Source organism: Streptomyces sp. NBC_00075 (assembly GCF_045041225.1).
Classification (GTDB): domain Bacteria; phylum Actinomycetota; class Actinomycetes; order Streptomycetales; family Streptomycetaceae; genus Streptomyces; species Streptomyces adonidis.
On the sequence record NZ_CP108243.1, the window covers coordinates 4,886,312 to 5,000,457 of the forward strand.

The 114,146-nt window shown below is 70.1% G+C and carries 103 protein-coding genes and 2 pseudogenes (2 of these 105 running past the window's edge); 45 read left to right on the forward strand and 60 right to left on the reverse strand.

Annotation, left to right across the window (positions count from 1 at the left end; all coding sequences use genetic code 11):
* The 8 genes from OG787_RS21150 to OG787_RS21185 form a co-directional block, all read left to right on the forward strand.
* Positions 1–909, forward strand: the end of a protein-coding gene (locus OG787_RS21150; protein ID WP_405536033.1) for a hypothetical protein. Its footprint begins 3,120 nt before the window's first position; the window shows 909 of its 4,029 coding nt (coding positions 3,121–4,029); its start codon lies beyond the left edge, outside the window; its stop codon occupies positions 907–909.
* Positions 910–1,141: 232 nt separating this feature from the next.
* Positions 1,142–1,930 carry a GntR family transcriptional regulator gene (locus tag OG787_RS21155; protein WP_405536034.1) on the forward strand — a complete coding sequence of 263 codons (789 nt, stop codon included), beginning with the start codon at positions 1,142–1,144 and terminating at the stop codon, positions 1,928–1,930.
* A gap of 8 nt (positions 1,931–1,938) precedes the next feature.
* Positions 1,939–2,709: a glycosyltransferase family 2 protein gene (locus tag OG787_RS21160; protein ID WP_405536035.1), complete on the forward strand. Its 771-nt coding sequence runs from the start codon at positions 1,939–1,941 to the stop codon at positions 2,707–2,709.
* A 77-nt stretch (positions 2,710–2,786) separates the two neighbouring features.
* Positions 2,787–3,728 carry a hypothetical protein gene (locus tag OG787_RS21165; RefSeq protein ID WP_405536036.1) on the forward strand — a complete coding sequence of 314 codons (942 nt, stop codon included), beginning with the start codon at positions 2,787–2,789 and terminating at the stop codon, positions 3,726–3,728.
* 313 nt (positions 3,729–4,041) lie between these two features.
* Positions 4,042–4,977 carry a helix-turn-helix domain-containing protein gene (locus OG787_RS21170; protein WP_405536037.1) on the forward strand — a complete coding sequence of 312 codons (936 nt, stop codon included), beginning with the start codon at positions 4,042–4,044 and terminating at the stop codon, positions 4,975–4,977.
* On the forward strand, positions 4,974–5,177 hold the full coding sequence (locus OG787_RS21175) for a toxin-antitoxin system HicB family antitoxin (protein WP_405536038.1): 204 nt from the start codon (positions 4,974–4,976) through the stop codon (positions 5,175–5,177). The genes OG787_RS21170 and OG787_RS21175 overlap by 4 nt, the downstream gene beginning before the upstream one ends.
* Positions 5,174–5,479: a type II toxin-antitoxin system PemK/MazF family toxin gene (locus OG787_RS21180; protein WP_405536039.1), complete on the forward strand. Its 306-nt coding sequence runs from the start codon at positions 5,174–5,176 to the stop codon at positions 5,477–5,479. Before OG787_RS21175 ends, OG787_RS21180 begins: the two co-directional genes overlap by 4 nt.
* A 171-nt stretch (positions 5,480–5,650) precedes the next feature.
* Positions 5,651–7,126: an MFS transporter gene (locus OG787_RS21185; RefSeq protein WP_405536040.1), complete on the forward strand. Its 1,476-nt coding sequence runs from the start codon at positions 5,651–5,653 to the stop codon at positions 7,124–7,126.
* A gap of 42 nt (positions 7,127–7,168) precedes the next feature.
* On the opposite strand, the gene OG787_RS21190 is transcribed toward OG787_RS21185, so the two are convergent.
* On the reverse strand, positions 7,169–8,113 hold the full coding sequence (locus OG787_RS21190) for an FkbM family methyltransferase (RefSeq protein WP_405536041.1): 945 nt from the start codon (positions 8,111–8,113) through the stop codon (positions 7,169–7,171).
* Positions 8,114–8,243: 130 nt separating this feature from the next.
* Between OG787_RS21190 and OG787_RS21195 the strand changes: the two genes are divergently transcribed.
* Complete coding sequence (locus OG787_RS21195) at positions 8,244–8,810, forward strand: hypothetical protein (RefSeq protein WP_405536042.1); 567 nt, start codon at positions 8,244–8,246, stop codon at positions 8,808–8,810.
* 22 nt (positions 8,811–8,832) lie between these two features.
* On the opposite strand, the gene OG787_RS21200 is transcribed toward OG787_RS21195, so the two are convergent.
* The 7 genes from OG787_RS21200 to OG787_RS21230 all read right to left on the reverse strand — a co-directional run bounded on the left by OG787_RS21200 (position 8,833) and on the right by OG787_RS21230 (position 16,876).
* Positions 8,833–10,137: an amidohydrolase family protein gene (locus tag OG787_RS21200; RefSeq protein ID WP_405536043.1), complete on the reverse strand. Its 1,305-nt coding sequence runs from the start codon at positions 10,135–10,137 to the stop codon at positions 8,833–8,835.
* A gap of 171 nt (positions 10,138–10,308) precedes the next feature.
* Positions 10,309–11,007 (reverse strand): urea ABC transporter ATP-binding subunit UrtE, encoded by a 699-nt coding sequence (gene urtE, locus OG787_RS21205; RefSeq protein WP_405540540.1) that lies wholly within the window; start codon positions 11,005–11,007, stop codon positions 10,309–10,311.
* Between the two features lie 17 nt (positions 11,008–11,024).
* Positions 11,025–11,792 carry an urea ABC transporter ATP-binding protein UrtD gene (gene urtD / locus OG787_RS21210; RefSeq protein ID WP_369036803.1) on the reverse strand — a complete coding sequence of 256 codons (768 nt, stop codon included), beginning with the start codon at positions 11,790–11,792 and terminating at the stop codon, positions 11,025–11,027.
* Positions 11,789–12,916, reverse strand: coding sequence for an urea ABC transporter permease subunit UrtC (urtC, locus tag OG787_RS21215; protein WP_405536044.1), 1,128 nt, complete (start codon positions 12,914–12,916; stop codon positions 11,789–11,791). Before urtC ends, urtD begins: the two co-directional genes overlap by 4 nt.
* Positions 12,913–13,800 carry an urea ABC transporter permease subunit UrtB gene (gene urtB / locus OG787_RS21220; RefSeq protein WP_369036801.1) on the reverse strand — a complete coding sequence of 296 codons (888 nt, stop codon included), beginning with the start codon at positions 13,798–13,800 and terminating at the stop codon, positions 12,913–12,915. The genes urtC and urtB overlap by 4 nt, the downstream gene beginning before the upstream one ends.
* A 553-nt stretch (positions 13,801–14,353) precedes the next feature.
* Positions 14,354–15,607, reverse strand: a complete 1,254-nt coding sequence (gene urtA / locus OG787_RS21225) for an urea ABC transporter substrate-binding protein (RefSeq protein ID WP_369037939.1) — start codon at positions 15,605–15,607, stop codon at positions 14,354–14,356.
* 150 nt (positions 15,608–15,757) lie between these two features.
* Positions 15,758–16,876, reverse strand: coding sequence for a substrate-binding domain-containing protein (locus tag OG787_RS21230; RefSeq protein ID WP_369037938.1), 1,119 nt, complete (start codon positions 16,874–16,876; stop codon positions 15,758–15,760).
* 139 nt (positions 16,877–17,015) lie between these two features.
* On the opposite strand from OG787_RS21230, the gene OG787_RS21235 reads away from it, so the two are divergent.
* On the forward strand, positions 17,016–18,944 hold the full coding sequence (locus tag OG787_RS21235; protein ID WP_405540541.1) for an NAD-binding protein: 1,929 nt from the start codon (positions 17,016–17,018) through the stop codon (positions 18,942–18,944).
* 210 nt (positions 18,945–19,154) lie between these two features.
* Here OG787_RS21235 and OG787_RS21240 read toward each other — a convergent pair whose 3' ends face one another.
* Both OG787_RS21240 and OG787_RS21245 read right to left on the reverse strand, forming a co-directional pair.
* Positions 19,155–20,273 (reverse strand): pyridoxamine 5'-phosphate oxidase family protein, encoded by a 1,119-nt coding sequence (locus tag OG787_RS21240; RefSeq protein ID WP_405536045.1) that lies wholly within the window; start codon positions 20,271–20,273, stop codon positions 19,155–19,157.
* Positions 20,274–20,284: 11 nt separating this feature from the next.
* Positions 20,285–21,088 carry a siderophore-interacting protein gene (locus OG787_RS21245; protein ID WP_405536046.1) on the reverse strand — a complete coding sequence of 268 codons (804 nt, stop codon included), beginning with the start codon at positions 21,086–21,088 and terminating at the stop codon, positions 20,285–20,287.
* Positions 21,089–21,199: 111 nt separating this feature from the next.
* Between OG787_RS21245 and OG787_RS21250 the strand changes: the two genes are divergently transcribed.
* Positions 21,200–21,820 (forward strand): TetR/AcrR family transcriptional regulator, encoded by a 621-nt coding sequence (locus OG787_RS21250; RefSeq protein ID WP_369037942.1) that lies wholly within the window; start codon positions 21,200–21,202, stop codon positions 21,818–21,820.
* Positions 21,821–21,860: 40 nt separating this feature from the next.
* On the opposite strand, the gene OG787_RS21255 is transcribed toward OG787_RS21250, so the two are convergent.
* Positions 21,861–23,669, reverse strand: coding sequence for a prolyl oligopeptidase family serine peptidase (locus OG787_RS21255; RefSeq protein WP_369037943.1), 1,809 nt, complete (start codon positions 23,667–23,669; stop codon positions 21,861–21,863).
* Positions 23,670–23,999: 330 nt separating this feature from the next.
* On the opposite strand from OG787_RS21255, the gene OG787_RS21260 reads away from it, so the two are divergent.
* Complete coding sequence (locus OG787_RS21260) at positions 24,000–24,791, forward strand: SURF1 family protein (protein WP_369037707.1); 792 nt, start codon at positions 24,000–24,002, stop codon at positions 24,789–24,791.
* Between the two features lie 219 nt (positions 24,792–25,010).
* Here the strand turns inward: OG787_RS21260 and OG787_RS21265 are convergent, their stop codons facing one another.
* Complete coding sequence (locus OG787_RS21265) at positions 25,011–25,895, reverse strand: alpha/beta fold hydrolase (protein ID WP_369037706.1); 885 nt, start codon at positions 25,893–25,895, stop codon at positions 25,011–25,013.
* A gap of 122 nt (positions 25,896–26,017) precedes the next feature.
* Here OG787_RS21265 and OG787_RS21270 point away from each other — a divergent pair, with 122 nt between their 5' ends.
* Positions 26,018–27,982, forward strand: coding sequence for a BTAD domain-containing putative transcriptional regulator (locus OG787_RS21270; protein ID WP_405536047.1), 1,965 nt, complete (start codon positions 26,018–26,020; stop codon positions 27,980–27,982).
* A 168-nt stretch (positions 27,983–28,150) separates the two neighbouring features.
* Here the strand turns inward: OG787_RS21270 and OG787_RS21275 are convergent, their stop codons facing one another.
* The 4 genes from OG787_RS21275 to OG787_RS21290 all read right to left on the reverse strand — a co-directional run bounded on the left by OG787_RS21275 (position 28,151) and on the right by OG787_RS21290 (position 32,876).
* Positions 28,151–29,557 carry a hypothetical protein gene (locus tag OG787_RS21275; RefSeq protein WP_405536048.1) on the reverse strand — a complete coding sequence of 469 codons (1,407 nt, stop codon included), beginning with the start codon at positions 29,555–29,557 and terminating at the stop codon, positions 28,151–28,153.
* The gene (locus tag OG787_RS21280; protein ID WP_369037703.1) at positions 29,554–30,219 is read right to left on the reverse strand and encodes a SigE family RNA polymerase sigma factor; all 666 of its coding nucleotides are present in this window, start codon (positions 30,217–30,219) and stop codon (positions 29,554–29,556) included. Before OG787_RS21280 ends, OG787_RS21275 begins: the two co-directional genes overlap by 4 nt.
* Positions 30,220–30,537: 318 nt before the next feature.
* On the reverse strand, positions 30,538–31,596 hold the full coding sequence (locus tag OG787_RS21285) for an aspartate-semialdehyde dehydrogenase (protein WP_369037702.1): 1,059 nt from the start codon (positions 31,594–31,596) through the stop codon (positions 30,538–30,540).
* Positions 31,596–32,876, reverse strand: coding sequence for an aspartate kinase (locus OG787_RS21290; RefSeq protein ID WP_369037701.1), 1,281 nt, complete (start codon positions 32,874–32,876; stop codon positions 31,596–31,598). The genes OG787_RS21285 and OG787_RS21290 overlap by 1 nt, the downstream gene beginning before the upstream one ends.
* 211 nt (positions 32,877–33,087) lie before the next feature.
* Here OG787_RS21290 and OG787_RS21295 point away from each other — a divergent pair, with 211 nt between their 5' ends.
* Complete coding sequence (locus tag OG787_RS21295; RefSeq protein ID WP_405536049.1) at positions 33,088–33,801, forward strand: response regulator transcription factor; 714 nt, start codon at positions 33,088–33,090, stop codon at positions 33,799–33,801.
* Positions 33,798–35,150, forward strand: a complete 1,353-nt coding sequence (locus OG787_RS21300) for a sensor histidine kinase (protein WP_405536050.1) — start codon at positions 33,798–33,800, stop codon at positions 35,148–35,150. Before OG787_RS21295 ends, OG787_RS21300 begins: the two co-directional genes overlap by 4 nt.
* Before the next feature lie 16 nt (positions 35,151–35,166).
* Here the strand turns inward: OG787_RS21300 and OG787_RS21305 are convergent, their stop codons facing one another.
* Complete coding sequence (locus OG787_RS21305) at positions 35,167–35,664, reverse strand: SgcJ/EcaC family oxidoreductase (protein WP_405536051.1); 498 nt, start codon at positions 35,662–35,664, stop codon at positions 35,167–35,169.
* Between the two features lie 233 nt (positions 35,665–35,897).
* Here OG787_RS21305 and OG787_RS21310 point away from each other — a divergent pair, with 233 nt between their 5' ends.
* Positions 35,898–36,869, forward strand: a complete 972-nt coding sequence (locus OG787_RS21310) for a hypothetical protein (protein WP_405536052.1) — start codon at positions 35,898–35,900, stop codon at positions 36,867–36,869.
* Positions 36,870–36,932: 63 nt separating this feature from the next.
* On the forward strand, positions 36,933–37,061 hold the full coding sequence (locus tag OG787_RS21315) for a hypothetical protein (RefSeq protein WP_405536053.1): 129 nt from the start codon (positions 36,933–36,935) through the stop codon (positions 37,059–37,061).
* Positions 37,062–37,065: 4 nt separating this feature from the next.
* On the opposite strand, the gene OG787_RS21320 is transcribed toward OG787_RS21315, so the two are convergent.
* The 3 genes from OG787_RS21320 to OG787_RS21330 form a co-directional block, all read right to left on the reverse strand.
* Positions 37,066–37,725 (reverse strand): DUF5063 domain-containing protein, encoded by a 660-nt coding sequence (locus OG787_RS21320; RefSeq protein ID WP_369037695.1) that lies wholly within the window; start codon positions 37,723–37,725, stop codon positions 37,066–37,068.
* On the reverse strand, positions 37,718–38,317 hold the full coding sequence (gene recR, locus OG787_RS21325; RefSeq protein WP_235476183.1) for a recombination mediator RecR: 600 nt from the start codon (positions 38,315–38,317) through the stop codon (positions 37,718–37,720). Before recR ends, OG787_RS21320 begins: the two co-directional genes overlap by 8 nt.
* 124 nt (positions 38,318–38,441) lie before the next feature.
* A complete protein-coding gene (locus tag OG787_RS21330; protein ID WP_006373444.1) occupies positions 38,442–38,789 on the reverse strand; it encodes a YbaB/EbfC family nucleoid-associated protein in 348 nt (115 codons plus the stop codon).
* A gap of 274 nt (positions 38,790–39,063) precedes the next feature.
* On the opposite strand from OG787_RS21330, the gene OG787_RS21335 reads away from it, so the two are divergent.
* Entirely contained in the window at positions 39,064–39,834 is a 771-nt protein-coding gene (locus tag OG787_RS21335; protein WP_369037694.1) for an SLATT domain-containing protein, read from the forward strand.
* Positions 39,835–40,043: 209 nt separating this feature from the next.
* On the opposite strand, the gene OG787_RS21340 is transcribed toward OG787_RS21335, so the two are convergent.
* A complete protein-coding gene (locus OG787_RS21340; RefSeq protein WP_405536054.1) occupies positions 40,044–41,444 on the reverse strand; it encodes a M20/M25/M40 family metallo-hydrolase in 1,401 nt (466 codons plus the stop codon).
* Between the two features lie 201 nt (positions 41,445–41,645).
* Here OG787_RS21340 and OG787_RS21345 point away from each other — a divergent pair, with 201 nt between their 5' ends.
* Complete coding sequence (locus OG787_RS21345) at positions 41,646–44,468, forward strand: ABC transporter substrate-binding protein (protein ID WP_405536055.1); 2,823 nt, start codon at positions 41,646–41,648, stop codon at positions 44,466–44,468.
* 25 nt (positions 44,469–44,493) lie between these two features.
* Here the strand turns inward: OG787_RS21345 and OG787_RS21350 are convergent, their stop codons facing one another.
* Both OG787_RS21350 and OG787_RS21355 read right to left on the reverse strand, forming a co-directional pair.
* Positions 44,494–46,041: a PstS family phosphate ABC transporter substrate-binding protein gene (locus tag OG787_RS21350; protein WP_405536056.1), complete on the reverse strand. Its 1,548-nt coding sequence runs from the start codon at positions 46,039–46,041 to the stop codon at positions 44,494–44,496.
* Positions 46,042–46,370: 329 nt separating this feature from the next.
* Positions 46,371–47,387 (reverse strand): annotated as a pseudogene (locus tag OG787_RS21355) (serine/threonine-protein kinase); the annotation flags it as partial.
* Positions 47,388–47,908: 521 nt separating this feature from the next.
* Between OG787_RS21355 and OG787_RS21360 the strand changes: the two are divergent.
* The 4 genes from OG787_RS21360 (at position 47,909) to OG787_RS21375 (ending at position 53,518) form a co-directional block, all read left to right on the forward strand.
* The gene (locus OG787_RS21360; RefSeq protein WP_405536057.1) at positions 47,909–49,270 is read left to right on the forward strand and encodes an aspartate aminotransferase family protein; all 1,362 of its coding nucleotides are present in this window, start codon (positions 47,909–47,911) and stop codon (positions 49,268–49,270) included.
* A gap of 117 nt (positions 49,271–49,387) precedes the next feature.
* Positions 49,388–50,281 carry a GntR family transcriptional regulator gene (locus tag OG787_RS21365; protein WP_405536058.1) on the forward strand — a complete coding sequence of 298 codons (894 nt, stop codon included), beginning with the start codon at positions 49,388–49,390 and terminating at the stop codon, positions 50,279–50,281.
* Positions 50,278–52,713, forward strand: a complete 2,436-nt coding sequence (locus OG787_RS21370) for a glycosyltransferase (protein ID WP_405536059.1) — start codon at positions 50,278–50,280, stop codon at positions 52,711–52,713. Before OG787_RS21365 ends, OG787_RS21370 begins: the two co-directional genes overlap by 4 nt.
* A gap of 154 nt (positions 52,714–52,867) precedes the next feature.
* Positions 52,868–53,518 (forward strand): hypothetical protein, encoded by a 651-nt coding sequence (locus OG787_RS21375; protein ID WP_369036567.1) that lies wholly within the window; start codon positions 52,868–52,870, stop codon positions 53,516–53,518.
* A gap of 18 nt (positions 53,519–53,536) precedes the next feature.
* Here OG787_RS21375 and OG787_RS21380 read toward each other — a convergent pair whose 3' ends face one another.
* The 5 genes from OG787_RS21380 to OG787_RS21400 form a co-directional block, all read right to left on the reverse strand.
* Positions 53,537–53,827: a hypothetical protein gene (locus OG787_RS21380; protein ID WP_369036566.1), complete on the reverse strand. Its 291-nt coding sequence runs from the start codon at positions 53,825–53,827 to the stop codon at positions 53,537–53,539.
* A 154-nt stretch (positions 53,828–53,981) separates the two neighbouring features.
* Positions 53,982–54,434: a hypothetical protein gene (locus tag OG787_RS21385; RefSeq protein WP_369036565.1), complete on the reverse strand. Its 453-nt coding sequence runs from the start codon at positions 54,432–54,434 to the stop codon at positions 53,982–53,984.
* Positions 54,431–54,697: a hypothetical protein gene (locus tag OG787_RS21390; RefSeq protein WP_232838647.1), complete on the reverse strand. Its 267-nt coding sequence runs from the start codon at positions 54,695–54,697 to the stop codon at positions 54,431–54,433. Before OG787_RS21390 ends, OG787_RS21385 begins: the two co-directional genes overlap by 4 nt.
* Before the next feature lie 115 nt (positions 54,698–54,812).
* Positions 54,813–55,634 (reverse strand): hypothetical protein, encoded by an 822-nt coding sequence (locus tag OG787_RS21395; protein ID WP_405536060.1) that lies wholly within the window; start codon positions 55,632–55,634, stop codon positions 54,813–54,815.
* A 143-nt stretch (positions 55,635–55,777) separates the two neighbouring features.
* The gene (locus OG787_RS21400; protein ID WP_405536061.1) at positions 55,778–56,212 is read right to left on the reverse strand and encodes a hypothetical protein; all 435 of its coding nucleotides are present in this window, start codon (positions 56,210–56,212) and stop codon (positions 55,778–55,780) included.
* Positions 56,213–56,336: 124 nt separating this feature from the next.
* Here OG787_RS21400 and OG787_RS21405 point away from each other — a divergent pair, with 124 nt between their 5' ends.
* Complete coding sequence (locus OG787_RS21405) at positions 56,337–57,182, forward strand: Scr1 family TA system antitoxin-like transcriptional regulator (RefSeq protein ID WP_405536062.1); 846 nt, start codon at positions 56,337–56,339, stop codon at positions 57,180–57,182.
* Positions 57,179–57,442 carry a DUF397 domain-containing protein gene (locus OG787_RS21410; protein ID WP_405536063.1) on the forward strand — a complete coding sequence of 88 codons (264 nt, stop codon included), beginning with the start codon at positions 57,179–57,181 and terminating at the stop codon, positions 57,440–57,442. Before OG787_RS21405 ends, OG787_RS21410 begins: the two co-directional genes overlap by 4 nt.
* Here the strand turns inward: OG787_RS21410 and OG787_RS21415 are convergent.
* Positions 57,436–57,945: an RICIN domain-containing protein gene (locus OG787_RS21415; protein ID WP_369036560.1), complete on the reverse strand. Its 510-nt coding sequence runs from the start codon at positions 57,943–57,945 to the stop codon at positions 57,436–57,438. The genes OG787_RS21410 and OG787_RS21415 overlap by 7 nt on opposite strands.
* Positions 57,946–58,160: 215 nt before the next feature.
* On the reverse strand, positions 58,161–58,547 hold the full coding sequence (locus tag OG787_RS21420; RefSeq protein ID WP_405536064.1) for a hypothetical protein: 387 nt from the start codon (positions 58,545–58,547) through the stop codon (positions 58,161–58,163).
* 95 nt (positions 58,548–58,642) lie between these two features.
* Between OG787_RS21420 and OG787_RS21425 the strand changes: the two genes are divergently transcribed.
* Positions 58,643–58,801, forward strand: a complete 159-nt coding sequence (locus tag OG787_RS21425; protein WP_405536065.1) for a hypothetical protein — start codon at positions 58,643–58,645, stop codon at positions 58,799–58,801.
* Positions 58,802–58,978: 177 nt separating this feature from the next.
* On the forward strand, positions 58,979–60,568 hold the full coding sequence (locus OG787_RS21430) for a hypothetical protein (protein ID WP_405536066.1): 1,590 nt from the start codon (positions 58,979–58,981) through the stop codon (positions 60,566–60,568).
* A 52-nt stretch (positions 60,569–60,620) separates the two neighbouring features.
* Here the strand turns inward: OG787_RS21430 and OG787_RS21435 are convergent, their stop codons facing one another.
* The 3 genes from OG787_RS21435 to OG787_RS21445 all read right to left on the reverse strand — a co-directional run bounded on the left by OG787_RS21435 (position 60,621) and on the right by OG787_RS21445 (position 62,682).
* Positions 60,621–61,028 carry a hypothetical protein gene (locus tag OG787_RS21435; protein ID WP_405536067.1) on the reverse strand — a complete coding sequence of 136 codons (408 nt, stop codon included), beginning with the start codon at positions 61,026–61,028 and terminating at the stop codon, positions 60,621–60,623.
* Between the two features lie 78 nt (positions 61,029–61,106).
* Positions 61,107–61,748, reverse strand: coding sequence for a hypothetical protein (locus tag OG787_RS21440; RefSeq protein ID WP_405536068.1), 642 nt, complete (start codon positions 61,746–61,748; stop codon positions 61,107–61,109).
* A 16-nt stretch (positions 61,749–61,764) separates the two neighbouring features.
* Positions 61,765–62,682 (reverse strand): hypothetical protein, encoded by a 918-nt coding sequence (locus OG787_RS21445; protein ID WP_405536069.1) that lies wholly within the window; start codon positions 62,680–62,682, stop codon positions 61,765–61,767.
* A 224-nt stretch (positions 62,683–62,906) separates the two neighbouring features.
* Here OG787_RS21445 and OG787_RS21450 point away from each other — a divergent pair, with 224 nt between their 5' ends.
* Positions 62,907–64,175: a hypothetical protein gene (locus OG787_RS21450; protein WP_369036554.1), complete on the forward strand. Its 1,269-nt coding sequence runs from the start codon at positions 62,907–62,909 to the stop codon at positions 64,173–64,175.
* 17 nt (positions 64,176–64,192) lie between these two features.
* Here OG787_RS21450 and OG787_RS21455 read toward each other — a convergent pair whose 3' ends face one another.
* A complete protein-coding gene (locus OG787_RS21455) occupies positions 64,193–66,022 on the reverse strand; it encodes a bifunctional metallophosphatase/5'-nucleotidase (RefSeq protein WP_405536070.1) in 1,830 nt (609 codons plus the stop codon).
* Between the two features lie 255 nt (positions 66,023–66,277).
* On the opposite strand from OG787_RS21455, the gene OG787_RS21460 reads away from it, so the two are divergent.
* Positions 66,278–68,269 (forward strand): YncE family protein, encoded by a 1,992-nt coding sequence (locus OG787_RS21460; protein ID WP_405536071.1) that lies wholly within the window; start codon positions 66,278–66,280, stop codon positions 68,267–68,269.
* Between the two features lie 74 nt (positions 68,270–68,343).
* On the opposite strand, the gene OG787_RS21465 is transcribed toward OG787_RS21460, so the two are convergent.
* The gene (locus OG787_RS21465; RefSeq protein WP_369036537.1) at positions 68,344–69,627 is read right to left on the reverse strand and encodes an adenylosuccinate synthase; all 1,284 of its coding nucleotides are present in this window, start codon (positions 69,625–69,627) and stop codon (positions 68,344–68,346) included.
* A gap of 196 nt (positions 69,628–69,823) precedes the next feature.
* Between OG787_RS21465 and OG787_RS21470 the strand changes: the two genes are divergently transcribed.
* A complete protein-coding gene (locus tag OG787_RS21470; RefSeq protein WP_369036536.1) occupies positions 69,824–70,675 on the forward strand; it encodes a diacylglycerol kinase in 852 nt (283 codons plus the stop codon).
* Between the two features lie 205 nt (positions 70,676–70,880).
* On the opposite strand, the pseudogene eutC reads toward OG787_RS21470, so the two are convergent.
* A pseudogene (gene eutC / locus OG787_RS21475) lies at positions 70,881–71,618 on the reverse strand (ethanolamine ammonia-lyase subunit EutC); the annotation flags it as partial.
* Positions 71,615–73,027, reverse strand: coding sequence for an ethanolamine ammonia-lyase subunit EutB (locus OG787_RS21480; protein WP_369037691.1), 1,413 nt, complete (start codon positions 73,025–73,027; stop codon positions 71,615–71,617). The gene OG787_RS21480 and the pseudogene eutC, both read right to left, overlap by 4 nt.
* A gap of 144 nt (positions 73,028–73,171) precedes the next feature.
* Between OG787_RS21480 and OG787_RS21485 the strand changes: the two genes are divergently transcribed.
* Entirely contained in the window at positions 73,172–74,689 is a 1,518-nt protein-coding gene (locus OG787_RS21485; protein WP_369037690.1) for an APC family permease, read from the forward strand.
* A gap of 100 nt (positions 74,690–74,789) precedes the next feature.
* Here the strand turns inward: OG787_RS21485 and OG787_RS21490 are convergent, their stop codons facing one another.
* The gene (locus OG787_RS21490; RefSeq protein WP_369037693.1) at positions 74,790–75,287 is read right to left on the reverse strand and encodes a GbsR/MarR family transcriptional regulator; all 498 of its coding nucleotides are present in this window, start codon (positions 75,285–75,287) and stop codon (positions 74,790–74,792) included.
* Positions 75,288–75,400: 113 nt separating this feature from the next.
* On the opposite strand from OG787_RS21490, the gene OG787_RS21495 reads away from it, so the two are divergent.
* From OG787_RS21495 to OG787_RS21505, 3 genes are all read left to right on the forward strand, one after another.
* Entirely contained in the window at positions 75,401–76,309 is a 909-nt protein-coding gene (locus OG787_RS21495) for an ATP-binding cassette domain-containing protein (protein ID WP_405536072.1), read from the forward strand.
* A complete protein-coding gene (locus OG787_RS21500) occupies positions 76,306–77,919 on the forward strand; it encodes an ABC transporter permease (RefSeq protein WP_405536073.1) in 1,614 nt (537 codons plus the stop codon). The genes OG787_RS21495 and OG787_RS21500 overlap by 4 nt, the downstream gene beginning before the upstream one ends.
* Positions 77,920–77,989: 70 nt before the next feature.
* Positions 77,990–78,244: a hypothetical protein gene (locus OG787_RS21505; protein ID WP_405536074.1), complete on the forward strand. Its 255-nt coding sequence runs from the start codon at positions 77,990–77,992 to the stop codon at positions 78,242–78,244.
* Here the strand turns inward: OG787_RS21505 and OG787_RS21510 are convergent.
* Entirely contained in the window at positions 78,210–79,427 is a 1,218-nt protein-coding gene (locus tag OG787_RS21510; RefSeq protein WP_405536075.1) for a cytochrome P450, read from the reverse strand. The two genes, OG787_RS21505 and OG787_RS21510, sit on opposite strands and share 35 nt — an antisense overlap.
* Before the next feature lie 142 nt (positions 79,428–79,569).
* Here OG787_RS21510 and OG787_RS21515 point away from each other — a divergent pair, with 142 nt between their 5' ends.
* A complete protein-coding gene (locus tag OG787_RS21515) occupies positions 79,570–80,703 on the forward strand; it encodes a lipid II:glycine glycyltransferase FemX (RefSeq protein ID WP_369037685.1) in 1,134 nt (377 codons plus the stop codon).
* A gap of 157 nt (positions 80,704–80,860) precedes the next feature.
* On the opposite strand, the gene OG787_RS21520 is transcribed toward OG787_RS21515, so the two are convergent.
* The 13 genes from OG787_RS21520 to OG787_RS21580 all read right to left on the reverse strand — a co-directional run bounded on the left by OG787_RS21520 (position 80,861) and on the right by OG787_RS21580 (position 94,337).
* A complete protein-coding gene (locus tag OG787_RS21520; RefSeq protein WP_369037692.1) occupies positions 80,861–81,295 on the reverse strand; it encodes a VOC family protein in 435 nt (144 codons plus the stop codon).
* A 40-nt stretch (positions 81,296–81,335) separates the two neighbouring features.
* Positions 81,336–82,013 carry a response regulator gene (locus OG787_RS21525; protein ID WP_369037684.1) on the reverse strand — a complete coding sequence of 226 codons (678 nt, stop codon included), beginning with the start codon at positions 82,011–82,013 and terminating at the stop codon, positions 81,336–81,338.
* A complete protein-coding gene (locus OG787_RS21530; RefSeq protein WP_369037683.1) occupies positions 82,010–83,398 on the reverse strand; it encodes a sensor histidine kinase in 1,389 nt (462 codons plus the stop codon). Before OG787_RS21530 ends, OG787_RS21525 begins: the two co-directional genes overlap by 4 nt.
* 100 nt (positions 83,399–83,498) lie before the next feature.
* Positions 83,499–84,377, reverse strand: coding sequence for an alpha/beta hydrolase (locus tag OG787_RS21535; RefSeq protein ID WP_369037682.1), 879 nt, complete (start codon positions 84,375–84,377; stop codon positions 83,499–83,501).
* A gap of 194 nt (positions 84,378–84,571) precedes the next feature.
* A complete protein-coding gene (kynU, locus tag OG787_RS21540) occupies positions 84,572–85,774 on the reverse strand; it encodes a kynureninase (protein WP_405536076.1) in 1,203 nt (400 codons plus the stop codon).
* Positions 85,767–86,612 (reverse strand): tryptophan 2,3-dioxygenase family protein, encoded by an 846-nt coding sequence (locus tag OG787_RS21545; protein ID WP_405536077.1) that lies wholly within the window; start codon positions 86,610–86,612, stop codon positions 85,767–85,769. Before OG787_RS21545 ends, kynU begins: the two co-directional genes overlap by 8 nt.
* 151 nt (positions 86,613–86,763) lie before the next feature.
* Positions 86,764–87,177 (reverse strand): DUF3151 domain-containing protein, encoded by a 414-nt coding sequence (locus OG787_RS21550; protein WP_369037679.1) that lies wholly within the window; start codon positions 87,175–87,177, stop codon positions 86,764–86,766.
* Between the two features lie 189 nt (positions 87,178–87,366).
* Complete coding sequence (locus tag OG787_RS21555) at positions 87,367–88,824, reverse strand: MFS transporter (RefSeq protein WP_405536078.1); 1,458 nt, start codon at positions 88,822–88,824, stop codon at positions 87,367–87,369.
* A gap of 81 nt (positions 88,825–88,905) precedes the next feature.
* Positions 88,906–89,937: a class II fructose-bisphosphate aldolase gene (gene fbaA / locus OG787_RS21560; protein ID WP_405536079.1), complete on the reverse strand. Its 1,032-nt coding sequence runs from the start codon at positions 89,935–89,937 to the stop codon at positions 88,906–88,908.
* Positions 89,938–90,102: 165 nt separating this feature from the next.
* A complete protein-coding gene (locus OG787_RS21565; protein WP_369035351.1) occupies positions 90,103–91,686 on the reverse strand; it encodes a recombinase family protein in 1,584 nt (527 codons plus the stop codon).
* A gap of 199 nt (positions 91,687–91,885) precedes the next feature.
* Positions 91,886–92,440, reverse strand: a complete 555-nt coding sequence (gene pyrE / locus OG787_RS21570; RefSeq protein WP_369035350.1) for an orotate phosphoribosyltransferase — start codon at positions 92,438–92,440, stop codon at positions 91,886–91,888.
* Between the two features lie 10 nt (positions 92,441–92,450).
* On the reverse strand, positions 92,451–93,248 hold the full coding sequence (locus OG787_RS21575; protein ID WP_405536080.1) for an aldose 1-epimerase: 798 nt from the start codon (positions 93,246–93,248) through the stop codon (positions 92,451–92,453).
* A gap of 267 nt (positions 93,249–93,515) precedes the next feature.
* On the reverse strand, positions 93,516–94,337 hold the full coding sequence (locus OG787_RS21580) for an SRPBCC family protein (RefSeq protein ID WP_405536081.1): 822 nt from the start codon (positions 94,335–94,337) through the stop codon (positions 93,516–93,518).
* Between OG787_RS21580 and OG787_RS21585 the strand changes: the two genes are divergently transcribed.
* A complete protein-coding gene (locus tag OG787_RS21585) occupies positions 94,336–94,611 on the forward strand; it encodes a hypothetical protein (RefSeq protein WP_405536082.1) in 276 nt (91 codons plus the stop codon). The genes OG787_RS21580 and OG787_RS21585 overlap by 2 nt on opposite strands.
* On the opposite strand, the gene OG787_RS21590 is transcribed toward OG787_RS21585, so the two are convergent.
* A complete protein-coding gene (locus OG787_RS21590) occupies positions 94,596–96,239 on the reverse strand; it encodes a polyamine aminopropyltransferase (RefSeq protein ID WP_405536083.1) in 1,644 nt (547 codons plus the stop codon). The genes OG787_RS21585 and OG787_RS21590 overlap by 16 nt on opposite strands.
* A gap of 108 nt (positions 96,240–96,347) precedes the next feature.
* Positions 96,348–96,866: a DUF2617 family protein gene (locus OG787_RS21595; protein ID WP_369035347.1), complete on the reverse strand. Its 519-nt coding sequence runs from the start codon at positions 96,864–96,866 to the stop codon at positions 96,348–96,350.
* 819 nt (positions 96,867–97,685) lie between these two features.
* Here OG787_RS21595 and OG787_RS21600 point away from each other — a divergent pair.
* From OG787_RS21600 to OG787_RS21610, 3 genes are all read left to right on the forward strand, one after another.
* The gene (locus tag OG787_RS21600; RefSeq protein WP_369035346.1) at positions 97,686–98,876 is read left to right on the forward strand and encodes a pyridoxal phosphate-dependent aminotransferase; all 1,191 of its coding nucleotides are present in this window, start codon (positions 97,686–97,688) and stop codon (positions 98,874–98,876) included.
* A 96-nt stretch (positions 98,877–98,972) separates the two neighbouring features.
* Positions 98,973–99,230, forward strand: a complete 258-nt coding sequence (locus OG787_RS21605; protein ID WP_369035345.1) for a hypothetical protein — start codon at positions 98,973–98,975, stop codon at positions 99,228–99,230.
* 35 nt (positions 99,231–99,265) lie between these two features.
* Positions 99,266–99,607, forward strand: a complete 342-nt coding sequence (locus OG787_RS21610) for a hypothetical protein (protein ID WP_405540543.1) — start codon at positions 99,266–99,268, stop codon at positions 99,605–99,607.
* Positions 99,608–99,740: 133 nt separating this feature from the next.
* On the opposite strand, the gene OG787_RS21615 is transcribed toward OG787_RS21610, so the two are convergent.
* From OG787_RS21615 to OG787_RS21630, 4 genes are all read right to left on the reverse strand, one after another.
* Positions 99,741–100,271, reverse strand: a complete 531-nt coding sequence (locus OG787_RS21615; protein ID WP_369035343.1) for a YbjN domain-containing protein — start codon at positions 100,269–100,271, stop codon at positions 99,741–99,743.
* 102 nt (positions 100,272–100,373) lie between these two features.
* Positions 100,374–102,995, reverse strand: a complete 2,622-nt coding sequence (gene clpB / locus OG787_RS21620; RefSeq protein ID WP_369035342.1) for an ATP-dependent chaperone ClpB — start codon at positions 102,993–102,995, stop codon at positions 100,374–100,376.
* 328 nt (positions 102,996–103,323) lie between these two features.
* Positions 103,324–103,677: a hypothetical protein gene (locus OG787_RS21625; RefSeq protein ID WP_369035341.1), complete on the reverse strand. Its 354-nt coding sequence runs from the start codon at positions 103,675–103,677 to the stop codon at positions 103,324–103,326.
* 3 nt (positions 103,678–103,680) lie between these two features.
* Positions 103,681–103,863 carry a hypothetical protein gene (locus OG787_RS21630; RefSeq protein WP_369035340.1) on the reverse strand — a complete coding sequence of 61 codons (183 nt, stop codon included), beginning with the start codon at positions 103,861–103,863 and terminating at the stop codon, positions 103,681–103,683.
* A 138-nt stretch (positions 103,864–104,001) separates the two neighbouring features.
* On the opposite strand from OG787_RS21630, the gene OG787_RS21635 reads away from it, so the two are divergent.
* Positions 104,002–104,979, forward strand: a complete 978-nt coding sequence (locus OG787_RS21635; RefSeq protein WP_369035339.1) for a helix-turn-helix transcriptional regulator — start codon at positions 104,002–104,004, stop codon at positions 104,977–104,979.
* Between the two features lie 15 nt (positions 104,980–104,994).
* Complete coding sequence (locus OG787_RS21640) at positions 104,995–106,050, forward strand: helix-turn-helix transcriptional regulator (RefSeq protein WP_405536084.1); 1,056 nt, start codon at positions 104,995–104,997, stop codon at positions 106,048–106,050.
* Here the strand turns inward: OG787_RS21640 and OG787_RS21645 are convergent.
* Complete coding sequence (locus OG787_RS21645; RefSeq protein ID WP_369035337.1) at positions 105,950–107,059, reverse strand: LuxR C-terminal-related transcriptional regulator; 1,110 nt, start codon at positions 107,057–107,059, stop codon at positions 105,950–105,952. The two genes, OG787_RS21640 and OG787_RS21645, sit on opposite strands and share 101 nt — an antisense overlap.
* A 403-nt stretch (positions 107,060–107,462) precedes the next feature.
* Between OG787_RS21645 and OG787_RS21650 the strand changes: the two genes are divergently transcribed.
* From OG787_RS21650 to OG787_RS21660, 3 genes are read left to right on the forward strand one after another with little or no spacing between them, the layout of a single operon-like run.
* Entirely contained in the window at positions 107,463–109,007 is a 1,545-nt protein-coding gene (locus tag OG787_RS21650) for a circularly permuted type 2 ATP-grasp protein (protein ID WP_369035336.1), read from the forward strand.
* Positions 109,004–109,945 carry an alpha-E domain-containing protein gene (locus OG787_RS21655; RefSeq protein ID WP_405536085.1) on the forward strand — a complete coding sequence of 314 codons (942 nt, stop codon included), beginning with the start codon at positions 109,004–109,006 and terminating at the stop codon, positions 109,943–109,945. The genes OG787_RS21650 and OG787_RS21655 overlap by 4 nt, the downstream gene beginning before the upstream one ends.
* Before the next feature lie 26 nt (positions 109,946–109,971).
* Positions 109,972–110,814 (forward strand): transglutaminase domain-containing protein, encoded by an 843-nt coding sequence (locus OG787_RS21660; RefSeq protein WP_369035358.1) that lies wholly within the window; start codon positions 109,972–109,974, stop codon positions 110,812–110,814.
* 88 nt (positions 110,815–110,902) lie between these two features.
* Here OG787_RS21660 and OG787_RS21665 read toward each other — a convergent pair whose 3' ends face one another.
* Complete coding sequence (locus tag OG787_RS21665; protein ID WP_369035334.1) at positions 110,903–112,012, reverse strand: sugar ABC transporter substrate-binding protein; 1,110 nt, start codon at positions 112,010–112,012, stop codon at positions 110,903–110,905.
* A 478-nt stretch (positions 112,013–112,490) separates the two neighbouring features.
* Here OG787_RS21665 and OG787_RS21670 point away from each other — a divergent pair, with 478 nt between their 5' ends.
* On the forward strand, positions 112,491–114,146 hold the 5' portion of the coding sequence (locus tag OG787_RS21670) for a PA14 domain-containing protein (protein WP_405536086.1). It continues 375 nt past the right edge of the window; the window shows 1,656 of its 2,031 coding nt (coding positions 1–1,656); the start codon lies at positions 112,491–112,493; its stop codon lies beyond the right edge, outside the window.

Consider the following 114,146-nt stretch of genomic DNA (forward strand, 5'->3'; position numbering starts at 1 on the left):
CCGTTCACACCCGGGGGCGGCGAGGTACGGACGCCGGCGTTCTCGGCCGACGGCCGGACGCTCGGGATGGCGAGCGGGGACAGCACGGTCCAGCTGTGGAACGTCAGCGATCCGAAGCATCCCGTCGCCTGGGCGCCGCCCGTCCAGCTGAAGACCCGGTTCGCGGCGGCGGTGGCGTTCAGCCCGGACGGACGCACGCTCGCCACGGCGTACGAGGACTTCACCGTCCAGCTGTGGGACCTGAGCGACCCGGCCCATCTGCGCCCGCTCGGCAAGCAGCTCACCGGCCACACGGGCTACATCAACGGCCTCGCCTTCAGCAAGGACGGCCGTACGCTGGCCAGCGCCGGCGCGGACGGCACGATCCGCCTGTGGAACGTCACCGCCCCGGCGAAGGCGACCCTGCTCGGCAAAGCGCTCAAGGGCCACCTCGGTCCCGTCAACGAGCTGGCCTACAGTCCGGACGGCCGTACGCTGGCCAGCGCGAGCGACGACGGCACGGTCCGGCTCTGGGACGTCACCGACCCGGCGAAGGCGCACAGCCTGGGCTCTCCGCTCGCCGGGCACACCGAGGCGGTCGACTCGCTGTCGTTCAGCCCGGACGGACATGCCCTGGCCAGCGGCGGCAACGACAACGCTGTCCGGCTCTGGGACGTCTCCGACCCCGCCGACGCCAAGGCCATCGGGCAGTCGATGAGCCCCAACGCCAAGACGGGCAACTTCCTGGCGTTCAGCCCGCGCGGCGGCATCGTCGGGGTGTCGAGCGGCGCGGACACGGTCCGGCTGTGGAATCTCGACATCGACAAGGCCGTCGACCACATCTGCGCGACCACGCGGGGCGTACTGACCGCCGAGAGGTGGCACGAGTATCTGCCCCGTTTGTCGTACGAGCCGCCGTGTGACGCGTGAGGTGTGACCGGAGGATGGTTGTAGTGCTGGAGGGGCCAAAGAGAGTGATCCCGATCACAACTGGTCGTTGTACCAGAGCAGTCGGCTCCCACTGAGCAGTCAGCCTTGTTACCCTTGGCCAGAGCCCGATCGCTGGTGCATCCCCCGTCGCCAGCGGTCGGGTTCTTTTATGTCTCCAAGAGGTCATCTCCTCCACTCGTCAAGACCTCTTGAGGAGTCGTACGCTGAGATCATGCCCAAGGCGTACGAAGTGATCGCCGACGATCTCCGCCGTTCGATCCGCGAGGGCGAACGGAAGCCGGGCGACCGGCTCCCGGCGGAGACGGAGCTGGCGAGGACGTACCGGCGCAGTGTCCCGACCGTGCAGAACGCGCTGCGGCTGCTGACCGAGGAAGGGCTGCTGGACAAGCAGCACGGCCGTGGCAACTTCGTCCGCCGCGCCCGCACCCTGGCCGTCCGGGACAACGGGCGGCACCAGTGGGAGAAGAACCGGGCGCGCCGGCCGAAGTCCGAGCGGGCGGTGACGGGCGCCACGGAGCACGACACCGGCCTGGAACTCCGGGACCTCGTCTTCTACGCCAGGTACCGCGAGATCGCGGCGCCGGAGGAGCTGGCAGCCGAGTTCGGTGTCCCGCAGGGCACGGTGCTGGTGGAGCGCACGTACCGAACTCGGTACGAGGCGGAGACGGCCCCGTTCAACCTGGTCACGTCCTACCTCCTCCGCGACATGATCGCCGCCAACCCGGCCCTCCTCGACGACACCAACGAACCGTGGCCCGGCGGCACCCCGGCCCAACTCCACACGGTGGGAATCGAGTTGGACCGGGTCGAGGAACGCTTCACGGCCCGGCCGCCGACCCCGGAGGAGGCGGCCGAGCTGGAACTCCCGCCAGGAACCTCGGTGATCCTCCTGCGCAAGAAGTCGTACGACATCCATGACCGCGTGGTGGACGTCTCGCATGTGACGCTCCCCGGCGACCGCACGGAACTGCTCTTCACCACTCCCCTGGAAAGGTGGTGAGTGCTGCCGTGCCCCGGCGCATCATCATCGTCACCGCTGTCCACGCCCCGTCGGCCCGCTTCCTCCCGGAGGCCTACAAGTCCCTGTGCGAACAGGAGTTGCCGCCCGGCTGGAGCTGGCACTGGCTGATCCAGGAGGACGGGAGGACGGACGAGGTACGCCCGTACGTCCCCGACGACGAGCGCGTCACCTTCCGGCAGGGCCGCGCGGGCGGGCCGGGTGTCGCCCGCACGATCGCGCTGGCGGCGGCGGACGGCCCGTACGTCAAGATCCTTGACGCGGACGACCAGTTGGCGCCGGGCGCGCTGGCGCGGGACCTGGCCGCGCTGGAGGCGGACGCCTCGCTCGGATGGGCGACGTCGCGTGTTCTGGACCTGCTGCCCGACGGCTCCACGGCCGGGTTCCCGGGTGATCCGGAGGCCGGCGTGATCGAGCGGGGTGCGGTGCTCGACTTCTGGAAGGCCAACGGTTTCCGCGCGCAGGTCCATCCGGCGACGCTGTGCGTACGCCGGGACCTGCTGCTGGCCCTGGGCGGGTGGATGGCCCTGCCCGCCTCCGAGGACACGGGGCTGCTGCTGGCGCTGAACGCGGTGAGCCGGGGGTGGTTCTCGCCGGAGGTGGGGCTGCTCTACCGGAAGTGGGAGGGGCAGGCGACGGGCCAGGCGGCGCATGTGGACTCGGGTGAGCGGGAGGCCCGGATGGGGGTCGTGGAGGCGCGGGCTCGGGCGTTGGCGGAGCTGGGGTGGGGGTATTCGGGCCCGGGTCCGGGGCAGGGGTGACGGCAGTCGCGTTTGGTGGACACGTTGGTGGGCGTCAACTCCTCGTCGTACGCGCCTAGTTGGTGTGAGATGGGGTGATGTGGAAACGACGTGAAGCGAAGCGGCGGCAGCGCGAGGGGATGCTCGACTCCGAGGCCGCGCGACTGACCGAGCAGGCGATGCTCCTCTTCTACGACGCCGACTACGAAGCCGTTCTGCCGCTGATCGACCGCGCGGTGCAGCTGACGACCAAGGCCCACGGCGACCAGCCGCGCTTCGGCTCCGACCAGTACGCCCTGGGTGACCGCTTACGCTGGCGCGCCGAGACCCACCAGGCGCTGGGGGACCCCGGGTCGGCGCTGCGGGACGCGACGAGGGCGCTGGCCCTGTTCGAGGCGGAGGGCAGCAGCCGGTACCCGCTGCTGATACCCATGGTGCACGTCCAACTGAGCCTCCTGTACGCCGTGTTGGGCGACGCGGCGGAGTCGCGGCGGCACGGCGAGTCGATCGAGCCGTTCCGGGAGAGCCTCGTCTCCGGCGGCCAGGGGGCACTGCTGGCGGCCAAGGCACTCGCCGAGTACGCGACCGCGATGTGGCACATCGGCGAGCGTGACCTCGGGACGGCCGCCGCCCGCGAGTCCATCGCCGCGTACCGGAGCGATCTGGGCTCGGTGTTCAGGCGCGACAGCCGTATCACATTCGCGCGGATCGTCTACCAGCTGTCGCTGGAGCTGGAGCCGCCCGACCCTCGCGACGCCATGGAGGTCCTGCTGATGCTCCAGGACATCGTGGAGCAACTGATCCTGGTGATCCCGTGGAGCCTGACGCCGTTCGCGGAACCCCGTTTCCGCACCCACGGGGTGGCATTGCTGAACACCCTCGAACGGCAAGGGGTTTGGGCGGCGGCGCTGGACGAGCCGCAGCTCGCCGCCCGCTTCCAGCAGCTCTCCCAGCACCTGCTGGAAATGCCGACGCGGGAGTGGAGGCCGGTCATCGAGGAGTCGAGGACCATGCTGGAGACGAGGGCGGGGTCTTCCTGACATCAGCGTTCGGTACCTCAGCGTTCGGCGTGTCACCGGAACCCGATTCCCCGTGTTCCGGCGGGACCAGCGCTCCCCCCAAAGAACCGTAGAGAGAAAGAACCCCACCAAACCCCACCCCTCCCGCCCGCCGCCGAGGCCCGTCACTCCCCCGAGTGAACATCACCAACTCAGCTGGATTTGTGCCCGGTTGCCTGCCTTACGCTCAGCGCAGCAGCACGACCACAGACACCCCCAGACAGACGACGGCCCTCGCCGGGACTGGCATCCCAATGCGAGGGCCTGACCACCTAGGAAGACATCACCTTCCCGAATGGACACGCAAAACCCTAGCGCGCCCCCGTGCGCCGAAGCCCGTCCCGCGGGCAAAAATCACCCCCACCGGCGCCCCAATTCCGGCGTTTCCGGCATCGTCCACGACAACGCCCGGCACACCACCCGCTTCACGGTGATCGGCAACCACCTCGCCCAGCACCGCGAGCTGTCGCTGCTCGCCATCGGGCTCGCCGTCCACATCCAGTCGCTGCCGACCGGTGCCCGCGTCGACATCAAGACGCTCACCGCCCGCTTTCCGGAAGGGGCGGCCCGTATCGCCGCCGCCCTGCGCGAACTGGAGACCCACGGCTACCTGAGCCGTTCCCGCGAACGCACCTCCACCGGCCGCATCATCACCCGCACGGTCTCCTGCAACCGCCCCGGCCACCACACCGAGCCCACGGCGGACACCGAGGCGAGGTCCAGCCGCCCTGCCCCAGCTGCTCCGCCGAAGAAGCGCGGCCCGCGCAAGCCCCTCCCCGCCGTACCGCAGCCCTCGTACAAGGGACCGGGGCTCCTCCAGGCGGCCACCGACCTCGTCGCCGGTCTCCGCCGCCACGACCCCGACCTGCTTCTCTCGGCCTGCGACACGGCCCACCTGGCCCCGGGAGTCGCCGCCTGGCTGGAGAACGGCGCCAGCCCCACCTCCGTACGGCACGCCCTGCTCAACGACCTCCCGCCGGAGGGAATGCGCCGCCCGGCCGCCTTCCTGGCCCACCGCCTGACGGCCCAGCTGCCACCTCCGACCGCCTTCGGAAACCCGTACTCGCAGCAGCAGCCGGAGCCCGTCCCGGTCCGCCACCCACTCCAGAACTGCCAGGGTTGCGACCGAGGATTCCGGGGGCCCGAGCAGGGGCGCTGTCCCGGCTGCCGGGGCGACCTCGCCGGAAGCGCCTTCACGGTGCACGGCGCGACGACTACTCTGGTGGCATGAGTGTATTCACGGTCCGCATACCAGATGATCTCGACGCCGAGGTGCGCAAGGCCGCAGCAGAGGCGGGGCTCTCGTTGAACGCCTACATGGTCCGCACCCTGCGCGAGCAGACACTGCGGGAAGCGCTGGCCGCCGTGGACAGTGAAGGTGTGCTGCTGGTCGACACCGGCGACGACGATCCGGCGGAGGACATCCGTTGAAGCGGGGCTCGGTCTGGGAAGTTCCGGTCGGCGAGGCCACTCGTACGGTCGTCGTGCTCTCCATCGACGAAGTGAACGCGAAGTTCCAGGCCGCCGTGTGTCTGCTCCTGCATCCGGCGGGCGCCTACCCGGACACCCTGGTCTCCGTACCGATCACCGATCCTGTGCACGCGGTCGCGGTGCCCGTGAACATCACCCAGTACGCGGCCCGGCGCTTCGAGAACGCCAAGCGACTGGGCGCGGTCACACCCGAGACGATGGAACGCATCGAGCGCGCCGTTCGCTCCGTCATGGGCCTGTAGGGGCGCAGCGGACGTCGGCCGTCAGGAGCCGCCGCCCCCTCTTCTTGGTCTCCGGGCCAGGTGTACTCTCGGAGCACTGGAAGTAGAAACGCGTGCTCACTGCTGGGCAGGGACACGCGCGCATACGTGACTCGGACGGGTCGCCACTTCTTCACCTCGAAGGAGTGCGCAGTGAACGTCCGTCGCCATCTTCCTGATCTCCCCGATCTTTCTGGAGCTGATCCCTCTCTTCCGCCTCGCTCCCTCCGGGAAGCCTGGGTCGCCCTCGCCGGGCTGTCCGCGGTCTTCCTGTTCGAGATGCTCGACAACTCGGTCCTCAACGTCGCACTGCCCACCATCGGCCGCGAGCTGTCCGCGTCGACGACCGTGCTTCAGTGGGTCACGGGCGTGTACGCCGTCGTGTTCGGCGGGCTGATGCTCGCCCTCGGCGCGCTGGCCGACCGGGTCGGCCGCCGCAAGGTCATGCTGGTCGGGCTGGTGCTGCTGGGTGCGGCGAGTCTGGCGACCGCGTTCGTCACGACGGCGGGGCAACTCATCGCGATCCGGGCGGCGATGGGCGTCGCCGCCGCGATGACGACGCCGGGCTCCCTCGCCCTGGCGTTCCGTCTGTTCGACGAGGACGGGCTCCGCGTCCGTGCGACCACGTTGATCTCGACCGTGGGTCTGGTCGGGCTCGCGATCGGGCCCACGGCGGGCGGCCTCGTACTCGCCTTCGCTCCTTGGCAGGTGCTGCTGCTGGTCAACGTACCGATCGCCGCACTCGCGTTCCTCGGCATCCGCCGCGGCATCCCCGCCGACCGGGCGGACGAGCTCCACCGCGACCCGATCGACGGCGCGGGTGCCCTCCTCGGCACGGCCACGATCGTGCTCGCGCTGGTCACGCCGACGCTGTTCGTCGACGCGGGCACCGCGTCGCCGCTCCCGTGGCTGACCACGGCGGCGGCGGCCGTGACGGCCGTGCTGTTCGTCCTCCGGGAGCGTTCCGCCCGCCATCCGCTGCTCGACCTCGGACTCGTCGCCCGCCCGCTCGTGTCGAGCGGTCTGGCGTTCAAGGCCGCCGCAGCCCTCGCGACCGCCGGCCTCGGCTACCTCGTGACCCTCCAGCTCCAGCTCGACCGGGGCTGGACGCCCACCCAGGCGGCTCTGGGGATGTTGCCGCAGGTCGTCGTGCTCATCGCGGGCGGTGCTCTGATCGGTCCGCTGGTCGCACGCGTCGGTCTCGACAAGGCCGCCCGGCTCAGCGCGGGCGCTGTCGTGTCCGGGCTCGCCGTCTACGGGCTGCTGGGCCGCTTCGGGTACGTGTGGATCGCCCTCGCACTCGTGCTCGTCGCCGCCGGTATGCGCGTCGTGGGTGTCGTCGCCGGGACCAACGTGATGCGTGGCCTCCCGGCCGACCGCACCACCGTCGGAGCGGCGCTGGTGGACACCGCGGGCGAAGTCACCACCGGAATCGGCATCGCCGTCAGCGGGACCATCCTCGCGGCGCTCTTCACCGGCGACATCGCCACGTCGAACTGGAGCGCCGACCAGACCGCCGAGTTCCGCGAGGCGGTCACCTGGGCAGGCCTCGCCCTCACTGTCCTGGCGGCGGCGCTGGTGGGATGGGGAATCGCCCGCGCCCGTCGCGCCGCAGTCGTCGACGAGTAGACGAGTGGACGAGGTATCGAGGCCCGGTGTTCGGGCCCGGTGTCAGGGCAGCCTCTCCGCGTCCACCCGCGAGAAGATCAGGTCGCTCTCCCCCACCACCGGGCCCCGCCACCTCTCCGGTACGCCGATCTCGCCCGGGTTCGCCGCCAGCGCGTACGCGTAGCTCTCCGGGGCGTAGCTGTTCGGGAGGCGGTAGAGGTGGAAGCCCGCCTCTCGCATCGTCTTCAGCAACTCCTCTGCCGAGTCGCCCAGTTGGGCCATGCGGTCGGGGGTCACCTCGACCGTGATCTCCGCGTCGGGGCGGAGTTTCGGCAGCATGGGCGCCAGGCCCCGTACGACGCTCCCCTCCGCGCCCTCCACGTCGATCTTGATGACGCGGGCGTTCTCGATCTCCTCCGGTTCGAGGAGTTCGGGCAGCGGGCGGGCCTCGATGTCGAAGGTGGACTCCGTCGGGCCGTCCCACGGGACGATGCTGTTGGCGCCCATGTTCTGCGAGCTGGAGAGGATGAAGGTCAGGGTGCGGTGGCTGTCCGACACCGCCGCGTTCAGTGACCTGATGTTGCGGCAGTCGTTCAGGGCGCTCTGGCGCAGGAGGATGTCGTGGAAGGTCTGGGACGCCTCGATCGATACCACCCGGCCCTTGTCACCCACCAGGCGCGAGGCCAGCACACTGAACACCCCGACATTCGCGCCGACGTCCACGAACGTGTCCCCGGGGCGCAGCCTGCGGCTGAGCCAGGCCGACATATGGGGTTCCCAGACGCCGAAGAGGTAGACGTAGCGCTGGATCAGGTCCTGGGTGTCGACCGCGAAGCGGGCGCCGGAGCGGGTCTCGACCACCCGGCGGCGCGGGTGCTCGCGCAGGTGGGGGTTGAGGAAGCGGGCCGCCAGCAGCGCCTTGCCGACGGAGCCCGGGGCCTTCCGTACGTACTGGCGGCCAAGGGTCACCAGGATCTCCGACAGCCCCGCCGTGGGAACACCGCTCATGCGATCCGCCTCTCCACCGATCCGGGACCAACCTACTCCGGTCCCTGTCATGGCCTCTGCCGGGCACCTCTCCCATCTCCTAAGATCATCCGACGGAGACTCACATACGGGCACGGGGGACGGGGACACGATGGGAACCGGTGAGCAACTCATCACCGTAGGAGCCGTGTTGCTCGGCGCGCTCACCACGCACGCGACCAACTACCTGATGGAGCGCGGCCGTAACCGCTACCAGCTGCTGACCCGCTGGGACGACAGGAAGATCGAGACGTACGCGGAGTACGTCGACGCGGCGAAGATGCGCATCGCGAACGCCGTCCGGGTCTACGAGGCCAGGGAAGGGCTGCGCGACGAGCACCGGCCCATGCCGGAGCTGCGGGAGGATCTGTCGGACGCGAGCCGGCGGTGGGGGTCGGCGTTCGAGCGGGTCATGCTGCTCGGGGGCGACGACGCCATCGAGGCCGGGCACGAACTCAACACCGTGCTCTCCGAGATCGACTGGCAGGCCACCGGGCGGATCAGCGGAACCCTGGAGGAGTGGCGGGAGCGGCACCGGGGCGCCTTCCGGTGCATCAACGCCTTTCACGAGGCCGCCCGCGTCGACCTCGGGATCCAGGGCAGCGTCACGGGCGAGAAGCATCCCGAGCGGGATCTTCTGCTGCCGTCCGCCCGGCACAACCGGCAGGACGGCAGCTAGCTCCAGCTACTTACCTACCTGGCTACCTGCCCGCCGCCGCTGCCGCCACCGCCGCCCGTGCGCGCGACCTGAACGCCTCCAACTTGTCCACCGGCTCCGTCAGTTGGCGGCTCCGGGAGCGGATGCTGACATCGTGGCCCTCGGACGTCTTGCGCAGGGCGCCGACCGTGGCCTGCCCCTTCGGGATGTGGGAGAAGGGGTCGAAGGAGTACCAGCGCATCGCGTTCTCGTGGGTCATCTTGACGATGTCCTCGTCCGGGACGGAGTGCTTCTCCAGGACGCCGTGGATCTGCTCCGGCGCGTCCGGCCACATGGAGTCGCTGTGCGGGTAGTCGCCCTCCCAGCAGATGTTGTCGATGCCGATCTCGTGCCGCAGCTTCACACCCAGGTCGTCGCTGATGAAGCAGGTCAGGAAGTGGTCGCGGAACACCTCGGACGGCAGCTTGCCGCCGAAGTCCTGGAGCGTCCAGGTCGCGTGCATCTCGAAGGTGCGGTCGACGCGCTCCAGGAAGTACGGGATCCAGCCCGTGCCGCCCTCCGACAGCGCGATCTTCAGGTCCGGGTACTCCTTGACGACCCGGGACCAGAGCAGGTCGGCCGCCGCCGACACCAGGTTGATCGGCTGGAGGGTGATCATCACGTCCGGCGGTGAGTCGACGGCCGGGATGGCCAGCCGCCCGGACGAGCCGATGTGGATCGACATCACCGTGTCCGTGTCGGACAGCGCCTGCCACAGCGGGTTCCAGTACTCGTCGTGGAAGCTCGGGTAGCCGAGGGCGGCCGGGTTCTCCGGGAAGGTCAGGCTGTGGCAGCCCTTTTCGGCCACCCGCCGGACCTCCGCCGCGCACAGCTCCGCCGACCAGATCGCGGGCAGCGCCATGGGGATGAAGCGGCCCGGGTACGCCCCGCACCACTCGTCGATGTGCCAGTCGTTGTACGCCCGCACCAGCGCCAACGAGAAGTCCTGGTCCTCCGTCGCGAACATCCGCGCGGCGAAGCCGGGGAAGGACGGGAAGTTCATCTGGGCCAGCACACCACCGGCGTTCATGTCCTTGATGCGCTCGTGCACGTCGTAACAGCCCGGCCTGATCTCGTCCATGCCCTGGGGGTCGAGGCCGTACTCCTCCTTGGGCCGCCCGGCGACCGCGTTCAGCGCGGCGTTGCCGACCGTGTTGTCGCGGAACTGCCACACGTCACTGCCGTCCTCGCGGTGGATCAGCTTCGGCGCGTCGTCCAGATACCGCTTCGGGAGGTGGTTCACGAAGATGTCCGGCGGCTCGATGATGTGGTCGTCCACGCTGATGAGGATCAGGTCGTCCCGTTCCATGACGTTCCTCCGCAGTTACTCCGCAGTGATTCGACTGTGCCTCGACGGTGATTCTGACCTTCTCTGTCAACGTAAATTAGCTTCTCACTATCAGAGAATCAACCGTTCGGACGGAGCAGGAGGGGCCCGGTCCGCAGTGCGGACCGGGCCCCTCCTCCACTTCGCTTCCGTTCAGACGCTCAGCGCCGCCCTCACCGTCTGCTCGGCCCCGGCTCCGCCCTCGCCGGACGAGGTCACGCGGCCCGCCTCCAGTACGTAGTAGTGCTGGGCGGCCCGCATCGCGAAGCCCACGTGCTGCTCGACGAGGAGGACCGAGAGGCCGCCCCTCGCCGCCAGGGTCAGGATCGTCTCCTCGATCTCGGCGACCACCGACGGCTGGATGCCCTCCGTCGGCTCGTCGAGGAGGAGCAGGCTCGGGCGGGTCACCAGGGCCCGGGCCAGGGCGAGTTGCTGGCGCTGGCCGCCCGAGAGCAACCCCGCCCGGCGGCCCGACAGTTCGCGCAGGGCCGGGAAGAGGTCCAGCGCCTCGGCGACCGCCTCCTTCCCGTCCGCCCGTCCGTCGGCGACGAGTTGGAGGTTCTCGGCGGTGGTGAGATGCGGGAACGACTGCTGTCCCTGCGGTACGTACGCCATTCCGCGCGCCACCCGCTGGTGCGGGGAGAGCCGGGTGATGTCCTCGCCGTTCAGCAGGACCTTTCCGGCCGTCGGCTTCAGCAGGCCCATGGCCGCCCGCAGCAACGTGCTCTTGCCCGCGCCGTTGTGGCCGAGAACGGCGGCCACCCCGTCCTTCGGCACGGCCACGGTCACGCCGTGCAGGACGGTCGTACGGTCATAGCCCGCCCGTACGTCGGTGATCTCCAGCAGAGACATGGACTTGGGCATCGCCATCACGCCTCCTCTCCAACAGGTATGGGAGCGGGCTCCGTTGCGCGGCCGAGGTAGACCTCCTGGACCCTCGGGTCCGCCTGGACCTCCGTCACCGTGCCCTCGCTGAGCACCTTGCCCGCGTGCAGGACGCTGACGCTGCGTGCGAACGAGCGCATGAAGTCCATGTCGTGCTCGATGACGACGACCGTGTGGTCCTCGCTCACCCGCTGGAGCAGTTCGCCGGTCGCCTCGCGCTCCTCGTGGCTCATCCCGGCCACCGGTTCGTCGAGCAGCAGCAGCCGTACGTCCTGGACGAGCAGCATGCCGATCTCCAGCCACTGCTTCTGGCCGTGGGCCAGGGCTCCCGCCGGGCGGTCGGCCAGTGCGGTCAGGCCGGTGGTCTCCAGGGCCCTCGTCACCGGCTCCGGAACTCCCTTCCGGCGGCGGAGCATCGTCCACATGCCGCGTCCGGCGCCCGCCGCGATGTCCAGGTTCTGGAGCACGGTCAGCTCCTCGAACACCGTCGCCGTCTGGAACGTACGGCCGATGCCCATGCGCGCGATCCGCTGCACCGGCTTGCCGAGCAGCTCCTCGTCGCCGAAGCGGACCGAGCCCGTCGCCTTCACCAGGCCGGTGACGGCGTCGACGAGAGTCGTCTTGCCCGCGCCGTTCGGCCCGATGAGGAACCTCAAGTCACCTGATTCCACGGTCAGGTCGACGCCGTCGACCGCCGTGAAGCCGTCGAAGGTGACCCTCAGGTCGCTGATCGTCAGCGCCGCGCCGCTCATGCCGTACCTCCCGAACTCTCTTGGCGTGTACGGCGGTTGCGGGCCACCGTCCACAGGGACGCCAGGCCGCCGGGCAGGAAGCCGACCGCCAGCACGAACAACAGGCCCTGGAAGTACGTCCATCCGGCCGGGTACGCGTCCGACAGCGTGCTCTGCGTCCAGGCGACCGCGATCGCCCCGAGCACCGCGCCCACGAGCGACGCCCGGCCGCCGACCGCCGCGCCGATGACGAAGCCGATCGACGGCACGATCCCGATCAGCGCCGGGGAGATGATCCCGACGGCGGGCACGAAGAGCGCGCCCGCCAGCCCTGCCATGCCCGCCGCGACGACGTACGCGACCAGCTTGACGTTGGCCGGGTTGTAGCCGAGGAAGCGGACCCGTTCCTCGGAATCCCTTACGGCGACGAGGAGTTCGCCGTACCGGCTGACGAACAGCTGGCGGGCGAGGGCCATGAGGAGCAGCAGGACGACGGCGATGACGAAGTAGACCATCCGCTGGTTGACCGGGTCGTCGAGCGAGTAGCCGAAGAAGCCCTGGATGTCGGTGAGGCCGTTCGTGCCGCCGGTGGTGGCCTGCTGGCCGATCAGCCAGATGGAGAGGGCTGCGGCGAGGGCCTGGCTGAGGATCGCGAAGTACGCGCCTTTGACTCGGCGCCGGAAGACGAGGAAGCCGAGCAGTGCGGCGACCGCCATGGGGAGGATCACGGTCATGGCGAGTGCGAACAGGGGGTTCGCGAACGGCTCCCACCACCAGGGGAGGGCGTCCCCGGTGCCGTACAGCTGCATGAAGTCGGGGAGTTTCTCGCCGGTGTCGGCGGCGTCGGCGAGCTTGAGGTGCATGGCCATGGCGTAGCCGCCGAGGCCGAAGAAGACGCCCTGGCCGAGGACGAGGAGTCCGCCACGGCCCCAGGCCAGGCTGACGCCGACGGCCACGATCGCGTAGCACAAGTACTTGGCGAGGAGGGCGAGTCGGAAGTCGGAGAGGGCCAACGGGGCTATGCCGAGGAGGAGTACGGCTCCCAGGGCGAAGCCGCCGGGGACTCGGAGGCGGTGGAGGAGGGGGGTCTGGGGTGGGGTGGGAGGGGTAACCGCCGTGGTGGGCTGGGGTGTTGTTGTTGTCATGCCAGGCTCCGGGTGCGCAGTGTGTACAGGCCCTGCGGTCGCCACTGGAGGAACGCGACGATCGCCACCAGGACGATGACCTTGGCGACGCTGACGGTGGTCGAGTATTCGAGCACCGATTGAAGGACGCCCAGTGCGAACGCGGTGATCACGCTGCCCTTGAGCTGGCCGATGCCGCCGACGACGACCACGAGGAAGGCGTCGACGATGTAGTTGGTGCCCATGGTCGGCCCGATCGGCCCGACGAGGGTCAGCGCTACGCCGGCCACTCCGGCAAGTCCCGAACCGATGAAGAACGTCATCCGGTCGACCTGGCCGGTGGCTATGCCGGACACCTCGGCGAGGTCGCGGTTCTGGACGACCGCCCTGATGCGGCGGCCCAGGGGGGTGAGGCGCAGGATCAGCGTGAGGGCGAGGACGCTCAGGAGGGCGAGGCCGAGGATGAACAGGCGGCTGTTGGCGAGGGTGATGCCGCCGCCGATCGAGATGTTGTCGGTGAGGACGTCGGGGGCGTGGGTCTGGACGTTGGGGGCGCCGAAGATGTCCCTGGCCAGTTGCTGGAGCATCAGGGAGACGCCCCAGGTGACGAGGAGGGTGTCCAGGGGGCGGGTGTAGAGGCGGCGGATGAGCAGCCACTCCAGGAGGGCGCCCATCAGACCCGCGACGACGAAGGCCACGGGCAGCGCGACCAGCAGCGAGATCCCGGCGCTGCTGATGGACTTCTGGAGGACGTAGGTCGTGTAGGCGCCGGCCATGATGAACTCGCCGTGGGCCATGTTGATCACGCCCATTTGGCCGAAGGTGAGGGTCAGGCCGAGGGCGATGAGGAGGAGGACGGCGCCGATGCTGATGCCGGTGAAGGATTGGTTGAGGATGACCGTCATGGAGCGGCTCCTGGTCGGGGGGCGGGGGTGCGGGTGGGGGTGCTTTTCCTCGCCCCCGCCGCCCCTACCCGTCCCATCCTTCTGGGGCTGCGCCCCAGACCCCCTGTCGCGCTGAACGCGCTCGTCCTCAAACGCCGGACGGGCTGAGGGGGGTGCAGGCGGGTGAGTGGGAAAGGCTCGGCCTGAACAGGCTTGTGCTCAAGCCTCGGACGGGCTGGGGGGTGCCTGGGGCGGGTGGGTGGGAAAGGCTCGGCCTCAACGGGCTTGTCCTCAAACGCCGGACGGGCTGAGGGGGGTGCAGGCGGGTGAGTGGGAAAGGCTCGGCCTCAACGGGCTTGTGCTCAAGCGTCGGACGGGCTGGGGGGGGGTGCCTGGGGCGGGTGGGCGGAAGATCGGCCTGAACGGGCTTGTCCTCAAGCGCCGGCCTGGCTGGAAGGTCAAGCGCCGGGGGCACCACATCCAGCCCGTCCGGCGTTTGAGGACGAAGGGGGGTCTGGGGGCGCAGCCCCCAGGGATGGGACGGGTAGGGGCGGCGGGGGCGGGAGAAGTGGGGTCAGGACAGGGACGCGGCCCAGTCGTAGCCCTTCAGGTACGGGTCCGGCTTGATGGGCTTGCCTGAGTTCCAGACCTCTGTGATCAGGCCGTCGGCCCCTACCTTGCCTATGCGGGCCGTCTTGTAGACGTGCTGGCTCGCACCGTCCACCGTCACCTCGCCCTCGGGCGCAGCGAACGTGATGCCGTCCGACGCCGCCTTCACCTTGGCTACGTCGAAGGAGCCCGCCTTCTCGACCATCTCCTTCCACAGGTACACCGAGATGTACGCCGCCTCCATCGGGTCGCTCGTCGGCTTCCCCTTGCCGTACGCCGCCTGGTACGCCGCGACGAACTTCGTGTTCGCCGCCCCCGGCGTCGTCTGGTAGTAGTTCCAGGCCGTCAACTGGCCCTCCAGATACTGCGTCCCGATGCTCTTCACCTCCTCCTCCGCGATCGACACCGACAGCACCGGCATGCTCTTCGCGGTCATCCCGGAGGACTTGTACTCCTTGAAAAACGCCACGTTGCTGTCACCGTTGAGGGTGTTGAACACGGCGTCCGCGCCGGAGTCCTTCACCTTGTTGACGATCGTGGAGAACTCCGTCGAGCCCAGCGGCGCGTAGTCCTCGCCGACCACCGTCATGCCCTTGGCCTTCGCGTACGCCTTGATGATTTTGTTGGCCGTGCGTGGGAAGACGTAGTCGCTGCCTACCAAGTAGAGCTTGGTCAGGCCCTGCTTCTTCAGGTAATCCAGCGCCGGCACGATCTGCTGATTCGTCGTCGCACCCGTGTAGAAGATGTACGGCGACTCCTCAAGTCCCTCGTACTGCACGGGGTAGAAGAGCAGCGACTTGTACCGCTCGAAGACGGGCTTCACCGCCTTGCGGCTGGACGAGGTCCAGCAGCCGAACGTCGCGACGACCTTGTCGTCCTTGATCAGCGCCTCCGCCTTCTCCGCGAAGGTCGGCCAGTCGGAGGCACCGTCCTGGCTGATCGGGTCCAGCTTCTTGCCCAGCACACCACCGGCCGCGTTGATCTCCTTCACCGCGAGCAACAGCGCGTTGTGGACGGTGACTTCACTGATGGCCATCGTGCCGGACAGCGAGTTGAGGAGACCGACCTTGACCGTGCTGCCGGAGGTGTCGCCCTTGACGCCGGCGTCGGAGGACGTGTCGGAACCGGTCTTGGCGCCACAGGCGCTGAGGGCGGCGGACGCGCCGACCACGGAAACTCCGGCCAACAGACCACGCCTGCTGATACTGAGCCCAGACATGCAGAACCGCCCTTGGGGAGGAGGGAGACGCGAGGGGGTAAGTGCGTCCACAGCCTGGGAGTTGACTGTTTCCAGGGCGTTTCCGTGCAATTGAAGAACAGTTTCCGACGGAACTAAATTTCTTCAATTAATGCTTCCGCACGGAAGCATCTATTTTCCGGATTCCAACTGGGCCACGACCGTGAAGTCCAGGCCGTCCGCCTCCGCCAGGTAGATGCGCTGGCGTACGTGCCGGTCGCGCAGGCGCAGGAGGCCGCGCGGGCCCTCGTACGACACCGCCTCCGCCGCCGCGCCGATCGCGGACACGTCGAGTGTGCGGGCGCGTTCGATCAGGGCGGCGAGCAGCAGCACGCCCTCGTAACAGGACTCGCCGAGGCTGCCGGGGGCCGGGGCGTCGATGCCGAAGCGGGCGGCGTAACTGCCGTGGAAGTCCAGGGTGTCCTGGTTGGCGAGGGAGGCGAAGAAGCCGGCCGTGCTGAACAGGTCGCGGGTCGCCTCGGGGCCACTGGCCATCAGCATGTTCTCGTCCATGAGGGTGCTGAGGCGCACGCTCCGCCGGTCCAGGCCGAAGGCGCCGAAGGCGCGGTTGAAGCGGACCGCGTCATTGCCGACCAGCAGCATCAACACCCCGTCGGCGTCCGCGTGTTCGATGCGGCGCAGTACGTCGGTGAAGTCGTCCGTGCCCAGCGGGAGGTACGCCTCCCCGCACACCCGGGCCCGGCTCTCGCGCGCGTACCGGCGGGCGGCGCGGGCCGTCTGACGGGGCCACACATAGTTGTTGCCGACGACGAACCAGCGCCGTACGCCCCGCGCCTCGCTGATCAGCCGCATCGCCGGCCGCAGCTGCCCGGCGGGCGTCTCGCTCGTCAGGAAGACGCCCTCGGTACGCTCGCCGCCCTCGTACAGGGCCGTGTACACGTACGGCACCCGGTGGGCGACCCGGGGCGCCAGGGCCTGCCGTACGGAGGAGATGTGCCAGCCGGTGACGCCCTGCACCACCCCGGTCGCGACCAGCGCCTCGACCTCCCCGGCGACCCGCTGCGGCTCGGCGCCCCCGTCGACCTCGATCAGCCGCAGTTCCTTGCCCAGGACCCCGCCCGCCCGGTTGACCTCCTCGACGGCCAGCCGCGCGCACGCCTCGCACGCCGGGCCGAAGATCCCGGCGGGCCCCTGCATCGGGTACACCAGCGCGACGTTCAGGGTCGCGTCGTCGGCCGTGAACCACTCGGGGGTGTGGAGCCGGGGAAGGCGGGGGTGGGGCCGGTGCATGGGGTCATGATTGCGGCATCGGACCCGGTCGGGAACCACCTGTCCCACTGAGGCAGTCTTTTCCCTCGTGGCGATCCTGGGGAACCTTCCGAGTCAGAGCGGACCGAACGGGCCGGGTACGGCTGATCCGGCCGGTCACATGATCGTGTGCGGCGACGACGGGCTCGCCCATCGGCTCGCCCACGAACTCCGGAACGTGTACGGCGAACAGGTCACCCTCGTCGTACCGCCCTCGGAGCGGAACGTGCGGCCGCCGGTGGTCGTACGGGCCGCCGGGACGGCGTCGGCGCTGCTGGACCGGGTGTCGGCGGTCGTCAACCGCGCGGCGGGCAACGGAACTACTCCTACTGGCGTCGGTGAACCCTCCCTGTACGAAGGGGTGTTGGAGGCCGTCGAGCTGACCGAGGCCGTGCTCGCCGAGGCGGGCGGGGAGCGGGCGGCGGCCCTGGCGCTCGTGTACGACGACGACGAGACCAACATCCGCGCCGCCCTCACCGCCCGCCGCCTCAACCCCCGCCTGCGGCTCGTACTCCGGCTCTACAACCGGCGATTGGGCCAGCACATCGAGGAACTCCTCGACCAGGCTTCGGCGTTGGCGGCGGTGGCAGCCATGGCCGAGGGTGACGGCAGTGGTGCGGACAGGAGGGTCGACGCGTCCACCACCGTCCTTTCCGACGCCGACACCGCCGCCCCCGCTCTCGCCGCCACCGCCATCACCGGTACCAGCAAGGTCGTCCAGACCGACGGGCTGCTGCTGCGCGCGGTGGAACGGCAGCCGCCCGCGCCGGGCGAGGTCGCCGACCCCGGCCTGTACACACTCGCCCTGCTCTCCACCACCAGCAGCGACCCGGCCGGCGCCGACGGCTCCGAGAGCAGCGGTGACCAGGGGCCCCGGCTGCTCCCCGACGCGGCGGCGGTCGCGGCGGCGACGGGACGCGGGACGGTCGTACTCCAGCAGGTGTCGTACGCGTACTCCGGGACGTCGATGTCGGGCGGGCGGGGCCGGGGCGTGGTGCCGCCGTTCGCGTCCCTCTTCTCCCGGCGGCTGCGGTGGTCGCTGGCGGGGATGGCCGGTTGCGTGATCGCCCTCGCGGTCGCACTGTCGGTCGCGACGGGCGACCATCCCGTCCACGCGACGTATCTGACCCTGCTCGACCTCTTCGCGATCAACGACCCCGCGATCGGGGCGTCGATGACCCGCCAGATCCTCCAACTCCTGTCCGGGCTGGTCGGGTTGCTGCTGCTGCCGGTGCTGCTGGCCGCGGTGCTGGAGGCGTTGGGCACTTTTCGCAGTGGTTCCGCGGTGCGCAAGCCGCCGCGTGGGCTGGGCGGGCATGTGGTGCTGCTCGGGCTCGGCAAGATCGGCACACGCGTGCTGACCCGTCTCCGCGAACTCAACATCCCGGTGGTGTGCGTCGAGGCGGACCCGGAGGCGCGGGGCCTCGCGACGGCACGGCGGCTTCGGGTGCCGGTGGTGCTGGGTGATGTGACCCAGGAGGGCGTCCTGGAGGCCGCGAAGATCAACCGTGCGCAGGCCCTCCTCGCCCTCACCAGCGCCGACACGACCAACCTGGAGGCGGTGCTGTACGGGCGTTCCGTACGGCCCGACCTGCGCGTCGTCCTGCGCCTGTACGACGACGACTTCGCCACCGCCGTGTACCGCACCCTGCGGGCGGCGCACCCCGGCGCGACCACCCGGAGCCGGAGCGTCTCACATCTGGCGGCGCCTGCCTTTGCCGGGGCGATGATGGGCCGCCAGACGCAGATCCTGGGCACGATCCCCGTCGAGCGGCGGGTGTTGTTGTTCGCGGCGATGCGGGTGGGTGGGCATGTGGAGTTGGAGGGGCGGACTGTGGGGGAGGCGTTTCGGGCGGGGGCGTGGAGGGTGCTGGCGTTGGATACGGGGGTGGGGGTGCCGGTGGAGGAGGGGCGGGCGTCGGGGCTGGTGTGGGATCTGCCGGAGACGTATGTGCTGCGGGCGGAGGATCGGGTGGTGCTGGCGGCTACTCGGCGGGGGTTGGCGGAGCTGTTGGGGAGACGGCGGGGGCGGGACCGGGCTGGGGCGTAGGTTTTTCGCCCCCGCCGCCCCTACCCGTCCCATCCCTGGGGGCTGCGCCCCCAGACCCCCCTTTGTCCTCAAACGCCGGACGGGCTGATTATCCAGCCCGTCCGGCGTTTGAGGACGAGGCCGTTCAGGCCGACAGCGGGGGTCTGGGGGCGCAGCCCCCAGGGGACGGGAATGGGTAGGGGCGGCGGGGGCGAAGAAACATGGGCTGCGTTACGTGTCCTCGTAGCCCTCCTTTCGGAGCCCGGAGGAGTACGCCCGGTTCGCTGCCAGGCGTAGCAACCTGGTCATTCCGGGGATCGCCCCAACCGCCCTCAGCAGGAACGCCGGCGGCCCGCCCTGCGCCTCCGCCGAACCGGCGGCCAGGTGGGCGCCCGCCATCTCCATCAAGTCCGGCATCGGCCCGCCGTCGAGGTGGGCGCCCGGGATCCACAGTCGTGAGCGCACCAGGGGGTCGCTGCCGGTCACCTCGGCGTGCTCGACGTCGATGAGCAGTGCCAGGTGCGGGGGCTTCCCGCGCAGTGCCATCGTCTCCAGGAGCGCGGGGTCGTCGGTGATCGCGGCCCGGCCGCGGACGTGCAGTACGCCGGTGCGCCCCGGCACGAGCGCGGCCAGGGCGAGGCGGTCGTCCTGGAGCAGGTTGTGGAGCGTGTCGGCGCGTCTGTTGCCCTTGCGGTCCGGGATGACGAGCGTGCGGCTGTCCAGGATGCGTGCCACCGTCTGCCGGTCCCCGCGCGGACTCGTGTCGCTGCCCCCGGAGGAGTCCCAGGTGGACAGGGCCAGGAAGGGGGAGGCCGCAAGGAACTGCGCGACGCCTGGTCCGGCCAGGGGCCCGTCTCCCGTGACCTCGGCGGTCGGCTCGGCCGGGGCGGGCGGCTGCCACAGGCGGGACCGGATGACGGCCTGTGCGCAGTGGACGTACGCCTCCTTGATGTCGACGGTCGTCACCGCGCCCTTGCGGGCGGACACCGAGCCGTTGACGCGCAGGAGTTCCCCGACGCCGGGCAGGAGGAAGAAGAGCGAGACCGGGCCGTGCGGGTCGCCGGACTCGGTGAGGGTGAAGGAGATCCGGGTGGGCGAGTGGACTCGTACGAATCCCGGTGTGCCGCCGATGAAGGTCGTTCTTCTGGTGCCGTCGGCGTCTCGGTAGCCGAAGGCCGCGATCGGGGAGCGGGCGAGGACGGTCCGGCAGCCCTCGTCCAGGGCGCTGATCTGCTTGAGCATGATCATGGGCAGTGGGCGGCCGACGGTCGTCTCCACCTCCTCCACGGTCGTCAGGCGGTGCGAGGTGCCGCGTACTGACTGGTTGCCCGACTGGTCTGCTCGCTGCACGAGAATTCCTCTCAGCCTGGGGTGGATCGGCCCTGGCGCCAGTAGCCGAAGAACGAGATGTCCCGCTTGGGTACGCCACGGTCGTTGACCAGGTGCCGTCGGACTGTCGTGGCCAGCCGGGACTCGCCCGCGACCCAGGTGTAGAGGCGGCCGGGCGGCAGTGACGCGCGGCGGATCGCGTCCAGGGCCAGGGTGCCGGGGCGCAGGTCTTCGTCGTCGCGGCTGAACCAGTGGATGCAGGCGCCGGCGGGTGCCTCGACGGACGGGCGGATGTCCGCCTCGGCCGCCACCTCCACATAGACCTCGGTGGGGAGTGAGGGCGGGGTTCCGTCGAGGATCGACAGGATGGCGGGCAGCGCGGTCTCGTCGCCGACCAGCAGTTGCCCCTCCGCGTGCTCCGGCAGCCGGTACATGGTGCCGACGTCGAAGATCCCGGCCGGGTCGCCGGACGCGGTCCGGCGCACCCAGGACGACAGGGGCGAGTCGGCGTGCACGGCGAACTCGATGTCGATCTCGTCCTCGGCGGGCCTCGCGCGCCGGATCGTCAGGTTGCGGACCCACGGGCGGACCGACTTGGGCAGCAGCATCAGCTGGGCGATCCAGGCCTCGTTCGACAGGGTCGGCATCCGCAGGGCGGTCTGTCCCTCCCGGGGGAAGAACAGGCGGACCGCCTGGTCGTTGCCGGCCACGACCAGGTTCCGTACGGCCGGGCCGCCCAGGGTGATGCTCGCGAAGCCCGGAGTGAGGAACTCTCGGCGGCGCACCTCCAGCGTGATCATCGTGCGCGACTCGGGCGGGTACACCTTGGGGATCACGGCGGCCCACCTGGACCGGGCCAGGCCTTGTTCTCGCAGCTCATGGCACTATTGTGAGCAATAGCTCAGCTCTTTGGCTACTCGCTTTTGCCGCCTCGGGAAGGACCCCGGATGCCGTCGGACGACCGCCGCCTTCAGCCACGTCGCAAGCCCCGTCAGGTGCGCGCGGAACTCACCCGCGACCGCATCCTCACCGCCGCTGCTCACGTTTTCGTCGAGCACGGCTACGCCGCGGGCACCACCAATCGCATCGCGGAGCGCGCCCGGATCTCCATCGGCTCGCTGTACCAGTACTTCCCGAACAAGGACGCGATCCTCGCCGAGCTGCTGGTGCGGCACATCGACCGGGGCAGGTGGGCGGGGGCGGACCAGCTCGATCTGTCCGCCGGGAGCCTGGAGGCGACGGTGCGGGCGGTGGTCCGCGACGCGATCGACAACCACCGCGACGATCCGCACCTCCTGCGGATCATGATCGAGGAGGCCCCGCTCTCACAGGAACTCCTCGACACGATCGACCGCCACGGCAAGATCCGTGTCGCCCAGATGCGCGACCTTCTCGCCCGGCACCCGGACGTCCACGTACGAGACCTCGACACCGCGGCCGAACTCATCGTGTTCACCGTGGAGTTGAACACGCACAAGCTGATGGCCCACCCGAGGAGCATCCCGGTGGAGACGTTCGAGGGCGAGTTGGTGGACATGGTCACCCGCTATCTGCGCGGCGACCAGTAGCCGGCGCCCGCTACCTGCCCCCGCCCCCCTCGCCCCCCTCTCACGCCCCCAAGTGCCGCTCCACGAACTCCAGTTCCAGGCGGACCTGCTTGATGCGTTCGTCCACGACGAGCGAGCCGTGGCCCGCGTCGTAGCGGTACACCTCGTGGGTCGCGCCCCGGGTCTCCAGGCGCTTCACGTAGTTGTCGATCTGGCGGATCGGGCAGCGGGGGTCGTTGACGCCGGCCGAGATGTACACCGGGGCCTTCACCGCGTCGACGTAGGTCAGGGGCGACGACGCCTCGAAGCGTTCCGGGACCTCCTCCGGCGTACCGCCCAGCAGGGTGCGGTCCATCGCCTTCAGCGCCTCCATCTCGTCGTGGTACGCCGTGACGTAGTCCGCGACCGGCACCGCCGCGAGGCCCAGTGCCCAGGCGTCGGGCTGGACGCCGAGCCCGAGCAGCGTCAGGTAGCCGCCCCAGGAACCGCCGGTCAGGATCAGCCGGTCGGGGTCCGCGAGGCCCGAGGTCACCGCCCATTCCCGGACCGCCGCGATGTCCTCCAGCTCGATCAGACCGACCCGGTGCTTGAGGGCGTCCGTCCACTCACGTCCGTACCCGGTGGAGCCCCGGTAGTTGACCCGCACCACCGCGTACCCGTGGTCGACCCAGGCCGCCGGGCCCGCCGCGAAGGCGTCGCTGTCGTGCCAGGTGGGGCCGCCGTGGATGTCGAAGACCGTGGGGAGAGGGCCTTCTGCGCCCATCGGCTTCTGGACCAACGCGTGGATGCGGCCGCCCGGGCCCTCCACCCACACGTCCTCCACCGGTACCGAGCCCGGGGACTTCAGGCCGGGCGGGTCCAGGACCACCGACCCCGTCGTCGAGCGCACCGACGACGGTTCGGCCGCCGACGACCACAGGTACTCCACGCTGCCGTCGGGCCGGGCCGTCGCCCCGGAGACCGAGCCGGGCGGGGTGTCCACCTTCACCAGTGCGCGGTCGGTCAGGTCGTAGCGGAAGAGTTCGCTGCGGGCCTCGAAGCTGTGGGCGATGAGCAGGCCCGAGCCGTCCGGGTACCACTCCGCGCTCACGTCGCCCGGCAGGTCGAGGGCGAGATCCGTCTCCTCGCCGCTCGCCACGTCCCACACCAGGGGCTCCCAGCGGCCCCGGCGCTGGTGCCCGACCAGCAGCCGCGTGTCGCCCTCCACGGGGGCGAAGCCCAGCACCTCCAGGCCCAGTTCCTCCGCGCCGCCCTTGGTGTCGTCGAGGTCGGCGACCGTCGTGCCGTCGGGGCGCAGGACGCGGAGCGCGGAGTGCATCGCGTCGCCGTGCTCGGTGTGCTCGATGGCGATGAGTGTGCCGTCGTGGGAGAGGTCGCCGACGCCGGCGGATTCGCGGTGGCGGTAGATCACCACGGGGGGTGTGTCCGCCACGGCGAGGTGGATCGTCGTGCCCTCCTCGTCGGTCGAGCGGCCGACCACCGCGGTGCGGCCGTCCCGGGCGAGGGCCAGTCCCGCCGGGTAGGAGGGCTCCAGGCCGGGGGCCGCGGGCTCGTCCTCGCCGCCTGCGAACGGCTGGCGGCGCCAGACCCCGAACTCGTCGCCGTCCTTGTCGTCGAACCACCAGATCCACTCGCCGTCGGGCGACAGGACGCCGTCCGTCGTGCCGTTGGGGCGGTTCGTCGCCTGGCGCTGGTCGCCGGTGGCGCGGTTCCAGGCGTACAGCTCGTATGTGCCTGTCGCGTTGGACACGAAGAGGGAGCGGTCCGGGGCGTCTTCCGCCCAGTCCGGCAGCGACACCCGCGGTGCGCGGAACCGCTTCTCCCAGTCCGGCGTATTCGTGTTCGGCGTGGAACCGTTGCTCTCAGTCATGGGCCCATACTGCCCGGCCGGGGCACGGGTCCGCCGCGGAGGTCCCCAGCCTGTGGATATCTTCGCCCCCGCCGCCCCTACCCGTTCCCGTCCCTGGGGGCTGCGCCCCCAGACCCCCGCTTGTCGGCCTGAACGGCCTCGTCCTCAAACGCCGGACAGGCTGGATGTGGTGCCGGCCGGAGGTTGGTCTTTTCAGCCCGTCCGGCGTTCGAGGACAAAGGGGGGTCTGGGGGCGCAGCCCCCAGGGACGGGAACGGGTAGGGGCGGCGGGGGCGAGGAAACACCGCCCCGCGGACCGCTCCCCCGCAACCGCCACGTACCTTTGAACGCGTGTACCGGTTTCTGCTGACGCCCCGTTGGTGGGGGATCAACGTCTTCGTGCTGCTCGCCATCCCCTTCTGCGTGTTCATGGGGTCCTGGCAGCTGAGCCGCTTCGAGGACCGCGTCCAGGACCACAAGACCGCCACCGAAGAGGTCTCCGCCGAGAAGCAGGAGGCCGCCCGACCGCTCGCCGAACTGCTGCCCGTCGACAAGAAGACCTCCGGTGACCGTGTCACCGTCAGCGGGCGGTACGGCACGCAGTTGCTCGTTCCTGGGCGGCAGCTCGACGACCGGGACGGGTACTTCGTGCTCACCCTGCTCCGGACCGATGACGGCAAGGCCCTCCCCGTCGTGCGCGGCTGGCTCCCCGGTCGCGCCGACGCCGCCAAAGCCCCCGCCCCACCCGCCGGCGAAGTCACCGTCACCGGCGCGCTTCAGGCGTCCGAGACCCCGGGGTCGAACGGCGTGAGCGCCGCCGGTGGGCTCCCGGCCGGGCAGACCGGCGCGATCAGCGCGGCCTCGCTCGTGAACCTCGTGCCGTACGACCTGTACGACGCCTGGGTCACCCTCGACAAGGGCGACTCGGGGATGAAGGCCGTACCGGCGACCGCACCCGCGGACACCGGGCTCGACCTGAAGGCGTTCCAGAACCTCGGCTACACCGGCGAGTGGTTCGTGTTCGCGGGGTTCGTCGTTTTCATGTGGTTCCGGCTCGTGCGGCGTGAAGTGGAGTTCGCCCGGGATGCCGAGCTGGGGCTCGCCACGACCGAGGAACCCGCTCGCGAGGACGCCACCGTCTGATCCCCGCAGGGGCAGCACACCGCCGGAGGCTCAGCAGGTCAGCGGGTCAGCGCGTCAACAGGCCCCGGACCGCCACCGTCTGACCCCCGCAGGGCAGCACACCCGCCAGAGGCCTGGAGGTTCAGCGGGTCAGCAGGGCCCGGACCGCCGCCGTCCGCCCCCCTCAGGACACCACACCAGCCGGAGAATCAGCAGGTCAGCGGTCAGCAGGTCAGCGGGTCAGCGCGTCAGCAGGCCCCGGATCGCCGTCGTGATCTCGTCGGGTGCCTCCTCTGCCATGAAGTGCCCCGCCCGGGTCAGCCGGTGGTCCAGGTCCGGTGCCCACGCCTTCCACACGGCGGCGGCGTCGTAGCCCAGCCGCGCGCCCCAGTCCTGCTGGACGACCGTCACGGGCATGGCCAGCTGCGACCCGGCGTCCAGGTCCGCCTGGTCGTGCGTGACGTCGATGCCCGCCGAGGCCCGGTAGTCCGCGACGATCGACGTCACCGCCGCCGCGCTCGCCCGCAGATACTCGGCCCGCACCTCCTCCGGCACGGCGGCCGCGTCGCCGGCCCAGGCGTCGAGGAACGAGCCGAAGAACGCGTCCGCGCTGTTGGCGATCATCGCCTCCGGCAGGCCCGGTGGCTGTGCCATGAGGAGGAGGTGGTAGCCGACCGCCGCCGAGGCGCCGCGCAGAACGTTCCACATGTCGAGCGTCGGCACGATGTCGAGGATGCCCAGATGTGTGACGGTCTCGGGGTGGTCCAGCCCCGCCCGGAAGGCGACCAGGGCGCCCCGGTCGTGGCCGACGAGGGCGAAGCGCTCGTGGCCGAGGGCCGCCGCCAGGGTCACGACGTCGGCGGCCATGGTGCGCTTGGCGTACACATCGGGGCCGGTGGCCGCCGGCTTGTCGCTGGCGCCGTAGCCCCGCAGGTCAGGGCAGATCACCGTGTGCTCGTCCGCGAGCCGCTCGGCGACGTGGCGCCACATCAGGTGGGTCTGCGGGAAACCGTGCAGCAGCACGACCGGGCTGCCACTGCCGCTGCCGCCGACCGCGGCGGCCAGCTCCACCCCGTCCGCGCCGGGCAGGCGGTGGTGATCGAAGCCGGGAATCGTGAGAGTCATGGAAGGGCGTCCTTTCGGGGCGGGGACCGACCCGATCAGCCTGGGTCACGGCGATCAGCAACCGATCAGCAGCCAGTCCGTCGGGTTGGGCGCAGCCTGTCCCTGGCACAGAGACTGGGCGCATGCGAATCGACGTGCTCGGTGCCGTGCGGGCCCTCCGTGCCGACGGCAGCCCGGTCGACCTGGGCGGACCCCGCCATCGCGAGGTACTCGCCCGGCTCGTCGCCGCCGAGGGGCGGATGGTCACCACCGACACCCTGGTCGACGACCTGTGGACCGATCCGCCGGTCCGCGCCGTGGGCGCTCTGCGTACGTTCGTCGCCGCGCTGCGCCGGGCCCTCGAACCCGAACGGCCGCCCCGCGATCCGCCGCGCGTCATCGTCACCGAGGGTCCCGGCTACGCGCTGCGCCTGCCGCGCGAGGACGTGGACGTCCACCGGTTCCAGGACACCCTGGCCCGGGCCCGGCGCCACCCCGACGCGGTGACCGACCTCGGCGCGGTAATCGCGGCCTGGCGCGGACCCGCGTACGCCGATGTGCCCGGCTCCGGATGGGCGCAGCGCGAGCGGATCCGGCTGGACGAACTGCGCCTGGAGGGTGTGGAGTTGCGCGCCCGCATTCTCCTCGACTCCGGGGCCTCGGGGGGCTTCGGGGGCTTCGGGGAAGGGGCGCATCTCGTCGCCGAACTGGGTGCTCACGTCGCCGAGCATCCGTGGCGCGAGCCAGCCTGGGGGCTGCTCGCCCGCGCGCTCTACCGTGCGGGCCGCCGGGCCGACGCGCTGGCCACCCTCCGCCGCGCCCGCTCGATGCTCGTCGACCAACTCGGACTCGACCCAGGTGCCGAACTTCAGCGCCTGGAGATGGAGATCCTCGGCGGGTCCTCTCCCCTCGAAGTCGCACGTACCGCGTGGGCCGGCCCAGGTGTCCGGCTCGGTCCGCGCACCACCGTGGATCTGGCCCGCACCCTCGCGCTCGCGGGTGGCGACGCCCTCGTCCACTCGCGGCGCGACCGCCTCGCCGCCGTCCAGGCCGCGGAACGCACCGGAGACCTCTCCCTGACCGCGCGGATCATCGGTGCCTACGACGTGCCCGCCCTGTGGAGCCGGGCCGACGACCCCGAGCAGTCCCGCGCCGTCGTCGCGGCCGCCGAGCGCACGCTCACCGCGCTCGGCCCCGACGGCCCCGCCGACCTCTCCGCCCGTCTGCTGGCCACGATCGCCGTCGAGAGCCGCAGCGCTGATCTGACCGGGACCGAGCCGGAGCGTGCGCGGCAGGCGGCGCGGCGGGCCGAGGCGCTGGCACGGGACCTGGCCGATCCCGCCCTGCTCGCCTTCGCCCTCAACGGGGTGTTCCTTCAGTCCTTCACCCGCCCCGGACTCGCGGCTGTACGGGACGGGATCGGCGCCGAGATCCTCGACCTGGCCACCCGGCACGAGCTGCCGAGCTTCGCCGTACTGGGCCGGCTCGTCCGGTTGCAGTCCGCCTCCGCCCTCGGCGACCTCGACTCCGCGGCCGCGCACGCCCACGCCGCCGAACAGCTCGCCGCCACCATCGAGGCGCCCCTCGTCCCCGTCCTCACCGGGTGGTTCCGGGCCCGGGTCACAGCCGCCCGCAGCACCGAACCCGGCGGACCGACCGTCGCCACGGCGGCGGCGCACTACCGCGCCGCCGAGAACGCCCTCCGGACGGCCGGAATGCCCGGACTGCACCGCGGCCTGTTCCCGCTCGCCCTGCTGGGGCTGCGCCTGCTGCACGACCGGCCCGCGCCCACCGACCCGCACCTCGACTGGGGCCCGTACCGGCCTTGGGCGCGACCCCTCGTACTGCTCGCCCAGGACCGGCTGGAGGAGGCCCGAGCCGCCCTCGCCGCAGTGCCCGAACCACCGCGTGACCATATGCAGGAGGCCATGTGGTGCCTGACCGCCCGGGCCGCCGTACGCCTCGGCGAGCGCGGAACCGCCACACGCGCCGCGGCTTCCCTGCGCGATGCCGGTACGGAACACGCCGGCGCCGCCGGCGGAATGCTGACCCTGGGCCCGGTGGCCATGTACCTGGCAGAGGCGGAGGGCTGCGCCGGAGCGGCCTGAGCAACAGCGACCGCGACCCGCAACCCGCAACCCGCAACCCGCAACCCGCAACCCGCAACCGACGGGAATGGTGAGGAGATCACGACACGACCGTCACCCGGAAACCCACCGGACGGCAGGGACGTTCGTCAGGACGGTCACCCTCGGACAAGACGGTCGCCCTCGGGGCTACGCGGTCTCCGCCATGGCCCCGGTCTTGTACACCGTCCCCGCGCACGCGTTCGACACCGTCGCCGACACCGTGGGCGAACCTGCCTCCGCCGTGTAGGACACCGTCACGCTGCCGTCGGCGACCGTGCCGTCCTCCGTGACCAGCTGGGTGGTGGTGCCGTCGCTGCCGGTCGTGGTGGTGTCCGAGTCCGTGCTCTCGCTCGGGGTGGGCGTCGGTGACGCCGAGGGGTCGCCCGTGCTGCCGCCGTCGGTGGTGCCGCCGCTCGTCGGGCACGTCTCCGAGGGCACCCACGCGAACTGCACCGTGTACGCAGCCCCCGGCGCCAGCACCAGCCCGCTGGACCAGAGGGACGGGTCGGGCAGGCCGCTCGCCGCGTCCCCGGCCGCATGTTCGGCGACGCCGATCTTCGTCGAGTCCGCCGCGCCCTGCGCGAACGGCGACACGGTGCCGCTGCCGCCGACCGTACAGGCGGCGGCGGAGACGTTGACGACCCGGAACGTGCCGTACACCGTGCCGCTGGCGTCGGCGTCGCCGACCGAACCGGTGGCCGAGCCCAGCTGGGTCGCGTCGCAGGTGGTCGCCGTCACCGGGGTGTCCGTCGTGCCGGCGCCCCCGCTCGTGCCGGCGCCGCCGCTGCCCTTGTCCGGGTCGGTCGCACCGCCCGAGGGGCTGCTCGACGGCTTGTCCTTGACCGTGCCGGAGCTGCCCCCGGCGGTGCTCTCACCGCCGTCCGGGCCGTCGCCCGACTTCTTGTCCCCCTCGGTCTGCGAACCGTGGCCCGCGATGACGGAGGGGTCGGCCTCGGAGCCGGTGACGTTCGAGACCAGCAGCGCGGGAATGGCCGTACCGACGAAGAGCAGGGCGGCGGCCGCGCCGATGGCGGCATGCCGCTTGCGGGCGCGGCGGGCGGGCACGGCGCGGCGGAGATGGGCCAGCACGGCGTCGGTGGGTTCGATCCCGCCCACCGCCTGCTGCATCATCCTGCGCAGTGCCAGCTCGTCCGAGTCGAGCCCGTCCAGGCTCTGGTCGTCGGGGCCGTGGTTCACAGTTCCGTTCCCAGCTTGCGATTGCTTGTGCTCTTGATCGTGGCGACCGGGTCCATGGACTCCGGACGGCCAACTCCCGTTGGATCGGGCCCCGTTGAGAGGAAGCCTACCGGCCCTGAACTCCTCGGTCCGGAAACCGCCGGTCCGCGCGCCCGCGTCCTCGCCCGGTTCGCGCTCGGCGTCGCCCTGTTCCGCGACCGATTCCTGGACCTGTTCGCCGGCTTCCCCGGCCTGGTCCCGGCGCTGCTCCGGACCCTCGTTCTCCTGCCCCGGAGCCTGAGCCCGACCCTGCTGCTCCTGTTGCCCCTGCTGCTCCCGCGCCCGGTCCTTGTCCCGTTCCTGGCCCTGGTCGCTCATGCCGGTTCCTCCATGGCGATGCGCAGCGCGGCGATCCCGCGTGAGCCGTACGCCTTCACCGAGCCGAGCGACACGCCCAGCGTCTCGGCGACCTGGGCCTCGGTCATGTCAGCGAAGTAGCGCAGGACGAGGACCTCGCGCTGGCGGCGCTGAAGGCCCTTCATCGCCTTGATGAGGGAGTCGCGTTCCAGCAGGTCGTACGCCCCCTCCTCCGCGCTCGCCATGTCCGGCATCGGCTTGGAAAGGAGCTTCAGGCCGAGGATGCGGCGGCGCAGCGCGGAGCGGGAGAGGTTCACCACCGTCTGGCGCAGATAGGCGAGCGTCTTCTCGGGGTCACGGACGCGCTTGCGCGCCGAGTGGACCCGGATGAACGCCTCCTGGACGACGTCCTCGCAGGACGCGGTGTCGTCGAGGAGCAGTGCCGCGAGTCCGAGGAGCGAGCGGTAGTGGGCGCGGTACGTCTCGGTCAGGTGGTCGACCGTCGTCCCCGCAGCCGCGCTCTCGTCAGTGCCTTCGCGCTGGTTGGGTATGCGGGCCGGCCGCGCTGCGGGCATCGGCGCGATCACCGGCATGCCGCCGGGCGTACCGGGCCCGCGGGGTCGGCGCGTCGGACGCAGGGCTGTGCCGCGCGTCGCCGCTGTGAAGTCGAGTACCTCTGCCACGCATGTTGGACACGCCTCCCCCCTTCAGGGTTGTACGCATCCGGCATCACGTTTGCGTCGTACGACACAGCCACCTTCATGCGTCCCGCTCTTCCCCTAAATCCATGGTGACCGGCGTCCCCCGCACGGCCTTGGCGTCCCCAACGCCCCTGAAGGGCGTCCGCAAAGACGCTCCCCGTCCTCCGCGCGGTTGCGGAGAACGGGGAGCAAAATCTTTGGAGCCCCAGAAGTTGTCACCTGGATCCTACAAACGTTTTCTGCCACCACCAGAGTGATTTTCGACAAGATCAACAGGGGGAAACCTGGAAGAAGTCGTGGTCAGGACAGTTCTGCCGCCACCAGTTCGGCGATTTGCGCCGTATTGAGCGCCGACCCCTTGCGCAGGTTGTCCCCGCACACGAACAGTTCCAGCGCGGTCGGGTCGTCCAGCGCCCGCCGGACCCGGCCGACCCAGGTCGGATCCGTGCCGACCACGTCCACCGGCGTCGGGAACTCCCCCGCGTCCGGGTCGTCGAACAGCACGACCCCGGGCGCGGTGGCGAGAATCTCCCGTGCCTTGGCGACGGTGACCTCGCTCTGGAAGCGGGCGTGGACGGTCAGCGCGTGCGCGGTGACGACCGGGACGCGTACGCAGGTCACGGCCACGGGGAGCTTCGGCAGCCCGAGGATCTTGCGGGACTCGTTCCGGATCTGCATCTCGTCCGACGACCAGCCGTCCGCCCGAGCCGTTCCGGCCCACGGTACGACGTTCAGCGCGACCGGCTCCGGGAACGGGCCCGTCCCGTCGCCCACGGCCCGTCGTACGTCTCCGGGGCTGGTCCCCAGTTCCGTACCGGCGACCAGGGACAGCTGCCGGCGCAGGGTGTCCACGCCGGCCCGGCCTTCCCCGCTCACCGCCTGGTACGACGACACCACCAGCTCGCGCAGTCCGAACTCGGCGTGCAGCGCGCCCAGGGCGACGATCATCGACAGGGTCGTGCAGTGCGGGTTGGCGATGATCCCGCGCGGGCGCTGCCGTACCGCGTGCGGATTGACCTCGGGGACGACCAGGGGGACCTGGGGGTCCATCCGGAAGGCGCCCGAGTTGTCGACCACGACGACACCCTTGGCGGCGGCGACCGGCGCCCAGCGCTCGGCGACCTCCTCGGGTACGTCGAACATGGCGACGTCGACGCCGTCGAAGGCCTCCTCCGACAGCGCCACCACCTCGGCCTCCTCGCCGCGCACGGCCAGCTTGCGGCCGGCCGAGCGCGGGGAGGCGACCAGACGGATCTCGCCCCAGATGTCCGCGTGCTGGGACAGGATCTGGAGCATGACCGCACCGACGGTGCCGGTCGCCCCCACGACGGCGAGCGTCGGCCCCACAGGATTGGCCATCAGCGGCCGGTGCCTCCGTAGACGACGGCCTCGTCGCTGTCGGAGTCGAGACCGAAGGCCGAGTGCACGGCGCGGACGGCCTCCGGGACGTCGTCCTGACGGGTGACGACCGAGATACGGATCTCGGATGTCGAGATCAGCTCGATGTTCACACCCGCGTCGGACAGCGCCTGGAAGAACGAGGCGGTGACGCCAGGGTTGGTCTTCATCCCCGCGCCGACCAGCGAGATCTTGCCGATCTGGTCGTCGTAGCGCAGCGACTCGAAGCCGATCCCGGCCTTCGCCTTCTCCAGCGCGTCGATGGCCTTGCGGCCCTCGGCCTTGGGGAGGGTGAAGGAGATGTCCGTGAGACCGGTGGACGCCGCCGACACGTTCTGGACGATCATGTCGATGTTGATCTCGGCGTCCGCGATGGCGCGGAAGATCACCGCGGCCTCGCCCGGCTTGTCCGGGACACCGACGACCGTGATCTTGGCTTCGGAGACGTCATGGGCGACTCCGGAGATGATGGCGTGCTCCACCTGCTGGTCCCCTTGCGACTCGGGCTTCTCGTTGCTGACCCAGGTGCCCGGCAGTCCGGAGAAGGACGAACGGACGTGGATCGGGATGTCGTAACGACGGGCGTACTCCACACAGCGGTGGAGCAGCACCTTGGAACCGGACGCGGCCAGCTCCAGCATGTCCTCGGAGGAGATCCAGTCGATCTTCCGGGCCTTCTTCACCACGCGCGGGTCGGCGGTGAACACCCCGTCGACGTCGGTGTAGATCTCGCACACCTCGGCGTCGAGGGCTGCGGCAAGGGCGACAGCGGTGGTGTCGGAACCGCCGCGCCCCAGCGTGGTGATGTCCTTCTTGTCCTGGCTGACACCCTGGAACCCGGCGACGATGGCGATGTTGCCCTCGTCCAGCGCGGTCCGGATGCGCCCCGGAGTGACGTCGATGATCCGCGCTTTGTTGTGGACCGAGTCGGTGATGACTCCTGCCTGGCTGCCGGTGAAGCTCTGGGCCTCGTGACCCAGGTTCTTGATCGCCATGGCCAGCAGCGCCATGGAGATCCGCTCTCCGGCGGTCAGCAGCATGTCGAACTCACGCCCGGCAGGCATCGGAGACACCTGCTCGGCGAGATCGATCAGCTCGTCCGTCGTGTCGCCCATCGCGGAAACGACCACGACCACCTGGTGGCCGTTCTTCTTCGCTTCCACGATTCGCTTGGCGACACGCTTGATGCCCTCGGCATCGGCTACGGATGAGCCTCCGTACTTCTGCACGACAAGGCCCACGTGCACTCCTCGCTCAGTCCGTCTGCGGTCGGCTCAGTTTAACGAGCGGCCGAAATCCCCTTACGAGGTATCGCATGGTGAGATGTCCCGCTCATCATGGTGATCACCCGAGGGATCTTCGGCCGCTCGGACGGCTCCTGCCCATCCGTACCGGGGATACGCGTTGCGGCTGTGAATTAAGTTTCAAGGACCCAGGCCATAGGGTTCGGCTGTGCGCGTACTCCTGGTGGAAGACGATGAACCGGTGGCCCAGTCGCTGCGCCGCGGCCTGCTCCGCTACGGCTTCGAGGTGGCGTGGGTGTCCACGGGCGGCGCGGCCCTCGGCCACACCGAGCCCTACGACGTCGTCCTGCTCGACCTCGGCCTGCCCGACACCGACGGCCTGGACGTCTGCCGGGCGCTGCGCGAACGCGGTGACGTGCCGATCATCGTCATCAGCGCCCGCAGCGACGAGACGGACCGGGTCGTCGGCCTGGAACTCGGCGCCGACGACTACGTCTCCAAGCCCTTCGGCGTACGGGAGGTCATCGCGCGCATAAGGGCGGTGATGCGGCGCGTCCAGCCCCGTACGACGGCCGAGTCCGGCCCCGACCGGTACGGCACCCGACTGACGATCGACCGCAAGGCCGCCCGCGTCCGCCTGGACGGCGAGGAGATCGCCCTCGCCCCCAAGGAGTACGACCTGCTGGCCTTCCTCACCGAGGAGCCGGGCGCGCTGATGTCGCGCGAGCAGATCATGGAGGCGGTCTGGGACGCGAACTGGTTCGGGCCGACGAAGACGCTCGACGTCCATGTGGCGGCGCTGCGGCGCAAGCTGAAGGGCGCGATCACGATCGAGGCGGTACGGGGGGTCGGGTTCCGGCTGGAGATCGACAAGGACGGGATCGAGAAGGACGGGATCGAGAAGGACGCCGGTCCCTCATGAACCGGCAGCTCATCCGCAGCTACATCCTGCTCGTCGCCGTCGCCATCCTCCTCTTCACCGTGCCGGTGGCCTTCACGCTCACCAAGCAGCTGCGGGACGACACCAAGGTCTCCGTCCAGCGCGAGGCCCAGACCATGGCGCTGCTCCTGGGCAACGGTGACCGGATCTCGTGCGAGGCCCTGGAGAAGGTGGCCAAGGCGTACGACAAGGAGACCCGGGGCACGGTCCAGGTGGCCACCACCCGCTGTACGACGAACCTGCCGAGGCCCGAGAAGGACGCGGCCCTGACCCGGGCCGTGCGCGACGACGAAGCCTCGACCGACTGGGGCTCCGACTTCATCTGGGGCAAGTACCTGACGATCACCGTCCCCGCGCAGGGCGACTCGGCCGTACGGATCGTGTACTCGACGTCGGACATGACCAGCCGGTTCTGGAGCATCTGGGGTTTCCGGGCCGCTCTCGCCGCGCTCGTCCTCGCCGCTGCCGCCGCCATCGGCGCCGTCGCGGCCCGCCGTATCACCGCCCCGCTCCGTGAACTCAACGGCATGGCGAGCAAGTTCAGCGACGGCGACCTGACCGCGCGCTCGCAGGTGACGGGCCCGCCGGAGACCCAGACCCTGGCCCGCACCCTCAACCAGGGTGCGGAACGCCTGGACACCCTGGTCGCCTCGCAGCGGATCTTCGTGGCGGACGCCTCGCACCAACTCCGTACCCCGCTCACGGCGTTGCGGCTGTCGCTGGACAACATCGCGGACGGCACGGACGACGAGTTCGTACGGGAGGACGTGGAGCAGGCGACCGCGGAGGTGGTCCGGATGAGCCGCCTGGTCAACGGGCTGCTGGTGCTGGCGCGGGCCGAGGCGAAGGTCACGGCGGCGGAGCCGCTCTCCCTGCGGGACATCGTGGACGAACGTCTGTCGGTGTGGAGGCCGGCCGCCGACGAGCGCGGGGTCACCATCGCGCTCAGGGGGAGTGGGGGTGTCGACGGCCGGCTGCTCGTGCTGGCCAGCCCCGGTCATCTGGACCAGGTGCTGGACAACGTGCTGTCCAACGCCCTGGAGGTCTCACCCGACGGCGGGACGATCACCGTACGGGCCGAACCCCGGGGCGAGGAGATGGAGTTGACGGTGGCGGACGGGGGCCCCGGCATGTCGGACGCCGAGAAGTCCCGCGCCTTCGACCGCTTCTGGCGCGGCCAGGGCCTCACCGGGCGCTCCGGCTCGGGCCTCGGCCTCGCCGTCGTCAAGCAACTGGTGACGGACGACGGCGGGACGGTGACCCTGGCGGACGCGCCCGGGGGCGGCCTGTGCGTCCGGATCACCCTCCGGGCCGCACAGCGGGCCGGTTGAAGCCGGTATCGGGGGCCTAGCCCTCGGGCATCATCGACGAGTGGTGGTTGACGATCAGCCACTGGCCGCCCCGCTTCTCGTACTCGTACGTGTAGCGGGCGTCGACCCTCTTCTTCTCGCCGGTCTTCGGGTCGGTGAGGATGAAGTAGTACGAGCCGGTGTCGATGGCCGAGTTGTTGTCCAGGATGTTGATGATCGTCTTGGTCTTCGTGCCGACCGGCTTGTTCTCCAGGAAGTGGTGGAAGTAGTCCTCGATCTCGGCGTGGTTGGTGCGGATCTTGTTGGACACGGTCGGCAGCAGCACCGCGTCGTCCGCGTACCGCTCGGTGACCTTCTCCGCGTCGCCGGTCTGAAGGGTCTTGTTCCAGCCGTCGAAGAGGGCCGCGATCTGCTTCTTGGTGGGCTTCTTCGGCTCGTCGGCACCCGCCGCACTGACCCCGACCGTCACCGTCGCTGCGGTGACAAGGGCGGTGGCGGTGACGAGGGCGGCGCGTATGCGGGTCTTGCGGGTCATCGCAACTCCTGTACGGATGAGGTGGGTTACTCCCTTCCGCATGTCCTGCGGTGGAAGTGACTCCAGCCTCGCTTTCCGCTGGTTAGCGCCCGTGCAAGGGACGTACAGGGGGCGGGAAGGACGATTCCAATTCACGTAGGGCGAGTGCGATTTCACTCTCCGTCACCGCGGGCTGCACCATCGATCCACCGGCCCCGCCCAGGTCATGCACAATCGCCCCAGTACGGTGAGGCATGATCTCCGCGCAGAAACTGCTCATGTTCGCCACCGCACTCGCGCTCACCGGCTGCGGACCGGGCTCGTCAGACGGTGCCGACGACTCCGCCGCGAGCCCCGCGGCCAAGGGTGCCGTCACGGCGGCGCAGGCGGCGAAGATCCTCGACACCTACGAGACGGTCAACAACAAGGCCAACGCCCGGCAGGACGCCGACCTGTTGGGCACCGTCGAGGGCGGGCAGCTGTACGAGCAGAGCAAGGCCGACTACCTCCTCTTCGAGACCGAGTCGAAGGAGGAGCAGGCCGCGTACAGGAAGCCGTTCCAGTACATCGACCGGAAGTACTGGATACCGGCGGGCAAGGACTGGTTCGTGGTGACGGCGAAGGCGAGCGGCTCGAAGAGCGAGGCGCTGCTGGTCTTCGGCAAGGAGTACGACGACTGGAAGCTGATGTCGGCGGTCTACTCGGAGGTCCCCCTCCCGGCGATCGCCACCGACGACGCGGGCCTCGCCACCGCCGTCGACGCCGGCACCCGCGTCGGCACACTCGCCCCGAACCAGATCTCGGCGGCGTACGAGGACCTGTACACGACCGGCGGCAAGAAGGCCGGCACGGCCATCTCGCAGACCACCGAGGCCGCGAAGGACGCGATCGAGACGTACACGAAGCGCGACAGCGGCAAGAGCGCGGCGTACGCGACCAAGGTGTTCGTCACCACACCCACCGCGTTCGACACGGTGTACGCCCTGCGCCTCGAGAACGGCGGCGCCCTGGCCGCACTGCCGACGGCGCACGCCTCCCAGTTCGTGCTGAAGGCCTCGTACCGCGAGAACTACGACATCACGCCGACGGAGGTGGAGTCGGTCTTCAACGGCCGGGACCGCGACACCGTGGTGAACACCTACCAGGGCATGGCCCTGGCCACCCTCCCGAAGACGGGCAAGCCGTCGGTGCTCGCCGACGAGTACCGGATCGTGGATTCGCAGTAGCACCAGTGGTCGCGGAACGGCTGGGGTTCACGTACCGGTCGGCCGAGGAACGGACGGCACCTGATGGACAAGTTCCTTGCCCGCAGCGCCCGTTACCAGTCCCTCATGCGGGCCGAGATCGCCAGGCTGGTCCTGGACACGGCCCGCGTCGTGGAGGCGGTGGCCGACGCGGTGTCGGGTGCCGTCCGGTGACGGGTTACTTCACCGTCCGCAGCCCCAGCGGCTCCGCGATCTCCTCCGCCATCACCTTGCCGGCCTCCTCCGCGAGGGTCTCGTCGCCGAGGTCCTGGTCGGTGTCCAGGCCGTCCAGTTCCTCCAGGGGCTGGTTCAGGCGGACGTGGGCGACCAGGGACTGGAGGGCCCGGAGGGTTGCCGAGGCCGTCGAGCCCCAGTTGGAGAAGTAGGAGAACTGCCACCACCACAGGGCCTCCGTGGTGCGGCCCGCGCGGTAGTGGGCCATGCCGTGGCGCAGGTCGGTGAGGACATCGGCCAGGTCGTCGGAGATACGGGCCGGGACCGGGGCCTTGCGGGGCTCGTACGGGTCGAAGACCTCCGAGTAGACGTCCACCGGTTCCAGCATCACCGCCAGGCGCTCGCGGATGTCGTCCACGTCCGGCTCCGGGCCCAGGTCGGGCTCGTAGCGCTCGTCCGGGACGATGTCCTCGTGCGCGCCGAGGCGGCCGCCGGCCAGCAGGAGCTGGGAGACCTCCAGGAGGAGGAAGGGGACCGCCGAGTCGGGGTCCTCGCCCTTCGCGACCTCGGTGACGGCCACCAGGAAGCTCTCCACCTGGTCGGCGATCTGGACCGCGAAGTCGTCGGGGTCCTGCGTCGTGTCGTGCAGCGTGGCGTCAGACATCTAGGAGTCGTCTCCCCTCGAAGGCGCGGCCAAGGGTCACCTCGTCCGCGTATTCCAGGTCGCCACCCACAGGGAGGCCGCTGGCCAGGCGGGTGACCTTGAGGCCCATGGGCTTGATCATGCGAGCGAGGTACGTGGCCGTGGCCTCGCCCTCCAGGTTCGGGTCCGTGGCCAGGATCAGCTCCGTGACCGCGCCGTCGGCGAGCCGGGCCAGGAGTTCCCTTATGCGCAGGTCGTCGGGACCGACGCCCTCGATCGGGCTGATCGCGCCGCCCAGGACGTGGTACTTGCCCCGGAACTCACGCGTCCGCTCGACCGCCACGACGTCCTTGGGCTCCTCGACGACACAGATCACCGTGACGTCCCGGCGCGGGTCGCGGCAGATGTTGCACAGCTCCTCCTGCGCCACGTTCCCGCAGGTCGCGCAGAAGCGGACCTTCGCCTTCACTTCGAGGAGGGCGTGCGCCAGCCGCCGTACGTCCGTCGGCTCCGCCTGAAGGATGTGGAAGGCGATCCGCTGCGCGCTCTTGGGACCGACGCCGGGGAGCCGCCCCAGTTCGTCGATGAGGTCCTGGACCACGCCTTCGTACACGGACTGCCTTTCCTGGTGCTGAGTCTGGTTCTGGTTGTCGTGCGTGCTTCGATCCTGTTGTACGTACCGTAGTTGGCCTCCGGCCGCCTGAGGAAGGCGGGACGGGGGGCGCGCGGTGCGAACGTCAGAACGGCAGGCCCGGGATGCCGCTTCCGCCGCCGCCCAGACCCTGCGCCAGCGGGCCGAGCTTCTGCTGCTGAAGCTGCTGCGCGTTCTCGTTCGCCGCCTGTACGGCCGCCACGACCAGGTCGGCGAGGGTCTCGGTGTCCTCCGGGTCGACCGCCTTCGGGTCGATCTTGAGGGCGCGGAGTTCGCCGGCGCCCGTCACGGTCGCCTTGACGAGGCCACCGCCCGCCTGCCCGTCGACCTCGGTACGCGCGAGTTCCTCCTGCGCGTTCGCCAGGTCCTGCTGCATCTTCTGGGCCTGCTGGAGCAGCTGCTGCATGTTGGGCTGGCCACCACCGGGGATCACGATCAGCTCCTCTTTCGCGTCGTTCACCTACGAATTCTGGCGTTCAGCACGAGCCTACGTGGTCGGCCCGGCCGTCGCCCCGGCACTCTTTCGAGTGAGCCGGTCCCGGTGCCCTACCTGATCAAGGACGTCTTCCGAGCGGAAAAGTGACCAAAGCCCGGTCACCGCCACCCATTGGGCGGTAGGAATGGGGCGGCGCGACAGCTTTACAGCAGCATCAGATGTCACGCGGGCACCCGTACGGTGTCACGCACCGTGATTGAAGGAGTGCCGGGTGAGCCAGCCGGAGATGCAGCCCGAGGGGCCGTCCCAGAGACCGCCCCACGACGGGCGGAGCGAAGGTCCCGCCGGGCTCGGTTTCGCCGGGCTGCGGCCCGGGGACCTCACCGGCCGACCCTTCCCCCTCGGCGACTGGGGCGAGCCCGCGCCACGCCTCGACGAGCTGTACCGATGGGTGGAGCAGGGGGCGCTGGAGACGGCGGCGTGGTATCTCGCGGATCGGGTGTGGAAGCGGCGGGGGGCGCGGGCGCTGCGTGCGGGGGCCGCGGTCGGTGCGGTCGCCGGGGCGGCGCTCCCTCTGCTCGACCTCACCGGGGTGATGGGCGAGGTCGCCCCCTGGGGGTACCTGGCGCTGCTGCTCGCGGTCGCGTGTGTGGCCGTGGACCGGTACTTCGGGGTCACCTCGGGGTGGATAAGGGACGTCGCGACCGCGCAGGCTGTGCAGCGGCGGTTGCAGGTGCTTCAGTTCGAGTGGGCGTCGGAGAGTGTGCGGGAGGTTCTGGGGCCGACGGAGGGGACGGCGAGCGAGGCGGCCGATCGGTGTCTGGGGGTGCTGCGGCGGTTCTCGGAGGACGTGACGGAGCTGGTGCGGGCGGAGACGTCGGACTGGATGGTGGAGTTCCGGGCGGGGGGTGCGCCGCTGGGTATGCAGTCGGCGGCGATGGGAGGACCGCGCCAGGACGCGACGGTCCACCAGGGCCGCTTCGGCATCGCCCCGGGGGCCCGCCCGAACATGCCCCGCCAGCGGCCCCCGGAGGCGAGGTAGGGCTTTTCCTCGCCCCCGCCGCCCCTACCCGTCCCATCCTTCTGGGGGCTGCCGCCCCCAGACCCCCGCTCCGGCCCTGAACGGGCCTTGTCCTCAAACGCCGGACGGGCTAAAGGATCCAGCCCGTCCGGCGTTTGAGGACAAAGGGGGTCTGGGGGCGCAGCCCCCAGGGGATGGGAACGGGTAGGGGCGGCGGGGGCGAGGAGAATCTAGCCCGGTGCCGGGAACGCCACCTGGCTGCGGAGCCCGCTCGTGTTCACCGCCCGTACCCCGAAGAACACGTTGTCCTTCGACAACGCCAGCTCGTGCGACGTCACGTCGCCCGCCGCCACCACGTGGGTCCACTCCGGGGACGTCGTCTCGCGCCAGACGATCTCGTAGCCCGCCAGGTCCGGCTCCGTACCCCGCGCCCACACCAGCTGCGTCGCGTTCGTCAGCGTCGACGTCAGGATCTTGGCGCCGCGCGGCGTACCCGGGGCCTGCGCCAGCGTCCACAGTGCCGCCGCGTTCACCCGCGCCACCCGCGCGATGTACGGGAAGTCGCAGAACTCCGGCAGGTCTCCGTACTGTTTGCCGGTCTCGTCGACCCGTACGTCCTGGTGCTGGTGGGCGAAGTCCTCGGTCGGTTCCGTGAAGCGGGCGGCCGGGTAGCCGCGTTCCAGGAAGGGGATGTGGTCGCCGCCCCTGCGGTAGCGGTCCCTTCGGTAGACCACCCGGACGCGCATACCTGTTGCCTCGTTCTCCCCTACATCGCGTACGAAGCGCGCCAGTTGACGCGCCGGCGAGTCGTTCTCGCCGCCCACCGAACGCCGTACCGCCGCCTCCTCCGGCGTCTCCGACGACGGCACCCCCTCCGCGAACAGCCGGATCGTGTACGGGTCCACGGTGCCGTCGTCCGCCTTCGGGCTGCCGACTATGTCGTTCGTGAACATGGCCTGGAGGTCCGTCCCGGCCGCCTTGTACTGCTGCGCCATGTACGCCGCCCCGTACAGGCCCTGCTCCTCCCCCGCCACCGCCGCGAAGACGATCGTCGCCGCCGGGCGGCGCCTCGCCATCACCCGCGCCAGTTCCATCGCCACCGCCACGCCCGACGCGTCGTCGTCCGCGCCCGGCGCGTCCGAGACCGCGTCCATGACGTCCGTGGCGCGGGAGTCGTAGTGTCCGGACACCACGTACACGCGCTCAGGGGCGATCGAGCCGCGCAGGGTCGCGACCACGTTCGTGATGCGCGTCGGCACCGGGATCCGGCTCGCCGGTTCCTGGATGTACGACTGGAGTTCCACCGTCATCCGGCCCGCCGACTCCGCCGCGTACGAGCGGAGTTCGGCCGCTATCCAGTCCCGGGCCGCGCCGATCCCCCGTACCGGGTCGTCCTGGGAGGAGAGGGTGTGCCGGGTGCCGAAGGAGGCGAGTCTGCGGACCGTCGCCTCTATGCGTTTCGGGTCGATCTCCCTTAACAGGGCGCGGAGTTCCGGGGTCGGCCACTGTGCGGTGGCGGGCGGGCGCGAGCCGGACGACTCTGCGGCCCGCGCGGGAGTGACGGTCGCGGCCGAGGCGACCGCAGTCGTCGCCGTTGCCGCCAGGACGGTTCTTCTGCTGGGTCGTCGCATGCCTTCAATGGTTGTGTACGCGTCAACAGGGGGCAAGGGGACACAGGAGGGGTAGCAGTCAGCTGGAGTGGCGCCGCGGACGTCAGCAAATGAAGCGCTTGCTGCAACTCGTTGTGGCGGCCACAGTTCGCAGAGTAACCTTCAGCTTCCTTTCGGTCAGGTGCAGTTGACAGCTTCGGTCGACAAACGGGGGAGTTCCCCATGCCTTCATCCGACAGTGGGCACGGCAGACCCGGTGGATTCCCCGGCGACGGCGCCATCGACTTCGTCCGGGCGTTCGCGCCGACCGTGGTCCCCAAGCACGGCCGTCGCAAGAGCCTGGACACCAGCCCGCCGCTGTTCGTCCTGCGGGTGCCGGCGACGATGTACGAGACCGGTGTGCAACGCGTCGTCGAGCCGCTGATCAACGCGATGCTGACCGACAACTCCCGGCAGATCCCGTTCGCCCGCCTCATCCCCGAGGACGACCACCAGCTGCTGGTGGAGCAGGCCGGGACGGAGCTGACCAAGGGCGGGACGAACCACACCACCCCCGATCGCCACCCGTACTTCCACACCATGCGGGACCTCGTCGCGTACATCAGGGAAAAGCCCGCCAACTGGGCGACCCAGGGCTCCTGGGAGAAGGAACTGCGGACCCATGCCTGTGAAGAGCGCGCCCGGCGCGGCGGGCTGCTCAGTTTCGCGCAGATGGAACCCTCCGGCCCCGACGGGGCGATCGGGGGAGCCGCGGGCACCGCGGTCGGCGCGGCGGCGGGCAGCGCGATCGGCGGACCGGCGGGCACCGCGATCGGCGGAGTGGCCGGCGTTCTGACGAAGCTCACCTGGCTGTCGTTCGTCCAGCGCGGCCCCCGCCGAGTGTGGTCCTGGTGGACGTCCCGCAGGGTGATGCGCGGCTGGCTCGGCAACGAGCAGCCGGCCACGGTGGGCCAGAACCTCTTCAAGGTGATGAACGACGTGGGCGCGCAGCGCGGCCCCCACCTGCGGGATCCGAACCACATGAGCCACGAGGACGCACTCCGGGAACTCGACTGGTTCGTCCTGCGCGCCCTCCTGGAGGATCTGCGCAGGCCACCCGTCGGCCGCTTACGGCCCGCCCGCCGGCGCCGGACCTGTCGGCCCGTCGTGATCGTGCAGGTCCCCCCGCCGGGTGCTCCGGGCGCCCGCGCCGCGGAGCGCTTCCTGCGCGCCCTGCACCGCTGCCAGCACAGCCCCCGGTCCACCGCCCGGCCGCCCGGCCCACTGGTCCTGGCCGTCGGCGCACCCTCCGACGACCTCCTGAAGGAACTGGGCGCCAGAACCACGCCCGCCTCCCCCGAGGCGCCCGCCCGTCTCGTCGAGAGCAGCTTCGCCGCCGCGGCCGGACACCTGGCCGACAAGGGCGGCCCGCCGGTCCTCGTCCGCCTCGACGAGACGGAACTCAGAAGCGAGGGAACGCCCGTCGGCTCGTTCGAGCCGGACAAGAAGTTCACCTTCCACCGCTACGTCCCCACCACGGCCGTGACCGGAGTGACGGTCCTGGCCGTCGCCGCGGCCGCCCTGATCATCCCCCGCTGGATCGGAACGCCCACCGATTGTCTCGGCGGAACGGACTCCGTGGCGGAGTCCAACCCCGGTGGGAAGATCCCCGTACAGGCCAAGGACTGGTACGACGCCGCCCAGCTCGCCATCGACGCCGAGAACAAGCGGGCCGATGTCTACGCCGACAGCGGCCGGGAAGTGCGCACCGTCGTCGTCTTCATCTCCCAGATACCCACCACCGAGGACCAGACCCGCTTCGACGGCACCATCCCCGAACTGCGCGGCATCGCGATGTGGCAGCGGACACTGAACGAGGCCGCCGCCTCCAACTCCACCCTGGTACCGCTGAAGGTCGACGTCCGCACGACCGGCGAGGGGTTCCGGAACGCCGAGGCCATGGCCGAGGCCCTCGTCCGTGAGGTGCGCGCCGAGCGGAGCCGCTCCGAGCGCGACCGGATCGTCGGGGTGCTCGGGTACGCGCAGAGCCGGGAGGAGACCAAGGCCGCCCTCCAGGTGCTCGGCCGGGCCCGGATCCCGACCATCGGCACGACCGCCACCGCCGACGAGATGGCGGAGGGCGACGCGAGCTTCAGCTACTGGCCGTTCACACCGGCCAATTCGCGGGAGGCCCTGATCGAGGCGGACTTCGCCGACCGGAAGAACATCGTCGCCCTGCCCGACAGCGAGGACGAGTGCGCTCCCGCCGACCACGCCATCGTGGTCGAGAGTTCCACGGACCTCTACAGCCGCAGTCTCGCCGCCCGCTTCATCGCGGACTTCCCCGGCGGCGAGACCGTCCTCAACTTCAACCAGGAGGGCGACTTCGATCCCCCGGCACCCGGCGCCGAGGCCAATCTGACCAGCGCCGACATTCTCGCGCGGCGGATCTGCGACACGCTCTCCGAGCGGCCGAGGTCGGTCGTGTACTGGTCGGCGCGGGCCAAGGACTTCACCGCGTTCGTCAACTCCATGGACCTGGAAGGCACTTGCCTCGGCCAGGACATCACCGTCCTCGGCGGCAACGAGCTGACCAACGTGGCCCAGACCGGCGTCTTCCGGAACCAGACCTGGCTGCGCCTGTACTACTCCGCGCACCGGATGCCGTACGACGCCGACGGGACGAGCACCAAGACCAGACAGTTCGTGAAGGAGTACGAGTCCTTCGTGAACGACACCACCGACGGCACCGACCCCTGGAAGCAGGACGGCCACTCGGCGGTCTCGTACGACGCCTTCCACGTCCTCAGTCAGGCGGTGTCCGAGGCCTATCAGAGCGACCCCGCCATCACCCGCAACTCCGTCGTCATCGAGCTGCGGAACGGCGTCCGCTTCGACGGGGCGACCGGTTCCGTCTCCTACGCCGAGGGCAGCAACGCGCCGCCCGTCGACAAGACGCTGGTCCTGCTGCGGCAACTGGCGGACGGGCCAGAGGCGGTGGTGGCGTGCGGTGCGTACGGGGAGGACGAGACGAGCGAGAAGCAGGGACCGCCGTGCGCGTCCTGATCCGAACCGTTGCTCGTGGACGCGGCTACTCGTCGCACAACCGCTCCCCCTCCGTCGCCGTGCAGGGGATGTGACCGTTCTGCCGGATCGCGGCCTGGCCGTGGTTGCGTACGTAGGTGAGGAAGCTGCCCGCGAGCGAGCCGGCGGGCAGGTCGGCGTAGGTGTAGGCGTTCTCCACGCCCCGGTACGGGTAGGGGCTGTCGTCGTACTCGATGGCGTCCACGTCGGCGGTGGCGCCGTCGAGGGCGACCCGGTTCACGGTCAGTCGGTGCTGTCTCGCCTGGCCGAGTTCGCTGTAGCCGATGGCGCCCTTCGTGGCGGCGACCTTCTTCAACACGTCGGCCGTGGAGCCGAGTTCGCAGCGTACGGGGGCCGCGGTGTCGGTCTGGAGATCGCAGCCCAGTGACGTGCTGGGTACGCCCTCCCACCTGCCGGCGAGCACCCGGTCCTGGAAGACCTGCCGGGTGCCGGAGTCGGCGTCCCGGCTGACCAGCACGACCCGCCAGTGCGGCAGCGCCGGGTCGAGGTCGTCCCAGTATCGGACGGCCCCGGAGTAGACGCGCCGCACCTGCGCCAGGGTCAGGCCCTGCCGGAGGTCGAGCCCCTTGTAGGCGACCAGGGTGAACACGGACAGGGCGACGGGCTCGGCCCGCAGTGCGGAGCCCGCGCCCTTGTCGCGGCCGTCGGAGAACGCGACCACCGAGGCCCGTCTCGCCCTCGACTCGCCCTCCATGGCGGCGAGTTCACCGACCCCGGCGGTACTGCCCCGCGCCTCCACCTTGATGTCGGAGCCCTCGCAGTCCTTCTCGTACTCCTTCGCCAACCCCTGCGCCACGAGCGCGAAGGCGGTCGAGCCGACGACCGTCAGCGTGCCCTTCTCGCAGCCGAGCGGGGGCGGGTCGTCGTCGCGGACGATGACGATGCTCGCCAGGGTGACCACGGAGGCGGTGAGGATGATGGTGATCAGCCGGGCCGCGCGGCTGAACAGGGGCGGTTTGTCGTCCGGTGTCGCACTGCGGTTGGGGTGCACCTCGCCGTCCCGGATGCCGCCGACGAGGCGGATGTCGCAGCCCACGTCGCCGCCCGACAACAGCACCAGCAGCTTGAAGTGCTCGCCCCGGTTGAGCGGGACGCGCGGGATGCGCAGGGTGCTGCCGCCGACGTCGTAGCCGAAGCCCGCGTGCGGAGTGAAGTGGCTCATCAGGTGGTCGGTGCCGGGCGGCTGGGTGACCGACACCCCGTGGATGGCCCGGTCGGTGAACTCGACGGTGAGACCGTGGAGTTCACGGCTCGTGTAGTCCTCGTGGGCGATGCCCTGCGAGCCGTCGTTCTCGATGCGCAGCAGCACGAGCGTGGCCCGGTGCATCCCGGGCGCCTCGTCGAACAGCCCGAGCCGCACGTTCGCCCGCCCCGACTGCGCGCCGTCGCCTATCGGGTTGTCCATCTGTACGCGGTACCCGACCCGTTTGCGGCGCGGTACCCGGCGCTCGTACCAGACCATCACCGCCGACGCGACGATGCCGAGACCGGCGGTCGCCACGGCCACGACGTTCTCTGCGCTCAACCACTCCATGTGGGTGCCCCCGCAAGCCCCGGAGTCCGGACGGTGGGGTCACTCTACGATCGGCGGCACCACAAGTCCCGTACGGGCAAAGGAAGTTCGCCTGACGTTCAGCTCGTCTTCGGCTACGTCGGCGCAGGTGGCGAGACCGGGTGGGCCGAGGTCGACGCGGGGGGCCTGACGGGCGCGGTGTCCTCGTCGCCGGTCAGCAGGGCGACGACGGAGGCACCGGCCGCGAGGGTGACGACCAGCGCGGCGGCGATGAGCGCCACCGACAGGCGGGACCTGCTCGCGGGCTCGGCTCGCTCCGCGCGTCCCACCCGGTAGGAATCGGCCGTGCCGGGCGGCGACATGCTCCACGCGGCGGGTACGTCCAGCTCTTCGAGCGCCGGGTCCCCGGGCCAGACAGGGGGCCGCTGACCGCCACCGGGGACGGGAGCGAAGGGCTGGGGATGGTGCTCGGGGTGGCCCTGGGCCGGGTGCGCGGGCGGCCCGTCGGGCGGCGCGTGCTCGGGCGGGACGTCCGGATCCTCCACGGAGGCCTCCCCCTCCACGTCGAGCAACTGCACCGCGTGCCGCCCCAGTCGGGCGACCAGGGGGCCCGGCAGCCAGGTGTCCCGCTCGTAGCCGTCCGCGACGGCGTCCGCCGACACCCCCGTACGGCGCAGTATCTCCTCCGGTGTGGGCCGCTGGGCCGGGTCCTTGCTCAGGCAGTCGCGGACGAGGTCGAGCAGGCCCCGCGGGAGCCCCTCCAGGTAGGGCTCCTCCCGGACCATGCGGAACCTCAGGGCGAGGGCGCTCCTGCCGGTCACGCCGAAGGGCTGGGCGCCCGTGGCGGCGTACGCGAGGACGGCACCCAGGGAGAAGACGTCCGTGGCGGGGGTGACCGGGTCGCCGTGCAGCTGTTCCGGCGCCAGGTACCCGGGGTGGCCGAAGGGATCGCCGTCGGTGACGGTCTCCAGGGCGCGGGCGACACCGAAGTCGACGACCCGGGGCCCGTCGATGGTGACCAGGACCCTGGACGGCTTGAGGTCGCGGTGGACGATCCCGGCGGCGTGGATGTCCTGGAGGGCGTGCGCGAGCCCGGCGGCGAGGATGCGCAGCGAGCGCTCGGGCAGCGGCCCGTGGTGCCCGACGGCCTGGCGCAGGTCCGGCCCGGCGACGTACCCGGTGGCGACCCAGGGCACGGCGGCCTCGGTGTCGGCGTCGAGCACGGGCACGGTCCAGCGCCCCCCGACGCGTCGCGCGGCGGCGACCTCCTGCCGTAACCGCTCCCGGAACCCGTCCCGCCCGACCAACTCCCGCCGGACGAGCTTCACGGCGACGGCCCGCCCCCGCTCGGAGCGCCCGAGATACACCGGCCCGCTCCGGCTCGCACTGCTTGCACCACCCGTACCGCCGGAACTACTCGCACTGCCTGCACTACCCGGACCGTCCGTACGACCGCCCGCACCACCCGCCCCACCTGCACGACCGCCCGTACCCCCCGGACCGTCCGTACGACCGCCCGCACCACCCGTCCCACCTGCACGGCCGCCCGTACCCCCCGGACCGTTCGTACGGTCGCCCGCGCCGCCTGTACGGGAGCCCGTACTCCCCGCGCCGCCTGTACGAGCGCCCCCACCACCCGTACTGCCCGCGCCGCGCATCCCACCCGTACTGCCCGCGCCGCGCATCCCACCCGCACCAAGCCGCGCGATCAGCCGGTACGTCCCGATCCGCACCGGATCCCCGTCCCCGAGCCGCTCCATGCCCGCCTCCCCATGCGCCCCGCACCCCCTACCCCGTCGGGACACGCGACAACCTGTCGTGCAAAACGCCCGACCGCAGACAGGACGCCGATATCCCGGCGTCACCCCGCACACCTACGCTCCACGACATGACCCCTCAGCCCAACCCCCGGGCGGGCGCGGCCGTGAAGGCCGCCGACCGCGCGCACGTCTTCCACTCCTGGTCCGCGCAGGAGCTCATCGACCCGCTCGCCGTCGCCGGTGCGGAGGGGTCCTACTTCTGGGACTACGACGGCAAGCGCTACCTCGACTTCACCAGCGGCCTCGTCTACACCAACATCGGGTACCAGCACCCGAAGGTCGTCGCCGCGATCCAGGAGCAGGCCGGGCGGATGACGACGTTCGCGCCCGCCTTCGCCGTCGAGGCGCGGTCGGAGGCGGCCCGGCTCATCGCCGAGCGGACCCCGGGCGATCTCGACAAGATCTTCTTCACCAACGGTGGCGCCGACGCCGTCGAGCACGCCATCCGTATGGCCCGGCTGCACACCGGCCGGCCCAAGGTGCTGTCCGCCTACCGCTCCTACCACGGCGGCACCCAGCAGGCCGTGAACCTCACCGGCGACCCCCGCCGCTGGCCCTCCGACAACGGCACCGCCGGGGTCGTGCGCTTCTGGGCGCCCTTCCTCTACCGGTCGAGGTTCTACGCCGAGACCGAGGAGCAGGAGTGCGCGCGGGCGCTTCAGCATCTTGAGGACACGATCGTCTTCGAGGGGCCTTCCACCATCGCGGCGATCATTCTCGAGACCATCCCCGGCACCGCCGGCATCATGATCCCGCCGCCCGGCTATCTCGCCGGAGTGCGCGCGCTGTGCGACCAGTACGGGATCGTCTTCGTCCTGGACGAGGTGATGGCCGGGTTCGGGCGGACCGGTGAGTGGTTCGCCGCCGACCTGTTCGACGTCGTGCCCGACCTGATGACCTTCGCCAAGGGGGTCAACTCCGGCTATGTGCCCCTGGGTGGGGTGGCGATCTCCGGCGCTATCGCCGAGACGTTCGCCACTCGCGCCTACCCCGGCGGACTCACCTACTCCGGGCACCCGCTCGCCTGCGCCGCCGCCGTCGCCACGCTCACGGTGATGGCCGAGGAGGACATCGTCGGCCAGGCCGCCCGCACCGGCGAGACGATCATCGGACCGGCCCTCAGGGAGCTGGCGGCCCGGCATCCGAGCGTCGGCGAGGTGCGCGGTACGGGTGTCTTCTGGGCCCTGGACCTCGTACGGAACCAGGAGACCCGGGAGCCGCTGGTGCCGTACAACGCGGCCGGCGAGGCCAACGCGCCGATGGCCGCGTTCGGTGCCTCGGCGAAGGCGAACGGGCTGTGGCCGTTCATCAACATGAACCGGACGCATGTCGTCCCGCCCTGCAACGTGACCGAGGCCGAGGCCAAGGAAGGGCTCGCCGCGCTCGACGCAGCACTGTCCGTCGCCGACGAATACACCGAGGGACGGTAAGAGGACGGCGGGTAAGCGCAGGGGAAACTCCTCCGGGAACCCGAACGCGTAAGGTGACGTGCTCGTAGACATATGCGAGTACGTCATCCACACGCGCGAAGGGGGAGAGTTCCGACCATGCCCGCCAGCAGCGGCAACGGCGCCGTGACCCGTAGCACCCTGCGGCAGCAGATCGCGGACGCGCTCCGCGACGAGGTGCTGGCCGGGCGTCTCCAGCCCGGCCAGGAGTTCACGGTCAAGGAGATCGCCGAGCAGTACGGCGTCTCCGCGACGCCCGTGCGCGAGGCCCTGGTCGATCTGTCGGCCCAGGGCCTGCTGGAGGCCGACCAGCACCGCGGTTTCCGTGTGCACGAGTACTCGCTCGCCGACTTCCGGGGCATGATCGAGGCCCGCGGCCTGGTCACCGACGGCATGTTCCACGGCCTCGCGAAGGGCCTGCCGCTTGTCCCTGAGGGCAGTACCGGGGGCAGTGACGGCAGTGCCGTGAGGACCGCTCCGAGTGGTTTCGCCGCCGACAGTCCGGGGCCGCGCGGTTTCTTCGTCCGCGCCGGCGACCCGCGTGCCGCCGCCGCCCTCGCCGGTGTCCGCCGCCGGGGCGAGGAGGCCAGACGTGCCGCGACCGCCGGTGAGCTGAACATCCTCATCGGCTACGACCTGCGCTTCTGGCGCGAGCTGGGCGCCCTGTTCGGCAACCCGTACCTCACCGACTTCCTGCACCGGCTGCGCGTGCAGTCCTGGGTGTGCGCGGTGCAACACCTGAGCCGGCTCGGCGACTTGCGCGGCCGGCTGTGGTCCGACCACACCGAGGTCGTCGACGCGCTGACCCGCCGCGACCTCGCCGACGCCCACCGGATAGTCGACTCGTACGACACCCACTCCCTCACCCTCATCGAGGGCCTGGCGAACCTCGGCACCGAAAAAACCGTCCTCACCACAGAGGAGGACGGGAAAGAGGACGGGAAGGACGCCGGAGAAAAGGAACACGAGGGGAACGGGGACACCGCCGGATGAGCGCTCCCACCCGTACGACGGCCACCCTCGACCTGACCGTCGTCGTCCCCGCCTACAACGAGGAAGCCCGCCTCGGCCCGACCCTCGACGCCATCACCGGCCACCTCCGGGAGAACGAGGGCCGCTGGGGCGACTGGGAGGTCGTGGTCGTCGACGACGGCTCCACCGACGGCACCGGCGCCCTCGTCACCGCGCTCGCCGACCCCCGGGTGCAGCTCGTCACCAGCCCGCGCAACCGGGGCAAGGGCCACGCCCTGCGCCTCGGGGTGGCCGCCTCGCGCGGCGCCCGCGTCCTGGTCACGGACGCCGATCTGGCAGCTCCCATAGAGGAGTTGGAGGTCCTGGACAAGGCGCTCGGCGAAGGCCACGCGGCGGCGATCGGCTCCCGTTCCGTCCCCGGGTCGACGATCGAGCACCACCAGCACCGGGTGCGCGAACTCCTCGGCCGGGCAGGCAACCTCCTCATACGCAGGGTCGCCGTCCCCGGCATACGGGACACCCAGTGCGGCTTCAAACTGTTCGACGGCGACCGCGCCCGTACGGCGTTCGCCGCGTCCCGGCTCAACGGCTGGGGCATCGACGTCGAGGTCCTCCAGCACTTCCGCCGCGCGGACTGGCCGGTCGCCGAGATCCCGGTCCGCTGGGCCCACCAGTCCGGCTCGAAGGTACGCCCGCTGGACTACGCCCGCGTCCTCGCCGAACTGACGGCCCTCAAGGCACGCGCGGTCCGCCCGGCCGACCTGTTGGCCGTCACCCTCTTCCTCCTCATGGCCGTCGCCCTGTACGCGGGCCGCTGGGCCGATCCGAACGGCCGCTACCTCCCCGACTCGCTCCAGGACCAGAACCAGTGGGAGTGGTTCTTCGCGGTCACGGCCCACAACGTCAGCCACTTCCAGAACCCCCTCTTCACCGACCTCCAGGGCTTCCCCGACGGTGTGAACCTCATGGCCAACACGGTCATGCTGGGCCTGTCGGTCCCCTTCACACCGATCACGCTCCTCGCGGGCCCGGCGATCTCCCTGGCCCTGGTGATGACGCTCGGCCTCGCGGTGACGGCGGCGGCCTGGTACTGGCTGATCGTGAAAAGGGTCGTACGGCAACGGGGAGCGGCCTTCGCCGGCGCGACCCTGGCGACGTTCGCACCCCCGATGATCAGCCACGCCAACGCGCACCCGAACTTCGTCATCCTCTTCATGATGCCGCTGATCATCGACCGCGCCCTACGCCTGTGCGAGGGCGAGCGGGTGCGCCGCAACGGCGTGATCCTGGGCCTGATGGCGGCGTACCAGATCTTCCTCGGCGAGGAGCCGCTGCTGCTGGCGGCGATGGGGATGGTGCTGTTCGCCCTCGCTTACGCCGCCGTACGCCGGGACATGGCGAGGACGGCCTGGCGCCCACTGCTCCGCGGCCTGCTGACCGGCGCGGCGGTCTGCCTGCCGATCGTCGCGATCCCCCTCTACTGGCAGTTCTTCGGCCCGCAGAGCTACCACAGCGTGCTGCACGGCGACAACGCGGGCAACAGTCCGATGGCGCTGCTCTCCTTCGCCGAGCGTTCGCTGATCGCGGGCGACGCGGACCGGGCCAACGCCCTCTCCCTCAACCCGACCGAGCAGAACGCCTTCTACGGCTGGCCGCTGGTCGCCCTGGCCTTCGCGATCGTCGTACGGCTGTGGGAGCGCCCGGCGGTGAAGGCGCTGGCGTTCACGACGGTGGCAGCGGCGTTCCTCTCCCTCGGACCCAAGTTCCGTATCCCCCTCACCGACACGGTGCTGCCGGGCCCGTGGGCGCTGCTCGCCAAGAAGCCCCTGTTCGAGTCGGTGATCGAGGGCCGGGTGGCGATGATCTGCGCGCCGGCGCTGGGCATGCTGCTGGCCATCGCGGTGGAACGCCTGGCGGCCACCCCTCGCCTGTCCACGCAGTACTTCGGCACGCTGGCGGTCGTCCTGGCGGTGCTGCCGATCGTCCCGGCGCCGCTGAAGTCGGTGGAACGCGTGGACGTGCCCCCCTTCATCGCGGACGGTATGTGGAAGTCGTACGTGGGGAAGGGCGAGTCCCTGGTCCCGGTGCCGTTGCCCGATCCCGGCAACGCGGAGGCGCTGCACTGGCAGACGGCGGCCGGCCTCGGCTTCAAGCTGCCGGGCGGCTACTTCAACGGCCCGTACGGCGACGACCGCGTCGGCATCTACGGCGCCTCGCCGCGCTTCACGTCCAACATGCTGCGGGACGTCCGCTACAACGGCGTCGCGCCGACGATCGGCGACAACTGGCGGGCGCAGGCCAAGAAGGACTTCGCGTTCTGGAAGGCGGGCGTGCTGGTGCTGGCCCCGCAGGGCAACGACGGGGTGCTGCGCGAGACGCTGGAACAGCTGACGGGGAAGCCGGGGAAGTGGACGGGCGGGGTGTGGGTGTGGGACCTGCACGACGGGGCATGACCCGGTGACCGGGTCACGGGGCGACCTGGTGACCGGTTCCTGCCGGTGTCTGGCCCGTCACACGGGGGCCTGACCCACCGACGACCCACTACGCTTCCCTGACGCCCAGAGGCCTCAGGGCCTGGACGCCTATGACGATGCGAGGAGTGCTCCTTTGGCCTGTGACCTGTGGCTGGTCCCACTCGTCGACGTGCTGTGTCACACCCCCGACAACCCCTTCGCCGAGGAACTCGCCCTCTACGACAAGGTGCTGGGCGAGGCGGGACTGCCGCCGGTGCCGGTGTACTCGTACATGCCGGGCCTGTCCGGCGACGTGGCCCCCATCGCGGGCTTCGACTACGACGCGCTGCACTTCCTGCGCCGCGCGTATCTCCTCCAGGTGTGCGGTCTGCCGGTGACGCCGGTGGGTGAACTGGGCGGGGACTACGAGCAGTTGCTGGAGATGTTCGAGGCGACCGCCCAGCAGTCGCACCTGGTCTGGCACTACGACCACGCGGGCGCGTACGTCCCCGTGGACTTCCCGCACCCGCTGACGAGCGACGAACTCCTCGAAGGCGGGGGCCCGTTGGGCTCGTCCCAGACCCTGCTGCGGGAACTGGAGTTCGTGGCCCCGTCGATCGGCATCGACCCGGCGAACCCCCCGCTGGCCCCGGCCCCGCCGCTGACCCCCACGTCCCTGGAGGAACCGGCGGCACCGGCGCCCTTCGACGCGAGCCCGTTCGCGCGGGAGCGGCATGTGTGGCTGGGTCTGAACGCGGCGGCGACGCGGAGTCTGGCGCAGGGGTCGATGATCGTCTTCAGCTGAGCCCCGACACCGGGGGGTTCACCGAATGTGGGAGAGCCCCTTCTGTAGGTCGTCGGCGTTCATGATGGGGGTGAAGGAGACCTTGGCGTTGAACTGGGTGAAGAACAGCTCGGCGGTGGGCGGCATTTCAGAGCTGTCCTGCATGTCGATGACCAGCCAGCAGGTCCGGCAACCGTCCTCGGGGCCGAAGTAGGCCGCCTCCGGCTTGAGGAGGTCCATAGCCTCCTTCAACAACGTCGGCAGCTTGCCGCTGCGTATGCCCTCGTTGCCCTTCTCCGTGTCGAACTGCGCCTTGAGCAGGACGCGCATGACACTCACCTTCTCCGCGCATGGAGCTTTTGGGTGGGTATTTTGCGTTTTCCACCCTATGCCCGTTGTGGAAGGTTGGCGCGCACACGTTCGCCCGCCGGGGCGGGCCCGATCCCCTTCTCGGGAGCGGCCCCACCCCGGCCGACGGTGACCGTCAGCCCTGCTCGACGATCCGGATCGTACGAACGCCCGTGCCGCGGTAGCGCGTGGGAGTCCTGGTCAGGACGGGCCGCCCGCGAGGCCACTCCACGGTGGGCAGGGCGAGATGGAGCACGTGGGCACCGCTCCAGTCGGGCTCGTCCTTGCCCCCCTGCCCCTCCTCGCCCGCGACGGCCGTCCGCAGGCGCTTGCCCACGGCGGCCGCTCCCGCGAAGTCGAGCCCCTCGATGTTGACGGACGGCAGCGCGCCGACATGCTCGGCGACCCCCGCCCGCTCAAGCTCGGCGGCGGCCAGACTGAGCGCCGGGACGTAGACCCGCAGGGCGGGGTCCTTCTCGGCCTCGACGACCAGCCGGGAGGCCATGCTATTGCCCGCGCCGAGCGCGAGCGCGGCGGTGTCGTCGAAGATGACGGCACGCGGCAGCGGGTACGACTTCTCCTCGGTCACTGGACCTCCCCGATGCGCCCGGCCTCGAGGTCGGCCCACAGCTTCTCGCCGGCCTTCTCGTCCTCCTCGGTGTAGGGCCTGCCGAGGAAGTGCTCCTCGACGTACGCCCGCGTCTCCTCGTACCGCTTGCGCAGCTCTTCCTTGGTGGGCGTGGCCCCGGCCAGCTCCGCCACCAGGTCCCGCATGCTGATCCCGCGCTCCCGCGCCAGCTCCTGCAAACGGTCCCGGACGGCGGGGTCGACCTTGATCGTGGTGTCAGGCATGAGCAGAGTATACCGGCGGTATACCGTCTCCGGGCGTTCGAGTGTGATGGTCATCGACACTCCGTTTCTTGCGAAGGACCCGGCACGCGGACGCGCGCCGGGAGTCTGTGGGCGCCTACGCGGACGCGGGCCGCCGCCTCTCCAGCAGCAGTGCGCGGACCTCGGCGCCGCCGCGCCGCGCGGCCTCGCGGTAGCCGCCGGCCACGCCGGGCTTGCGGATCTCGACGGTCGTGACGGGCCCGGCCGGTTCAGCGGCGGGCGCGACCGGGTGTTTGCGGGTCAGCCGGTCCTCGATGATGGCGCGCGGCGAGTACAGCCGCCGGGGCAGCCCCTGCGTCAGAGCGGCGCGCACCTGGGCGCTGCTCGCCCCGGCGGCCCACCACTCCTCGACCAGCGGCGCGAGCCGCAACGCGTCGTCGGCACCGAGTTCGAGCCGCGGCTCGGTACGGGCGAGCGAGCCGAGCAACCGCGCGGCGAGCGCGGTGCGTTCGCCCGGCGGCGCCTCGGGCGCCGACGGCGGGGAGGGAGGTTCTTCTTCCCGGGTTTTCTCTCCCGAAGGGAGAGCGCCCGAAGCCCCGGACGGCGACTCGCCGGAGGCCAGGTTCTGGATTTCTTCGGATTCACCCGCAGGGGGTTCGTCGTCGTACGGAGTGTCGAACACCTCGTACACGGTGGAGAGTTGCCCGGACTCCTGATCCTTGCGCACCACCCGCCGCAGATACCGGGATTCCTCCAGCTCATGCAGGGCGGAGGCGATCCGGGCCCGCCCTTCCTTGCGCTGCTCGGCAAGGGTGCGGATGGTCGCGCGGGCGCCGTTCGGAAGACTGAGGAGGTACGTCAGTACGCCTACGGCACACCAGGAGAGACTCCGGTCGCGGAGAAGGGCGTTGGAGAAGACTGAAAACGCGCGCGTGGGCGTCGTACGATGAATGCGCATTGGGAGTTCCTCAGCATTGCTCTTGATGCCGAGCCCCCGGGTGTTGGCGCACCGCGGGGGCGTTCTGTTGCCGTGACTCTAAGGGCACGCAGAGCGACGAACGCAAGCCGAACGGGCTTTTCCCGGGCGGAAGTTCGCGTTCTTCACTCTTCGGGGTGAAGCGCCGCCTTCAAGAGCAACGCGTGTACGAGGTGATCTCTCCCGGTTGGCCGATAACGCCAAGTCAGCGGCCACGTCTGCCCGTTGAGGGCGGGTACGGGGATGTACGCGACGCAACTCGGCCCGGACGCGAGACTGATGACGCCGGGCGGCCAGATCCGCCGGGTCGTCGCACCGACGGGCACGAGGAAGTAGACGGCACGACTCCCGCTCGCCTCCTCCACGACCGGCCCCGGCGCCCCGCCGGTCATCCGCGCCAGCCGGTCCGCGACTGCTCTGCCTTCGTCACCGTCCAAGCGGATCGCGTCGAACTGGACGCCCGCCTTGCGGAGTTGGATGCCGGTGGCGGGGACCCAGTCGGGGATCTCCGGGTCGAGTGGGGGTTCGTCGAGGTTTACCTCGTCACTTTCCGTGTTCATGGAGACAGTTTCGGCAGCCGGGGCTAGCTTCTTCCATAACTCTGTGTCGAGGGTGCGTAGCTGTCGGAATTCGACGCGGGCCGGTGGTGACCAGTTGAGTTCGGTTGAGTTCGGGAGTGACCGGATGGCGAGTTCGGAGAACAGGACGGAAGCGGGCGGTACGGCACGTATGGTCGCCGCCCTCGCGAAGGCACTGCGTGAGCAAGCGGGGCTCACACAGGAGGAGTTGGGCAAGCTGATCGGCTACACGGCGTCGGCGATCAGCGCGATGGAGACGTGCGCACAGCCCGCCAGCGACAAGATGCTCGTCAAGCTGGAGGAGGTGCTGGGGAACGGGCTGGGTGTCTTCGAGAAGGCCCGGAAGTGGATGCTGATGGAGAAGTATCCGGTTCGGTTCCGGGGCGCTGCGGCACTGGAGCGGGGCGCGGTCACGATCTCCTCGTACGCGACCTTCGTCATCGACGGGATCTTCCAGACCGAGCCGTACGCCCAGGCACTCATCCGGGGCGGCTTTCCGGCAGTCTCCGACCAGAAGCGGGAGGAACTCGTCGAGGCGCGGCTCGCCCGGCGTGCTCTCTTCGACCGCGACCCTGCCCCGATGATCGAGCTGATCCTCGAAGAGGGCGTACTGCGGCGGCCGTTCGGAAGCTGGGAGATCATGCGTGAGCAGATGCGCTCGCTCGCCGAGGACGCCCAGCGGGAGAATGTATGCCTGCAAGTACTCCCGATGGACCGCGGGCTGCGCGGATCGCACGCCGGTGACCGCGGCTCCATGAAACTCCTCGTCACCGAGGACCACGACCACGTCGTCTACATGGAGATCGAGGACCAGGGCATCCTCATCAGCGATCCACCCGAGGTGGCCCAACTCGCGCACCGCTATGCGAAGATCCGATCACAGGCCCTGAGTCCCGACGACTCACTCAGCCTCATCGAGCGGTTGGCGGAATCGGCAGGAGAGGAACCATGAGCGACACCGGTGCACTGCGGTGGTTCAAGTCCAGCTACAGCGACAGCGGCGGCGGGGACTGCGTCGAAGTCGCCTACGCCTGGCGCAAGTCGACGTACAGCGACAGCGGTGGCGGGGACTGCGTGGAGGTCGCCCCCTGCCCCCACACCCCCACCACCGCGATACACATCCGCGACTCCAAGAACCCGACCGGCCCGAACCTCACGGTCACCGGCGAGGCGTGGGGCGCGTTTCTCGTCCGTACTGTCCGGGCTCAGTAGCCCAGACGCCACTTCTGGAATCCGCCGCCGTTGCATTCGAGCAGGTAGGCCCAGCCGTTCCGGTCGCTGTCGAGGCACTGGTAACGGTCGTTTATTCCCCCGTCGGTGAGTTCGACCATGTTCCAGCCCGAGCCGACCCCTCGCCACAGCCTCTCGTCCCAGGTGCCGGCGTTGCAGTCACCGGCGTAGAGCGACCCGTTGTAGCTCCACACCAGGCACTGGTTGGTCGCCACGTTGACGATCTGCACGAAGTCGTACCCCGCGTGGTACTGGTAGATCACGCTCCACTTCTGCCGGTCGTTGCCGGACTGACAGGGCTGGGTGTTGATGCGGCCGGCATCGGCGTTGTTCAGACAGAGCCCGGTCTCCCAGTTACGCAGGAAGTCCGTACCGATGACGTACGCGGCCGACGCGCTGGGAGCGTTGAGAGTCGCGAACCCCAGGGACATGGCCAGTGTGAGCAGTACGGTCCACCAGCGGCGCGATCTCTTCGTGTTGGCCACGTTCGATTCCTCTCGATTGCACAGGCGCCTACGGGATGCCGACGCCCGCACAGGAGTCGCACCGCCGTCGTCATCCTCCCTTCCCAACCCGGCCGCTCACTGGTTTCACCGGGCAGAACTGCCCTTTCGCGCACGTGAATTGACCGCGGGTCCCACAGCCGGTGGCCGGTTCGCCGGACAAACGAAACTGCCTGACCGCCCAACTGCCTAACCGTCTAACTGCCGAAGTGCAGCGGCCCGTTGATGTCCCGCGCCTGGATCACGGGGCCCTGGAACGTGCCCCCGGAGATCTCGTTGTGGATGTCGCCCACGCCGGTCGGCGTGCCGTCCAGGGCCTCCGCCTCCCGGCGCCAGGTGTCGAGTGCCTGGGCGCAGGCGGGGTCCTGCTGGACGCGGAGCGCGAGCACGTCGGCCAGTTGTCTGGCTCGCGTCGGGCTGTCCGAGGCCTCACCGAGGGACACCAACTCGCCCTCGCCACGCGGCTCTCCGGCCGGCGGCCGACGTCTGACCAGATCCCGCGACGAGGCCCAGATCTGCTGCCCGGCGGCACCCGCCGTACCTCCGGCGAGGGCCATGAGCAGCTCAGGTGCGATGGGGTCCACGAACGCCCTCCCCCGTATGCCTGTCGGACTTCCGCACCCCACTGGCGTACGTCGTGGATCGAGGGTAGAGCCCACTGGTCCGTCCGAACCGGTAAATGGGCGATCCGACCATCAACCGGTCGATGTACGACGGCGCCGGGCCTCTGAGGCTGGAGCAGGATCCCCGCCCCGACCGCACCCCGGCGGACGCGAGACCGATGACCCCGGGTGGCCAGATCCGCCGGGTCGTCGCACCGACGGGTACGAGGAAATAGACCGCACGACTCCCACTCACCTCCTGGAGTGCGTCGAACTGGACGCCCGCCCTGCGGAGTTGGATACCGGTGGACGGGACCCGGTCCGGGATTTCCGAGTCCTCCGGCCCCGAATGCGGGGGACGACAATGCGGACTAGCCTGAAAAGTAGCCATTTTCCCGGACGGAGGTGGCGTCATGGCCGAGCCGGCACGTCTGAACCCTCCAGACGAAGTGGTTGACCGGAGGGGAGAGTCGCCACGGGCAACGGAGAAAGATCCGACGCTGGGAATCACGGTCACAGTCGACAGGGCAGGGCCGGAACCTCACCATCGGCTGGTGACCATCGGGGACTCGCTCACGCACGGCTTCCAGAGTGGGGCCGTTTTCAATACCGACGTGTCGTATCCGGCCGTCATCGCCCACGAGTTGGGCCTGGGCGACCAGTTCCGCTACCCCACATACCCTGGATACGGCGGGCTGCCGCTCAACATAGAACTGCTGCTGAGGGAACTCGAGGAACGCTTCGGCCAGGAACTCGACTGGTGGGAGGTTCCGTTGGCCCTGTTCCACGCCCGGCGTTTCCTGGATGAGGCGGAGGACTACTGGGAACGCGGCCCGGGAAGCCGTGACAACCAGTTCGCGGCCATCAATCACAATCTCGCGGTGTACGGGTGGGACCTGCGCGATGTTCTCTCCAAGAACGCCACGGTTTGCCGTGTCAAGGAACCCAGAGACAATCTCCTCCACCAGGTCGCGCAGGACAGCGGAAACCGGGCGGCTCTACGGGTCCTGCCCCCGGCGAGCATCGACGGCCCCGGCACCATGACGCTGCTGGACGCGGCGCAGCACCTCGGCGACGAGGAAGCACCCGACCAGAAGCGTGGCATCGAGACCCTGATCGTCTTCCTCGGAGCCAACAACGCTCTTCAGACAGTCACCCAGCTCAAAGTGCAATGGAGTGGGGAGGAATACCGCAATCTGAAGGCCAAAGAAGACTTCACGGTGTGGGATCCCAGCCATTTCAGGGACGAGTTGGCAGAAATCATCGACGAGGTGGCGAAAATCAGGGCCCGGCATGTCATCTGGTGCACTGTCCCCCACGTCACCATCCCCCCGATCGCGCGCGGTGTGGGAAACAAGCCCCAGGACTCGCGCTACTTCCCCTACTACACCCGGCCTTGGATCAGTGATCTCGAGTTCAGTCCCACCCGGCATCCTCACCTGACGGCCGAACAGGCTCAGGACATCGACACAGCAATCGACTTGTACAACGAGGCCATCACCGACCATGTGGCGAAGAAGCGCGAGGCGGAAGGCCTGGACTGGCTGCTCATGGACACCGCCGGCCTCCTCGACCGGCTTGCCTCCCGGCGCTACATGGAGGGCGAGGATCCCAGCAATCGCCCGGAGTGGTGGGAACCCTATCCATTGCCCGCACAGTTGGACGCACTGACTCCGAAGCCGAACTCGCACTTCCTCACCAGCAACGGCAAGGGACGTACTGACGGAGGCCTGTTCTCACTGGACGGCGTGCATCCCAGCACCATCGGCTACGGGATCCTCGCGCAGGAGATGATCAACGTCATGCGCCGATGCGGTGTCGAGTTCCGGCACCCGGTGAGCGGCAACGTCCGGCCCGACCCGGTCGTCGTCGACTTCGACCGGCTCCTCCGGCGCGACACCCTGATCCATCGCCCGCCCGGCAACCTGACCTCGGGTCTGAACATCCTGGCCTGGGGCCAGGCCCGCCTCGACCTGGTGAAACGGGCACTGTACTTCCGGTGAGCAGAGGCGGGCGACAGGGCGGCCGCCAGTGACGAGGGTGGGAACAGCGGTACTACCCGGGCCCCTGGCTCGGCCAACTGCCGAAGTGCAAGGGCCCGTTGATGTCCCGGGCCTGGACCACGGGCCCTTGGATCGTGCCCCCGGAGACCTCGTTGCGCACATCGCCCGCCCCGGTCGAGGCGCCCTCCAGCGCCTCCGCCTCGCGGCGCCAGGTGTCGAGCGCCCGGGCGAAGTCGGGGTCCTGCCGGGCGCGCAGTGCGAGCACGTCGGCCAGTTCCCTGGCCCGCGTCGGACTGTCGGCGGCATCGGCGAGGGACGTCAACTCGCCCTCGCCGCGCGGCTCCCCGTCCGTCGGCCGCCGTCGGACCAGGTCCCGCAGCGACGCCCAGATCTGCTGCCCGGCGGCACCCGCCGTACCGCCGGCGAGGGCCATGAGCAACTCGGGTGCGATGGGACTCATGGACGCCCTCCCCTGTTGCCTCCACGCTTCCGTACCCACACTGGCGTACGTCGTGGATCGAGGCCAGGGCGCCTCCGGTCAACCCGAACCGGTACCGACGCTGTCCGCCGGACGACTCGTCAGCCAAGCGCTCGCCCCCGGCATGAAGTGGACCTCGCGGGGCACGCGGAAGCCCAGGGGGCGCAGTTGGTCCGTGTGGCGGGGGGACATCGTGAGGGCGACGGCCGTCGCCGTCTCGTTGTCGACGGCTCGTAGGCCCGGGGTCAGCAGGTCGGCGGCCACGGTGTGGTCCCAGGCGGTCGTGTCGTCCAGGGTGCCGACGATGACCACCTTCCAGTGCGGGATCTCGGGGCCCGCGTCCTTCAGCCACATCGGCAGGACCGGCAAGTCCTGTGGGCCGGTGGCGAGTTCGCGGGCGAGGAGGCTGCTGAAGCGGGTGTCGGGGGGCTCGGCGCCGACGCCGGGCGGCAGCCAGACGGCCGCCGCCAGGAGACCGCCCTCCGCGCGCTCGGCCACCCAGATGCGGCCCTCCTCCAGGGCGTAGTGGGCCAGCACCAGCCGCATCGCGCTCTGCGTCTGCTCCCAGTCGTCCGAGGGCGTGGGCGCCGCGATCATGCGTACCACCGCGGGTACGTCCACCAGTTCCGCCGCGCGTACGGTCGTCCGCGTGCCCAGCTGAAGCATGGGCATCGCGGCCATCGGCGTCAGGGTCGTCGTCATCTTGCTGTTCTCCATTTCAGGCCGCCCGGCTCGTGCCGGTCAGCATCCGGGTGGGGAGCGGGTGCGGTACGGGTACAGGTACGGGTACGGGTGCGCGTACGTCGAGGCGGGCCGGACCCTCGGGCTGCGGGCGGCTCAGCAGGACCACGCCCCGGCCCGCCGCCACCGCGCCGGCGATCGCGAGCAGGGTGCCCGTCGTGCCGTACTGGAAGCCCTCGCCGAGCAGGGTGACGCCGATGGCCGACGCGGCGACCGGGTTGACGAGGGTCAGCAGGGCGAGGGGGCCGCCGAGGCCGCTGCCGTATGCCTTCTGGGCCAGCAGCAGCCCGCCCGCCGCGAAGGCGACGGTCAGGATCGCGATCCCCGCCGCGCTCCACGACAGCGTCGGTCCGACCGCGAGCTTCTGGGCCAGCGTCGAGCCGACTCCGGAGGCGATGCCCGAGGCCGCCGCGAAGCCGAGGCCCGCCAGGGAGGAGCGGCCCGTGGTCAGGCGTACGAGCACCGCGATGAGCGTGGCGGCGGCGAGCGCCACCACCAGCACCTCGGTGCCGCTCAGGGCGCTGTCCGGCGTACCGCCCGAGGCGGTGACCGTCAGGAGGGCGGTCAGTCCTACGAGCGTCAGGGCCATGCCGGACCACTGGGTGCCCGAGGTCCGGCGGCGGGCGGCCAGTGAGCCGAGCGGTACCGCCACCACCAGGGTCAGTACGCCGAGCGGCTGCACCAGGCTCAGGGGGCCGTAGCGCAGGGCGACCACGTGCAGCAGCGCACCGGCGGCGTTGAGCAGGACCGCCCACCACCAGGAGGCGCGGGTGAGGGCGCCGCGCAGGTCGGCGGTGTCGGCGGCGGTCCGCTCCTGGACCACGGCGGCCGTGGCGTAGCAGAGCGCGGAGACGAGGGAGAGGGCAACGGCCAGGAGCACCGGAGAGGTCGCCATAGCCGTCATCACCACCCATCTGCCATCGATACGAAACCGTTTCGTACAGACAAGCTACGGCGATCTCGATCGAAACGCAAGCGTTTCTTTAGAGGAGATCCGCCCTGGTGGCGGACTCGTACGGTCCGGATAAAGGCCGAATTCTCCGGCAACCATCCCGCCCCAGCACCGTCTTATTAGCGCAGGGGCTCACCACCCCACCACTCGCGAATCCGGGGGGATTCATGTTTCGCACCATTCACATCGGCCGTATCGGTCAGCCACTCGCCATCGGAGCGGCCGGCGTGCTGATGTCGCTGGGAGCGGTGGCCGCCGCGCCCGCCGCGTGGGCCGAGCCGGGGGCGCCGACCACTCCGTCGGCCGCGCCCGCGCAGACCTGCTGCAACACCACCCTGTCCGTGACCGGGCCCGCCGCGCTGGGACTGGCCGGGCAGCCGGTCGAGTTCACGGAGAAGATCACCAACACCTCCGCCACCGAGTCGCAGGATCTGTTCCTCGACCTGGTCGCGGACGCCGGGGCCGGGATGCCGAAGAACGGCCTGGTCATGTACTACCGCACGGACAGCGGGGCCTGGCAGAAGGTGCTGATGGAGTACAGCGGCGGTTCGTTCCAGGGCGCGCTCCCGATCACCATCACGCTCGGCCCGGGCGAGAGCCGTGTCCTCCACCTGCTCCTCGGGCTGCCCATGGGCGAGCCGCACAACGGCGACAGCGACGGCGGGGCGAACTCCGTCCAGCTGACCTCGTCCGTCGGGGCGGCCGACGGGTCGTGGGTCCTCCAGGCGCGTGACATCCGTACGATCCCGGTCCATGGCCTGGCCGCCGGGCTCGCCGGAGTGCCCACGACGGCCGTGCGCGGCGGGGCGCCCGTCGAGTTCGACGCCACCCTGGTCAACCCGACGCCGTCCGACTACCTCAACGTCAACAGCGTGCTGTTCACCGACAAGTACGCGACGGTGCAGGTGAAGCGGGGAGGCGCCTGGGTCACGCTGCCGCCGGTGACGGCAGCCGCCGAGCCCGGCCTGGTCGGCCACTATCTGCGCGAGCGCGACCACAAGGTCCCGGCGGGCAGCAGCGGTTCCGTTCCGGTACGGGTCTCCTGGAAGGCGAACGCTCCGCTCGGCAAGGCCACCCTCACCGAGAGCATCATCGTCAACGAGGGGTCCGTCCCGTTCCGGGGCACCCACGTGGGTGCCGCATCCGCCCAAGTGACCCTGACCGGCGGCCAGTCGGCATCCCCGAGCACGAGCACGGGCGCGGGCGGAAGCCAGACCCCGACCTCGACGCCTTCGGCCTCCGCCTCGACCGGCACCACCGCCACCCCCACGCCCGCACCCACCACACCGCCCGCCTCCTCTCCGGCGAACACCGGCACGCAGTTGGCGAGCACCGGCGGCGACGGCGGCACGCTCGCCCTCTCCCTCGGCGGTGCCTCGCTGGTGTTCGCCGGCGGCTCCCTGGCCGCCTACACGCGGCTGCGACGCCGCGCGTAGGGAAGCCCGGGGAGGGCTCAGTCGGCGAACACCGCCGTCCCGCCCTGCGTCAGCCTCCAGTTGGTGACCGCGAAGTCGGCGGGGTTCAGGCTCCCCTTCGACGTCACGTAGTCGATCATCAGCTGGCGGATCTCGTTGGTGGAGCTGTACGCGATGTCGGCAGCGGCTATGTGCGGATAGCCGCTGCCGCCGTTGGCGCGGTAGTTGTTGACGGCGACGACGAAGACCTGGTCGTCGGCGACCGAAGTCCCGTTGTAGGTCAGGTTCTTGATGCGGGAGCCCTCGGCCGCCGCGATGTCGATGTCGTACGAGACGCCCGCGGCGGTGTCGTACATGTAGTCCCAGAAGCTGTTGGCGTTGGTGAGGGTCGCGGTGTCCACGGACGTGCCCGTCGGCACCTGGTGGTAGTACTTCGCCGCGTACTCCAGGTAGGCCTTCAGCTGAGCACCCGTCAACTTCTTGCCGTACAGGGTGTTGTCGTAGATGTAGAGCCCGGCGATGTCCTTGATGGTGACGCTGCCGGCCGGGATGTCGGCGGTGCGGGAGAAGGGCGCGGCGACCGAGATGAGGGGAAGCGCGGCGTCGGACGTCGACAGGCCCGCCTTGACCGTGTCCATCTGGACCTGGTGGATGAAGTCCATGATCGGGACGTCCTTCCAGCAGGACTCCGCCGCCGAGAGGTCCTCGGTGCAGGTGCCGACCGCCGTGTTGACGTACTTCACGACCAGCTCGTGGTCGGCTTCCAGGAGCTTCCTGATCTCCGGGTCCTCGTCCACCGTGTTGGGGTTGAGGGTCTGCGCGGTCTTCTTGGTGACCTTCCACTGCCCGCGCACGAGTTCCAGCTCGAAGTCGAAGACGCTGAGCCGGTAGCCCCAGCAGTACGGCTCGGACAGCAGCACGTCCTCGCCGGTCTCGTCGTTCTTCACGGTGTACGAGGGCACCTCGACGTGGGTGTGGCCGACCAGGATCGCGTCGATGCCGGGGACCTGCTGGGCGACGAGGTTCGAGGCGTTCTCGACGTACGGCAGTTCGTCGCCGTAGGACGAGGAACCGTCGAGCCCGGAGTGGTCGGTCAGGAAGACGACGTCACAGCCGAGCGCGCGCAGCCGGGGCACGTACTTCTTCGCCTGCTCGACGAGCCCGGGGAAGACCATCTTGCCGCTGACGTTGTCCTTGTCCCAGAGGGCGATGCCCGGGTTGGTGAGCCCGAGGATGCCGACCTTGATGTCGGGGGCGCCCGGCACGCGGATCCGCTTCACGGTGTACGGCGGGAAGGCGGGCCTCAGCGTCTTCGCGTCGAGCGCGTTCGCGCCCAGCAACGGGAAGTGGCACTGGCTCTCGAACTTCCTGAGGACCTCGATGCCGTAGTTGAACTCGTGGTTGCCGAGGGCGGCGGCGTCGTAGCGCATGTGGTTCATGGCGACGGCCATCGGGTGCTTCGGGGCGCCCTTGTCGGTGATGGGCTGCACGCGCGCGAAGTAGTAGGCGAGGGAGGTGCCCTGGATGATGTCGCCGGCGTCGACGAGCAGGACGTGCTCCTCGCCCTTCGCCGCCCGCTGCTGCTTGATGAGCGTGGCGACCCGGGCGACACCGACGGAGTTGCCCTTCGTGTCGGAGTAGGCCTTGTCCAGGTAGTAGTCCCAGTCGAAGACATGGCTGTGCAGGTCGGTGGTGCCCAGGACGGAGAACGTCCAGGTCTTCGGGCACTTGGCTGGCCTGTGCCCGGCGGGCTCGGGCTGGGCTGCCTCGGCGGTACCGGCGCCGGCCGCTCCCGCGACGGCGACGGCCGCGCCGGTGACGGCCGACTTCTGCACGAACTCACGGCGGTTCATGGGCGAGATGGGCATGGGGGAACTCCTGAGCAGTCGGTGGCTACACGCGTAGAGCGTGGCCGCACACCGGCCACCCAGGAACCAAGAACAGGCCATGACAGGCCATGTCCCGGTCAATTCCAGCGAAAACCCCGGGTCCCACCAGTCCCGTTAACCCCCTGTGAACCTGTTGTCAGTGGTGTGACCTAGTCTCTTCTTTCACTGGCTCTACACAGAGACCAAGTGGCCCCATTTCAGGGGCACTTTCGTACCGGGGGGTTCGAAAACATCGTGCACAGACGCACTCTCTCGACCGCGCTCGCGGTCGCACTCACATTCGGTTCCGTCGCGCTCACGACCGGCGTCGCGGGTACGGCCATGGCGGACGACCAGCGGGACCTGGGCATCGTCTCCTTCGGTGACATCGTTGTGGACGGCGTCCACCAGCGGGTCTTCGTCAGCGACCCGGCGAGCGACCGGATCGTCGTCACGGACTACAAGGGCAACTTCGTCCGGGAAGTGTCCGGCCTGGGCGGCGTCAAGGGCCTGGAGCTGTCGGCCGACTCCGGCACGCTGTACGCGGCGGTGCCCGACGGCGTCGGCGACACCGGCGACGCGATCTTCGCCATCGACACGGCCACGGCGACGGAGTCGGCCCGGTACGCGACGGGTGACGTCGACCCGCGGTCCGTGGCCCTCGCGGGCGGCAAGCTGTGGTTCGGGTACGGCAGCATCACCGACGGCGGCACCGGCAACATCGGCTCGGTCGACCTGACCGACCCGGAGCACAAGGTCACCCTGGACGCCGACACGAGCCAGCCGTGGACCTCCGCGCCCGTGCTGGACGCGGCGCCGGGTTCGAGCACGCTGGTGGCGGGCCTGCCGGGCGCGACCAGCACCGAACTGGGCGTGTACGACGTCTCGTCGGGCACCGCGACCGCCACCGTGCGCACGACCGTGGGCGGCCGGCTGCGCGACCTCGCGGTCACGGCGGACGGCACACGGGTCGTCGTGGCCGCCCAGGACCAGTTCAGCCAGGTGGTGTACAAGACCTCCGACCTGACGACGGCCGGCAAGTACACCAACAGCCAGGGGTACGCGAACGCCGTGGCCGTCGCCCCCGACGGCTCGGTCGCGGCGGGCAACGACACGAGGTACGGCCAGGGCCTGAACGTCTACAAGCCGGGCGGCACGACCTCGGTCCGGGACTACACCCTCAGCAGGTCGGACGGCACCGGCGGGCTCGCCGACGCGGGCCTCGGCTGGGCCCCGGACAGGTCCCGCCTGTTCGCGCTCACGGCCCTGAACGGCACGTACGAACTGCGCATCCTGAACACCCCGACGAAGGCCGTCACCAGCGTCTCCGTCACCGCCCCGACCAAGTCCACCCGGGCGAAGAAGCTGACGGTCAAGGGCAAGGTCACCAGCAAGGTGGCGGTCCCGGCCGGCGCCAAGCTGACGATCACCCGCAAGGACCTGGAGAACCCGAACGGCCGGAAGATCGGCACGGCGACGGTCGCGTCGAACGGCACGTTCTCCTTCACCAACAGCCCGCCGGTCGGCGGCAAGGTGACGTACACGCTGTCGTACGCGGGCGACGCCGACCACCTGGCGTCCTCGGGCTCGGACGCGGTCGAGGTCTCGCGCGCGGCGACCACGATCCGCCTCTCCAACAACAAGAAGACGTACGACTACGCGAAGAGCGTCAAGTTCACGGCGCACCTCGGCAAGACGTACAAGAACCGCAAGGTCGAGATCTGGGCCGACCCGTACGGCTCCGCGCCGAACAAGCTGGTCAAGGCCGGCACGGTCAACAAGAACGGCGACTTCTCGGCCACGTACAAGCTCACCCGCGACACCCGCCTGACGGCACGGTTCACGGGCGACGCGCGCTACGCGCCCAAGTCGGTGGCCAGCACGGTCTACACCAAGGTCAAGGTGTCGACGACGATCAGCCGCCAGTACAAGAACAAGAAGGTGTACGGCCAGACGTACGCCTACTTCCACCAGGCCACGAACCCGCTGTTCACGACGTCCATGACGGCGTACCCGAACCGCGAGCAGCGGCTCCAGATCGAGTTCTTCTACGACGGCGTCTGGTACGACGGCGGCTCGCAGTACTTCGCCCTGGACTCGGCCGGGATCTCCCGCGTCGAACTGGGCGGCGTCCACGACATCGGCTACCGCTTCCGCATCCGCTCGTCGTACATCGACGGGACCTCGGGCGACAACGTGAACGCGACGACGCACGGGGCGTGGAAGTACTTCATCTTCACGACGTGACGTGAGACCCGGTTGAGTTGACAGGGAAGAGGGGCACCCCGTCGGACGGGATGCCCCTCTTCCGCCCTTCCGCTCTAGATGAAGGAGTTGACCTCGATCGTCTCCGTGCGGCCCGGGCCGACGCCGATCGCCGAGATCGGGGCGCCCGACATCTCCTCCAGGGCCTTCACGTACGCCTGGGCGTTCTTCGGAAGGTCGGAGAAGGACTTCGCCTTCGTGATGTCCTCCGACCAGCCGGGGAGGTTCTCGTAGATCGGCTTCGCGTGGTGGAAGTCGGTCTGGGAGTAAGGGAGTTCCTCGACCCGCTTGCCGTCGATCTCGTACGCCACGCAGACCGGGATCTCCTCCCAGCCGGTGAGGACGTCGAGCTTGGTGAGGAAGAAGTCGGTCAGGCCGTTGACCCGGGTCGCGTATCGCGCGATGACGGCGTCGAACCAGCCACAACGACGGTCACGCCCCGTCGTCACACCCCGCTCGCCGCCGATGCGGCGCAGCGCGTCGCCGTCCGCGTCGAACAGCTCGGTCGGGAAGGGGCCGGCGCCGACGCGGGTCGTGTACGCCTTGAGGATGCCGATGACCCGGCTGATCTTCGTCGGACCGACGCCCGAGCCCGTGCACGCGCCGCCGGCGGTGGGGTTGGAGGACGTGACGAAGGGGTAGGTCCCGTGGTCGATGTCCAGGAGCGTGCCCTGGCCGCCCTCGAAGAGGACCACCTTGTTGTCGTCGAGGGCCTTGTTGAGGACCAGGACGGTGTCGGCCACGTAAGGCTTGAGCCGGTCCGCGTACGTCAGCAGCTCCGCGACGATCTGCTCCGCCTCGATCGCACGCCGGTTGAAGACCTTGGTGAGGAGCTGGTTCTTGCCGTCCAGCGCCGCCTCGACCTTCTGCGTGAGGATCGACTCGTCGTAGAGGTCCTGGACGCGGATACCGACCCGGTTGATCTTGTCGGCGTAGGTCGGGCCGATACCGCGCCCGGTCGTCCCGATCTTCCGCTTCCCGAGGAAGCGTTCCGTCACCTTGTCCACGGTGACGTTGTACGGGGTGATGATGTGAGCGTTACCGCTGATCAGGAGCTTGGACGTGTCGACGCCTCGCTCGTTCAGCCCGTTCAGCTCGGAGAACAGGACCGACGGGTCGACGACGACGCCGTTGCCGATGACGGGTGTGCATTCAGGTGTGAGGATTCCGGAAGGGAGGAGGTGCAGGGCGTACTTCTGATCGCCCACGACTACCGTGTGGCCGGCGTTGTTGCCGCCCTGGTAGCGCACCACATAGTCCACAGACCCACCAAGCAGGTCCGTGGCCTTCCCCTTGCCTTCGTCACCCCACTGAGCACCGAGCAGCACAAGTGCGGGCACGCGCGTACACCCCTTCCGGGCGGGGCATGTCCAAGGCCAGGGGCGTACGTGACAGAGCTTCTCGGCTCATGCCTCGTACACCGGCGACCTTCGTCGGCCGCAACCCGTCGGACCCGGATGCCCCGGAATAGACGAAGCCCCTGGCGCAATAGCGCAAGGGGCTCTTGCACAAAGATGCTACCCGAGGAAGCGAGGCATGACCGAGGTGGCGACTTCCGACCAGCTCCTCGTGGTCATCGACCCGGTCGCCCGGCGGACGGACGGCGAGTCTGTACGAATCGCGAAAGACGTGCTCAGCGCGGGTGCGACCACAAAAGTGTGCCTCCCGGACGGCCCCGAGGAATTCGCCCGGGTCCTGGCCAGGAGGGGCTCACGACGACCGGTGGTGATCGGCGACGACAGGGCTCTGCTCCGTACGGTGGCCCTCCTCCACCGGCAACGGGAACTGGCCGGATGTGCACTGTCCGTCGTCCCGGTGGGCGCGGCCGGCGTCCTCTCCCTGGCCCGCTCCCTCGGCGTCCCCACGGGCGCGGTGGCGGCGGCACGGGCGGTCCTGGAGGGCGCGGAGCGCCGCCTGGACCTGCTCGTCGACGACAGTGACGGGGTGGTGGTGGGGGCGGTGCGGATTCCGGCGATACGGGAGGTGGGTGTGGAGGCGGACGCCTCACCCCACCCCTGGCTGCGGACATGCCAGTCCCTGGTACGGACCCTGGCGGCACGGCCGGCCCGGGGCGCACGGGTGACTCCGGTACCCGGCCCCGGCCCGTCGCGCCTCCGCGTCGAGGTGGACGGGGTGACCCTCGTCGACCTGGACCAGCCGGTGGAGGCGGTGACCCTGACCCCCGGGGAGGCCGGGGGCGCGCGGGTGGAGGTCCGGCCGGTGTCGGTGGGCGCGGAGGCGTCTCCGCTGGGGGCGGTGGGGCGGCGGGTGACGGTGTCCGGGGCGGATTTCCGGTACCGGGCGGATGCGGGGGTTGTGTCCGGGCCGGTGCGGAGGCGGACGTGGGTGGTGCGGGAGGGGGCTTGGGGGTTGACGCTGCCGGGGTGAGGGTTGGGTTTTTTCGCCCCCGCCGCCCCTACCCGTTCCCATCCTCGGGGGCTCCGCCCCCGAACCCCCGCTCCTCAAACTCCCCCAGAGGGGGGACCCCCAAGGGGCTAGGTTTTTCAGCCCGTCCGGCGTTTGAGGATAAAGGGGGGTCTGGGGGCGCAGCCCCCGAGGATGGGACGGGTAGGGGCGGCGGGGGCGATATCAGCTCGTCCTTCAGGCCCACCCCCGTCAGCCCCAGCTCCCGCGCCCGCCCTATCAACCCCGCCAGCTTCGCCGCCGCCGTCTCGTACGTCAGCCCCAACGGCGGCCTGATGTTGGACAGGCAGTTGCGGTCCGCGTCCGTGGTCGTGCCGGGGCGCGGGGCGTACGTCAGATACGCGCCCAGCGAGTCCGCCGCCGACATGCCGGGGCGTTCGCCGATCAGGACGACCACCATCCCGGCACCCATGGCGTGGGCCACGTCGTCGCCGAGAGCCACCCTGGCCTGTTCGGCCAGGATGACCGGGGCCACCCGCAGAGCCGGGTCCAGCAGTGCCGTCGTCGCCCGCACCATCGGCGCCGCATGTTCGTGCACCGCCCGGCTGGACAGACCGTCGGCCACGACGAACACCAGGTCCCAGTCCCCGCCGGGGAGATGGGCGCGGTCGATGTCGTCGAGGCGGCGCCCCAGGTCGGGGCGCTGGAGGTAGGTGAGCCGGTCGCCGGCGGCACTGCGTACCCGTACCGTCGGCTCGCCCGTCAGACCGGCCGCGACCGTCTCCGGATCGAAGGGCGAGTGCACCGCGTCCCGCGCGGCGGCATGCGCGGCCTGGAGTTCCAGGCGGTGGCGCGTGGGGAGCGCCGAGCCCGCGCGGCCCAGGCCGATCCTGGCCTGCGTGTGCCGACGCAGGGCCGCCCACATGGGCAAGTCGTCGGCCACCTCGGCCAATTGACGCTCCGTCATGCCGCCAGCTCCTTTCCGATCGCCGTCAGCGGATGTGCCGTACCCGAGACATCCCTGATCGCTCCCCGCTCGTCCAGCAGCCCGATGCCGTCCAGCCATGCCTCGAACTCCGGTGCCGGGCGCAGCCCGAGGACCTCACGGAGGTACAACGCGTCGTGGTACGAGGCGGATTGGTAGTTGAGCATGATGTCGTCGCCGCCCGGGGTGCAGATCACGAAGGACGCGCCCGCCACCCCCAGCATCGTCAGCATCGTGGCGATGTCGTCGTCGTCCGCGTCGGCGTGGTTCGTGTAGCAGATGTCCAGGCCCATGGGCAGGCCGAGCAGCTTGCCGCAGAAGTGGTCCTCCAGGGCGGCGCGGAGGATCTGGCGGCCGTCGTAGAGGTACTCGGGGCCGATGAAGCCCACCACCGTGTTCACCAGCAGGGGGTCGTAGCGGCGGGCCACCGCGTACGCCCGCGCCTCCACCGTCTGCTGGTCCACCCCGTGGTGCGCGTCGGCGGACAGCGCGCTGCCCTGCCCGGTCTCGAAGTAGAGGGCGTTCTTGCCCACCGTCCCCCGGTTCAGTTCCCCCGCCGCCGCGTGCGCCTCGTCCAGCAGGCCCAGGGTCACCCCGAAGGACGCGTTCGCGGCCTGCGTACCCGCTATGGACTGGAACACCAGGTCCACCGGCGCCCCGCGCTCCATCAGATCCACACTCGTCGTGACATGGCACAGCACGCACGACTGCGTCGGGATCGCGTATCGCTGGATGACTCCGTCCAGGAGTTCCAGCAGGTCCCGAACCGCCTTCGGGCTGTCCGTCGCCGGGTTGATGCCGATCACCGCGTCGCCCGAGCCGAGCAGCAACCCGTCCAGCAAGGCTGCCGCGACACCCGCCGGGTCGTCCGTCGGGTGGTTCGGCTGAAGGCGCGTCGCCAACCGCCCGGGCAGACCGATCGTCGAGCGGAAGGCCGTCACCACCCGTACCTTCCGCGCCACCGCGACCAGGTCCGCGTTCCCCATCAGCTTGGACACCGCGGCCACCATCTCGGGCGTCAGCCCCGGCGACACCGCGGCCAGTGACTCCGCGTCCGCCGCCTCCGACAGCAGCCACTCCCGGAAACCGCCCACCGTCAGCCCGGACACCGGCGCGAAGGCGGCCAGGTCGTGCGTGTCCACGATCAGGCGGGTCACGTCGTCGTCCTCGTACGGAATCACCGGCTCGGCGAGAAATCGAGCCAACGGCACCTCCGCCAGCGCCCAGCGCGCCGCGACCCGTTCCTGCGCGGAGTCCGCGGCGAGGCCGGCCAGCCGGTCGCCGGAGCGCTCGGGGCTCGCGGCGGCGAGCAGACGCGCAAGGGAGTCGAAGCGGTAACTGTGGCCGCCGAGGGAGGCGGTGTACGTGCCGGTACCGGTGTACGTGCTCATGGCGACGACCGTACGAGCCACGTGTTGCGGTCAGATTTCTAAAGGTCTGGTTGACAAACATTTAACGCGCCGACACCCTTTACCGACTCATTCGGACGACAGAGTTCCACCGCATCGACAGCGCAACCAGGAAGGGGCCACCCGATGGCAGTGGACGAGGGCGTAGCCCCGGCGACAAGTAGCGGCAGCAGTGACGACGGCACGGTTCACCGGCTGAAGCCGAACGCGATCGGGTTGCTCGGCGTGGTCTTCATGGCCGTCGCGACCGCCGCGCCGATCACCGCGATGACGGGCAACGTGCCCTTCATGGTGTCGTCCGGCAACGGCATCGGCGCCCCGGCGAGCTATCTCGTCGCAATGGTCGTCCTGGCAATCTTTGCCGTCGGATTCACCTCGATGGCGAAGCACATCACCTCGACCGGCGCCTTCTACGGCTTCATCTCGTACGGCCTCGGCCGCACGGTCGGACTGGCCTCCGGGCTGCTGGCCACCTTCGCGTACGTCGTCTTCGAGCCCGCCCTGATCGGCATCTTCTCGACCTTCGCGACCGAGACCATCAAGGACCAGACGGGCGCCGACATCCCCTGGTGGCTGTTCGCGATCCTGATGCTCGCGATCAACGCCACGGGCACCTGGTTCGGCGTCTCGGTGGCCGAAAAGCTACTGGTCGTCCTGCTCGCCACCGAGGTGACGATCCTCGCCGCGATGGCCATCTCGGTCGCCTTCCACGGCGGCGGCCCGAACGGCTTCACGTTCGGCCCGGTCAACCCGGTCAACGCCTTCCAGGGCACCAGCGCAGGGCTCGGCCTCTTCTTCGCCTTCTGGTCGTGGGTCGGCTTCGAGTCGACGGCGATGTACGGCGAGGAGTCGCGCGACCCGAAGAAGATCATCCCCAAGGCGACGATGATCAGCGTCCTGGGCGTCGGCGTCTTCTACGTCTTCGTCTCCTGGATGGCCATCACGGGCAACGGCGAGGCGGAGGCCGTGAAGGCGGCCTCGTCCGCCAACCCCCTTGCCCTGTTCTTCAACCCCACCGAGCAGTACGTCGGCCACTGGGCGGTCGTCGTCATGCAGTGGCTGATGATCACCGGCTCACTGGCCTGCGGCATGGCCTTCCACAACTGCGCCGCCCGCTACATGTACGCCCTGGGCCGTGAGGGCGTACTCCCCTCCCTCAAGAACACCATCGGCCGCACCCACGCCGACCACGGCTCCCCGCACATCGCGGGCCTGGTCCAGACGATCATCAGCGGCGTGCTGCTGGCCGCGTTCTGGCTCGCGGGCAAGGACCCGTACACGGGTACGTACGTCCTGCTGGCCATCCTCGGCACCATGGCGATCCTGGTCGTCCAGGCCGTCTGCTCCTTCGCGGTGCTGGCGTACTTCCGCAAGAACCACCCGGAGAGCCGCCACTGGTTCCGGACGTTCACGGCCCCGCTCGTCGGCGGTATCGCGATGCTCGCGGTGGTGGTGCTGCTGGTGTCCAACATGGGCGTCGCGGCGGGTACGGAGTCGGACTCCCTGGTCCTGAAGGCCACACCGTGGCTGGTCGCCCTGATCGCGGCGGGCGGCATCGGCTACGCCACCTACCTCAAGCGCCGCTCGCCGGAACGGTACGCGCTGCTGGGGCGGACGGTCCTCGAGGAGACGAAGGAGCGGTAGCGCTCCGCTGGGAGCGCCGTCTGGGGACTGTCTCTGGGGAACTGCGGGCCGCGTGTGGCTGGTCGCGCAGTTCCCCGCGCCCCTTTGGGGCGCGTTTTCCTTATCCCTGGCCGAAAGTCCGGGCCCGTTCCTCCCGCCACCGGTCCATCAGCTTGGTCAGCTCGCCCTCCAGATACTCGAAGAAGGCGAGCGTCTCGGCGATCCGCTGCCCGCCGGGAGTGTCGACGCCGAGGCTGTCGACGCCCACGCGCAGGGTCTGCCCCCAGCGTTTGAGCACGGCGTCGCGGTTGGTCAGCGCCTCGTACCACTGGTCGCTGTGCACCCGGTACCGCTCGCGCCGCGAGCCCGGTTCGCGCTCCCGCGACACCATGTGCACCTGGGACAGATAACGCACCGCGCCGGAGACCGCGGCCGGGCTGACCTGGAGCTGTTCGCCGAGTTCGGCCGAGGACATGGCGCCGGCGTCGGACGCGAGCAGCGCGGCGAAGACCCGGGCGGCCATGCGCTGCATCCCGGCGTCGACGAGCTGGGCGGCGAAGCCCTCGACGAACCTCGACACCGCCTCGGGGTCCCGCCCCGCCGCACCCGGTTCCGTCATCCGCAGCTCATCTCCCGCCATCTCCCCTGGTCGTACGCCTCCCCCAACTGTATCCGCCATTCATACGCTTCCTTAACTTCACAAATTTCTGAAGTAAGCGTACGTTCGGAATCATGACGAAGGCCAGCCCCGCCCTAGAGGTGTCCGGACTCCACAAGTCGTTCGGCAGGACGCACGCCCTGGACGGTCTCGACCTCACCGTCGAGACCGGCGAAGTGCACGGCTTCCTCGGCCCCAACGGCGCCGGGAAGTCCACGACCATCCGTGTCCTCCTCGGTCTGCTGCGCGCCGACTCGGGCACCGCGCGCATCCTGGGCCGGGACCCCTGGGCGGACGCGGTGGAGGTGCACCGCCGGATCGCGTACGTCCCCGGCGACGTCACCCTGTGGCGCAACCTCTCCGGCGGCGAGGTCATCGACCTGTACGGCCGACTGCGCGGCGGCGGACTCGACAAGGGGCGCCGGGCGGACCTGATCGAACGGTTCGAGCTGGACCCGACGAAGAAGGGCCGCGCGTACTCGAAGGGCAATCGCCAGAAGGTCGCGCTGGTGGCGGCGTTCGCCTCGGACGTGGACCTGCTCATCCTCGACGAACCGACGTCGGGCCTGGACCCGTTGATGGAGGAGGTCTTCCAGCGCTGCGTGGAGGAGGAACGGGACAGGGGCCGTACGATCCTGCTCTCCTCCCACATCCTCAGCGAGGTCGAGGAGTTGTGCGACCGCGTCAGCATCATCCGCAAGGGCCGGACAGTGGAGACGGGCTCGCTGTCCGACCTGCGCCACCTCACCCGGACGAGCATCACGGCGGAACTCGCGGGCGCGCCCAACGGGTTGGCGCGTCTACCCGGCGTGCACGACGTCGACGTACAGGGAAAGCGTGTCCAACTCCAGGTCGACACCGACAAGTTGGACGCCGTACTGCGCTCGCTCACCGAGTCGGGCGTACGGTCCCTGCGGTCGACGCCGCCGACGCTGGAGGAGCTGTTCCTGCGCCACTACCAGGACGAGGCGGCGACCCGATGACCGCCATCACGTCGGCCCCGGCAGCACGGAGGACCGCCGGTTCGCGCCAACTGGCGGGCACCGGAGCCCTGTTGCGCTTCAACCTGCGCCGCGACCGGGTGATGATCCCGGTGTGGGTGGCGGTGACGGCCCTCCTGGTCCTCTCCCTCCCCGGCTCCCTGGAGAGCGTGTACTCCACCCCCGCCGAACGCGCCGACATCGCCCGCCAGATGCTCACCAACAGCTCGCTCCGGGCCACGTACGGCCCGGTGTTCAGCGACTCGATCGGCGGTCTGACCGCCTGGCGCATCGGCGGCTACGCGGCGATCCTCGCCGGCATCATGAGCCTGCTCGTCGTCGTACGGCACACCCGTGACGAGGAGGAGAGCGGACGCCAGGAGCTGATCTCGTCGGCGATGGTGGGCCGCAGGGCCCCATTGACGGCTGCCCTGCTCACGGCCCTGGTCGCCAATACCGCACTCGCGCTGCTGATCGCCGGCGGCCTGGCGGGTCAAGGCGCCTCGGGCGCACTGGCGTTGGGCCTCGGCATCGGAGGCGTGGGAGCGGCGTTCGCCACGCTCACGGCGATCGTCGCGCAGTTCACGGAGAGCGCGCGACTGGCGAAGGGCCTGACGGGCGGCCTGCTGGGCGTGGCGTTCGTGCTGCGCGCGGCGGGCGACTCCGCGTCGAACGACGGCTCGTCGCCGCTGACCTGGATCTCACCGATCGGCTGGCTGGAGAACGTACGGCCGTTCGCGGACGAACGCTGGTGGGTGCTGGGGCTGTTCGTGGTCGCGACGGTCGTCCAGGGCTACCTGGCCTACGAGTTGGCGGGCCGCCGGGATGTCGGAATGAGCTTCGTCGCGACCCGCCCCGGCCCGGCGACCGGCCGTCTGGGCACGGCGGGCGCGCTGGCCTGGCGGCTGCAACGGGGCTCGGTGTTCGGCTGGAGCGCCGGGTTCCTCGCGGCGGGGGTCGCCTTCGGCGGGCTGACGAAGGGCGCGGCGGACCTGGTCGGCGACAACGACAAGACGCGGGAGATCATCGAGCGGATGGGCGGCCAGTCGGGCATCGAGGACGCGTTCCTGGCCACGATGGCCGGCATGTTCGGCATGGTGGCGGCGCTGTACGTCGTGTCGTCGGTGCTCCGGCTGCACACGGAGGAGACCTCGCAGCGGGCGGAGCCGATCCTCACGAACGCGGTGGGCCGCCTCCGCTGGGCCGCCGGCCACCTGCTGATCGCCTTCGGCGGCGCGGTACTGATCCTGCTGCTGAGCGGCCTGGGCCTGGCCCTCGGATACGGCGCCGAGCCGGGCCCGATCCTCGGCGCGAGCCTGGTGCAGGTCCCGGCGGTGTGGGTGCTGGGCGGACTGGCGGTCCTGCTGCACGGGGTGTCACCCCAACTGTCGGTCGGGGCCTGGGGTGTTGCGGGGTTCGCGCTGCTGGTGGGCTGGATCGGCCCGGCGCTGGACGTACCGCAGGGGGTGCTGGACCTGTCACCGTTCGGGCACTTGCCCAAGTTGCCGGGCGGGGAGATGAGTTGGCCACCGGTGCTGATCCTCACGGCGATCGCGGCGGGGCTGGTGGCGGCGGGGCTGGCCGGGCTGCGGCGCCGGGATCTGAGCACATGAGAGGCCACCTCCGGCCGCACCCGAGGTGAGAAGCGGAACCCCCGGCGGCCCGCCCGCGTCCCTCGCAGACATGGGACAACGCGCACAAGCCGCCGGAGGCTGCCTGACCGTCGCCCTCGGGGTGGGCGCGGGACTGGTGGTGTGGTTCGCCAGGGCCCAGGGCCGGGTCCGGCGCTTCGAGCAGGGCCCCGACTGGAGCGTCTTCTACGCCGAGCTACCGCTGCTGACCCTCGCCGGAACCGCCACCGGCCTGGCCGCCTGGGCACTCCTACGGGGCTTCACCACCCGGCTCAAAGCTCGACGCTCAGCCCCTCCAACCCCCTGATCACAAAGTTCGGCTTCCGTACCGGCTCCTCCCCCAACCTCAGCGTCGGCGCCCCCCGCAGCAGCGCCCCCATCGACGCCGCCAGCTCGATCCGCGCCAGCGGGGCCCCGATGCAGTAGTGAATCCCCGCGCTGAAGGAGATGTGCGGGTTCTCCGTCCGGGTCAGGTCCAGCACGCCCGGGTCCGCGAAGACCTCCGGGTCGTGGTTGGCCGCGCCGAAGAGCAGGGCCACCTCACTGCCCCTCGGGATCACCGTCCCGTCGATCTCGATCTCGTCCAGTACCCAGCGTTCGAAGAGCTGGAGCGGGGTGTCGTACCGCATCAGCTCCTCTACGGCGGAGGGGATCAGGGAGTGGTCCGCGCGCAGCGCCGCCAGCTGGGCGGGGTTGCGGAACAGGGCCCACCAGCCGTTCACCGTCGCGTTGACCGTGGCCTCGTGGCCCGCGTTGAGCAGGAGCACGCACGTCGAGATCATTTCCTGTTCCGTCAGGCGGTCGCCCTCGTCGTACGCGGCGATCAGGCCCGAGATCAGGTCGTCGCCGGGCTCCTTGCGGCGGGTCGCGATCAACTCCCGCAGGTACTCCGTGAATTCGACCGACGCCCGTACCGCCCTCGCCGCCGTGTCCTGCGACGGGTTCAGCTCGTACATGCCGCAGATGTCCGCCGACCAGGGGCGCAGCGGGGCGCGGTCGGCCTCCGGGATGCCCAGCATCTCCGCGATCACCGCCACCGGGAGCGGCTCCGCCACGTCGGTGAGCAGGTCGCCGCCGCCCGCCTTCACCAGGTCGGCCACCAGCTCGCCCGCCAGCCGCTCCACGTACGGCTTCAGGCCCTCCACCGTCCTCGGCGTGAACGCCTTCGACACCAGGCGGCGGATGCGGGTGTGGTCCGGCGGTTCGAGGTCCAGCATGCCGTGGTCGTTGAGGGTGTGGAACGGCTCGTGCTCCGGCGGGGGTGCCGTACGGCCGAAGTCCTCGTGGGTGAAGCGGTGCTGGTAGGTGCGGCCCAGGCGGCGGTCGCGCAGCAGCGTCGAGACGTCCGCGTGGTGCGGGACCAGCCACTGGTTCGTGGGTTCGTAGTACACGACCCTGCCGCGGGCGCGCAGCTCCGCGTACGCGGGGTACGGGTCCGCGACGAACGCCGGGTCCCACGGGTCGAAAGCGAGGTCGGAAGCAACTGCCATGCACGGACGCTAGCCCGAGCCACCCCCACCTGACCAGGAAAGGTGTTCGGATTCCCGTCGGTGAACCTTCTCCCGTGAACCCTTGACCCACCGGGTGATCCCCGGCTTACGGTGGCCGCCCCCGAACAGGAGTACCCCACCCATGCCCAGCCTGTACGTGCGGGAGATCACGCGCGAGGAACATCTGGCCCATCTCCGGCTGCGCCCCGACGCCAGCCATCTCCAGATCCCCGAGTGGGGCGGCGTGAAGCCCGACTGGCTGCCGGAGAGCATCGGCTGGTTCGAGTCCGACGGCAGTGAGCCGGTCGCCGCCGCGCTCGTCCTCTACCGGCCGCTGCCCGGGACCCGGCGCTACCTCGCCTACCTCCCCGACGGGCCCGCCATCGACTGGCGGACCCCCCGGCTGGAGCGCTGGCTGGATCCGCTCGTCGCCCACCTGGAGCGCATCGGGGCGTTCTCGGTACGGATCGGGCCGCCCCTGGTCGTACGGCACTGGGATGCGGCCACCGTCACGGCGGGCCTCGCCGACCCCGACGTACGGCATCTGCGCGACCTGCCCGCCGCCGGTATCGACGGCTACGCGCTCGACGCCGCCGAGCGGCTGCGGCGCCTCGGGTGGCGGCCCTGCGACGAGGACGACGGCAGCGGTTTCGGCCTCGGGCAGCCGCGCTACGGCTGTCACATACCGCTCGCCGGACGCTCGGTCGACGATCTTCGCGACGCCCTCGCACCGCACTGGGAACAGTCCCTGCGTACGGCCGAGACCGCCGGCGTCCAGGTCTCGTGGGTCTCGGACGACGACCTGCCCGAGTTCCACCGCCTGTACACCGCGACCGCCGCCCACGACGGCTTCAAGGCCCGCCCGCTGGACTACTTCCGGCGCATGTGGCGAGCCCTGAACTCCGAGGACGAGGACCGCCTGCGCCTGTACGTCGCCGAGTACGAGGGCGAGGTCCTCTCCGGCGCGCTCATGATCAACGTCGGCTCACGGGTCTGGCACTCGTACGCCGCCTCCGGCTCCCGGGGGCGTCAACTGCGGCCCAGCAGCGCGCTGTTGTGGCGGATGCTGTGCGACGCGCAGGCGGCGGGCGCCGAGACGTACGACCTGCGCTCCATCACCCCCGCCCTCACCGAGGACCGCCTCCTCGGCCGACTCCACTTCAAGACGGGCGCCGGCGGCCGGGCCGTGGAGTACCTCGGCGAGTGGGAACTCCCGGTGGGCAGCCAGGGCAAGATGCTGCGCCGGGCGCTGGGGCTCTACCTGGCCCGCAGATGACCCACACAGCCCCCATCTACGAGTCCCCTGCCGTTCGGCAGCGCCCCAAAGGGGCGCGGGGCCGCACTGGACATGCGGCTTCCGCCGCGCGGGCGCGACCAGCCACGATGGCGCCGCAGACGACCGACGACACATCGCGGCACTTCAAGCGGAGCGCTTAGTTGCCGAACTCGGGGATCGTCACCGAGCCGTCCGCCGCCAGTGGGAACCCCGGGTTGTGCGCGACCTCCCACGCGTGGCCGTCCGGATCGACGAAGGCGCCGGAGTAGAAGCCGACGGCGTTGACAGCCGCCGGCTTGGTGACGGTCCCGCCGGCCCGTTCCGCCGCCGCGAGCAGGGCGTCGGCCTCCGCGTCGGAGCGGACGTTGTGGGCGAGGGCGATCCCGCCGAAGCCGGGGGCCGCCGGGCCGGGCTCCAGTCCGCAGTCAACCGCGAGCTTGTCGCGGCCCCACAGGACGAAGCCCAGCCCGCCCGCCTGGAAGAAGACCGTCTCCTCGACCTCCTGCCCTCGCCAGCCCAGAGCCTCGTAGAAGGCCTTGGCGCGGGCCAGATCGGCGACGCCCAGCGTGATCAAGGTGATGCGCTGCTCCATAACCGTTCCCATCGCCTCACCGTAGCCGTACTCACCGCACTCACCCCGGCGTCACCAGCCGCGCCTCGTACGCGAACACCGCCGCCTGTGTACGGTCCCGCAGTCCGAGTTTCACCAGGATGCGGCTGACGTGCGTCTTGATCGTCGACTCGGCGACCACCAGCTGCCCGGCGATCTCGACGTTCGACAGCCCCTGCGCGATCAGCACCAGCACCTCGGTCTCCCGGTCGGTCAGATCGCCGTACGCCGCCTGCGCGCCCGGCATGAGCTTCGGCGCCTCGGAGAGCTTCGAGAACTCGGTGATCAGGCGCCGGGTGACGGAGGGCGCCAGCAGGGCCTCGCCGGCCGCCACCACCCGTACCCCGTCCGCCAGTTGACGTGCCGACGCGTCCTTCAGCAGAAAGCCGGACGCGCCCGCCCGCAGCGCCTGGTACACGTACTCGTCGAGGTCGAACGTCGTCAGCACCAGGACCTTCGCGGTGCCGTCCGCCGCGACGATCTCCCGGGTCGCCTCGATACCGTTCATCTCAGGCATCCGGATGTCCATCAGGACGACGTCCGGGGCGAGTTCACGCACCCGCTCCACCGCCTCGCGGCCGTTCACCGCCTCGCCGACGACCTCGATGTCCGGCATGGCGTTCAGCAGCACGGAGAAGCCCTCGCGGACCATCATCTGGTCGTCCGCGATCAGCACACGGATCGTACGAGCGCCGCTCATGCCCCGTCTCCGGCGTCCTCGTTCGTGCTCGCGGCCGGCAGGAACACGGTGACCTCGTAGCCGCCGTCGGCCGTCGGGCCCGTCGTCATCTCGCCGCCGAGCATGGAGACCCGCTCCCGCATCCCCGTGAGGCCGTGCCCCGCGCCCTCCGTCGGCGTCTGCTTCACGAACGACACCTCCGTCACAGGGCCGTTGACCACCCGCAGCCCCAACCCGCCCAGCACATAACCGATTTCGACCCGCGCGCCCGCCCCCGGCGCGTGCCGCAGCGTGTTGCTCAGCGCCTCCTGCACGATCCGGTACGCCGACAGCTCGACGCCCTGCGGGAGTTCACGCACCGCCCCCGTCACCACCTTCTCGACGCTGAGCCCCGCTTCCCGCACATTGGCGAGCAGCCCGTCGAGGTCGGCCAGGGTCGGCTGCGGGGCGTCGGGGGCTTCGTAGTCCTCCGCCCGGACCACACCCAGGACGCGGCGCAGTTCCGTGAGAGCCGCCACCGCGTTCTCGCGGATCGTCGCGAAGGCCTTCGTCAGCTCCTCGGGCGGGTTCTCCACCCGGTAGGGCGCCGCCTCCGCCTGGATGGCGACGACCGACATGTGGTGCGCAACGACATCGTGCAGCTCGCGCGCGATGGTCGTGCGTTCCTCCAGCAGCGTGCGCTTGGACCGCTCGTGCGCGGTCACCGTCAGCTGCGCGGTCACCTCCTGCTCGGCGGCCCGGCGCACCAGCAGCACGGTCACCACGAGCAGCGCCAGCGCGGAGAGGAAGAGGAAGGGCACGGCGTTGCTGTTGAAGTAACGGTTGCCGAAGAGGCTCTCGGCACCCATGGCGTACACCGCCGTCAGCGCCCACATCCAGGCGGCCGTACGCGGCCGGGTCCGGGCGGCGACGACCGTCAGCACCACCAGGTGGGCGACGAAACTCGCGGGCTGCCAGGGGTAGTTACCGCTCCCGTAGTCTCCGTTCCAGTTCTGGCCGATCACGGCGACGACCGGGATCGAGACCAGGGAGAACCAGAAGGCCCCGACCGGCCGGACCAGCGTCAGCAGGATCGGCCCCACCGAGAAGACGGTCATCGCCAGTGCTTGGATCAGGTCGCCCCTGCTGCTCGCGAAGGAGACCAGCAGCGCCAGCATCCCGGCCGCGCCCACCAGGGCGTGCGGCGCCCAGACCGCGTACGGGCGCAGCCGCCTGGGCAGCACCCGGGCTATCCGGCCGGGCCGGTCCCTCGGGGGCAGCGGGCGGTAGGCGAACGCGTCGTGGAACAGGTCCGCGCGCAGTCCCGCCAGCGCGTCCATGGCCACCCGGAACTCGGGGCTGCTGAACAGAGCCTCGTCCCCCCGCTTCGGCCTGGGGTTCGTCTGCGTGTGTGTCGTCTCAGTCACATACAGCACGGTAGGCGGCGGGCGGGTGGCAGTCGTCAGCAGTGAGAGGGGTTCTCGGGGGTCCGTCTCAGGTACTACGGGACGGCCGAAGGGGGCCGTCTCACCACGCGAGCTGCGCGATCTCCTCCGCCACCACCGCACACGCGTCCGCCACCGGGTCGATCAGCGGGAAGTGCCCGACGTCCTCGAGGAGCGTCAGCCCGACCACCTCACCGGCCTTCGCCGCCGCGTCCGCGTACGACTCGGCGACGATCTGCGGTACGTCGATGTCGGCCCGCCCCTGTACGAGGGTGGTCGCGATGCCGGTGGGGAGCAGGAGCGCCGGGTCGGCGTAGGGCTGACGCTCGGCGAAGTGCCCTTCTCCGCCGAGGAGTTGACGTACGGCGTCGGAGCAGACGTCCAGTTTCTCGGCGACGGCGAAGTCCGCGACCGGGGCGAGGGCGACCACGCCGCGGAAGGGTGCGGGGCGGGCGGTGAACCAGGGCGCGTCGGCGGGGAGGAGGTGCCGGGCGGCGACCCAGAGGGCCAGGTGCCCGCCCGCCGAGTGCCCGGTGACGACCATGCGGCGCGGATCGGCCTGCGGAAGGTGGGCCCGTACGAGGGCGGGCAGGGCGTCGAGCGCCGCCGCGACGTCGTCGAAGGTGTCGGGCCAGCGCCCGGCGACGGTGGGCCCGTCGCCGCCCCGCCGGTACTCCACGTTGGCCACGGCGAACCCGCGCCGGGCCAGGAACCCGGCGAACGGCGTGATGTGCCGGCGGTCGTACGGCGCCCGCCAGGCACCCCCGTGCAGGACGACGACCAGCGGCACGGTCCCGTCGCCGGGAAGCGTCTCGGGGCCGTGCGGACCCTGCGGGGCGTAGAAGTCGATCACCTGGTCGGGGTGGTCGCCGTACGCGGCGGTGGCGTCGGGGTCGACGGGCGGGTGCGAGAAGGCCGACTCCTCTTCCGCGGCGGCGGCCTCTGCGGCATCGTCCGACATGCTTCAACCTCTCAGCGACGAAACGTACTTGGCGGACCTGGAGAGAATTCGGCCGTTGCCGGGGACGCTATCAGGCCCGTGACGTGCGTCGACACGCGGAAGTGACGCCCGGTGCGGGTTGAAACGGTTCTGCCCTGCTACGGGCGTCCGGGACGGCCGGTGCGCACACCGCACCGACCGTCACCGGACACGGCTCAGCCGGCGACGACCTCGCCCAGCACCCGGGCCGCCCGCTCCACGTCCGCGAACCCGACGTACAACGGCGTGAACCCGAACCGCAGCACGTCCGGCCGCCGGAAGTCGCCCACGACCCCCCGCTCGATGAGCCGCGCCATCACGTCCCCCGCGTCGGAGCACCGCAGGGCGACCTGACTCCCGCGCCGGGCGTGATCGGCCGGCGTGACGGACTCCACCCGCCCCTCGGGCACGTACTCGTCGACGCACTCCAGGAAGAAGTCGGTCAGGGCGAGGGACTTGGCGCGTACGGCGTCGATGGAGACCCCGTCCCAGACCTCGAGAGCCGCCTCCAGGGCGAGCATCGAGAGGATGTCCGGCGTACCGACCCGCCCGCGCGTCGCACCCGGGGCCGGGGCGTACTCGGGCCGCATGCCGAAGGGGTCGGCGTGCGAGGTCCAGCCGGGCAGGGGCGAGTCGAACCGCTCCTGGTGCTGCTGCCGGACGTACAGATAGGCGGGCGAACCGGGCCCCCCGTTGAGGTACTTGTACGTACACCCCACCGCGAGATCGACCTCGTGCTCGTCCAGCCCGACCGGCAGGGCGCCCGCGCTGTGGCACAGGTCCCAGACGGCCAGGGCACCGGACGCGTGGATCGCGGCCGTGAGGGCGGGCAGATCGTGGAGGCGGCCGGTGCGGTAGTCGACGTGGTTGAGCAGCACGGCGGCGGTACGGCCGCTCAACTCCCCCGGTACGGCACCTGGTTCGAGCGCGCGCAGGGTGCAGCCGGTCATCCGGGCGGCGGACTCGGCGAGGTAACCGTCGGTGGGAAAGGTGGTGGCGTCGACGAGAATCTCATCACGCCCACCCCCGGCAAGCCGCACAGCCCCCACAAGTGCCTTGAAAACATTGACACTTGTGGAGTCGCCGACAACAACCTGCCCGGCAGCAGCCCCCACCAGCGGAGCGATACGATCCCCGATCCGCTCGGGCGCGGTCCACCACCCGCTCTCGTCCCAGGACCGGATGCGCAGCTCGCCCCACTCCCGGCGCACGACGTCGTCGAGCCGCTCCGGGACGGCGGCGGGCAACGCGCCGAGCGAGTTCCCGTCCAGGTAGGTGACGCCGTAGTCGAGCACGAACTTCGCACGCACCTTGGCGAGTTCGTCACGCGAGTCGAGTTCCCGGGCCTGGTCGTCCTTGGCAGGCAGCAGCTCAGACATGGGACCTCGCCGTCCACAGCTCGGGGAACACGTTCTTCTGGGCGCGTTTCTCCAGCCAGGCGACCCCGGCGGAGCCGCCGGTGCCGGCCTTGGCGCCCATGGCCCGCCGGGTGGCGACGAGATGGTCGTTGCGCCAGCGCCACACCAGTTCGGCGACGTCGGTCAACGCCTCGCCGAGCCGGGCGAGTTCGGCGTCGGGATCACCGGAGTAGAGGGCCGTCCAGGCGGCCTCGACCTCGGGAGAGGGCTCGTACCGGAGGGACACGTCACGCGACAGCACGGCATCCGGGAGGTCGTACCCGCGCCGCGCGAGGAGCCTCAACACCTCGTCGTACAGGCTGGGTTCGTGCAGCGCCTTCTCCAGCTCGGCGTGCACGCGAGGTGCGGCCCGATGCGGCACGAGCATCGACGCGGACTTCTCGCCGAGCAGGAACTCCATCCGCCGGTACATCGCGGACTGGAACCCGGAGCCCTCGCCGAGGGCGGCGCGGTAGGAGTTGAACTGGGCGGGGGTGAGCTGTGCGAGGGGCCGCCACGACGCGTTGAGGGCGTCCAGCTCACGCACGGACCGCTTGAGGGCGGCGACGGCGGTGGGCACGTCGCCACCGCGCAAGGCCTTGGCCGCAGTCTCCCACTCATGCACGATGACGGTGAACCACAACTCCATGACCTGGGTCGTCACCAGGAAGACCATCTCTCCGGGGTCGTCGGAGAGGGTGTGCTGAAGGTGGGTGAGGACGTCGGCCTGGACATAGTCCTCGTACGGCGTCGTACCGGCGAAGTCGAGATGCGGGGTCTCGGGCTCCGAAGCCTCGGGGGGCTGAGCCTGGAGGGACATCGCTGTCTCCTGTTGTACTCCGGGTAGCGGTCCGCCCCTGCCGAATTCCGACACGGGGGCCCCGGTCCCCGGGGCATTGAACACAATCGTGCCCCGACTCCGCAAGGCCCGCCTGATCAGGTCACAGGCGGGGCTTGCGGACAGAGGGTGACTAGCCGAGCGTCTGGGCGGCCGTCGGGGAGGAGTCCTTGAGGAACTGGGTGCAGCGCTCGTACTCCTCCTGCTCGCCGATGGAGCCGGCGGCGCGGGCGAGGGCGTGCAGGGCGCGCAGGAAGCCACGGTTCGGCTCGTGCTCCCAGGGCACGGGTCCATGCCCCTTCCAGCCGGCGCGGCGCAAGGAGTCCAGGCCGCGGTGGTACCCGGTACGGGCATAGGCGTACGACTCCACGACACTCCCGCGCTCGAACGCGTCGTCGGCGAGCTGGGCCCAGGCGAGGGAGGAGGTGGGGTACTTCGCGGCGACGTCGGCGGGGGCGGTGCCGTTCGCGAGGAGGTCGCGGGGCTCGGGGTGGTCGGGGAGGTGGGTGGGGGGCGGCCCGCCGAGCAGGTTTTCGTGAAGGGTCATGGTTCCAGTCTGCTGCATCGCCCCCGCCGCCCCTACCCATTCCCATCCCTGGGGGCTGCGCCCCCAGACCCCCCTTTGTCCTCAAACGCCGGACGGGCTGAACTACTCAGCCCGTCCGGCGTTTGAGGACAAGGGGGTTCGGGGGCAGCGCCCCCGAGGATGGGACGGGTAGGGGCGGCGGGGGCGGGATCAAAGGCGCTCACCCTCCAGCGGCGGAGCCGTCACCGAGCCGTGCGTACGGCACTCCGGATGCCGGCACCCCGGCACCGGCCTCCGCACCGTCAGGAACGCCACCACAGCCCCCACCACCAACACCCCCGCACACACCACCATCGCCCGCCCGAACGCAGCGTCGAACACCACCCCCGACCGATACGCCTCCGCCCCCATCCCCGTAACCAACGGCAACGCGGCCACCGCGACCAACCCCGCCGCCCGCGCCGCCGCATTGTTGACCCCACTGGCCAACCCCGCCCGAGCAACATCCACCGACGCCAGCACACTCGCCGTGAGCGGCGCGACCAGCGTCACCATGCCCACCCCGAGCACCAGCACAGCGGGCAGCACATCAGCGACGTACGACGCCCCGGCCCCCACCCGCAGCATCAGCAGCATCCCCGCCGCACACAGCAACGGCCCGACCGTCAACGGAACCCGCGGCCCGATCCGCTCCGCCAGCTCCCCCGACCGCGCCGACAACAGCAGCATCAGGACGGTGGTCGGCAACAACGCCGTACCGGCACCCAGGGCCGAGTACCCGGCCACCACCTGGAGCTGAAGGGCGGAGAGGAAGAAGAAGCCCCCGAAGGCCGCGTACACGCACAAGGTCACGAGATTGACGGCCGTGAACTGGCGCGAGGCGAAGATGTCCAGCGGCATCATCGCGTCCCCACCGCGCCCCCGCTCGACGTACACGAAGGCCACCCCCGCCAAGACCCCCACCACCGCCGACACCACGACCGTCACGGAACCAGCCCTGGCCTCGATCAGCGCGTACGTGACCAGAGCGAGCGCCAGAGCCCCCAGAGCCGCACCCGCCACATCGAAGCGCCCGTGCCGCGTACGCCCGTCACCGGACTCGGGAACATGCCGTACGGCGATGGGAGCGCACACCAGCGCCAGCGGAACGTTGAGCAGGAACACCCACCGCCACCCGGGCCCGTCCACGAGCCAGCCGCCCAGGAAGGGGCCCACGGCCGCCCCGATACCGCCGAAGCCGGACCACAGCCCGACCGCCCGCCCCCGGTCGTCGGGATGGAAGGAGGCCTGGATGAGGGCGAGGGAGCCCGGCACCAGCAGAGCGCCGCCGACGCCCTGCAACGCACGGGCGGCGACCAGCACACCCGTGTTCGGAGCGAGCCCGCAGAGCAGCGAAGCCACCGCGAACCACACCACCCCGATCACGAAGATCTTGCGGCGGCCGTACCGGTCGCCCAGCGAACCGCCCAGCAGGATCAGCCCGGCCAGCGTCAGCATGTACGCGTTGACCGTCCACTGGAGGGCGGCCAGATCGGCGTCGAGGTCGCGGCCGATGCGCGGCAGCGCGACGTTCACGACGGTCGAGTCCAGCAGGGCCATGCTGGAACCCAGGACGGTGGTCAGCAGGATCCACTTGCCCTGGGGTGAGGCGATCCGCACGTCGGACATGCCCCAGGTATACAGCGAGCCCGGCGCCGTCGACAGTGGACGGACCCCGGGCTCGCGAAAGGGTCCAGGGACCCTTGGAGACTACTTGATCTTCGTACCGGCCGACCGCAGGTTCTGCGTGGCCTCGACGACACGCGCGGCCATGCTCTTCTCGGCCAGCTTGCCCCACGTACGCGGGTCGTAGGTGCTCTTCGAACCGACCTCGCCGTCGACCTTGAGGACGCCGTCGTAGTTGCGGAACATGTGGTCGGCGACGGGACGCGTGAAGGCGTACTGCGTGTCCGTGTCGAGGTTCATCTTGACGACGCCGTTCTCCAGGGCGGTCGCGATCTCCTCCTCCGTGGAGCCGGAGCCGCCGTGGAAGACGAAGTCGAAGGGCTGCGCGCCGGCGGGCTTGCCGTACTTCGCGGCGACGCCGTCGTTCAGCTCCTTGAGGAGGTCGGGGCGGAGCACGACGTTGCCCGGCTTGTAGACACCGTGGACGTTGCCGAAGGAGGCGGCGAGCAGGTAGCGCCCCTTCTCGCCGAGCCCCAGCGCCTCGACCGTACGCACGGCGTCGTCGACGGTCGTGTAGAGGGAGTCGTTGATCTCGTGGGAGACCCCGTCCTCTTCCCCACCCGTCGGCGTGATCTCGACCTCAAGGATGATCTTCGCGGCGACGGCGCGGGCGAGCAGCTCCTGCGCGATGGAGAGGTTGTCGGCGAGGGTCTCGGCGGAGCCGTCCCACATGTGGGACTGGAAGAGCGGGTTGCGCCCGGCCTTCACGCGCTCCTCGGACACGGCGAGCAGCGGCCGTACGTACCCGTCGAGCTTGTCCTTCGGGCAGTGGTCGGTGTGCAAGGCGACCGTGACCGGGTACTTCTCGGCGACGATGTGCGCGAACTCGGCCAGGGCGACAGCGCCCGTGACCATCTCCTTGCTGTACTGCCCGCCGAGGAACTCCGCACCACCCGTCGAGATCTGGATGATGCCGTCGCTCTCCGCCTCCGCGAAGCCGCGCAGCGCAGCGTGCAGGGTCTGGGTCGAGGTCACGTTGATGGCCGGGTAGGCGAACTTGGCCGCCTTGGCCCGGTCGAGCATCTCGCTGTAGACCTCAGGGGTTGCGATAGCCAAGACACAATCCTCTCGTGCGGGTTTCGCGTGCCGGGGAGCGCCACTGCGCCGTGGCTGTTCGGCCGTCTTGTATGCGCCGACAAGGCTACCGCTGCCCCGACAGGGTGACAGCGCCCGATAGTCACCGGTTTCCCACCATGTAAGACCCGCTCCGCGTAATGGGGATCACCGTACCGGCCGCCGGGGGATGTCGTCCGACGTGCACCGGTAGTGGGCCATCAGGCGCTCCACGCCACCCGGGAGCCGAAGTCCGGCCGCCCTGGCCAGGCCGACGATGTCCCCGAAATCGATGACCGCGCTGTACTTGGCCCAGGGCACCAGGTCCTGCCACACCCGGACACTGACACCGTGCTCACGCAGGAACGCCTTGCGGTCCTGCGCCTCCATGCCGGCCCAGACGTCACGAAACCTCCTGCCCGTGCCCTTGAAGGTATCCTCCGTCGCCTCCGCCAACTGCTCCCGGAGCAAGGCTCGCTTCGCCGTCTGTGCCTTCAGGAGTCGCCAGTACGTCCCCTCCATGTCCGGGGTGTCATACCGCCCGGCGGTGTAGTCGTGCTCCAGCTTCACCAGCCGCCGCTCGACCTTTTCAACGGCCCCTTCGAGTTCGCGCCGACTCCCCAGCACCTTGCTCATCACCTCAAGGTCACCGATGGTGTCGTCGAAGAGCCCGTCGAAGATCATTTCGAGTTCGGACACACGCATGTTCATCTTCGCCTCGCACGCGCCCTTCTTGGCGCGCCGCGAACAGCGGTAGTAGGCGTGGTACCGGCCGTGCCTTTGGTTCACCGAGGTGGAACCGAGCCCGCTGCCGCAGCTGCCACAGAGGGCGATCCCGGTGAGAGCGTGCTTCGAGAGTCGCCCCCGAGCCTCCCGGTCCTGCTTCTTCGGCTCCAGGCGCGCCACAAGCCCCGACCAGTCCTCGAAAGGCATGAACGGGTTCTCCGCGATCAGAACCGGGTTCCCGTTCCCGTCCTCGACGGCTTCGCCCTTGTACGTGTAAACGCCCGCGAACGTGGGGCGCCGCACGGCGTTGCCAAGCGTGGTCTGCTGCCAGTACGCGCCCTTCGGCTCCAGCCCACGGAGTGTCAACCGGTAGTCGCTCCAGGTCAGTTCCTTTGCCTCGTTGAGTTCGAGCGCGATCCTGTTGAGCGTCTTCCCATCGGCGATCCCCTGCAGGATGCGGTCCATGACCTGCGCGTAACCGGGGTCACGTACGAGGATCTTGCGATTCTGGCCCGGGACGCTCTTGATGGCGTATCCCATGGGCGGCGTGCCGCTGATCCAGGACCGATTGTCGAGCCGGTCCTGTACGCCGTCCTTGATGCGCTGGGTGATGACGTCGAGCTCGGCTTCCGCGAAGACTGCCATCATCTGCGCGATCATCTTCGTCTGCGGGTTCTGGGAGTCGTATCCCTCGGTCACGCAGATGATGCGCTTGCCGTTCTCGCTTCCCCAGTCGAGGAGTTGGTTGAAGTGGAGCGCCCGGCGGGTGAGGCGGTCCACCTTCAAAGCGATGATCCCGTCGAACTCGTCGGCCCGCCGCGTCAGCCATGTGCCGAACTGCGGACGCTTGAACGGAGACAGCCCTCCGGACACGTCCGTGTCCTCCGCCCAGCCGACGATGCTTCCGGAGAAGTGGGGAGCGTTGACGTGGTACTCGATGCCCTCTCGCTGGCCTTGGATCGACGTGGAGGTGTCCTTGTCCTGGGAAAGCCTCAGAACGCCGAGGTAGCGGCAGTGTGTGGTCACATCGCGACGCTAACAAGGCGTTGTGCACAGGTACCTTGTTTATCTAATTCGATGGGCATCTGAACATGCCTTGAAGACACACCGACCCCTCCTTGATCGATGTTGATCATTCTTGGTCGCATCCGTCCGGGGGCGACATCGCAATCGCCCCCGGACCCCGCCCGGAAAAGGTGCGAGTCCGGTTGACCTGACCGAGCTGTCAGTCCAGCCCCAGCTCGTCCTTCGAGAAGGCGAACAGATAGGGAACCCCCGCGCCCTCCTGAATCTTCTCGGCGGCACCGGTGGCCCGGTCGACGATCGTCGCGACACCGACGACTTCGGCACCGGCCTCCCGCACGGCCTCGACGGCGGTGAGCGGGGACCCGCCGGTGGTGGAGGTGTCCTCGACGACCAACACCCGACGCCCCGCGATCTCCGGGCCCTCGACCCGCCGCTGCATGCCATGAGCCTTGGCGGCCTTGCGCACGACAAAGGCGTCGAGCTTCTGCCCCCGCGAGGCGGCCGCGTGCAGCATGGCGCCGGCGACGGGGTCGGCACCCATCGTGAGCCCGCCCACCGCGTCGAAGTCAAGGTCCGCGGTCAGGTCCAGGAGCACCTGCCCGACCAGCGGGGCGGCCTCGCCGTCGAGGGTGACGCGGCGGAGGTCGACGTAGTAGTCCGCCTCCAGCCCCGAGGAGAGGGTCACCTTGCCGTGCACTACGGCCTTGTCCTTGATCTGCTGCAGCAGCGCGCCACGCACGTCCGTCGTTGTCATGCCTGCCAGCTTAGACAGCCCCCAGCCGCCGCCAAGTCCACGTGGTGGTGGCCTCCAGCGGCTCGATAGGCGTCACGAGCCGGGGCAGGCTGTTGAGCCCGTCGGGCGGCCCGGTCTGCGGTTCCACGCATACGGCGGTCTCCTGCTCGTCGTACACGACAACCCACTCCTCCGGGCTCGCCACCTTCAGCTCCAGCTCCCCAGGCCAGGTGAGCGTCACATCGACACCGCCGGGCATTCCGAAGCAGTCGTCCCAGGGCCCGGGCTTGGGCTCGACCCGGTTCCCGGTGGGCAGGTGATCGTCCCCGCGCTCCTCCTGCCAGGCGGCGTCAAAGTCGACGCGGACGTCCTCACCGCCGAGGTTCCGGTTGAACCAGGGGTGCCAGCCGATCTGCGCGGGAAAGGAATCGGCGTACGTCTCCACGGACATGGTGAGAGTCAGGGAGCTCGGGGTCAGCGAGACGACCTGGGAGACACGCCCGGCGTAGGGCCAGGGCTCCACGAGGTCGTACGTGATGACGGCCTCGTCGGCGGTCCTGCGGGCGACGCGCCAGGCGCCGTCGCGGACGGTGCCGTGGATGGCGTGCGGTGGGGAGTTGAGCGGCAGCTGCCGCACGGTGCCGCCGTCGAGGAACCGGCCGTCCCGGATGCGCCCGCACCACGGAACCATCGGGAAGCACCCGAACCGCTCGCCCTGCCGCAACAGCTCGACGCCGCCGACCCGCAGCCCACCGACCCGCCCGCCGTTCCCCGGCTGCAGGGTCACTTCCGCGTCACCCGCGGCCAACGTGATGTCATCGCTACTCACGCACCGACCCTACCGACTTCCTCGCCCCCGCCGCCCCTACCCGTCCCATCCCTGGGGGCTGCGCCCCCAGACCCCCCTTTCGGCCTGAACGGCCTCGTCCTCAAACGCCGGACAGGCTGAGTGGCTGGGGGTCCGGGGAGATGCAGTAGCCCGTCCGGCGTTTGAGGACAAGGCCCGTTCAGGGCCGTAGCGGAGGTCTGGGGGCGCAGCCCCCAGGGACAGGATGGGACGGGTAGGGGCGGCGGGGGCGAAAACAAACCCCACCGATCACCGCCGCCTCCGCAAAACCCGCCCCGCCACAATCACCGACGCCACCACCAACGCCGCAGCCGGCGCAGCCCACCGCAACGTCACGCTCCCCGACACCTGCTCAGGGGGCGGCACAGGCGCATACCGCCCCCGAGGAGGTGCATGATCAACCTCTTCCGCACTACGCCCGATCATCGTCCGCCGAGCATGAGCCGCCTCCGCCGGCGGCTCCCCCGCATCCACGAACCCCTCGGAAACCCGCTCCCCCTCGCCAAGAACATCGTCGTCGAGCACATCAGGCTCATCGGACTCATCAGGCCCATCAGAAAGATCAGCGTCAGAAACCTCGACGTCCACAACCACCACAGCCGCGGACTCCTCGGCCTCCCCCGAAACCTCCCCCGCGACCTCCCCCAGGTTCTCCCCGAACCGCCGCACCAACCGAACCCCCGCAGCAGCGACAGCATCCGCCGGAAGCTCGGACACCCGCCCGTCGGCGGTCACCGTCCCCCCGAACACCAACGCCGACCCACCCTCAACACCCCGTACGCGCAAGGTCAGAGCCAGCTTCACCGCCCCACCGCCCCGCACCTCGACGGCATCGCCCTCCACCACGTACGCGTCCTCCCCCGCATCCGCGACAGCGACCCGCAGAGACCCCCGATACGTGATCGTGTGCCCCCCGACCCGCACCTTCAGCCGCCCCGCGACCCCGGACACGGCAGGCTCGGTGCCCGCGTCCTGCTGGAGTCCGGGCACCGCCCGGGCGACGCGCGCGGGGTCGGCGAGCACGTCCCTCAGCCGCTCTGCCGGAACCGGAACGAACACCTCATGCTCCATGACAGCCGAGCGTACCCAGCACGACCGGACCCGCACCCGCGCATCCAGGGATTCCCCCGAGATCCACACCCACGCGGCCCCACACCCGACCACCACGACCGCCAACGCCAACGCCACCGCCATCGCCATCACCGTGACCGCGACCGCCGCCACCATCGAGACCACCACCGCGACCGCGAACCGCCGCCACCACCGAGACCGCCACCACAACCGCGACCGCCGCCACCGCCACCGCCACCGCCACCGCCACCGCGACGATCAGTACCGCGGATGAACGAGCGTCGAAGCCCGCACCCCCACCACCCGCAGCCGCTCCGCAGCCCGCGCATCCGCCTCCAGCCCCGCCTGACCGAGCGTCCACAAGCGAGGCCCACCGGCCCCACCCACCCGCAGCCGGGGCGCCGCCCCCTCGGCCGTGGCCAGCACGAACCCCCAGTCGTGCGGCGCCCGTGACGCCCCCGACGCCGTACGGTCCGGCCCCGCCGCGAAGCCCGCGTCCCGCCCGCCCACGCGGTACGGCACCGTCCGCAGCCCCGCCGCCCTGACGGTCGCCTCGACGGTCCAGAACACGTGCGGCCGGGACTCGACCGGCCCTCCGTGCACGACAAGCCTGCCCCCATCGGTCAGCACCTGGCGCGCCAGCCCGTAGAACTCCTGCGAGTACAGCTTCGTACTGGCCGTGATCCCCGGATCGGGCAGATCCGAGACGACCACGTCGTACGCGGCCCGCGCCCCCCGCAGCAGCCGGAAGGCGTCCGCCGTGGTGACATGCACGCGCGGATCGTCGAACGCGTGCGCGTTCAGGGCGGCGAGGGCCGGGTCCGTGCGCGCCAGCCGCACCACCCCCGCGTCGAGTTCGACGACGTCCACCCGCCGTACGCCCGGATAGCGCAGCACCTCCCGCGCCGCCAGCCCGTCGCCGCCGCCGAGGACGAGCACGCGCGCGTGCGGCCCGTTCATCGCGGGATGGACGAGCGCCTCGTGGTAGCGCCGCTCGTCACGCCCGCTGACCCGCAGCCGCCCGTCCAGGAAGAGGTCCAGCGGACGGCCGTCCGTGCCACCGGTGAGGACCACCTCCTGTACGTCCGTCCGCAGCGCCACTCGTACGTCGTTGCCGTACACCGCCTGCCGGGCGGCCCGTTCGAAGTCGTCGACGAGTACGGCCGCGGCGGCCAGCAGCCCGATCACGGTCACGTTGGCCACCACCAGCAGCCAGCGCCCGCGCCGGGTCAAGTCCCGCCGGAACAGGCCGAGGACCAGGGCGCCGCCGACCAGCGCGTTGACCGTGCCGGTGAGCAGCGCGCCCGTGAGCTGCCCCAGCCAGGGAAGGAGAAGGAACGGGAACGCCAGGCCTCCGACCAGTGCGCCCACATAGTCGGCGGCGAACAGGTCGGCGACCGCGCCGCCCGCGTCCTGGCGGCGGATGCGCTGGATCAGCTCCATCAGGAGCGGCACCTCGGCGCCGATCAGCAGGCCGATGGCGAGGGAGAAGGTGACAAGGAGGACGCGGGGGCCGTGCGCCCAGAGGCCGCCCCAGTCGCCGGTCCACGCGAACACCGCGTACAGGGCCATCGCGCTACAGCCGCCGACCAGCGCGAGCGCCGCCTCGACCGCGCCGAAGCCGGCGGCGGCACGGCAGCGCAGGCGTTTCGCGGCGAGCGAGCCGATGCCCATCGCGAACACCATCACGGAGAGCACGACGGACGCCTGGGTGACCGAGTCGCCGATCAAGTACGAGGCGAGCGCGACGAGTTCCAGTTCGTACACCAGTCCGCAGGCCGCACAGACGAAGACGCAGGCGAGGACCAGGAACCGGCCGGTGCCGGGCCGGACGGGCAGCCGCGCGGGAGCACCCCAGGGCGGGGGGCTGCCCGGCGGGGCCGGCACGTGCGGTTCGATCACGCTGGGAACGCTACGTCACACTCCGGGTGCGCTTCGTCACCCACACGTGTGGTCCTTGTTTACGCGGAGGAAGTTGATGTGAAGCCCGTCCGGGCCTCTCGCGGCCCCTCAGAGAGCCGCGGCCACGCGCACGCCCACCCGCGTCCTGGTCGCCACCAGCTGCCCGTCCTGCGGATAGGCGTGCCAGGTCCGCCAGTGGACCTGCCCCTCGTGCCGCTGGGCCAGCATCGCGGTGAAGGCGTGCGGGCTGCCGGGGAAGACACCGGCCAGGCCGTTCGGATGGTCGGCGACCAGGGCCAGCAGCTCCTGGGCGCGCCCGGCGAACGACCCCGGCGACAGGACCTCCACTCTCGCCGCGAATTCGTACTCCCAGTCGCCGACCCGCTTGGCCACGCCGAGCGGGAGAGGGGTGCTGGAACCCGGGATGCACGCGACCGTCTCCGAACAGATGCCCTGTTCCTCCTCCAGAAGCACCTGGTGGGAGGCGCCGAGGAGTCTCAACTGGAGCTTCGCGTCCGCGAGTTCGAGGTCGAGGGTGGCGAGGGCGGGCAGCGGTTCCCGGCCCAGGGTCCAGGCGAGGTCGGCCGCGCGCGTGTCGGTGTAGGCGGTGTTCAGGGTCGTGAGCATGGATCGGCTCCGCTAGCACGCAAAGGGAGATGTGGGTCCGGCGCACTCCGGTCGACACGGGTCGACACCGGGAGATCGGCCCGGTCAGCCCAGTTCAGGAGGGACATCCAGGGATATCCATGGACATCCGAGGGGCTGTGTTGGTGATTTAGAGGGAATCATGAACGGTGGCGCCGTCACAGCGTTTTTACCCAACTTCGTGGGCTTTCCATCCCTCAGAGGGCTCCACAGCTCAACTGTTCAACCGCGGCGTACGCCCGAGCGTGCGAACAACCCCCGCGAGCGGGGTGACACGGGGGTCACGTCACGAACGTACGAGCGCCCGCCGGGACGACGAATACGATCGTCGTCCCGGCGGGTGCTCCCCCCGCGATCCGGATGCGGTTCCCCCTTCCGGAGCTCAGCTGCCCCGTGTCAGCTGCCTCCGCCGCATCCGCCCCCGCCGCCTCCCCCGCAGGACGACCCGCCGCCGCAGGACGAGCCCCCTCCGCAGGAGGAATTCGTGCTACAGGAGGAACCCGTGCCGCACGACGTGCTTCCGGAGTGCCCGGAGCCGCTGGAGCCCGCCGCTCCGCCGGCCCACCAGCTGTTCCTGCTCCTGCGCTGACGGAGCCGGGCGGCCCGGACCGTCACGGTCACGACGATGAACAGGCTCGCCAGCATGACAAGGGCGATGATGGCCACGGCCATGGCGTCACCCTCCTTTCGTTCCCCCGAGGCGGCCCCCCGTGGGCGCCTCGCCGTCTTGCGTGACGTGGGGATGCCCGCCTGTCTCACCTGCCAAAGCAGAGTTGAGGAAGTCCAGAGCTTCGGCGCAGGATGACGACCATGACCAGCAGCGCACGCCCCTTCCTCAATCGCCGGCTCGCCGAGTTCGGGACGACGATCTTCGCCGAGATGTCGGCGCTCGCCGTCGCCACCGGCTCGATCAACCTCGGCCAGGGCTTCCCGGACACCGACGGTCCGGAGGAGATCCGCGAGGCGGCCGTACGGGCGCTGCGCGACGGCCGCGGCAACCAGTACCCGCCGGGCCCCGGCATCCCCGAGCTGCGCACGGCGATCGCGGCGCACCAACAGCGCCGGTACGGACTCTCGTACGACCCCGACCGCGAGGTCCTGGTGACGGCGGGCGCGACGGAGGCCATCGCGGCGACCCTGCTGGCGCTGCTGGAGCCGGGCGACGAGGTGATCGCCCTGGAGCCCTACTACGACTCCTACGCGGCGTGCATCGCGATGGCGGGCGCCGCGCGGGTACCGGTCACACTGCGCCCCCACGAGGGCTCGTTCCGCCTGGACCTGGACGAACTCCGAGCAGCGGTGACACCCCGCACCCGCCTGCTCCTCATCAACACCCCGCACAACCCCACCGGCACGGTCCTGACCCGCGACGAGCTGACCGCGATCGCCCAGCTGGCCGTGGAACGCGACCTGCTGGTGGTCACCGACGAGGTGTACGAACACCTGGTCTTCGACGACGCCGGCCATCTGCCGCTGGCCTCCTTCCCGGGCATGCGCGAACGAACGGTCTCTATCGGGAGCGCCGGGAAGACGTTTTCGTTCACCGGATGGAAGGTGGGCTGGGTCACATCGACCCCGGACCTGGTGACAGCGGTCCGCTCCGCGAAGCAGTTCCTGACGTACGTGTCGGCGGGCCCGTTCCAGTACGCGGTGGCAGAGGCCCTGAACCTCCCGGACACGTACTTCGAGGCGTTCCGGTCGGACATGCTCGCCAAGCGGGACCTGCTGTCGGCGGGCCTGCGGGAGGCGGGCTTCGAGGTCTTCACCCCCTCGGGCACGTACTTCATCACGACGGACATCCGCCCCCTCGGCGAAACGGACGGCTTCGCCTTCTGCCGCTCCCTCCCGGAACGGGCGGGAGTGGTGGCGATCCCGAACGCGGTCTTCTACGACCACCGCGAGGAGGGCGCCCCGTTCGTACGGTTCGCGTTCTGCAAGCGGACATCGGTACTGGAGGAGGCGGTGGCCCGGCTCAAGAAACTCGGGGTCTAGCGGACAGCGGTGTACCGGGCGGGCTAAAGTGACGTCGCGGGTACGGGTACGTACCCGTACCCGTACCCGGTCTGCGAGTGAAGTGGAGCTTGCATCATGCCCGATGCCAACGTCCGTATCCCGGCCGATGCCCGCGACCGGCTTGCCGACATAGCCGCTGCGGAAGGGCTGTCCCTGCGTTCCTACCTGGCCCGGCTCGCCGAGACCCTCCTCACCCCTGCGGAGCGGGCCGAGCGGGCGGCGAAGGCACAGGCAGTGCTGCGGGAGTGGAACGGCTACGACCCCGAAGAGCACGAGCAGGCCGAGCTGGACGCCGAGCTGGACCGCCGCCTGACCGAGGCGGGCGCCGCGTGACCCGTGACGTGCATGTCTTCCTCGACGAGAGCGCCATGGTGGCCGCTGGGCGAGGCAACGCCCTGACTTCCCGGCTGATCCATCGCGCTCACGCCGAGTCGGGCTGGTTCCTGTACGCCACCGTGTGTGCCTTGGTCGAGGCCGACCGGGCCCGGCCAGGCACCGCGGAGCACCTTGCGGCCCTGCCCGGCATCGCGATCGTCGACCTCGACCTGCCGGCCGCCCTGTCGGTGGCCCGCGCGACAACATGGGCCGATGCGCACACTCTTTACGCGGCCCAGCCCACTCCCGACCGGCCGGATGGCGCGGTGATCGCGACCACCAGACCGCACACGTGGAAGGAACAGCCAGTGCGCATCCTGGACGTCAGCCCCTGAACTCAGGCGGCAGGGCGGTCTGGGCGTAAGTACCGATCGAGACGCCGACCCGAGCACGATGCTTCACCACCCCGGGAACGGCGAGAGCCCGGCCATCACGGCCGGGCTCCTTCGCGTGCAGGACGACGCAGGACTACTCTTCGTCGTCCTCGGGCTTCTCCGCCTCGTCGATCTCCTGCTCGAGGCCGAGCTGCTCGACGAGCCACTTGTCGAACTCGATCGCGGCCCGCACCCAGCTCACCGTCGACGACACGAAGTGCTCCAGGCTGACGCCCGTACCGATGAGCATCTGCGCCTCGCCGATCAGGCGCACGGTGCCGTCGTCGTGGGTGTGGCTGTACACCTTGGGCCACAGGGTCCGCCGGTTCCAGTCGTCGATCGACTCCAGAAGCAGGGACTTCTGCTCGATCTCGTGGGGCCGGTCGTAGAACGTCCGCACCGAGAAGACCTGCTGGTCACCCTCACCGCGGAACATGAAGTACGTACGGAACTGCTCCCACGGCGCCGCGAGGTCACCCTCGTCGTCGACGACGTACTTCAGCTCCATCTGTTCGAGGAGCTGCTTGACAAGGTCCTGATCCGGGACGACGGGGCCCGCCGGACCTTGCGGCTGCGGCTCGGGCTGGCCCCCGAAGTTCGGAATCGAGGACGGGTCGATGGTCACCGTGAATTTCCCTTCGTACGGATTCCGCCATCCTCTCCCATCCGGGGCGGGGGGTGGCAACCCCCGCCCCCGACGGTTCACCGATGGTTGGCGAAATTCAGCTCAGAGCGTCTTTCCGCTCACGCCGGGTCCCGTTTCCCCGGTCGCCGGCCCCACGATCAACCCCTCCCCGAACGCGTCCACCCGTACCGTGTCCCCGTCCTTGACCTCGCCCGCCAGGATCTCCTTGGCGAGGCGGTCGCCGATCGCCGTCTGGATCAGGCGGCGGAGGGGGCGGGCGCCGTACGCGGGGTCGTTGCCCTCGTCTGCGAGCCAGGCCAGGGCGGCCGGGGTGACGTCCAGGGTGAGACGGCGGTCGGCCAGGCGCTTGGCCAGGCGGCCGATCTGGAGGGCGGCGATGCGCTCCAGTTCCGCCCTGTTGAGGGCCGAGAAGACCACCAGGTCGTCCAGGCGGTTCAGGAACTCCGGCTTGAAGGAGACCCGGACCACCTCCAGCACCTGCTGCTTCTTCTCCTCCTCCGACGTCAGCGGCTCGACCAGGAACTGGCTGCCCAGGTTCGACGTCAGGATCAGGATCGTGTTGCGGAAGTCGACCGTGCGGCCCTGGCCGTCCGTGAGACGGCCGTCGTCGAGGACCTGGAGCAGGATGTCGAAGACCTCCGGGTGGGCCTTCTCGACCTCGTCCAGGAGCACCACGCTGTACGGGCGGCGGCGCACCGCCTCGGTCAGCTGGCCGCCCTCCTCGTAGCCGACGTAGCCGGGCGGGGCGCCGACCAGCCTCGCCACGCTGTGCTTCTCGCCGTACTCCGACATGTCGATGCGGACCATCGCCCGCTCGTCGTCGAAGAGGAAGTCGGCGAGTGCCTTCGCCAGTTCCGTCTTGCCGACGCCTGTCGGGCCGAGGAAGAGGAAGGAGCCGGTGGGACGGTCCGGGTCCGCGATGCCGGCCCTCGTCCTCCGTACCGCGTCGGAGACCGCCTGTACGGCCTCGCTCTGGCCGATCAGGCGGCGGCCCAACTCCTCCTCCATGCGCAGGAGTTTCTGGGTCTCGCCCTCCAGGAGACGGCCGGCCGGGATGCCGGTCCAGGCGCCGACCACGTCCGCGATGTCGTCGGGGCCGACCTCCTCCTTGACCATGGTGTCCCTGGAGGCCTCCTCCTCTTCCTCCGAGGCTTCCTCCAAGTCCCTTTCCAGGGTGGGGATCTCGCCGTAGAGGAGCTTGGAGGCGGTGTCGAAGTCGCCGTCACGCTGGGCCCGTTCGGCCTGGCCGCGGAGTTCGTCGAGCTTCTCCTTCAGCTCGCCGACCCGGTTGAGGGACTGCTTCTCCTTCTCCCAACGGGCCGTCAGACCGCGCAACTCCTCCTCCTTGTCGGCGAGATCGCGGCGCAGCCGTTCCAGTCGCTCGCGCGAGGCCGGGTCGGTCTCCTTCTCCAGCGCGAGTTCCTCCATCTTCAACCGGTCTACGGCGCGCTGGAGTTCGTCGATCTCGAGGGGGGAGCTGTCGATCTCCATGCGGAGTCGGGACGCCGCCTCGTCGACCAGGTCGATCGCCTTGTCGGGGAGGAAGCGGGAGGTGATGTACCGGTCGGAGAGGGTCGCCGCCGCCACCAGCGCGCTGTCCGCGATGACGACCTTGTGGTGGGCCTCGTACCGGCCCTTGAGGCCGCGCAGGATCGCGATCGTGTCCTCGACGCTCGGCTCCGCCACCAGGACCTGCTGGAAGCGGCGCTCCAACGCCGGGTCCTTCTCGATCCGTTCGCGGTACTCGTCGAGCGTCGTCGCGCCGACCATGCGCAGCTCGCCGCGCGCCAGCATCGGCTTCAGCATGTTGCCGGCGTCCATCGCGGAGTCGCCGCCGGCGCCCGCGCCGACGACGGTGTGGAGTTCGTCGATGAAGGTGATGATCTGGCCGTCGGAGTCCTTGATCTCCGCGAGGACGGTCTTGAGCCGCTCCTCGAACTCACCGCGGTACTTGGCCCCCGCGACCATCGCACCGAGGTCGAGGGAGACGAGCCGCTTGTTCTTCAGGGACTCGGGCACGTCGCCCTTGACGATCCGCTGGGCGAGGCCCTCGACGACGGCCGTCTTGCCGACGCCCGGCTCCCCGATGAGGACCGGGTTGTTCTTCGTACGCCGGGACAGCACCTGGACGACCCGGCGGATCTCCTGGTCGCGGCCGATGACCGGGTCGAGCTTGCCCTCCCGCGCGGCGGCCGTGAAGTCCGTACCGAACTTCTCCAGGGCCTTGTACTGGCCCTCGGGGTCGGCTGTGGTCACGCGACGCCCTCCCCTGCTCTTCTGGAACGCGTCCAGCAGCTTCTTCGCGCCGGCGCCCTGCTGGGAGAGTACGTCCCCGGCGGCGCCGCCCTTCGCGGCGATGCCGATGAGGAGATGCTCGGTGGAGAGGTACTCGTCGCCCAGCTCCTTCGCCCGTTCGGCCGCATCGGCGATGACCGCGAGAAGTTCCCGGTTGGGTTGTGGAGGTGCGACAGTCGCGCCGGTCACGCTCGGCAGCGAGGCCAGTACGCGTTCGGCGCCCGAGCGTACGGCCGCCTGGTCGGCCTCGACGGCGGCCAGCAGGTCGGTGATGTTCTCGTTGTCCTGGCCGCTGAGCAGCGCCAGCAGCAGATGCGCCGGGGTCAGATCCGCGTGACCTCCGGACACGGCCTTGCTGCTGGCCGCGTTGATCGCGTCCCGGCTCCTGTTGGTCAGCTCGGCGTCCACGGTCGCTGTCTCCTCTCCACGGCTCTCCCTGCACGACTGACACAACCAGCGTACACAAAGTTGAGCCTATTCCACTCAAGGTGCGGACTGGGGGCGGACAGACCGAAAAGCCGCCCATCCTCAATGACGGATGGACGGCCGAGAACACCGGGCGGGAGACGCGGGAACGATCACTTTCAGCCAAGCGAGCGCTTGCCATACCCGGGGCGGGATGCCGCTAAACCCGGATATTTCCCGTAAAACTGCAGCGGCGTCACCGTGTTCAGGTCACGGTGACGCCGCTGCGGGGGGAAGCACCTGAGCGATCTACTGCGACGGGGGAATCGCGTCAGGCACTGCGGGGGGTGGCTGAGATGGTCTGTACGTCCTGGATATCGGGGATATCCGGGATGTCGGGGTGGTCCAGCCGGTGGTCGCGCTGATCCAGGTTCACAAAGATCATTCCGTACCGGATGGCACACCGTACGGGCTGCGGCGCCCCCCGAGGCCGCCGCAGACACCGGTACGCCCGTACGTCCTCGTCGTCGTCCCGCGTCACGACAACCGGCTCTCCGAACACGGTCACCATCAGCGAGTCACCGCTGTGGGGGATGGCGGTGACCAAGTCGATGAAGTGCCAGCCGGAGCGGTAGGCCGTGGCCATTTCGCGACGGAACGAGCGATCGTCGGGTGGAGTTGTCATCGGTCAGCCCCAGCTGCTGTCGGCCGGGAAGGCCGACGCGTCGCCGACAATGTCGTCGGCCACATACTGGACGCCATCCGCCCCGCGTGCGTCGCTGCTCACACCGGAGAGGCCGGCCAGTGCGCCGAAGGCCACAACGGCGGAGAAGGCGGCGACAAGCACCGAGCGAAGCAATCTGTTACGCATAGTCGGCTTCGTCCTCACTTGAAGGTCCCCTTCTTCCCCCGTCGGATACGACGATGGCTCATTCAGGCACGTCATGGCCACACAATCGATGCATCATGTTCCTGCATGTTCAGGACCCTGGGGGGTGGAGATTTGGTGATGGAACGGACTAATGCGACACATCCCCACACGGTGACGGACCTGTGCGAGGAGGGCAGCCGTCTCTACGCGCTTGCTCTCCGTGCGGGGCGCATATCCCGCACGGAGGTGGAACCCGCACCGTGTCTGATGGAATTCGCCCTGCTTCACCCGGATCCCGACGACCCGAACTGGCTCCGTCCCCTCCCCCCGTCGGTCGCCCTCGCGCAACGGCTCAACCCCATCGAGCGGGAGATCACCGAGCGCAGACAGCTGTCGATCGAACTGGCCGATTCTTTCGAGCCGTTCATGGCTCTCACCGCTCAGGCGACCTCCCCCACGCACTCGATCACTGTGCTGGAAGGCCTCGATCGGATCAACGCTGCACTCGACCAGGCCACGACCGAGTGCCAGTCCGAGATGCTCACGGTGCAGCCGAGCGGTCGACGTCTCGAGCACACCCTGGCCCAAGCACTGGAGCGCGACAGGCCCCTGATCGAGCGCGGTGTGACGATCCGGACCCTGTACCAGCACACGGCCCGCTACAGCCCGGAGACGCTCGCCTACGTGGACCAGTTCACGGACGGCAAGGTGGAGTACCGCACCATCGACGAACTCGTCGAGCGGCTCATCATCTGCGACGAGACCGTGGCCTTCATACCCACCCGGGACGACCGGCAGGTCGCCCTGGAGCTGAGGCACCCCGGCCTCGTCCGCTACCTGGTCAAGGTGTTCGAGTTCATGTGGGGCAGGGCGGTGCCGCTCAACGCCGGCGCCCCCTACGAAACCGCCCCGGACGGCCTCACGGAGATCCAGCACTCCATAGCCAAGCTGCTCATAGAAGGCCACGTGGACGAGGCCATCGCCCGTCGGCTCGGGATGAACGTCCGCACCTGCCGCGCCCACATAGCCAAGCTCGCCACCGCCCTGGGCAGTGGCAGCCGCGCCCAGCTGGGCTATCTCATCGCGCAGTCCGGGCTCCTGGACCAGGAACGCTGAGGAGAGAACCGCCCAGTGACCCCGTCCACCCATCGCGAGCACAGCGGGGACGACCTGTGCGAAGCGGCTTCGGCGCTCTACGCGCGCGCCCTGCGCGAGGGTCACGTACGGGCCGCCGACACCGTCGACGCCCCCTGTCTGGTCGACCTGGGGCTGCTGGAACCGACCGTCGACGACCTGGACCGGCTGGAGCCCGTAGCCCCTCCGGTCGCCCTGCACCGGCTGCTGCGCGGCGCGGCGGAGCGCATCGCGGCCGAGCGACGGCGCGAGGAACGGCTCGCGGAGCTGTTCGCACCGCTGCTGCGCGTCGAGACACCGGCCGTACGGACGGACACCCCGACGATCAGCGTTCTGCTGGGCAACGAGCGGATCAACCAGGCCATCACCGAGGCCACCGCCACCGCTTCCCGGGAACTCCTCTGCATCCAGCCGAACAGCGACTACGGCAGGGTCAGCGCGCGCGTGCACGCCATCGCCATGGCACGCGACCAGGCCGTGCTCGACCGGGGCTCCCGTATCCGCACCCTCTACCAGGCCACGGCACGCCACCAGCCGTCCTTCTTCGACCGGTACGACAAGCTGCGCGGGGACTCGGAGGCGCGCTTCCTCGACGAGGTCACCGACCGGATGATCATCGTGGACCGGACCGTCGCCTTCGTGCCCGACCGGACGGGCCCGCCGGACTCCGCCGTCGCCCTCGAGGTCCGCCACCCCGCCCTCGTGGCGTTCTTCGTGACCGCCTTCGAGCGACTGTGGCAGCTGGCCACGCCGATGCGTCCGCAGGACGTCGGGGATCCGTCCTTCCACGGCATCACGCCCCGCCAGCGAGCCATCGCCGCCCTCCTCGTCGAAGGCCACACCGACGCCGTCATCGCCACCCGCCTGGGCATGAACGTGCGTACGGCCCGCGTCCACATCGCCAAGCTCGCCGCCACCCTCGGCAGCGACAGCCGTGCCCAACTCGGCTACCTCATCGGGCAGTCGGGGATTCTGGAGCCGGAGTCGGGGCCGGAGCGGCCTCAGGGCAGGCCGCAGCGGGCTCCGGAGGGGGCATCGGCGCCGGAAGGCTGACCGCGCCGCCCTCCGGGTCCGCCGGGCCCCTCGGCCCGTCCAGCCCCGTCTGTGCGATCCGCACCCCCAGCTGTGTCCGGCTCGCCGCCCCCAGCGTCTCCGAGAGCCGGGCGATGTGCGCCCGGCAGGTCCGTACGCTGATGCCCAGCCGTTCCGCGACCACCGCGTCCTGGTGGCCCTCGGCGAGGAGCGCGGCGATCGAGCGTTCGCGGTGCGAGATGCCCTCGATGCCGGTGTCGGGGAGCGGGGCCGTGAGCGGGACCGCGAAGCGCCAGAGCCGCTCGAAGACCGTCACCAGGTACTGCACCAGCGCCGGGTGCCGGATCTCCAGCGCGACCGTCCGCTCGGCGTTCGCCGGGATGAAGGCCACCGTGCGGTCGAAGAGGATCAGCCGCTCGATCACCTCGTCGAGCGTGCGGGCCTGGACCGTGTCGCCCATCAATTCGAGGTAGTTGAGCAGGCCCTGGCCGTGCCGGGCCACATGGTTGTAGAGGTCCCGCATCCGTACTCCGCGCCTGCGGAGCTCGAGTGCCCGGTGCAGGCCCTCCGAGAGTTCGTACTCACGGCGGATGCCGCCGGGCTGCACGGTCAGCACCTCGGTCGTGCACGCGTCCGTCGCCTCGTCCATCGCGGCCTGGATCCGGGCGAGGCCGTCCAGGACGCGCAGGGCGGTGCCCTCGCCCGCGCCCGGGGACTGGATCTGCCCGCCCAAGGCCGCGTACCACTCGAAGGCCGCCACCGCCGAGCCCACGCGCCGCTGGCTCACACTGACCTCGTCGTAGACACCGCGCAACAGCCGGGTCATGACCTCCTGCGGGGAGGTCGGCACCAGCCAGGCCATGTCGTCGGGGTCGGGGTGCAGCAGGGCGAGTTCGAGCAGGCACGGCACCGACTCCGCGTCGAGGCGCCGCACACGGCCCCGCCGTACGGCCCGGGAATACACGCGATCCCCGGCCTCGCACAGTCGGTCAGCACCGTGTGGATGCTCGTCCGTCCCGTGCCCGGCCATCGCCCATCCCACCCCTGAGTCCAGCCCTGTTTGCAGCGCAACTATGCGCGGCCCGGACGTGGTCCGCAACACGGCTCCGCCCGTCACGCGCCCCCGATCCCCCTACTATGTCCGACTTTCGCCCCTCCTCCGCCCGTGTCCCTGCAACAAGCTGACGGTGGTGGGGCGTTGTCCGTGAGGGCATTGTGGAAGGCGCTTCCCATGGACGTGACGGGGGCGCCTTCGGGCGCACGGGGGGACGTCCGAAGCCGCCCCGGCAGGGTGCCCCCATCCGGCCGGGGCATCAGGCTGCCCAGAACCGCGCGCGGCAAACCCGGGAGAAAGCGCGTACCACACCATTCGCGCAAACTGCCGGAAACCACTCAGAGATCGTCCCGTTACGTCCCGCCCCTACCGTCAGGCCATGGCGGACATATTTGACGCATACGCGTTGGCCGATGCGTGGGACGAGATGTTTGTGCGGCCGGGTGAGGTCAGGACCGCCTATGAGCCGGTACTGGCGGCGCTCCAGCCCATCGAACCGACCGAACTGCGCTTCCGCGCCGACCAGATGGCCCGGGCCTTCACCGACCGCGGGGTGACCTACGCCTTCGCGGGCGAGGAGAGACCCTGGCCGCTGGACCTCGTGCCGAGGATCCTGGACGCGCTGGAGTGGGACCTCATCCAGCGCGGGGTCGCCCAGCGGGTGCGGGCCCTGGAGGCCTATCTCGCGGACGCCTACGGGCCCTGCCGGGCCTTCGAGGACGGGGTCGTGCCCTGGCGGCTGCTGCTCGGCTCGGACCACTTCCACCGGGCCGCCCATGGCATCGAGCCACCGGGCGGGGTCCGCATCCATGTCGCCGGCATCGACCTCGTCCGCGACGAGGCCGGCGACTTCCGGGTGCTCGAGGACAACGTCCGGGTGCCGTCCGGGGTGTCGTACGTCATCGAGAACCGGCGGGCGATGACCCGCATCTTCCCGTCCCTCTTCGCCGAGCAGCACGTCGTACCCGTCGACGGTTACGCGCAGCGCCTGCTGGCCGCCCTGCGCGCCGCCGCGCCCGACGGTGCCGCCGATCCGCGGGTGGTCGTCCTGACCCCGGGTCCGAACAACGCCGCCTACTTCGAACACGCCCTGCTGGCCCGGCTGATGGGCGTGCAGCTGGTCGAGGGACACGATCTGGTGTGCCGCAACAACCGGGTGTGGATGCGGACCACGCGCGGTGAGGTACCCGTCCATGTCGTATACCGACGGCTGGACGACGACTTCCTCGACCCGCTCCATTTCCGGCCCGATTCGGTGATCGGCTGCCCGGGCATCCTGAGCGCCGCCCAGGCGGGCACGGTGACCCTCGCGAACGCGGTCGGCAACGGCATCGCCGACGACAAGCTCCTGTACACGTACGTACCCGATCTGATCCGGTACTACCTCTCTGAGGAACCGATTCTTCCGAATGTCGAGTCGTTCCGGCCGGACGAGCCGGGGCAGTTGGAGGCGGTCCTCGACCAGATCGACCAGCTGGTCATCAAGCCCGTCGACGGCGCCGGCGGCCAGGGCATCGTCATCGGGCCGAAAGCCGACCGGGAGACCCTGGAGCAGTGCCGGGCGGCCGTCGCCGCCGATCCCCGGGGCTGGATCGCGCAGCGCCCGGTCGCGCTCTCCACCTCCCCCACCCTGGCCGGCGAGCGGATGGCGCCGCGCCACATCGACCTGCGCCCGTTCGCCGTGAACGACGGCAGCGACATCTGGGTCCTGCCGGGCGGGCTGACGCGCGTCGCGCTCCAGGAGGGCAACCTCATCGTCAACTCCAGCCAGGGCGGCGGCTCCAAGGACACCTGGGTGCTCGCCGAGGGCCCCACCGAGAGCCCGGACCCCGAACCGGCCGGCGCCCTCCCCGAGGTCGCCCCGCGCCAGCACGGACCCGACGGCAACCTCACCCTCGTACAGGAAGGGGCGCAGCAGCAGTGAACGACGTGATCCTCTCCCGGATAGCCGAGGCCCTGACCTGGACGGGCCGTTACGTGGAGCGGGCCGACGCGACGGGCCGCATCCTGGACGCCTATCTGCACCGCCTGTTGGAGGACCCTTGGCGCGACGAGGACGCGGCCTGCCGCTCCCTGTACGCCATCCTCGGCGTCGACGCGGGCGGCCAACCCGTGGACATGCAGCAGGTGTTGGACCAGCTCGCCTTCGACGCGCGGTCCACGTGCTCGATCGAGGGTGCGTTGGGCGCGGCGCGGCTGAATGCGCGCAGCGCCCGTGAGGCCGTCTCCTCCGAGATGTGGGAGTGCCTCAACTCCACCTGGCACGCTCTCGCCGACCAGCGGCTCGCGGCCCGACGCACGGGCCCGTACGCCTACTTGGAGCTGGTACGGCGTCGCGCGGCCCTCTTCTTCGGGCTCGCGGACTCCACCATGAGCCGGGACGACAGCTGGCGTTTCGTGGTGCTCGGGCGGAGCCTTGAGCGGGTGGACATGACCGTACGGCTGTTGTCGGTACGGGTGTTGGACGCCGCGCATGCCCCGGACTGGCCGACGCTGCTGAGCGCGAGCGGCGCGGACGAGGCGTACGCGCGGGTGTACGGCGGTTTCGGCGACACCCCGAGAGTGGCCGAATTCCTGCTCCTGGACCGGGACTTCCCGCGTTCGGCGCTGCACGCCCTCACCACCGCCGAGGAGTGCCTCGCGGCCCTTGGCCGTCCGCGCCAGGATCCGGCCCGCCGCCCGATCGGACGGCTGCGGACCAGACTCGAGTATCTGGACTCGCAGGCCATGGAAGACCAACTCCCCTCCCTCCTCCGGGACTTGCAGACCGCCTGCATGGCCTCGGCGGAGGCGGTGGCGGAGCGGTTCTTCCCGTACCAGGGGCCCGTGGAGTGGGCCCAGGAAGGAGCGCGAGCAGTATGACGAGCATCATGTCGACGAGCGCGCCGATGACCCGCCGGCTCCGTATCCGGCATGTCACCCGGGTCGCGTACGCGCAGGCCGCGGTCTCCTCGCACAACGAGGTCCGGATGACCCCCCTGACGCTCCCCGGCCAGACGACGCTGGACGCCCGGGTCACCGTGAACCCGACGACGCCGACCTGGTCGTACTGGGACTACTGGGGCACACAGGTCACCGGTTTCGACCTGATGGACCCGCACGCCGACCTCACGATCACCGCCCAGAGCCTGGTCGAGACGGCCCCGCCGGGCCCCCTGGACCCCGCGCCGAGCTGGGCCGAGGTGGCCGAACGGACCGCGAACTCCCGCCTGTTGGAGTACGCGACGACGACCACGCGTACGACTGTGCCGTCCGAGCTGGTCGAGCGGGCGCGGGAGGTGGCGGCGGGCCTCGACCCGCACGGGACGGCGACCGCGGTGTCGGCGCTGGTCGCGGACCGGGTGTCGTACCTGCCCGGCACGACGGGCGTGAACACGTCGGCGGCGGAGGCGTGGGAGCAGGGCGCGGGCGTCTGCCAGGACATCGCCCACGTCACGATCGCGCTGCTGCGGGGCATCGGCCTGCCCACCCGCTATGTCTCCGGCTACCTCCACCCGGAGCGGGAGGCGGAGCTGCACCGGCCGGTGGAGGGCCAGTCGCACGCCTGGGTCGAGTACTGGGCGGGCGACTGGTGCGGCTACGACCCGACGAACCGGACACGCGCCGACGAGTCGCACGTGGTGGTGGGCCGGGGGCGCGACTACGACGACGTGACGCCGCACAAGGGTGTGTACCGGGGTGTGGCCGGGGGGCCGCCGGATGTGACGGTGGAGTTCACGCGGGTGGCGTGAAGCGTGAGGCGGGCGGGGCTCTGTGGCCCTGTGACCCTGGGGCAGTTCATTGCCCCAGGGTGCGCCCTGCTTCAGGCCTGGGGTGCGCCTACTTCAGGCCGATGGCCTCGCACTCGTCCTCGTACTTGGCCGTGCAGATGTCGGACACCTTGTAGATGCCGTCCTCGATGACCGTGGTCTTGATGTTGAGCTTCGTCAGGGCGACGACGCTCACGAGCTGGGACGGCACGTCCTTCGTGGTCGGGCTGTCGACCTTGTCCCGGGTGAGGGCGTCGAACTGGATGTCGCGGCCCTGGATGCGGGCGACGGCCATCTCGGCCGCCGTCTCGGCCTCCTGCGGGTACGACTTGTAGACGCTCATGTACTGCTCGCCGGAGAGGATCCGCTGTACGGCGGCCAGTTCGGCGTCCTGCCCGGTGATCGGCGGCAGCTTGGTGACGCCGGCGGCCTCCAGGGCCTCGATGATGCCGCCCGCCATGCCGTCGTTGGCGGAGTAGACGCCGGCGATGTTGTCCTTGCCGATGGAGGCGATCGCCCTCGTCATGTTCGACTTGGCGTTCTCGGGCTTCCAGTCCTTGGTGTCGAAGGACTGGGCGATCGTCACCTTGCCCTCCAGCTCGGAGAGGGCGCCCTCCTTGAACTGGGCGGCGTTCGGGTCGGTCACCGACCCGTTCATCATGACGATCTTCGTGGCGGGTTCGACGTCACCGCCGAGGGCCTCCAGGAGGGAACGTCCCTGCACCTCGCCGACGAGTTCGTTGTCGAAGGAGATGTACGCGTCGATGGGGCCCTCGGCCAGCCTGTCGTACGCGATGACGGGAATCCCCGCGTCCTTGGCCTTCTTGACGTCGCCCGCGATGGCGTGCGCGTCCACGGCGTCGAGGAGCAGGACGTCGACCTTGTCGTCGATCATCTTCTGGAGCTGCTGGGCCTGCTTGGCGGCGTCCGCCCCGGCGTTGGCGTAGTCGACCCGGCCCTGGCCGTTGGTGAGCGACGCGACCTTGTTCTTGATGATCGGGTAGTCGAACTTGTCGTACCGAGTGTTCTCGGTCTCCGGGAGCAGCAGCCCCACGGTGATGTCGTTGCCCTTGGTCGGGGTCGCCTCGGTGGTCTCCCCGCCGGCGTCGAGTACTCCGCAGCCCGCGGCGAGGGAGACCATCGCCGTGGAGGCGGCCACGGCTATGGAAATACGACGCATACGGGGTGTTCTGGGCATTCGGGCGCTCACTTCAGGCGTTTCGGGACGAGGACGCAGCAGTGCGACCCATGTGGCTGAAAGCCAACGTTGGCGAGCCCCCGCACGTCAAGCGGAACTACTTAACGAGATGGCAACATCACGCTCCGCTGTGCTGTGGAGAGGCAGAGAATGTCTGCGCATACCGCCACCGCAGACCCTCCACCAAGAGTCCCGTACGCCCCGGTGGATTCCTCACGAGTCGTGATGATTGACGGCTCAATCACGCCGCCCCCGACTCGGACACGACGGATGCGAAGATCCGAATGATCTCGGCCAGACGTGCGACGACCGCACCGAGTCCCACCGAGTCCCGCCGTGCCCTACCGACTCAGATTTCAAAATCAGTCACAACATCCATACAACCAATCCACATCCTCACGAGTCCTGATCGTCAACGGCCCATTTCTCGCCGTTGACGATCAGGACTCGAAGGACCGCATTGAACCCAGCCAGACGCACGACGCAGGCAGCCACCACCGCCCTCGTGCTCGCCACCGCCGGCGCGCTTCTCAGCACCGCAGCCCCGGCCGCCTCCGCCGCGACGACGTGTACCTCTCCCGTCTACAAACGGCAGTTCTTCGCGAACACCGCCTTCTCCGGCACACCGAAGCGGACGGACTGCGACGCGGCGATCGACTCGAACTGGGGCGCGAAGGCCCCGGCAACCGGTCTCCCGAAGGACAACTTCGGCGTGCGCTGGACGGTGACCCGCGACTTCGGCTCCGGCGGGCCGTTCACCTTCACGGCCGCCGCGCAGGACGGCATCCGCGTCTACCTCGACGGCAAGATCAAGGTCAACGTCTGGAAGAACGTGACGTCGACGGCGAAGAAGACCGTCAACCTCACCATCCCGTCCGGCAAGCACACCCTGCGCATCGACTACGCGTCCTGGACGGGCAACGCGAACGTCAACTTCGCCTACACACCCCGGACTTCCGCGAGCGTCGACAAGGTCAAGCCGCTCGCGCCGACCGGTGCCGACATCAACTTCCTGCCCCAGACCACCCACCCCGTGGGCATCGTGAGCTGGGCGCCGAACAAGGAGATGGATCTCGCCGGTTACCGCGTCTACCGGCGGATCGAGGGCTCCAGCAGCTGGACCGAGGCGGGCACCACCACCGGCCTGCGGTTCACGACCAACCAGCGCTCCACGGGAGACGACTACTACTACGAGGTCCGCGCCTACGACAGGGCGGGCAACGAGTCCGCGGGCAGTGCCGACCAGGGGCCCGTTCCGACGTACGACATGACTCCGCCGACCCGTCCGGTCGTCACCGCCGAGGGCGTCGAGGCAGCCAACAACCTCTCCTGGGCGGCATCCGAGGGCGCGAAGACCTACCGGGTCTTCCGGCAGGCGGAGGACGAGCACTTGTTCACCGAGATCGCCGAAACCACGGCGACCAGCTACTCCGACACCTCGGCGAGGTACGGCAATCCGTACGAGTACAAGGTCGTCGCGGCCGACGCGGCCGGCAACACCGCCGCATCCGCCGTTGTCAGCAGCACGCGGAGCATCACGCCGCCTCTGAACGTGACGGCCACCACGCCCAGTTGGGGTGTGGTGATCACCTGGACCGAGCCCCCGGGCAGCAGCACCGCCGGCTACTCCGTGTACCGCTCGCGGACGTCCCCGGTCGTCCCCGACAGCGACACGCTGGTCGACTGCCGCGACCGCAAGGTCAGTACCGACGCCGCCGGGAACACGATCCGCCGGTGCACCGACTACGACGCGGACCGGGGCGTCGCCCATCACTACGTCCTGAACCGCGTGAACACCGAAGGCCGCCGCTCCGTCGAGTCCTCGGAGATCACAGCCACCCGCCCCGGGGACGAGAAGGCGCCGCCGCCCGTGACCAACCTGACCGCCGATCCCCTGGAGTACGGCGTCGAGCTGGACTGGGACGACAGCACGGCGACGGACCTGGATCACTACGAGGTCTGGGAGTACCGGTCCGGCTACTCGCCCGACTTCCTGGACGAGGTGCCTGCCGGCACCTCGGAGTTCGTCGTCGGCCCGGAGGCGGCGAACGGCGAGGAGAAGACCTACTTCGTCGTCCCGGCCGACATCTGGGGCAACTACGCCCAGCCGACAGGC

Excerpts from the sequence above, each read along its gene's own strand:
- OG787_RS21155 (WP_405536034.1), top strand. The coding sequence starts at position 1,142 with ATGCCCAAGGCGTACGAAGTGATCGCCGACGATCTCCGCCGTTCGATC.
- OG787_RS21165 (WP_405536036.1), top strand. The coding sequence starts at position 2,787 with ATGTGGAAACGACGTGAAGCGAAGCGGCGGCAGCGCGAGGGGATGCTC.
- OG787_RS21170 (WP_405536037.1), top strand. The coding sequence starts at position 4,042 with ATGGACACGCAAAACCCTAGCGCGCCCCCGTGCGCCGAAGCCCGTCCC.
- OG787_RS21175 (WP_405536038.1), top strand. The coding sequence starts at position 4,974 with ATGAGTGTATTCACGGTCCGCATACCAGATGATCTCGACGCCGAGGTG.
- OG787_RS21190 (WP_405536041.1), bottom strand. The coding sequence starts at position 8,113 with ATGAGCGGTGTTCCCACGGCGGGGCTGTCGGAGATCCTGGTGACCCTT.
- OG787_RS21195 (WP_405536042.1), top strand. The coding sequence starts at position 8,244 with ATGGGAACCGGTGAGCAACTCATCACCGTAGGAGCCGTGTTGCTCGGC.
- OG787_RS21200 (WP_405536043.1), bottom strand. The coding sequence starts at position 10,137 with ATGGAACGGGACGACCTGATCCTCATCAGCGTGGACGACCACATCATC.
- urtE (WP_405540540.1), bottom strand. The coding sequence starts at position 11,007 with ATGTCTCTGCTGGAGATCACCGACGTACGGGCGGGCTATGACCGTACG.
- urtD (WP_369036803.1), bottom strand. The coding sequence starts at position 11,792 with ATGAGCGGCGCGGCGCTGACGATCAGCGACCTGAGGGTCACCTTCGAC.
- urtC (WP_405536044.1), bottom strand. The coding sequence starts at position 12,916 with ATGACAACAACAACACCCCAGCCCACCACGGCGGTTACCCCTCCCACC.
- urtB (WP_369036801.1), bottom strand. The coding sequence starts at position 13,800 with ATGACGGTCATCCTCAACCAATCCTTCACCGGCATCAGCATCGGCGCC.
- urtA (WP_369037939.1), bottom strand. The coding sequence starts at position 15,607 with ATGTCTGGGCTCAGTATCAGCAGGCGTGGTCTGTTGGCCGGAGTTTCC.
- OG787_RS21230 (WP_369037938.1), bottom strand. The coding sequence starts at position 16,876 with ATGCACCGGCCCCACCCCCGCCTTCCCCGGCTCCACACCCCCGAGTGG.
- OG787_RS21235 (WP_405540541.1), top strand. The coding sequence starts at position 17,016 with ATGATCGTGTGCGGCGACGACGGGCTCGCCCATCGGCTCGCCCACGAA.
- OG787_RS21250 (WP_369037942.1), top strand. The coding sequence starts at position 21,200 with ATGCCGTCGGACGACCGCCGCCTTCAGCCACGTCGCAAGCCCCGTCAG.
- OG787_RS21255 (WP_369037943.1), bottom strand. The coding sequence starts at position 23,669 with ATGACTGAGAGCAACGGTTCCACGCCGAACACGAATACGCCGGACTGG.
- OG787_RS21265 (WP_369037706.1), bottom strand. The coding sequence starts at position 25,895 with ATGACTCTCACGATTCCCGGCTTCGATCACCACCGCCTGCCCGGCGCG.
- OG787_RS21270 (WP_405536047.1), top strand. The coding sequence starts at position 26,018 with ATGCGAATCGACGTGCTCGGTGCCGTGCGGGCCCTCCGTGCCGACGGC.
- OG787_RS21275 (WP_405536048.1), bottom strand. The coding sequence starts at position 29,557 with ATGAGCGACCAGGGCCAGGAACGGGACAAGGACCGGGCGCGGGAGCAG.
- OG787_RS21285 (WP_369037702.1), bottom strand. The coding sequence starts at position 31,596 with ATGGCCAATCCTGTGGGGCCGACGCTCGCCGTCGTGGGGGCGACCGGC.
- OG787_RS21300 (WP_405536050.1), top strand. The coding sequence starts at position 33,798 with ATGAACCGGCAGCTCATCCGCAGCTACATCCTGCTCGTCGCCGTCGCC.
- OG787_RS21305 (WP_405536051.1), bottom strand. The coding sequence starts at position 35,664 with ATGACCCGCAAGACCCGCATACGCGCCGCCCTCGTCACCGCCACCGCC.
- OG787_RS21310 (WP_405536052.1), top strand. The coding sequence starts at position 35,898 with ATGATCTCCGCGCAGAAACTGCTCATGTTCGCCACCGCACTCGCGCTC.
- OG787_RS21315 (WP_405536053.1), top strand. The coding sequence starts at position 36,933 with ATGGACAAGTTCCTTGCCCGCAGCGCCCGTTACCAGTCCCTCATGCGG.
- OG787_RS21320 (WP_369037695.1), bottom strand. The coding sequence starts at position 37,725 with ATGTCTGACGCCACGCTGCACGACACGACGCAGGACCCCGACGACTTC.
- OG787_RS21340 (WP_405536054.1), bottom strand. The coding sequence starts at position 41,444 with ATGCGACGACCCAGCAGAAGAACCGTCCTGGCGGCAACGGCGACGACT.
- OG787_RS21345 (WP_405536055.1), top strand. The coding sequence starts at position 41,646 with ATGCCTTCATCCGACAGTGGGCACGGCAGACCCGGTGGATTCCCCGGC.
- OG787_RS21350 (WP_405536056.1), bottom strand. The coding sequence starts at position 46,041 with ATGGAGTGGTTGAGCGCAGAGAACGTCGTGGCCGTGGCGACCGCCGGT.
- OG787_RS21360 (WP_405536057.1), top strand. The coding sequence starts at position 47,909 with ATGACCCCTCAGCCCAACCCCCGGGCGGGCGCGGCCGTGAAGGCCGCC.
- OG787_RS21365 (WP_405536058.1), top strand. The coding sequence starts at position 49,388 with ATGCCCGCCAGCAGCGGCAACGGCGCCGTGACCCGTAGCACCCTGCGG.
- OG787_RS21370 (WP_405536059.1), top strand. The coding sequence starts at position 50,278 with ATGAGCGCTCCCACCCGTACGACGGCCACCCTCGACCTGACCGTCGTC.
- OG787_RS21380 (WP_369036566.1), bottom strand. The coding sequence starts at position 53,827 with ATGCGCGTCCTGCTCAAGGCGCAGTTCGACACGGAGAAGGGCAACGAG.
- OG787_RS21390 (WP_232838647.1), bottom strand. The coding sequence starts at position 54,697 with ATGCCTGACACCACGATCAAGGTCGACCCCGCCGTCCGGGACCGTTTG.
- OG787_RS21395 (WP_405536060.1), bottom strand. The coding sequence starts at position 55,634 with ATGCGCATTCATCGTACGACGCCCACGCGCGCGTTTTCAGTCTTCTCC.
- OG787_RS21400 (WP_405536061.1), bottom strand. The coding sequence starts at position 56,212 with ATGAACACGGAAAGTGACGAGGTAAACCTCGACGAACCCCCACTCGAC.
- OG787_RS21405 (WP_405536062.1), top strand. The coding sequence starts at position 56,337 with ATGGCGAGTTCGGAGAACAGGACGGAAGCGGGCGGTACGGCACGTATG.
- OG787_RS21410 (WP_405536063.1), top strand. The coding sequence starts at position 57,179 with ATGAGCGACACCGGTGCACTGCGGTGGTTCAAGTCCAGCTACAGCGAC.
- OG787_RS21425 (WP_405536065.1), top strand. The coding sequence starts at position 58,643 with ATGGGCGATCCGACCATCAACCGGTCGATGTACGACGGCGCCGGGCCT.
- OG787_RS21430 (WP_405536066.1), top strand. The coding sequence starts at position 58,979 with ATGGCCGAGCCGGCACGTCTGAACCCTCCAGACGAAGTGGTTGACCGG.
- OG787_RS21435 (WP_405536067.1), bottom strand. The coding sequence starts at position 61,028 with ATGAGTCCCATCGCACCCGAGTTGCTCATGGCCCTCGCCGGCGGTACG.
- OG787_RS21440 (WP_405536068.1), bottom strand. The coding sequence starts at position 61,748 with ATGACGACGACCCTGACGCCGATGGCCGCGATGCCCATGCTTCAGCTG.
- OG787_RS21445 (WP_405536069.1), bottom strand. The coding sequence starts at position 62,682 with ATGGCGACCTCTCCGGTGCTCCTGGCCGTTGCCCTCTCCCTCGTCTCC.
- OG787_RS21450 (WP_369036554.1), top strand. The coding sequence starts at position 62,907 with ATGTTTCGCACCATTCACATCGGCCGTATCGGTCAGCCACTCGCCATC.
- OG787_RS21455 (WP_405536070.1), bottom strand. The coding sequence starts at position 66,022 with ATGCCCATCTCGCCCATGAACCGCCGTGAGTTCGTGCAGAAGTCGGCC.
- OG787_RS21470 (WP_369036536.1), top strand. The coding sequence starts at position 69,824 with ATGACCGAGGTGGCGACTTCCGACCAGCTCCTCGTGGTCATCGACCCG.
- OG787_RS21480 (WP_369037691.1), bottom strand. The coding sequence starts at position 73,027 with ATGAGCACGTACACCGGTACCGGCACGTACACCGCCTCCCTCGGCGGC.
- OG787_RS21485 (WP_369037690.1), top strand. The coding sequence starts at position 73,172 with ATGGCAGTGGACGAGGGCGTAGCCCCGGCGACAAGTAGCGGCAGCAGT.
- OG787_RS21490 (WP_369037693.1), bottom strand. The coding sequence starts at position 75,287 with ATGACGGAACCGGGTGCGGCGGGGCGGGACCCCGAGGCGGTGTCGAGG.
- OG787_RS21495 (WP_405536072.1), top strand. The coding sequence starts at position 75,401 with ATGACGAAGGCCAGCCCCGCCCTAGAGGTGTCCGGACTCCACAAGTCG.
- OG787_RS21500 (WP_405536073.1), top strand. The coding sequence starts at position 76,306 with ATGACCGCCATCACGTCGGCCCCGGCAGCACGGAGGACCGCCGGTTCG.
- OG787_RS21505 (WP_405536074.1), top strand. The coding sequence starts at position 77,990 with ATGGGACAACGCGCACAAGCCGCCGGAGGCTGCCTGACCGTCGCCCTC.
- OG787_RS21510 (WP_405536075.1), bottom strand. The coding sequence starts at position 79,427 with ATGGCAGTTGCTTCCGACCTCGCTTTCGACCCGTGGGACCCGGCGTTC.
- OG787_RS21515 (WP_369037685.1), top strand. The coding sequence starts at position 79,570 with ATGCCCAGCCTGTACGTGCGGGAGATCACGCGCGAGGAACATCTGGCC.
- OG787_RS21520 (WP_369037692.1), bottom strand. The coding sequence starts at position 81,295 with ATGGAGCAGCGCATCACCTTGATCACGCTGGGCGTCGCCGATCTGGCC.
- OG787_RS21525 (WP_369037684.1), bottom strand. The coding sequence starts at position 82,013 with ATGAGCGGCGCTCGTACGATCCGTGTGCTGATCGCGGACGACCAGATG.
- OG787_RS21535 (WP_369037682.1), bottom strand. The coding sequence starts at position 84,377 with ATGTCGGACGATGCCGCAGAGGCCGCCGCCGCGGAAGAGGAGTCGGCC.
- kynU (WP_405536076.1), bottom strand. The coding sequence starts at position 85,774 with ATGTCTGAGCTGCTGCCTGCCAAGGACGACCAGGCCCGGGAACTCGAC.
- OG787_RS21545 (WP_405536077.1), bottom strand. The coding sequence starts at position 86,612 with ATGTCCCTCCAGGCTCAGCCCCCCGAGGCTTCGGAGCCCGAGACCCCG.
- OG787_RS21550 (WP_369037679.1), bottom strand. The coding sequence starts at position 87,177 with ATGACCCTTCACGAAAACCTGCTCGGCGGGCCGCCCCCCACCCACCTC.
- OG787_RS21555 (WP_405536078.1), bottom strand. The coding sequence starts at position 88,824 with ATGTCCGACGTGCGGATCGCCTCACCCCAGGGCAAGTGGATCCTGCTG.
- pyrE (WP_369035350.1), bottom strand. The coding sequence starts at position 92,440 with ATGACAACGACGGACGTGCGTGGCGCGCTGCTGCAGCAGATCAAGGAC.
- OG787_RS21585 (WP_405536082.1), top strand. The coding sequence starts at position 94,336 with ATGACAGCCGAGCGTACCCAGCACGACCGGACCCGCACCCGCGCATCC.
- OG787_RS21580 (WP_405536081.1), bottom strand. The coding sequence starts at position 94,337 with ATGGAGCATGAGGTGTTCGTTCCGGTTCCGGCAGAGCGGCTGAGGGAC.
- OG787_RS21595 (WP_369035347.1), bottom strand. The coding sequence starts at position 96,866 with ATGCTCACGACCCTGAACACCGCCTACACCGACACGCGCGCGGCCGAC.
- OG787_RS21600 (WP_369035346.1), top strand. The coding sequence starts at position 97,686 with ATGACGACCATGACCAGCAGCGCACGCCCCTTCCTCAATCGCCGGCTC.
- OG787_RS21605 (WP_369035345.1), top strand. The coding sequence starts at position 98,973 with ATGCCCGATGCCAACGTCCGTATCCCGGCCGATGCCCGCGACCGGCTT.
- OG787_RS21610 (WP_405540543.1), top strand. The coding sequence starts at position 99,266 with ATGGTGGCCGCTGGGCGAGGCAACGCCCTGACTTCCCGGCTGATCCAT.
- OG787_RS21625 (WP_369035341.1), bottom strand. The coding sequence starts at position 103,677 with ATGACAACTCCACCCGACGATCGCTCGTTCCGTCGCGAAATGGCCACG.
- OG787_RS21630 (WP_369035340.1), bottom strand. The coding sequence starts at position 103,863 with ATGCGTAACAGATTGCTTCGCTCGGTGCTTGTCGCCGCCTTCTCCGCC.
- OG787_RS21635 (WP_369035339.1), top strand. The coding sequence starts at position 104,002 with ATGGAACGGACTAATGCGACACATCCCCACACGGTGACGGACCTGTGC.
- OG787_RS21645 (WP_369035337.1), bottom strand. The coding sequence starts at position 107,059 with ATGGCCGGGCACGGGACGGACGAGCATCCACACGGTGCTGACCGACTG.
- OG787_RS21650 (WP_369035336.1), top strand. The coding sequence starts at position 107,463 with ATGGCGGACATATTTGACGCATACGCGTTGGCCGATGCGTGGGACGAG.
- OG787_RS21660 (WP_369035358.1), top strand. The coding sequence starts at position 109,972 with ATGACCCGCCGGCTCCGTATCCGGCATGTCACCCGGGTCGCGTACGCG.
- OG787_RS21665 (WP_369035334.1), bottom strand. The coding sequence starts at position 112,012 with ATGCGTCGTATTTCCATAGCCGTGGCCGCCTCCACGGCGATGGTCTCC.